Below are 115,343 nucleotides of genomic sequence, written 5' to 3'. Positions count from 1 at the left end.
CACTCTGGGAAATTAAATGATTGGAATCCTACTTTCCAATTTAATTTTTTATCTGTGTGAGTCTCCAATACCGTTTTATAATCTACTTGATCATAAGATACACTTTCTTTCCAAGCAAAGCTACCTGTGATACTTGCATCGGCATTTGGCCCTTTATCATTTACTCCTACTTTAACACTTCCACCAAGTGTATACCCTACCTCAGAAGTGACCTTTGCTGAAGTCATTGTATTAACTGGGGCAGCTTTATGGAATTGAGCACTATCACCACTTGTTATTTCTGCTTCAGTATGATAGGCTGATGGCCATTTTAAACCTGCGTTATAGTATCCGCTATTAATTGTATATTTAGCATCTATATTACTACCATCGGTGGTAACAATTGCAATCTTTTTATCTGCGTAAGGATCCTCAATAAAAGAAACCTTTATTGAATTTTTGATATTTTGCTTCATGTCATAAGTAGTTTTAAAACTATTATAGACCTTCCCACCATTTTGAAGATTTTCTACAGTTCCTTTAGACTCTGCAAATGCAGATGTTGCTTGTAAACCAAATGATCCAGACATAATAACGGACGCTACCGCAACGCATTTAGCTATTTCTTTTGCTTTTTTCATACAGACAGCCACTCCTTCTTAAACATTTAAAAGATATAAATATATTATTTCTAGTTCACAAAAATAGAGATAGATTCATAGCCATACAATATAGAAATTCATTAACTTTATGACACTAACTAAAAACACATGTTTCACTAATCTTCCTCTCACTATTATTGATAACTATTATCAATATTATTAAAACATAAAGTAACGATTTAAACAACAATTTTAAATACAAATTTAAAATTGTTGTTTAAAAAAATACAAAAAAATTATAGAATTCTTCATTTCGAGAATTACTATATTTTCAATTACTTATTACAGCCTATATTCAGATACATTATTTCCTTTCCATTCATAATAATCTAAAATTCCTTCATAAATGGCTTCTGCTGCAATTTGTCTGCCATTTTCCGTAGATAATTTACTGTAATCAATACCATTATCTATAAACGCCAGTTCCGTCAACACAGCTGGCATGTCATTTTCTCTTATAACATGAAGGTCTCCATGTTTAACTCCTCTGTCTCGTGTTTGAAGTGCCTCTACTAAACGTGTTTGAATTTTTTCTGCTAAAACGCGACTTTCTTCCACATGAGGATTTGTTTTTTCGGATTTAGAAGATTTATAGTAATATGTTTCTGTCCCTTTTGCATTACCATTAAAAGCATTTGCATGTACACTTATAAAGATATTACCCTGATTTTTCTTAGCAAATTTAACACGTTCCTGTAAAGAACTTTTTTGATCATGTCCTGGTCTATTATCAGATTGACGAGTTAATAAAACTGTAAATGGTGTATGCTTTTCAAGTAATTGTTGTAGACGTAAAGAAGTGTCTAGTACAATCTTACTTTCAGGTAATCCCTTTGTGGATTTCCCAGGATCTTCGCCACCATGTCCAGGATCAATAATGATTGTTTTACTTTCTAATGGGTTTTTTGGACGATGTTGCATCATATCTGTTTTTGCAGTAAGTTGAGCAGCTTCAGCACGTGTTATAAATCTATTTGGTTGCCAACCGTTCTCAGTACCATTGGAAATTTTCAAACCGATTAAAATATTGGCATATTTTTCTCCCCAATGCCCTTTTAAATCTTCAAATTTAACCTGCTCGTTATGATTTGATGTGCTTTGTAGTTTATATGCATTTACTAGCATCGTAGCCATAGCAGCGCGAGTTACTTTTCCGGATGGATTGAAGATTCCATTACCCTCACCTTTAACAATACCAGCTTTTTCAGCAGCAGCAATATACGGAGTAGCCCAGTGGTTTTGTGAATCTGTAAATGATGGTTTTGCATTAGAGTCAATTTGTATACCTAAAACTTTTGTCATAATTTTTGTAGCCGAAGCTCTGTCTAATGAGTCATTTGAACCGAAAGTTCCGTCTGGATAGCCATTCAATACCTGTTTATCAACTAAATAATTAACGGATTTGTCCGCCCATGCAGGAACATCTGGGAACTTATGAGTATTTGCAAATGTATTAGATGAGTAGGATAATAGACTTCCAGCAAGAATTCCTGTAGCAATTAATTTATATTTCAAAATGTAACACCTCTATCAATTTATTACAATTTGGTAAATATATCATTTATAATTAATCTTTAAATAATACGACTTTGAATAAAGAATAGATCACGTTATTTATATCGCTATATATCGTATAACGAATTTAAAATCGAACTATTACTCCAAAAATAATCCTCGGACATACACTTATAGATAGAGATTATTAAATATACTCACCAATATTGTGTAACCAGTATAGTTACTTATACATACGAGTGTCAATTAAAATAACCTTACAATTTTGTAAGATAACCACCTTAATAGTAAACAAAGTAATTATTAAATAATATAAATAGTTACTAGATATAATAAAATAACAACCTTAAATTTTGAAAAAAGACTAATTATTTTGATAGGAAAATAACTTATAACACCAACATTTTTAACAATGCTTTTGAATCCTACTTTACTCTATAATTCTCTGTTATATTCCAACGTGAATGCTCCTATAATATAGTCAATTGCTGCAATGAATACTACAAACTTATAACATTGTATTCCCTCAAAAAACATCTCTAGAAGCCACCTAAAGTAGCCTATATTAATAAATTCACACAATCCATCTTTTCATTCCCTTAAGACATCCTCAAATTTTACAAGGAATGAAAAAAGAAGAGGGAGACCTTCCCTCTTCACCAAAAAAATTAAAAAACACCTTAATTTATATCCCCTGCCTTTTACAATCTCACGTCTATTGATAGCCAGTTTAATTCTTCAATTCTATTTTCATAGATTCATGTATTCTTCTAAAGTCTGCTTTTGTTTATATATATTTTCAGCAATATCTCCTACATAGCGAATATGCCAAGGTTCATATGCATAACCTGTAATACTTTCCTTTCCCTTAGGGTAACGAATGATAAACCCTGCGCAATGCGCGTTTTCTTTCAGCCATTTTCCTTCCTTCGTATTAGCAAAGGATAACTCTAGTTCATTGTTCGCACTTTTAGAAGAAACGTCCATTGTTAACCCTGTTTGATGTTCGCTATGTCCTGGTTTTGCCGAGAAGCGATCCGTATGCTCTTGTCCTTTTCTTTTCACATTGTTTGTATACAATCGTTGTTGATAGTCATAGGAACGAAATCCCGAAACAGCATTTAACTGAATCCCCTCCTGCTTTGCTAAATCAAATAACTTTTCCAGTGCTTCTGCCGCCTCTTTACGGAGGTGGCTCTTTTCTACCGTTCCACTAAATGAGAATGGTACATTTGGTACAACTAAATCCTCTGGTTTATAGTCTTCGGGTAATCCATATTCCTTATTAACTACAGCCTGTATACTAGCAAAAGAACTTTCATTGTATTTGGATTGCCCTTTTCCTCTACTATCTTTCTCTTTATTTATGGAGTTTTCACGAGATTCATAGTTCGTCTTATCTGGTTCTTTACCAATAGATTGATTGGTGTAAATTATAAAGATACCTAACATCATAATTACACAAATGAAAATTCCTACTAATTTAAGTCTCATTATTCATTTCCTTCCTGCAACTCTTACTATTTCTCGTTCATAATATCTCAACCATATCAAATTCATATTAATTTGAAGTGAACTTTTGTTCTTACCATATTTCTTAATAGAAAGACTGTATATCCTTCTATTTGTTTGACATCATTAAGATGCTCACAAATATAAATAAATTCTATTCCTACATATAGATAAAAAATCTAAAAATTTATATAATAAGATTAGAAGTGTAGCGTATTATTATTGAAGGGTCTTGGTATAATGCTAGGCATTAATGTAAAAAAAACAAATGAAGAGTTAATTATTTCATGGCAATTGGCGGAGATTACAATTCCATTACGTGATGTGATTGAGATTACCGAAGATGCTACCTATGCTGGTGTTGAAGAAGTAGATGTCATACGTATTGGAACAGCTTATGGGACAACAGACCGTATTTTAATTAAAACAGTAAAACAAAATTATGTATTATTTACTACAAATAAATTTGCTATTTTAAATGCCATTCACGCTTGAATATAGGAGTCTTCTTAGCTAAAATGATAAAAATAAGCACATCTTGTTATAAAAACAGATGTGCTTATTTTTTAATTTCTATGCATTTTTACGTTTTAAGAAAATCACTCCACCAACAATTAACAGTAATGCGCCTGCAGCCATAGAGATCCAACTTGTAAGATTAGTACCTGTTTGCGGTAACCATCCAATTTTAGATTGAATTTCTTGCTTAGGTTGTGGTTGTTCTTTTACTTGCTCGTTAGGCTGCTCTGGTGTTGGAGTATTTTTATCTGAATTTGGCTGTTCTGGTTTAGGTTGTTCCGGCTTTACCTCTTTAAATTTCACTGTTTGTTCCTTATCTTCAATTTCAGCGTGAATAGCTACTAATATATTATCTTGATACAGTTCTTCAAATACTACTACTTCGTTACCTTGTAATGCAGAAGCATTAAATGTGAAATCTAGTGTGATAGAACCATTCTTCTCTTTAGCAATAAACTTAGATTCTACTGTTACTTCTTTTCCATCAACTAATAATGGCTTGTTTGTTGCTTTATCCATCAGTTTACCTTTTACAACATACTCTTTACCCACGATTAAGTCTTTGTATTCCACTTTATCTTGGATTGTTACAGATTTAGAAGCGTCTAACTCTTTAGAACCATCAGCTTTGTTTGTTGCTGTCGTTTTAATAGAAGGTTCTACAAATCGAACTGTTTGACCTACATCGTTAATGTCAGCATGTGTTGCAATTACTTGACCTTCATGTAATAAGTCTTCAAACACGACTACTTCTCTTCCTTGCTGTTCAGCACCAACAAAAGTAAAGTCTAATGTTACAAAACCGTTCTTTTCTTTTGCAGTAAACTTCGTTTCAGCTGTTACTTCTTTTCCATCAATTAATAATGGTTTGTTAATAGCTTTGTTCATTAGTTTACCTTTTACAGTGTACTCTTTACCTACAACTAAGTTAGTATACTCCACTTTGTCTTGAATAGTGATAGAATCCTTTGAATGAATCTCTTTTCCACCATCAGCTTTGTTTGTTGCTGTCGTTTTTACTGATGGCTTAACGAACTTAACTGTTTGACCTTTATCATTGATATCAGCATGTGTTGTAACAATTTTTCCTTCTTTCAATAACTCTTCGAATACTACTACCTCTTTTTCTTCTAAACCAGTTGCATCAAATGTGAAGTCTAATGTAATAGAGCCATTTGCTTCTTTTGGTGTAAACTTCGTTTCAGCTGTTACTTCTTTTCCATTTACAACTAATGGTTTATTAGTCTCTTTATTCATTAATTTACCTTTTAAAGTGTATTCTTTACCTACTTGTAGGTCTTTGTATTCCACTTTATCTTGGATTGTTACAGACTTAGACGTGTGTATTTCTTTTGTACCATCTGTTTTATCAGTAGCTGTTGTTTTTATTGAAGGAATCTTTTCATCTTTGACAATGTGTTTAATGATTTGACCATTCTCTTTAATTTCAAAAGAGAACGTTTCTTCATTTAATACATAACCTTTTGGCGCAACAGTTTCTTTATATGTGTATTTTCCAAATGGTAATTTTTCAAATTTAGCGATTCCTTTATCGTCTGTTTTTCCTTTTACTACTTCTTTTCCTGCTTCGTTATAAATCGTAAATTCTGCATTTGGAAGCTTGTTATTTCCATCAGCTACATCTACCTTTGTAATTTCTAGATCACCTTTGATAAGATGATTAACTGCCAATAACTCAATAATCTTCCCATGTTCCTTTATTTCGAACATAATTGGTTCTTTAACAAGAACGTAACCATGTGGAGAAGCCTTTTCTACAAATGAATATTTACCATACGCTAAATCTTTGACGTTAATCTCGCCATTTTTATCTGTCTTATATTCCCCAACTACTTTTCCACTTTCATCTTTCAATTCAAATACTGCACCTTCTAATTTTTTGCTAATATCTTCATTATCTACTTTTAGTAATTTTACACTACCTTTCACTTCGGTATTTTCCACTGTAAAAGTAAGTGTTTTATTGTGCTCTTTAATTTCAAAAGGATACTTTGTTTTATTTCCAATATATCCATTAGGTGTTTTTGTCTCTAAGAAATAATACTTACCATACGTAAGACCTTCAACGTTTGCAATTCCATTTTCTTTTGTTACTACTTTTTGCACTTCTTTTCCATCTTCAGTAAAGACTGTAAATTCAACATTTGGTAAAACCTTTCCTGAATCACTGAGCTTTTTAATTTCGATGTTACCTTTTACTTTGTTATTTACTATTTGGACAGCTCCTGTTTCTCCTGTCTTAACTTCAATAGTTTGTGGTTTATCATCTGAAACATAGCCTGTTGGTGCTTTAATTTCTTTTAATGTGTAAATACCAATTGGTAAGTTGTTTAATTCTGCCATACCATCAGCACCAGTCGTGATTTTTCCAACTGATTCATTATTTGCATTAAAGACCTCAAATACTGCACCAGCTAAAACTTCTCCATTTTCTCCAACCTTTTTAATTTTTAAAGAACCAGCTGCTTCCCAATTTACTGCAAGATCACTACTAAGCTTTTCTTCATTTCTTTCTAATAGTACTGTAGCGTTCTGAACAGTATCCGTACCACGGTAAGCAATTGCTTGAACTTTAGTTAAATTAGCAGCTACACTTAAATTAAATTCACCCGTTTTTGTATTCTTAGGAATTTGGATACGAAATTTTTCTCCAACTGAAAGCTGATCTTTCACTTCTCCATTTTCACTAACAATTCTAACTCCATTAGGTGCATTTTTCGCTACTACCTTATAAGAACCACTCTTAGCATTTGTTTGTACTGAATATAGATTTGTTTCGAAGAATTCACCCTTTAATTCTGCTTTTTGCTTTTCAGCAGGAATCACATTCATAAAAACATCTTGAGTCTCTTCACTATTATTAGCATTACTAATAATAGCCTTAGCTGCTTTTTCAACATTTTTATTCTCATGTTTTAATTCATTTACATCGAGTTGACCTAATGCATTCCAAACCGCAAGTTGCGTTGCATAATGCGCTTCATTTTTATTAGTTACTCCCAGCTGTTCAGCACTTTTTTGTGGGAAACCATTTAATAAGACTCTATATACTACATTATCTGTTTTCCCCATTTCAGGAAGATCTTCACCATTTGGTGATTTTAATCCAAGAGTTAAGCAATAAGCAATTTGACCACTTGAATTTTTAATCATTTCAGTGCGAATGTACTTACCTAGACTATTACTATAACTCCAGTCCATTGAATATTTCTCATGCGTCATAACCTCTGCACTAGCCCTAGGTAAAAATACATTAAGGAATAATGCCAGTACTGATAATAATGTAAAAACTCTTATAATGACTCTCTTACCCAATTTTGTAACCTCCCTAGAATAAATTAATCCGAGTATATATCGCAATATCTAAAACATTCACGATCGACCCGATTATCATTATAAAACAATAAATTACAAATATTAAATAATTTTAATGAAATAGTCAAAAAATTTACACATTTTATTATTTATCAAGTTTTTTAACGAATTTACTATATACAAATTCTAAAACACGCCTACAAGTTAAAAGACAAATATGTATGTTAAATATATAAATACCAATTCCTTCACTTCAGTTATTAAGCTTTCTCCCTATTAAAAATAGCCTTTTCATTTTCTGGTTAATCCGAATAATTTATACACCTCTTTTAATCTATTAATTCTCTATTACGCTCCTTCATTGAGATATAAGGGTGACTCCTCATTTAAAGAATAAAGTAAAACTTTATTCAGCTCGATCCCCATCTAACTTCTTTACTTTCATTGAATTTTTGGGCGTGAGTCTTACTGCCCACAAATAGCGGGATACATTATGCAATATTGCATTTGATAATCATTTTCAATGTAACTACAATGATTACAGGGTTACTGTTAATCCAATATTCTACATGGAGGTTTTATTATGTTAAAAAAAATTATTGTATCTTCTATGGCGCTTACTATGTTCGGTGGAGCTGCAACTATGCTAGAGGCACCTACTGCTCAAGCAGCTTCTTATAACTCAACGTCATCCTCTTACTTTGATGTCACTCCTGAAGAGGCCGTGGCTTTCTATCAATCTCAAGACTATAAAAAATTAAAAGTATTTTTGGATGACTTTGAAGCAAGAAACCCTTATACTCCAGGTGGAGGCTACGCTCAAGGGAGTGTACGTATGCAAAAATTCAACGATGCTCTTAGAGATGCCAAATTAACAAATGTCTACCAAGAATTTATTAGAATCTCATACTACAATCATTATCCAGAACCAAAATAATAACAACGGATTAAATGTTTATTATTTCTATAACTTAGCCTAATTTTAAATGTATAACCTAAAAATAATTACTAAAAACCACTCATATAAGAGTGGTTTTTCTATTTCCCCATATAATTTAGCGGAATGTTACATCATCTTTATTTTGATATCTTTTATAGTAGACATTCTCTCGTTGACACAATCTAGTAGGTTAGCAATGGAAATATCAAAATGTATTTATAATTGTTTTCTGTTTAATAGCCAAAAACGAACACCCTCTCACAATTAGATAAGGTGCTCGTTTTCATTTTTATCGGTAATTCTCAATTCAATTTAGCTTCTTTCCAATAAGTAAAGATTAAATTAACTTAAAAGCAAAGCGTTTTAAATTTAATTCATAGATCTTACTGAAACTTGGAATTGCCCCTTAGAACCATCATCATTTGAAACGTAAATTTTATATGTTCCATTCGGTAATGGAGATAAAGCATTCCGTACATTTGTAACATTAATTTGTTGTTCTCCAGGTTTTATATAACCACCAACAATTAGCTCTGTATTTGGACCTTTTACACTATATCCCATTGTATTTTGACCATTATTTTTCATAGAGAAGCTTAAGTCAGTACTCCCATCATATACGAAAGAAGTTTCAGCCTCGCCACTATAATCCATTGTTTGGGTTAATAATAAGTCTGCAGAAACATGTTCAACTACATGAATTGGATCATTCGTTTTGTGTACTTCTTCAGCATAAGTATTATTCCCTAACACACCAAGTGTTAATGCTGAAATTACTCCACAACTAAGCACTAGTTTATTTAACTTCATTTTAAGTTCCCCCTTGATGTTTGTATTCTATTACCATCATACATCCTTTTCCAAGTACGTTTTTATGTAATAATTCATATCTATAAACCTATATATCTTAACTTTTCACCTTAATAGTTATTGAGAAACCCACATGGATAAAGCTACAATATTACGCTTCATAAAAAACATGTGAATTTTAAAGTCTTTTTCTAACAAAGTTTTATACGAGTAAGTACCAAAATACTCACATAAATAGCATTTCTATTTCAGATAAAATGTACTAATAAAATTTTTCTAAAATTTCACTTTGTAATTTGATATATTCCATGTTAATATAACGAAGGCTACAAAACAGGAGTCACCATGTATATCATTTTTACAGAATATTCATACTTAAAAAACCTTATTTTATCAGTAACTCAATCCCAATTTTACCTATACACAAGTTAGTTTATAATTTCATATGTACATAAATTTAAATAGATTTTTTCTATTTTCCTTATCAATTTTAATACGAGTAATATAACAGCATTTTTCAAGTACCCTTCCTTTTTTAGATAAAAAGTCTACTAATACTAAACATCTATGTCCAACTCATACATAATTCTACTTACAAACTATTGGAGATGCAAAACTATGGGAATTTCTACTCTTTTATTAAATACCTTTATTATAATAATTTGTATCCTTAGCTATCACGTATTTTGGCTAGAGTTTAAAGAAAAAACAACATGTAATAATATATTATTTTCTATCCTTTCCTCCATTGCTATTATTTTTTGTATGACTTTTCCTTTTCATTTACATGTGGGATTTATTTATGATTTACGTTTTATTCCTATAATATTAGTTTTTCTATATGGAAATACAAAAAACATTGTTTTTATAGGAATTTTATATCTTTCTTATCGGTTTTACTTAGGCGGAAATGGCGTTCTTCCATCATTTATTATCTTCACTATTATTTTTGGTATAACAATGCTCTTTCGTTACTTATTACCTATGTATGTTAAAGAAAAAAAAGTATTATTAAGCTTACTCCTTATTTTAGTATGTACAACTTCACTTTCTATTTGCGGTATTGTAACTCAAATACATACAGGAGGGAAAATAGACTCTACTCTCATAGAATTTTTATTAAATTACATAATCATTAATATTTTCACAGTATTATTATCAGTTTATTTAATAGAGGGAATGATTGAGAAATATAAAATGAAAGAAAAGCTACAACGAGCTGAAAAATTTTATATAGCTAGCGAACTAGCAGCGTCAATTGCACACGAAATCCACAATCCACTAACCACGGTACATGGATTCACTCAATTATTAAATGAAAAACATGCCTCTAAGCTATCTCAGGATCAATACTTAGAAATCATGTTAATTGAAATGCAGCAAATACAATCTACTATTAATAACTATTTATCTTTAACCAAACCACAGAACACCCTAAAAGAGAAAATAGATATTAATCACATTTTAAATCAGGTGAAAGATACTATTTCACCACTCGCTCTATCATACAAAGTTGAAATCAAACAAAATAGTACAGATTCCTTTTATATAAATGGGGACCCCGAAAAATTCAAACTCTGTCTAAACAACATCATCCAAAACGGAATTGAGGCTATGAAAAATGGTGGATTATTACAAATAAATATACAAAAAGTAAAAGGAAATATCATAATTGATATTATTGATTCAGGAATTGGGATGTCATCTCAACAAATAAAACGAATTGCTTTGCCATTCTATTCAACAACAGAAAAAGGAACTGGGCTTGGTACTATGATTGCTTATAGTATTATTAAAGAATTAAACGGAGATATAGAGATAGAGAGTAACTTAGGTAAAGGGACACGCTTTTCTATTAGTATCCCTTGCTAATGCGACAAAAATTTTCTGTTTAGTTAATTAAAAATAATAAGGATCAGAGCTTATCTATTGTTACAGATAAACTCTAATCCTTTAGTTTAATTACATTAAACGCACTTAATATTTATAACTATTCTTACATCGTGATGAAAGAATAGTTCATCGACTTTATCTCATTTACTGATTAGATTTGTTTAATGTAAATATAACATCTCTCGGCACTTAATTTGTTATTATCATTATAGACATTTCCTACAATTGTTTTTCCATTAAAGTACAGACCTTATGCCATTCATTGAAAAAGACAACTCCCTTTTTACTACTTTACTTCCACCGTATAATTCCCTGTTCCACCACTATACTGATACACATGTAAATAATACTTCCCTGGATACGTGTAGTAACTACCTACTAGTTTATTCCCTTGTTGCTGAGCATACGTAACATAATTATTTAAATCTGCTTCAGAATAAAGTACCCAGTTCATTCCGATATTATTTTCATTCGTTACGTTAATTTGAAGGTTTTTAGCAGTCTCCACATTAATTTCAAAGAAATCACTTGTATCGCCATTTCCTAAACTAGCACGTAAAACTTGATTTAACTGCAGTTTGTTTGCTGTTTGGAATGAGTTATTCGGTTCTTTTTCTACACTGTTATCTTCTTTCTTTTGAACAGTTACAGTCGCTGTAGCAGTATTAGTTGCTCCTTTATCGTCTGTTACCGTTAATTTCGTTGTATACGTTCCTTCTTTTGTATATACGTGAGTTGGATTTTGCTCATTACTTACTGCTCCATCACCAAACTCCCATTTATACGAAGTAATTTTCCCGTCTTCATCTTTTGATCCGTCGCTTTTAAATGAAATTGCTTCATTTACATTTCCACTATACGGACCGTTTATAACTGCAACTGGTGCTTTATTCTCTGCACCTTCTTCTGTATTAATACCGTGGAACACAACATCATATTCAAATTGTCCTGATGCATTCACGCGATAATTTACGAAGTATGCTGTTACTGTTTTATAGCCTGTCCATTCCTTTGCACTTAAACGTTTTAACGTATCATTAACGTTTTGTGTAATTGTTTTCCAATCTTCATATTCTCCTTTTGCTGCAGTTCCTGTATATGTTCCTTGTAGTGTGAATGTATTAAAGAACTGTGATTTATTTTTCTTTACTGATACATTTTTCAATTTTGCTTCCGCTGTGATTTCTGCCGCAATATCTGAAACTGGCTTCCATACATGATTCGCTAAATAATCGTCTGATACTAATGGCACATTATATTTCTCACGATTATCAACTAGCATTTGCATATAATCTTGATATTCTTTATTTAAATTCGCATCTTTACTTAATGTAGAGCGATATGCATCATATGCTGTTACATCATTTTTCCTAATAAGATCATGTATTTTATCGAACATATCATATCTCTTATTGTACATATACGATTGTAAAGCAAAGGAATAATTATAGAAATCCCACGTTCCATACTTTGCATTTAACGTTCGCTCTGCCGTATAACGCTCTGCTGGATTTGAAGATAATCCTCCTATAATACTCTTTCTCGGTACAACATTATCCGTTCTCGTTGCCCCTGCAAAAAATTCAGCATTCCCTTCTTCAAACCAAGATAATCTTTCATTTTCATATATTTTCCCTTGTCCCCATAACCCTGGTACTTCATATCTACCTTGTAAATAATGCGTGAACTCGTGTCTGAATAATTCTTCTAAACTATAAATACTTTCTTCTGGCGTACGCTCATAAGTAAAGAACGTACCTGTTCCTTCTATATAAAGACCACCGTTATTCGTTTCATAACCGTACAATTGACGATTAAATTGATATTCTGCTGGGCTATTATAAATAACCATCGTTAGTACATCATCAGGATTTCCTTTTTCTAAAGGTTGATCACTTTCAACCGTACGATGGAATTGTGCCTTCACTTCTTTTGCCGCCCAATATAAACGTTTTACTTTTTCTTCTGTCACTTTATCTCCAGCTTTTAAAACAATTGCCCCATCATCAAACGTATACGTTTTTGGCAAATATTTTTTCTTTCCATCTTCTCTTATTTGATCTAAATTCACCACTTTACCATTTGCATCTTTTCCGCCATAATTCGTTGCGATTTGCTCAGCAGCTACGAAATATTGCTCCCCTAAATACGGATAAATTTTCATCGCATCTGTTACAACTTGTAACCCTTTCGTTCCTGTACTATGGAACGTACCGAGTCTACCTGTATAATAAATGCCATTATTAATAAGCCAACCGTTTTTTGCTGTAATCGTTCCCATTAATGCAAAACGACTTAGTTCATTAATATAACTATCTATTTTCTGATACCATACTGTATCTTTCGGTGCTTTCCTCGTATCGTACAAATACGATTGAATGTCGTAATCAACACCTTGCATAATATCGTAAATAGCATTTCCAGCTGAAAGATTATCTACTAATGTAGAAAAATTATCATTATATTGTTTAAAAATTTTTGCAGCTGATGTTATCGTTTCCACATCACTCGAAGCGTTTCCTATTAACTTTCCGTATGATGATACCACTCTATTTTGCTCTAATGTACCCAGCTTGAAATTTGAATTGTTAGCTATCGCTTTTAATGCAGGTAAGCATTTATCATGATAACTCCGTTCATTTAATTTACTAAGTTCCGAATTATAAAATCCTAAATAAAATCCTGAACGTAATACCTCCACTAATGTCTCAATCCCTTTTGAATCATCCTTCGTATAGGCTTGTCCTTGCTGCTTCAATTTATCAATAATCGCCTGCATCCTACTATCATTTTGATAGAATGCTAGACTGTCTGTATTAAACTGAAATAGCCCCGTAATTTGCTCCCAATCAATTGTTACAAGTAAATCTACTAACTGCTGATTGCTTAATTGATTTAATTCAGCAATTGTATAAGTTTTCGCTACAGCTAATTGCTTACTTTCTTTTTTCACCTCAGGTGGTCTTTGTGATAAATCGGCAAATTGTAGCCTTTTCTCAAAAGACTTGCTTTCGAGCACTTTCGATGAATGAGCTAATTCTTGTACTGGTAGTTGTACACCGACTGGCTCCATTTTGAGCACATTTCGATAAGAAACTTGCTCTCCCTTAGTATCTTCTGCCAAACTGACCCCTTGAAAACTCCCTAACATTAAACTAGCAAAACTTACCCCTATTAACATTTTCTTTGAATAGCCTTTCATGCTCTCCCCTACCTTACATTTTTAGTGTCCCGCTCCATTATTTTACTATTTTTACTTTTTGTCCTGTATTGAGAAAAAATAAGGTAACGTTCACACATATATTCATTTCATGTAAAATTAACGCTTGACTTTCCGTGCATTTTATATCAAAAAAGATAGATAATAGCAAAATTCCCGCTACATCTATCCTCGTTTTCAACACTATGATTTTAACTTTATAAACGTAACTTCCGGTAATGTTTGCATATGCTGAATAAACTCATTCTTTTCTTCTGACGATATATTTTTCAGTTGCATCCCTACCTTATAAACAGTTTCTGTACCTTGCTGTGAAGCTTCCACCTCATATGAGAGTATTGGGATGCCTTTCACTTGTAGTGTTTCTAATATTTGTTGTACCGCTTCATGTTTATTTACAAACATTTGCACTGTTATATTTTGTGGAAATAAAAATTGCACCTTAAAAATACGACTGACAATTTCTAAACCAATTAAAACGAGAATCGTCGCTCCAATGCCTACTACATACATTCCCGCTCCAATTGCTAATCCTATACCGGCAGTAGCCCATAAACCAGCCGCGGTCGTTAATCCTTTCACCGCCTGCTTTTGAATAATAATTGTGCCTGCACCTAAAAAACCAACTCCACTAACGACTTGTGCCGCAATCCGACTTGGGTCTAGAGACGTATGCTCTTCATACACAATATCTGAAAAGGCATATTTCGAAACAACCATTATTAACGCACTTCCTACCGCTACGAGGAAATGAGTCTTTAATCCAGCTTCTTTCGATCGAATTTCTCTTTCAATACCAATCATTGCTCCTAACAAGCCAGCAACACCGATTCGTATAATAAAATCAAAATCTACACTCACGGGCACTTCCCCCTTTCATTCATTATAGATAGATAAAACAAAAATTATCACAAACATCCATTTATCAACATGAAAGAATACCACTAAAATACACTTAATACTCCGACTGTTTTATGTTAATATTTTAAATATTAACATAAAACAAATAACTCCTAATTTTAAACCTTCACTAATTTTCTAAAAAACCAAAGGTGGATTGCATGAAATTAGGTTGAGAAATTTCGGAAAACGCTTTCACTTTGTTTCATAATTTTTTATAAAAACTACATAAATAAAGGAGCTTACTAACAATGAACGTCTCATTACTTACACCTACTACTGATTTACAAGAAGAATACTTAGATTTCTATAACGAATGGAAAGATAGCGGTGAAACAATGATCCCGTGGGTTATCACAAAAAATCCTGCCAACTTCCCAGCTATGGTTCAAGAACTTCTCGATGCGCATAACGGAATAAATATCCCTGAAACTTGGGTACCAGATTCTACATATTGGCTTGTTACAGATGAAAATAAAATTGTGGGAGCTGTTAATATACGTCATAGTTTAACCGAACATTTATTTAACGCTGGCGGTCATATTGGTTATGGCATTCGCCCTTCTGAAAGAAGAAAAGGTTATGCTACAAAGTTATTAAAATTATCGCTAGAAAAAACGAAGGAATTAAACATCGAGAAAGTACTTGTCGTTTGCGACGCAGTGAATACCGCTTCTGAAAAAACGATTTTACATAACGGTGGGCTTCGTAATGATGATTTCACTGAGGAAGATGGGAATGTAGTAAGAAGATATTGGATTGAGATATGAATGATCACAAAGAAGCAAGAAAGTGATTATACACTTTCTCGCTTCTTTTACACTGTTTCTATTTCAAACTGCACTGTAATACCACTTGGATCTACTACCGCAAACCCATTTGTAGTTTCATTTATTTCATGTTGTTTTTCTATTAATCTTTCTTTCACTTCATCTAACGCTTCTTTATGCGGTAGTACAATCGCATATACCTTTAGTCCAGTTGCATGTACTGGTGGGTGTGGATTGTTTACTCCGTTCCACGTATTTGCACCAATATGGTGATGATATCCCCCTGCTGAAATAAATAAGCAATCCTCTTCACGCTGCTGTACTTCAAAACCTACTGTTTCCACATAAAATTCATGTGATTTCTCTACATCAGCTATTCTTAAATGTACGTGCCCAACGACAGTATTAGCAGGCAAACCATCAAACTCATAATCAACGAGTGTTGCCAATTCTTTTAAATCAAGTGGTGTACTTCCTCCTGGTCCTTCTCCCCATTGATCGCGCGGACGGTCTGCATAAATTTCAATACCATTCCCCTCTAAATCTTGCAAATAAAAAGCTTCGCTATATGTATGATCACTTGCACTATTAAACCTTGAAATTGGTAAAATTTCATTTGAATATGTATAACGCCCTTCTTGCTCAGCCGGGCTGTCAATTACATTCTTATTACGAAGAACCCCAAATAGCGCAGAAGCAAAAGCTTCACGAGTCGGAACTAAAAAGGCTACATGATATATACCAGTCGTACGCGGTTCTTGCAGTACCCCGTCCTCTAACTTTTCAAGAACAAGTAACGTGTTCTTTCCACCTTTTCCAGATAAATATGCTTTATTCCCCTCTTGCTTAATTACCTCTAATCCTACAACATTCTCATAAAAAGCAATTTGACGCTCTAAATCTTTCACTTTAAATTCAACATGACCAATACGTGTTTTCGGATGAATTTGTACCATGAATAACTTCATCTCCTTATCCCTATATTTTCCCATTACATATAACCGTTACTATGAAGGATACAACTAAAATCATCCTATGTAAATAAGAAAAGTCAGAATTTACATGCATTTTTATTTTCATAATAAAAAGCCACCTTTTCTAACTTTTAGAAAAGGTGGCTTTTTAACTCTTATCTCATTTTATGTACTTCAGCAACTAGCTTTCCACCCTGAATGCCCATATAAAGCTTCACAGGTGCATCATTCGTATTTTCAAATACTAAATCTAAATATGGATATGCAATTGTAGCATCTCTTCCTTGTGGAACATAACCTACCGTTTTAGAATGTGTAGTTCTCTCCACCATTTTCAGGCCAGCTTGATCTGCTGCATTGTATAAAGTTGAAGATGTTTGACAAACACCACCGCCATATCCATCTACTAATTTACCATCAACTATTTCTTTCCCTAATTGATATCCTTTATCTGGTGTCGTATCACCGATTAATGAATTAAAAGAGAAACGATCTCCTTTTGCTAACACAACTCCATTTATGCTCGCTGCTGACAAACGAATATTCTCAATACGGCCACCTGTTGAACCACCTAAGTTCGTTTCATATCTACCAATTACCGTACCATTTCCTTGCGCATCACTTAATGTTGCGACTGGTTTTTTCTCCACAATCGGCAACTGATACGTAGCATCCCACATACCAACGTTTAACAATTTATCTACTAATTCTTTTTCCATTAATTCATAAGAAGGTTTTCCTTCTTGCCAACTTCCATCAGGTGCTATACGTGAAGGAACCATTTTTTTGTCGACGCTTTTTCCAACCTCACCAACAACCTTTGTTACAGACTTTTTAAATTTCGCTTCATCTTCAAAATAGCCTAAACCAGATAAATCTAATTTTTTCACTTCAGTACCAGTTCGACCATCAACTAAACTAATAGTATCTTGCACTTCTGCTTTAGCCTCTACAGTGTGCCCACCAATATCACTTACCAATGCAACATCACTTACTTTTGCACCACAGCCACTCACTACAGCTACACATAACACCCCAACTAATATACCCTTTACTTTACGGAACAATATACTCTCTCCCTTTCCCCAACATCACTATTATGTATTTATTTCATTTTTATGTATGTTTTGTTACAATCATTTTACAATATGTTTATAAAATGTTACAAGTTATTTTTCACTCTATATAAATTACTCTTTTCTTTTATAAATGTCTATACATATTTACATAAAAGTTTGAGTTTGATAGAATTGTAACTTTTATGTAAACTCTCTCTTTTATCCAGTATATACCATCAAGCAAAAGAAATACAAATCAAAAACCCTCAAGCTATTTTTTATAAAGTGAAACTTTAATCAGTGGGGTCTTACTGCCCGTTAATGCGGGATAAAGAAAAATCCCGTCAACATAAATAGGTATTTGCCGTGCCACCGCTCCGCTTTTGCACATACATTATGGTGAATTCAACCTATTTTAAAGAAATGGAGGATGTTATTATGTATCCCTACAATCCATATGATCCATATAATCAATATGCGTACCAACAACCACAGTATGACTTACAAGCACAATATCAATCTTATATAGATCAAGCAGAGCAAACGAATCCATATGACCAAAATAGACAATTCCAACTTCCAATCTCTTTTCCTGGCACTGGAAATCGTCAATTAGAAAGACGCGTAAATGAGCTTGAACAAAGAGTACGTCAACTAGAAAATACAGTTGAGCGCCATACACGTAGACTAAACCGCTTAAACCAACGTTTACGTACAGTAGAAAACAGACTAAACATTCCATTCGCAGCATTAGAAGACGGATTTTAATCGAGAAAATAAAAATTATATAAGGAAGGGGCTCCCCCTTCCTTATATAAATTGACGAAAGTTTTTTCCATCTCTATACTGATAAGAGTTAATGAAATGAAACAAGGTGATAAATATGGATTTTGAAATAAATTATCTTTCCTTTTATGTTGTACAAGTAGAAGGAAAAGGTGAAGCAGTTGATAAACGCTACAAACATTTTCAAACTTTAGACGCTGAAGAATATGAAGATAGCTCCTTAAAAGAATTTTTGAATGGTGAGTTATTAAAAATATCGAAGCGAAAAGTAGAACGTCATGCAAAAACAGAACAAGCCCCAACAAAAATTGGTCGCTTTATTGTAGAGGAAGGGCACGAACTTGATTCAAACCCTCATTACAACCTTTTTAATCGTATTCGCTTTGCAGAAACAAAGGACAACTTTAAAGATATGAGTGAACCTCTCGTTTATACATATCTTGACACAAGCGCTGTACGCGGTGGTGTATTTTTAATTGCTCAGGCAAAACTACGCAAATACTTTGATGATCCATTTGTATTCGTAATGAAATGCGACTTCGAACCAAAGGTTGCTTCTATTTCTGATGAATCAACACTGATTCGTAACGTTGAAATGGCCATCACAACAAAGAATATGAAATCTATCCAATACCCATACATGCCTGAAGAAGGTATGGTTGAAGTAGGCGAACTAAAAATACACCAAGCATCACATGCCCGCTACTTTGAAGACTTCTTAAAATTCGTCGAATATGAACGCTCTATGCCTGAAATTATGAAAACACAAGTAATGGACATGGTATACGACCAAATTGAAGATGTATTTGAAGAAGGTACGGAAGAACGCGAACAATTCGACCAAGCGATGGAAGTATGGGCTGCCAGTCCGAAACGCGAAATTATGGAACAATTTTCAACCGAAGAAGTAATGGAAGCAACTGCCCAAATCGTCGAGCATGCTCCTGAAGTGGAATTAAAACTAAAAGCAGATCATATCTCTGTGAAGGCTTTGCTTGCTGATTTCGGGGATCAAATACATATTGCAAAGGTAAATGATCGATACGTATTAATGATTGAGGCTGATACACTTACATTTGAGAAGGGCTTCTCTCCGATTGAGTTTCTGAAGCCAGATGAGCTGCAGGATGTGATTGAGCGGATTGAGAATAAGCAGCAGTATAGCTATAGTCCAGAAGGAATTGAATAGATCAACTGCAAAAGATCCTACCTCTATAAAAGAGGTAGGATCTTTCACATTAATCACGTATTTTCCTATTGCTATCATAAGACAACTTTCTAACGCTATATATTTGATTTAAGGAGGTAAATACATATGATCATTTACCATAGTCCTCATTCTTTAACTGAAATTAGCATGATTCCTATTGAAAAAATAAATCTATTGTATAATCCACACATTACAAAATCTTATTCTAAAAAAAATGAACAGTACTATTGAATATCTTGATATATTTGATTTACTCTTACCAGTCGAAAAGCATCCTCTAAAAGATGAATACATTTTAGTTGGAAAATACGATTGTTACAATTTCATAACTAATAATCCACATATAAAACAAATCCCCTGTATTATTGAAGATTTTACAGAAAAACCTTCACAATACCTCAAAATACTTCGTAGACTTCATAACAAAGGCGATTCTAATAAAACCAATAGACAATTTATTTTAAATAAACTTGAGGAAAATCATTTCCCTCTATTACAAATTTTAAAGCAGACAGGTTTTACTAAAAATGATTTACGGGATTACAATTATAAAGTAACCGTTCCAAAAAACTACATAAACAGCCATACCACTGAAAAAACTATGAATTGGATTAGTGATTTAAAGTTAAAAAGTAATACTAAACAATTTTTATATAAATGCGCAGGTCTTCCAATAGGAAATCATAAAAGGTTAACTGAAGAGAAGAAAAAATTCCTACAACATTTCTTTGCACATGCAAAAGGATTTGAAAAATTAACTACTCCTCAACAGATTAACATTCTAACTAACGCCCTAAATTTCAAAGCAATAATGACTGCTCAATTACAGCAACAAATTAATCGCTATTTAATACGATGAATTTTAATTTATGTAGCTAGAAATAGAGGAGAATATCATTTAACCTCTACATTCTCCTCCATCTCAGCCAAATACCTAATCTGTCGTTCCGCTTTTCTCACTGCCGTACGAAAATGTTTTTTCAGGAGTTCTACTGTATTTTCACTTATATAATATCTTTCCGTTATACTTTCCCACGTGTCACTACTTTCAAATGTACTCCATTCAAAAGGGCGTTCTGTATTTTTCTTTAGTTCTTTAAACACCCATTTTCGCATCTTTTTTTTCGCTTTTTCCGTTAGTTTCCCGTTCTTTACAAGTTCAAGTTCACCATGTCTTTTGTATCGCTTATTAATATCTCTCTCGCTATACACTTTAAGAAGTATATTTGCTGTATTTTCGGCATCTGCTAAAGCACGGTGCTGTTTCCCTTCCCACGTTAAAGCGAGCTGTTCTATCGCAAATTGTAAACTTGGCGTATGTTCAAACAATTCCTCATATGCTTGGAAAACAAATTTTTGCAAATCAATTCTACTTTCTTTTTCTATAATGGGGCATTCAACACCATGTAATGTACAATCATGAGATAGAAAGCGATAATCTTCTTTTCCCCATGAAACAAATATAGAATCTTCTCCGATGAACTGAATAAATTTCTCTATAATTTGAGGGAATTTTTCTACATCCATTAAATCTTTCTTCGTAATACCGGTTAATTTTGTTGTATGACGAGTTAATCGTGCACTTGGTTTTACTAACTCCGAAAATTCTTCAATTATCTTCATTGTACCTATTTCTATTTTTACAGCTCCGATATCAACTATTTCTGACGGATCTTCTGATTTATACGGTCTGAAATTCCTCTCAATATCAAACACAATGAAATGTGTAGCGTTTTTCAATTTATTTACCTCTTTCTAAATTCCTTTTCACACAAACACTTTATTTTCAGTATTTATTTATTCATGTACTTTATACAAAAATACTACGAATAAATAAATGAAAATTCAGTCTTGTTATGATATGTAAGTAGGAGGATATCTATAAAAATGCAAAAAAAAAAAGAAGGGCGAGCCCTTCTTTTTTCAAAAATTACTTCTTGTTTACGTTAGTAGCTTGAGGTCCACGGTTACCTTGTTCTACTTCGAAAGTAACTTCTTGACCTTCTTCTAAAGTTTTGAAGCCTTCGCCTTGGATAGCTGAGAAATGAACGAATACGTCTTCTCCGCCTTCAACTTCGATGAAACCGAAACCTTTTTCTGAGTTAAACCATTTTACTTTACCGTTTTGCATGAAAAAAATCCTCCTACAATGTACCTATATGTACATATTCATTTTCAACCACCTTACAATAATAAGCCAGATATTAAAAAACTGCAACCCCTGAGGAGATTTAACATTGCTATCCTCCTCGGAAGTTACAGCTCATTTAAATCTCTATATTATTAAAAGTAAAATGGTTTAAACATACTATATCATATCAATATAATAAAAGTAAAGTTTTTTCTTAAATTATTTTTTGTTCCCACTGCATTGCTTTTAATTCACCTGATCCAGCTACTACATAACCATCTTTTTGATTAACAATGCGCCATCCGTGCCCTTTAACTGAATCACATACTGTAACAATACCTTCGTCAAGAAGTACACGGCACACACTACTAATACCCGCCTTATTTTGTGTTGAAGTTGTATATAAGACATGTTGGTCTACACTTAAGTCTAAATAACTACTTGCTTTCTGCTCACTTTGACATGTATGCCAATATATTTTTTCACTCGCAATACTGTCATCTATTTTACAATAAGAAATATTCCCGCTAACTCCCTTGCACGATCCACTTGCCGCTACTAAATAAGAATTGTGTAAAGTCAACGCAGAAATCATTTGATTCATCGTAATTTTAATCCTCTTTAATTTACGTGTCTTCAAATCAAAGAGCCAAACACCACCATACTTAGCATGTATTTTCGTACCAATAAATAAGTAATGTTTATATAAAAATAATGATCGAATAGACGGCGCCGCACTGCCATACTCAAGAAACGGATGAATAGTCTCCCATGTCGAACCGAAATTATTAGAAAGATACAGCGTTTTTTCTCCATGAGCAACAACAGTTCCTTGTACATTGCTACATACATTCCAACTTGTTGCTTTTGTTGGAAAACGCTGAATTGTCCAGTTCTCTCCACCATTCATACTACGAATAAAAATCCCTTCGTCACCTACACCATAAACTACATTATCTTCGCTATGTAAATCCCTAATTCGTTTTTGAAAACCATTTAAAATTCGTTTCCATTCTCCGTCTTGTTCAACAAATAAGCCATTATATGTAGTAGCTAACAACAGTTTTCCATCTCTTAACTTTGTAATAGCAGTTGCACTTAACATCGTCTCCACGTTGACACTCCCATTCTTAGAACTTCTCAGCAAATGCAATTGCAAAATTACTGCATTTTTCAACATCCTCTTGATCTTCTGGAGCTAATTCAATTTTCAGCCCTTCTTGTACAAGCTCTGCACCTCGTTCTACAAGGCGTTCTTCAAATATCGTTACCGCTTCACAAAACAGTTCATACGCCGTATCACCTGATCCGAATACCGCTACCTTTTTCCCAGCTAAATCTATATTTTCTAAGTCCTCATGAAAATCTTCCGCTTCAAATGGTAATTCACCATCGCCCCACGTATAAGATCCTAAAATGATTCCATCATAAGCTAATAATTCTTCAGCATCCATGCCTTCCATCTCTTGCAATACTACTTCATGATTAAAAGCATCTAAACTAACTTTAATTAAATCAGCAATACTCTCTGTATTTCCTGACATACTTGCATAAGCTATTAAAATTTTTGCCACTTTGGCATCCCCCTCTAACAATAAATGATTCTCATTCTCATTATATTAATAATGATAATCAATTTCAATTGATTTTTTTCTACTTTTATTTACATTTCACATTACTTATTTCAAATAAAGTGAAACTTTAATGAGCCCTCACCAATCAGGATTTTTCAGACAGCCCACAAATAGAGGAATAAATAAAAAAAAGCACAGATGACTATACAATCATCTGTGCTTTTTTATTACTTTTTAAAAATACCAAAAGGCTTCCCTACTGGTAAAACAACTTTTCCGAAGTGTGTGTTTAACACTGCTGCTGCTGAACCATAGAAAGATAATAATGAAATAAGAAGTTCAGAATATGCTGCTAAATTATGCATTGCGTGCGGCATAACACCTAAAGTACTTAATGAAAGACCAATAAATAAGAAATCAATAAGGACGAAGATCATAAATAATACTTTATGTGTTTCCATTGCACCAATCGTCATAAAGATTGTGAAAATCAAATATCCGATAAAGGCTACACCAAGCTGTTTTGAATCTGCAACTTGTGCTAATTTTTCGCCAAATACTCCAAGTTGAATTAACCAAGTCATTCCAACACCTAACCAAAATAGGCCGTACGCACCAAATGCTGTCGTACCGAATGTATTGTTATGCTTTGCATCGTGAATGCAAGCAAAGATTTGTGCAAATCCTCCTAAAAAGATTGCCCATGGTAATACAAGTGAAACGCCATCTGTTAAGCCTAACTTTTGAGATGATGCTACAAGTGTTACCATCGCTAATCCAAATAGACCAATTCCAGATGGATCCGCTGTTGTCATTTTCACATGATGTGTAGTAGTTTGATTGCTCATATAAACCTCCTGATTATAAACATACTCGAATACAATACTTAAATCAGAAGCCTATGTCAATGGTTTTTTTTGTATGTTGTCAGACGTTATATTTTATAATGATTAAATATATTTCCGACCACTTCATAAGGTTTTATATTCACTTTTTCCAACTCGTTTATCGGTAGCCATAACGGAATATAACTTCCTTTACCTTCCCGCTGAAATTCCTCAGCTGTTCCACTTCCGAACACTCCACCTGTAATATAGGCACCATAATAATATTCATTTCCTTTACCTTTGCAATAAGGTGCTTCACTTTTATATGTAGCCCTAATTCTTCGTATATCTCTCTTTTCGTTGCCTCTTCAGGCGTTTCACCTTCCTCAATCCCTCCGCCAGGAAAAACATAATATATTTCCTCTTCTCGAATACGTTTTATAAGAGCGATTTTCCCTTCCTGTACAATAATAGCCGCCCCGCGATTTCTTATCATTTTATTACCTCAATACGAATCGCAACTGTTCCCCACTCTTTTTCTTGTTCTTTCGTATATATTTTGTATGTACTTTCTAACATTTCCTCTAAACTATCATTTTCACAATCCAATAATTTTTTATCAATTTGTTCATACATAGATTTAAAGCTCTCGTATCGCTTTATTTCCGTTACTTTTACCGTCATCATTTCTGTTGTCGTAAGATTCGTAAATACGATTTCATCGTCTTTGTTTATTAGTTGACGTTTTTTATCGTATAGGCGTACTTCATATACTTTTTTCCCTGATTGAATTGACTGAAACGGTTTATTATATAAACCCATTTCGTATCGCATACATCCCACTCCCTTTTGTTCATTTCACCTATTAATACAGTTCACATTACTACATCTTGCATATAATATTCCATACGTATCGCTTAATTGAGAAAGGAGGCTGAAGAAGCATGTTATATTTAAATCAAAAACCTGAATATAATAAATATGATATTGGTGATTATACTTATAGTAAAGTAGGGCCAACCATTTTTTCTTGGAACGATGAAACAAAATTAAAAATAGGTAAGTTTTGTTCATTAGCAGAAGAAGTCGTTTTCATACTTGGCGGTGAACATCGCGCAGACTGGATAACGACTTATCCATTTAATGCACTTTTTGATGAAGGAGCACATATTACTGGTCACCCTTCTTCAAAAGGTGATATCGTAGTCGGCAATGATGTATGGATTGGTTATCAATCCTGTATTTTATCTGGCGTTACAATTGGTAACGGGGCCATTATCGGCGCCAGGAGCGTTGTTACAAAAGACGTACCCCCGTATGCAATTGTAGCTGGTAATCCTGCAAAATTTGTTCGATATCGTTTCCCACAAGAAACGATTGACAAACTAGAGAATCTCGCATGGTGGGACTGGGACATTTCTGTTATAAAAGGAGCCATTCCATTACTACTCTCCGACAAAATCGACGAATTTTTCACCTCGCCCGAAAATGAATCTATATGATTAAAACAGAAAGAGCATCCTGAAAAATAATTGGATGCTCTTTCTGTTTTTATTTTTTATGTCCATGCAAATGATTACACGGAGAACATTGAAATGGAATCTTATCTAAGCAATTAAAGTTTGTTTCGCAAATTTGTTCAATCGTTGGAACAAATGGAATGACAACTATGTTACTTTCTACTATTTGTGTAACAGGTGGCAATACTGTGCCTACTTGATGTTCAAAACGAATACTCGCTTGATTTATATAATTTCCTGAACCATTTGGCGCGCTCTGTACTGCTACTTGGAACGAAACTGTCCTTGCTTCACCAGGATTTAAACTTCCGATAAGAAACCCTACTGCCGGGCTTACATTCGGCACTGGCGTATTATCAACCGTTACACTTCCAGGAACAAATCGAACACTACTATCTAACATATCTTGAAAACGAATATTTTGCATTACAGTATCACCCGTATTTGTGATGACTGTCGTAAACGTAATGACATCTCCAATTGTTGCTACCTGTAAATCTGCCGTTTTTACGACTGTCGTTGAGACATTTTGAGGAATAAACGGGATAACAACTGTATTACTATCACCTTCAACTACTACTGGCGGCTCATTCGGATTTACAGTTGCAAGCCCATTCGCTGTAGCAGTATTTGTAACTAAATTATTTACTTGCCCTCCTATTATTACAACTTGGAAATTAATAATTGCTGCATCATTTGGCTGAAAATCACCTAACGGAATACCAGTATTCGGATTAGCAAATGGAAGAGGTACATCATTTACCGTTACCGTACCATTTATAAATAGCGTATTCGGATCAATGATATCTGTTAACACAATATTGGTCACAGGAACTGTACTATCATTTATAACAGCGATTCCGTAAGTGACAACATCCCCTATCATTGCTACTTCAAAGTTTGCTCCTTTTGCAACAAATAAGATTGCAGTATTTACCGTCACTATAACTGTATTGCTTGTATCCATCACTGTAACTGGCGGCTCCCCTGGTACTAAAATATATTCTGCTAACGCCCCAGCAACGTTCACTACTGTACCACCATCCGGAAAACTTGTAATCGTAGCTTCATATGTTACAAGTGCCGTCTCACCAACTGGTATATCAGGTATCGTAAATCCAATCTGCGGATTTAACCCCGGTTGCGGAACCCCATTTATCGTTACACTATTTGGAACGAAATCAGCTTCCTGAGATAGCACATCGATAAATTGAACATTCATTGCATCAGCAGTACCAGTATTTAATATACGAACAGTATACGTTACCGTTTCTCCTACACCAACAACTGAATGGTCTACTTCTTTTAGCATATCTAAGCTGCCTCTATTTACCGGCGTAACCGTCGTATTACTTGAATTTGTAATTGTAGACGGAGGTTCTCCTGGAATCAATTCGAAATCACCCGTTACTCTTGCTGTATTCATAATGCTACTAGAAGGCGGAACTGCGATTACATTTACTTCAAATGTAATTAATACACTATCCCCTACTGCAAGATCAGGCAATGCAAAGCCTACAAATGGATCTAAACCTACTTGCGGAATCCCATTTATTTGTACACTTCCAGGAACGAATTCTAAACTAGGTGATGGAACATCGATAAACTGAACATTCGTTGCTGTTACCGTTCCCGTATTTGTAACTTGCACACTATACGTTAACGTATCTCCTAATCGTGTCGCTTCTTTATTTACAGATTTTATAACGCTGAATCGTCCTCTATTCACTCTAGTTATCGTCGTATTACTCGGCTCTGTTACTACAACTGGTGGTTCTCCTGGCACTAAAGTAAAGCTTCCTGTTATATTTGCAACGTTCGTAATTGTTCCTGATGACGGGATGTTTGTAACTGTCGCTTGAAACGTCACTATAACTGTTTCACCAACTGGGATATCTCCAACTCCAAATCCAGTAATCGGATTTAAGTTTGGTTGCGGGGCTCCATTTATCGTTACACTATTTGGTACAAATGACGCTCCTGCTGAAATGGTATCAACAAACTGAACAGCATTAGCTGTTACTGTTCCTGTATTTGTTATTTGAACCGTATACGTTAATATATCTCCAACGAGAGTAGCAACCCTATTTACTTGTTTAATAACATTAAATTGCCCTCTATTTACAGTTGTAAGTGTTGTATTGCTCGGCTCTGTTACTATAACTGGTGGTTCTCCTGGTACTAATACAAAACTTCCAGTTACATTTGCCGTATTGGCAATTGTTCCGTTTGATGGCGCACTAACAACGGTTACTTGGAAGATGACTTCTACACTTTCACCTGGATTTATATCTGGAAGCGGGAATCCGTTATTCGGATTGAATCCAGGTTGTAACACACCATCTATCGTTACACTGTTCGGCACGAATGCTATAGAGGAAGGTAATACATCACTATATTGAACATTCGTTGCTGGCACTGTTCCTGTATTTTGAACTACTGTTGTATATGTGATTGTATCGCCTACTGCAACAACCGGCTGACTCACTGATTTTAAAACATTCAAACCAGGCTCATTGATTTCTGTTAATGTCGTATTACTTGTCGTTGTTTCCGTAATAGGGGGTTCTGTTTCACTTACAGCAAATGTAGCTGTAACGTCTACAAAATTAACAATCGTTCCACCTTCTGGTATGCTTGTAACCACTTCCTGATATGTGACAAGTACAAAATCATCGACAGGTATATCTGGAACTGTAAAACCAATGAAAGGATCTAGTCCTGGTGCTGGTACCCCGTTTATGCTCACACTTCCTGGTACAAATGCTACACCCGCGGAAGTAGTATCGATAAATTGAACATTCGTCGCTGGCACTGTTCCGAAATTAAAAATCAATACATCATACGTTAATATTTCTCCTACCGTCGCTACTTCTTTATCTACTAGTTTCAATGGAAAAATAAACGCTATATTAATTGTCGTAACGACTAAATTTGTTAATATCGTTTCCGTAATCGGTGGTTCCTGCGGATTTGGTTGTGAAGTAAATGTAACATCTGCATCATTTAATATGACTTCATTATCTGGAATTTCTGTAATCGTCACTTGGAATGTGACCTCAATACTTCCACCAGCGATTAATAATGGAGTAACTGTAAATCCTATTTCTGGATTTAAACCAAGTTGCTGCACTCCACCTATCGTTACACTATTGTCAACAAACGTCGTTCCTTCTGGTATGACATCTTGGAAGAACACATCTGTAACAGGGATAATTCCTACGTTTGAAATGAGCACAGTATACGTTAATACATCCCCAACGGCCCCAGTTGCAACATCAACTGTTTTTGTTGCAGTTACTTCACCAGGAGGAGGTAACGGTATTGTAACTACCGTTGTATTACTTGAATTCGTTGTTGTTACAGGTGGCTGTAAAGGATTTAATAAGAAAGTGGCTGTAGCAGATGCTGTATTTAATACTGCTCCACGTGTAGACGGTGCAACTACCGTAACTTGGAACGTTACTGTCAATGATGTTCCAGCTGCAATATTAGGAAGCGGGAAACCAACATTTGGGTCAAATCCAGGTTGTAGCGTTCCATTTATCGTTACACTATTTGCTACAAAAGTTGTTTCTAAAGCAATTGGATCAAGGAAAGAGACATTCGTTGCTGTTACTGTACCGTTATTTCGAATGACAACAGAATACGTGTAAGTTTCTCCAAGTGCTGCTTGTTGTACAGATGAAGATTTTTGTATATTTAACTGTGCTGTGTTTACTTGCGTCACTACAAAATTACTATTTGTAACAGTCGTTATTGGAGGGTTTGCTGGATTTATAAGAAAACTTGCAGTAACGTTCGATTGGTTTCTTATATTTCCACCGCTCGGAACACTCGTCACTGTAACTTGAAACGTAATCGTAGCCGTTTGCCCGACCGGAATATTTGGTACCGGGAAACCTAGCATAGGATCCGCGCCTTGCTGTACGACTCCATTTATCGTCACACTATTTGCTACAAAGGCAGTACCAGACGGAATTGGATCTTGAAAAACAATATTCGTTGCAGGAACAGTTCCTGTATTTTGAATAAGAATCGTATACGTTAACGTATCTCCTACACCGGCTTGTAGTGTATTTCCACTCTTCATCACATTAAGTGATCCTACATTCACTCGCGTCACAACAATATTACTAATCGTTACAATTGTAATTGGTGGCTGGAGAGGACTTACTTGGAAATCAGCAGTGACATTCGCATTATTCGGAAGAACTCTATTTGGTGGTACACTCGTGATTGTCACTTGAAAAGTGACCGTCACCATTCCTCCTACTGGAATATTAGCAAGTGGAAATCCAGTTGTCGGGTTTAAACCTGGTTGAGGTGTCCCGTTTATTGTTACACTATTCGCTACAAAAGTGGTTCCAACTGGAATCGGATCAAGGAATGATACATTTGTCGCTGTCACCGTTCCACTATTTTGTATACGAACTGTATACGTTAACGTATCTCCTACACCGGCTTCAGTAGCACTTACACTTTTCATTACATTTAACCCTGAAGAATTCACGATCGTCATAACAGTATTACTTGGTACTGTTACAGTAATCGGCGGCTCTGTTGGATTTACAAGGAAATCTCCAGTTACATTCGCATTATTTACAACATTATTTCCTTGGGGAATTTCATCAATTAATACTTCAAATGTAACAATAACACTGGCGCCAGTAGGCAAATTATTTAATGGGAATCCAAGTTCTGGATCTGCCCCTTCTTGTAAAACACCATTCACAACTACACTATTTTCAATAAATAATGTCCCTTGGGGAATTGAATCTTGGAAAAATACATTCGTAGCTGGTACACTACCTGCATTTATGACTTCTATTGTATATACTAAAATATCCCCTACTGTTGCAACATCCGTATTGACTGCTTTCACAACTTCAAAGTTTCCTGATTGTACTGTCGTATTCACAACATTACTCGGTACATTGATTGTTACTGGTGGTTCATTCGGATTCACTTGAAAGCTTGCTGTTACATTTGCTTGATTTAAAATATCTTCATTTTCTGGATTCTGTACAATTACTACGTCAAATGTGACTACAACCGTTTGAGCCGCAGGAATATTCGGAAGAGAGAATCCTGTATTCGGATTTAGTCCACTTTGCTGTACTCCATTAATTGTTACAGAATTTGCAACAAATGAAACAGCAGAAGAAATAGGGTCTTGGAAAAATACATTTGTTAACGGAACATTCCCTGTATTTTGGACGGCAATTGTGTACGTTAAAGTATCCCCTACCGCCGCTTGCGTTGTATTTACTTCTTTTATTACATTTAAACCGCCTGTATTAACTTGTGTCACAACTGTATTCGTTTGTCTATTAATTGTTATCGGTGGCTGATTCGGAATAACGACGAAATTAGCAGATACATTTCCGCGATTCGCAATCGTACCTCCCGATGGTGTAGATGTTACTCGTACTTGAAATGTAACAGTCCTACTTCCGCCAGGAGATATATTAGCTACTGTAAACCCAGTCGCTGGATTTACCCCAGGTTGTGAAACCCCATCCACAGTCACACTATTTGCGATAAATGTCGTTCCAATTGGGATCGGATCTTGAAAAATAACGTTCGTTGCAAGTACATTTCCTGTATTTTGAATTGTTACCGTGTACGTAAGAACGTCGTTAACCGTTGCAAAAGCTTTATCCACTGTTTTTCTCGTTGTTATATCAGCTATATTAATTGTCGTAACTACAGTATTACTTGTCGCTTGCCCTGAAACTGGTTGTTGACCAGGCACTGGAGTAAAGTTAAATGTTACACTCGCACGGTTTGGAATTGGATTGACAAGAGGGTTCGATGTTACTCGAACTTGAAAGCGCACTACAGTCGTTTGCGATGCATTAATACTTCCAAGATTAATACTACTTGCTGGATTCGCTCCTGGACGCGCTACTCCATTTACCGTAACGCTATTTGCGACAAATGTTGTTCCAGCAGGGATACTATCAACAAAAATAACATTGTTCGCAGTGACGTTTCCATTATTTGTGACATTAACTGTGTACGTTAATACATCATTAAGTGTTGCCGTCTGTAAATCTACAGATTTTTGCATACTAATAGTTGCTTGGTTCACTGTCGTTTGTACTGTGTTTGAAGAAGACGTACTTGTAATAGGAGGACTACCAACGAAGGGACGGAATTGATATGACACCATTGCACGATTTAAAATAGGATTGGGATTCGGGAATGATGTTATTCGAACTTGAAATGTAACAATTCTTTGCGTGTTATTTGGGATTGTACCTAAATTAATTCCATTAGCAGGGTTTGCATTCGGCTGTGTTACTCCCCCTACCGTAACACTACCTGCAACAAACGTCGTTCCGTTCGGAATACTATCACGTAATACAACGTTTTCTGCACTTCCTGTTCCTGTATTTGGGACCGTAATTGTATAAGTGAGAGTATCCCCTACCCCCGCGACTGTTCTATTAACTGATTTAACAGGATTAATAATTGGACCTGTTGCATCAATTTGAACACCAAAACCAGCTGCTGCGTATCCATCTCCATTTGTAACAAATCGAACCGTTGCTGATGTTTGACTGTTTACTAAAGATGAGGAGGCATCTACATTCGTAATATCCCACCCTTGTCTTCGGACGGCCAAAGCTACCCCTAACGGCTGATTCAAATCTCCAAACGTGCCGCTCGTATCTAAATTTCCACTATCATTACAAATTTGTGACTGAAAGAAATTATTCGCAGGATTTCTCGGTCCGAATAATGCAACTGTAGCATTTGCATTCGGCCCAAAGCGAAGTTGATCTCCAACAATGTTAGAATCACCTTCTTGAGCAGTTACGAGCACTCTTCCTGTAACAGCTCCTGTTGCCGGCGTAGCAAAACCTGAAATTGTAGCATCAACTGGCGGGGATGAAGCATCGATAATTTCTTGACCTGCATATACTGACAAATTTCGAAGTGGTAAACTTGCATTTTGATACACAACCTCAAGCGTCCATCCAGCTGAACGACTGATTGTTGGGTCGGCTGAAGTTCTTGCAGCTGGCACAGCACCCGTTGTATATGTGCCTGCTCCACCTGCACTAACAAGATTTGTTACATTGGCAGAGCGAGCATAATAAAACTGATTTCCTACTGAACCTTGCTGCGCGGTAGCAGGATCTGGCGTAACAGAAAACGTCCCTGCTGGCGTTGTAAATGTAATGTTATCATTTAAAAATGGTAACACATCTTCCGTATCAGTCCGGAAAGTACCAGCCCAAACTAATTCTGCATATAATACACTGCTTCCCGCTGGAAGATTTAAAATTGCACTTGAAGAATTCAATTGCCATTCATCTGTTGTCCCTGCTGGGAACCCTGGTACTTGCAATGCTGTATTTACTGTCGTAAACACAGCAAGTGTACCAAAAATATTACCTGGTGCAGGTGATGTAGGGCTAAGTCCCAGCGTATTCCCAGTAAACGTGACGGCACCAGGTACTGTTGTCGTAAACCTATTTATAAAAGGCACACAATCATCTCATTTCAATTATAGTAAAAAGTGCTCTATACTATAAAATGTAGACAAACTATACAATGTACGTTGTCCAACAAAATTCCGCACATATGAGAGGGGTTTATAAAACTATGCGCTACGTTATCATAACAGGAACTTCACAAGGTTTAGGTGAGTCAATCGCTACGCAATTATTAGAAAAAAATACAACTGTCATCTCTATTTCTAGAAGAGAAAATAAAGAGCTTACAAAACTTGCAGAGCAATATAACAGCAATTGCATTTTTCATTCCCTAGATCTTCAAGATGTACATAACTTAGAAACTAACTTTAAAGAGATCATTTCATCTATTAAAAAAGACAATGTATCCTCTATTCATTTAATTAATAATGCGGGTACAGTTGCACCTATGAAGCCAATTGAAAAAGCTGAAAGTGAACAATTCATTACGAACGTTCACATTAATTTACTTGCACCTATGATTCTTACATCTACATTTATGAAACATACGAAAGACTGGAAAGTAGATAAACGCGTTATTAACATTTCATCTGGTGCAGGAAAAAACCCTTACTTTGGCTGGGGCGCTTATTGTACAACGAAAGCTGGTGTAAATATGTTTACACAGTGCGTAGCAACTGAAGAAGTAGAAAAAGAATATCCAGTAAAAATCGTCGCTTTTGCACCTGGTGTTGTTGATACTAATATGCAATCACAAATTCGTGAAACAAATAAAGAAGATTTCATAAATTTGGACCGCTTCATTGCATTAAAAGAAGAAGGAAAACTATTACCACCTGAATATGTTGCGAAAGCTATTCGTAACTTACTAGAAACTGAGGACTTCCCTCAAGGCGAGATTATTAGAATTGATGAATAACAAAAAGGTGTGCTAAAATTGCACACCTTTTTGTTTTACTTCTCTAAAAATATAAGCACAGACTCCGCAATTTGCTCATAACCAATTTCTTGATAAATTTTATTCGATATCGGATTCGCTAAATCAGTATATAACGTAGTCGTCTTGTACCCTTCATCTAACATACGTTGACTAAGTGCCGCTACACAATTAGATGCGTATCCCTTTTTCCTTGCTTCTTTCGGCGTGTATACGAAATTAACTGTTATATTATTTTTAGTTGGTCTCGTTTTTGCAGCTACAGAAACAAGTTTCCTATCTACTTCCAAACCAAACAGTCGATTTGTAGTTATTAATGTATGCGCAGTTTGTTTTGCTTCTTCTTTCGTAGTAGGAAGCTTTACGTCTTCACAAAATTGATATATCCACTGTTCTATTAATGGTAATTCATTATTATTTACCGCCCGGAAAAGTCCGTTCGCATTACACTTCTTCTTTACTCTGTTCAGCTCATACACACCTTGCTCCATTGCAACATTCATTTTCTTATTTTCTAATACCGCAATCTCTTCCGCTAATTTCTGTACAATTTTCTTATTACCGATCAATCCAGGAATATCCGGATATACTTTCGTTAACTCTTTTGCAAGTTCCTCAATAGCTACTCCCGAAATTTCAGAAGTTGCAACAATGATTTGTTTCTTCTCTTCTGTTTGCAGAAATACAACCGCAATGTCTTCTCCTTGTTTCGCTACCCCCATAAATATCGGTTCTTGAACCATTTGTAATACACCTAATATGAGATTGTTTTCCTGCTCATTCTTTTCTAGAAATGGTGTAACATCTTCTTTAAAATGAAAAATCTCTTCATATACATGTAATTGAATCATCGACAATCTCTTCTCTCTATTTATATTTTAATTAAGTATTGGCGATTAATTCATTAAATCCCTCTTTTACGATTCAATAATATTCAAAGCTAATGTATTCAAGGCATTTTCAGCTTGTAAAATTCTCTGTTTTTCCTTTTCAAATACATCTTCTTCTTTTCGAAAGGACTCTTTTCGATTTTTAATCATACGCTTCATTTCTTTTTTACTCGGTCCACCGTATACATTTCTTTTTTGAATAAAAGCTTCTGGCGATATAATTTCTTTCCACTCTTTTTCTAATAAATTTATTTTAAAATGTTCTTGCAAGTACATATTTATCTCTTTGAAGTGTAATTCATGTAGTTCTTTTTTCTGCTCCAATGACATATTTGCAATAGCACTTGCTGCATGATGAGCATGCCGAAATGGAATTTCATAATTTTTCGTTAAAACATCAGCGAAATCCGTTATCGTTATTGCATGTTTATAGGAACGACTTTTTAACGTTTCTTCTTCTACTTTCATCGTTAGGATCACTGCATTCATCATACAAAAAACACGAATCGCCTTTTCAATCCCTTTATATAAATATGGCTGCAAGTCATCTTCCGTATCAACAATATCACCAAATGGTGTATTATGAATCATTTGAAATACTGTAAATGCTTCTCCTAAAGCACTACTCGTAATTGCACGAGCGTGTTCAATTGAAACCGGATTTCGTTTTTGCGGCATAATACTACTAATTTGTACATATGGCTTTGCAACAGTAATACCGTCATATTCTTTCGTTGCTAACAACAAAAAGTCATGAATCCATCTACTCGTATTCGTCATCATTACCATAAGTAGCGAGCTAACTTCTAATAAATAATCCGCTCCGGCAACAGCATCATATGAGTTCTCAATTACAGTTGTAAATCCAAGTAGATGAGCAACTCGTTCTCGTTTAATCGGGAAACTTGTTGTAGAGAGTGCAGCCGCCCCCATTGGAGACTGATTTAAAAGCTGGTACGTTTTTTTCATTCGTTCTAAATCTCTTTGCATCATATCATAAATTGCTAAAGTATAATGACCAAATGTTGTTGGCTGTGCCGGTTGTGTATGTGTATAAGCTGGCATGATCGTTTCCTTATGATCATCAGCAAGTTGCAGTACACTTTCTTGCAATAGCAAATAATGTTCCATTAATCGTAATATATACCGCCTTAAACTCATGCGATACATCGTTACACCCATATCATTTCTACTTCTACCAATATGCATATTACTTACAAAATCGCATTTCGCTTCTTGAGAAATTAAATGTTCGATTAAAAAAAAGAGGTCTTCATGCCGCTCTGTATATACCAATTTATCTTTTGGTATTCGCTCTACTTTTCTAAGTGCGTTTAATATAACTTTAGCTTCTTCTATTTTCATTAAACTTTCTTCAGTCAGCATCGTAATATGTGCTTTATGCACTTGAAACATATCTTTCAATAAGTAATTTCGTTGAAAATCAAATACATGTTGTAATACACAATCCACATATGTTTTTCCAGGGAAATCAGCGCCTTCACTCTTTATAAACTCTTCCTTACTCTGTTTCATCACCTTTTCCCCTCTCACCTAAGTATTACTACCCATCATACCCGTTGATAGAAAAAAAGTGCCTGTACATAAAAATAAACTCGGTGCTCTCTGCACCGAGTTTATTTAATAAAAGTCGCATCATACTTATCACTTTGCAACACTTGGAAATGTAAGTTTGCTAAATGTTTCCGTATTTCTGCACTATCGTCTTCATTTAAATTATTCGCCAAAAACACAATCTCTGTACAGTTTCCATGTTTATCCATAGCGTAAACTGCTTTTGTAACCGTCCATGGTGTGTAACCATTCTTTTGCCCAGCATGTCTAAATGTTTTACGGTATTTCTTGGCACTCATGTCTGTTTCAACGATATTTGCCCACACTTTTTCTTCAGCTTCTGTCAAGCCACCTTTATGATTTGCCTTTTGAAGTAATACCATATAATCATTTGCAGAAGCTGCTGGTAATCTATCTGACCAAATTTTGTCGTAACGTTCCTCTAAATAAAGCGGAATTTCCTTCTGTAATAATGGTCCCTTCTTCTTTAAGCGTTCATGAATAATCATCGAATATTCACGATATTGCTCTTGAGACATTTCTTTTAACTTTTTCTCTATTTTATATTTTGGAACATGTAATTCTTTATGCAAATATCCCGGGATATACAAAGATGAAACGATTGGAAATAGTGGTTGATGTGCAGGAAGTGATAAACTTTGTAAATTTCGATTGATGTTGTCTAATCCTAACAATTCCATTAAGTATTCAGCATTTGCATTCGAACTAAACTTAACCATTCCTTTTGCCACTTCTTCTAAAGAAACCGCTCCTTCAGTTATCTTGCCCGTCTTCTCCAAATACTTTTGCCATCTATCTTGTGCACCACCATCTGTATTCGGCACATAATAGCGATTCACATCGTTAATCGACACGAAACTAGACGAATCAATTTTCCCTTCAGTAACTTGTTTCGTATATTCAAGCGCCACAATTAATTTCATCGTACTTGCAACTGGCAATACAACATTTGGGTTTACAGAATAAACAACTTTATCATTTCTCTTTACTAGAAGCGCACTATTTTTTTCATCTTTATGTTCTTCAATAAAAGATGCAATATACTGTGCATCATCATTATTTGAACTCCACACTTTTTTCACTAAAAAGTTACCCGATATTAGCAAAACAAAAATACCCACAATTACTGCGCATACTATAGTTTTTTTCAAGTAAAATTCCTCTCCTATTGTGTAACTCTTCTCTATTTATCATTTAAAAAACAAAATAATGGAGATGGTCATTTAAATAACCATCTCCATTATTTTAACTTGTATGCTCCTATTATGTCTACGTCATAAATTTCACAAAATCCTCAAGAAACTTTTTATAATGTAACGACCAACCAATTCGCACCCAATTTTTTAATGCTTTTGCATCAGGTTGAGGCCGAAAATCAGCAATACTCTCTCCTTTTGCAATTCCAGCTGTATCTACATCGACACGACGATATACATAGTCTAAAAGAGATGGATTTGCCGCAACCATCATTGTAACGACGTCATGTACTGGGCTTCCTTTTATTTTCGGATTTAACTTTCTATAAGCTTTATAATAATACGTAAATATCGGCTCGATTAACTTATTAAAACTCGTTTTAGAGTGTTTCGTAATATATTTTACCATTTCCGGCGTAATAATTGCTTCAGATGTAACGTTAAGTGGTACTAATGTCACATTTTTAGCATTTTGCATAACTAATTGCGACGCAATCGGATCACCATGAAAATTCGCCTCTGCGACTGGTGTTACATTGCCAGGCATTAAGAAAGCACCGCCCATTATATAATATTCTTTCACATACTTCATCATCGGCTTTTCTAAAATAAATGCCGTCGCTAGTGTTGTTGATCTACCAGCATCGACTATTATTAATTCCCCTTTATATTTTTCAAGAAGATCAAAAAATGCACAAAAAGGCTTTATATTTGGCGAAAAAGTTTTTGGAGGTTTAATTGGCCCTAAACCGTCTGCCCCATGAATTTCTGGATAATACGTTGTAACATCTCCGGATAAAGGAATTTTCGCACCATTAATAACAGGTATATCTTCCCGTCCTGCCATTTGTAATAAATATGCGGCATTACTTGTCGCCTTTTCTTGTGTTACATTTCCATATCCCGTTACTACTCCAACAATATCAATATCAGGATGCAACAATCCATACATAATTGCTAAAGAGTCATCAATGCCTGGGTCTCCTAAAAATAACACTTTTTTCATCGACCTCAACTCCATCCCCTCAGTTGTTATTAATTTATGAATAAACGTGGATATACAGAATAAAAAAGAACAAATTCATACGAAAAAACGCAGTCTTATAAGGACTACGTTCTTCAGCTAACCTATACTGTTTTTTTTACAGCACTCATACTTCCAATAACATAAGCGATAAACGCAAAACAAATTGGGAAGACAACTGTATGTATACCGAACGGATTTGGATAGAAAAGATGAATACACATATATGAACCTACTCCAACGAAAATGGAAGCAAGCGCTCCTGTAGCATTTCCTTTTCTCCAATATAACCCTAATACGATTGGCCAAATGAATGCTGCTTCTAATCCACCGAAAGAAAATAAATTTAGCCATATTAAAAAATCTGGTGGTTTAATCGCCGCTGCATAAACGAGTAGCCCTACAATACCAGTAATCCACAAACTTCCTTTTTTTATCGTACTGTCTGCTGCATCTTTATTTATGTAATTTACGTATATATCTTTAATAATTGACGAGCTTACAAGTAATAATAAAGAGTTTACTGTAGACATAATCGCCGCCATTGGTGCAGCTAAGAAAACTCCAGCTAACCAAGGTGGCAACACTTCCATCGCGAGTAGCGGCATTACTTTATCTGGTACCGTTATACCTGGAAGTACTACTCTTGCAAATACACCTGTTAAATGCATACCAATCATAATTGTACCAACGACAACTGTTCCAATTATTAAAGCTTGGTGCATAGCTTTTGAATTTTTATAAGACATGGCACGCACACTAATTTGCGGTAAACCTACAACGCCAATTCCAATTAAAATCCAAAATGATGTAACATATGATTTCGTTAAACTGCCATCTGCTCCGAATGGTGTAATTAAATTTGGATTAATTTGAACAAGTTCCTGCATAATCTTTTCAATTCCACCACCAGCAATGACAGTAGCAATTAAAATGATTGTCGTTCCAACTAACATAATGATTCCTAATAATGTATCTGATAGCGCGACTGCACGAAATCCACCAATTAATACGTACACAAGTACAGAAAAAGTAAATAAAAATAGTGCTGTTGTATACGATAGACCCGTTAGTGACTCGATTAATCGTCCACCGCCGACCCACTGGGCTACTGTCGCTGAAAATAAAAAGATAATAATACATAACGCAGAGAGTATAACAACTGCTTTATTATTGTATCTTCCTTTTAAATAATCGATAAGAGTAATTGCTTCCATCTTCCTAGCAATAATTGCAAACTTTTTACCGATAACCGTTAAAACGATATATCCTGTTACAACTTGAATCGCAGATAATAGTACCCATCCAAGCCCCATATTGTAAGCAATACCGGGACCACCAATAAAGCTACTTGCACTACCGTACGTAGCAATCATTGTCATCGCTAATAATAAACCGCCTAACTCACGCCCACCAAGAAAATATTCTTGTAAAAATTTATTATGTGCTGTTGCTTGCACGCGTCTTGAAGCATATACACCAATTAAAAATACAACGATAAACGAAATTATCATTGGAATGATTACATACCAATTCATCTATTATTCCTCACTTTTTTCTTCCTCATCGAGTGAAATATCTTGAAATACAAAACGAACAACTAAACTAAGTAAAATAACCATAACGATAAATCCAACGATACAGCTATAAAAAAACCATGCGGGAAAACCTAATACATATGTATATTCACTCGGATCTTTACTACCAAGCCCATAAGCAAATCCGTACCATATTATAAAATTAATAATAGCAAGTCCAAGACCAATTAACGCTTCTCTATGGGCTATTCGAAAGCGTGGATCATCATGATAATCTTTCATTTTTCCCCCTCCTCTCACGATGTATTATTGTACCATTGTTCTTCTAGTTTTTCCTACTAGAAAGCAAAAACAAGCAGGATTTTTTATAATCATATAGAAGCTTCTCTTACATTACATATTTTTTACAATTGTAACACAAATGAAATTTGAATTTTCAGTATTTATTAATTATGATTTTAATTAGAGGCTTTCCATCTAGTTTCCACATCCTTGATTTCGGAATAAGCGCCGTCTCGTACTGCGTTTACATTATATTTTCAAGGGGGTTATACAATGAGTCAACTAGCTGTAAATCTTCATGAAAAGGTAGAAAAGTTTCTTCAAGGTACAAAAAAGTTATATGTGAATGGATCTTTCATTGAAAGCGCTTCCGGTAAAACATTTAAAACACCTAACCCAGCAACTGGTGAAACACTTGCCGTCGTTTCTGAAGCTGGTCGCGAAGATATTCATAAAGCTGTAGTCGCAGCTCGTATGGCTTTTGACGAAGGTCCTTGGTCTCGTATGAGCACTGCTGAGCGAAGCCGTCTCATGTACAAGTTAGCTGATCTAATGGAAGAACATAAAGAAGAGCTTGCACAGCTCGAAACATTAGATAACGGAAAACCAATCCGTGAAACAATGGCAGCAGACATACCACTTGCAATTGAGCATATGCGCTATTACGCTGGATGGGCTACGAAAATCGTTGGTCAAACAATTCCTGTTTCCGGTGATTACTTTAACTATACACGCCATGAAGCTGTTGGTGTCGTTGGTCAAATTATCCCTTGGAACTTCCCGCTTCTTATGGCAATGTGGAAAATGGGAGCAGCGCTTGCTACAGGATGTACAATCGTTTTAAAACCTGCAGAACAAACTCCACTATCTGCTCTATACTTAGCTGAATTAATTGAAGAAGCTGGATTCCCGAAAGGTGTTATTAATATCGTACCTGGATTCGGTGAATCAGCTGGACAAGCTCTCGTTAATCATCCACTCGTTGATAAAATTGCATTTACCGGTTCTACTCCTGTCGGTAAACAAATTATGCGACAAGCATCCGAATCATTAAAACGCGTTACACTTGAATTAGGCGGTAAATCACCAAATATCATCTTGCCAGATGCTGATTTATCTCGCGCGATTCCTGGTGCACTTTCTGGTGTTATGTTTAACCAAGGACAAGTATGCTCTGCTGGGTCACGCTTATTTGTTCCGAAGAAAATGTATGATAATGTCATGGCTGATCTCGTCCTCTATTCTAAAAAACTAAATCAAGGTGTCGGTCTTAACCCTGAAACAACAATTGGTCCTCTCGTTTCTGAAGAACAACAAAAACGTGTAATGGGCTACATTGAAAAAGGGATTGAAGAAGGAGCTGAAGTACTATGCGGAGGAAGTAATCCATTCGATCAAGGCTACTTCGTTTCTCCTACAGTATTCGCTGACGTAAATGATGAAATGACGATCGCAAAAGAAGAAATTTTCGGTCCAGTTATTTCTGCAATACCGTTTAACGATATTGATGAAGTAATTGAACGTGCAAATAAATCACAATTCGGCTTAGCGGCTGGTGTGTGGACAGAAAATGTTAAAACAGCACACTATGTTGCAAGTAAAGTACGTGCAGGTACAGTATGGGTAAACTGTTATAACGTCTTTGATGCAGCATCTCCATTTGGAGGATTTAAACAATCTGGTCTTGGCCGTGAAATGGGATCTTACGCATTAAATAACTATACAGAAGTAAAGAGCGTTTGGCTTAACTTAAATTAATGAGAAAGAACCTGACCTACCTGGTCAGGTTCTTTTCATTATGTATTCCTTTAAACTTGCAGTCCTCCGCTCACATTTAATACTTCACCTGTAATATAAGATGCGTATTCTGATGCTAAAAAAGCTGCTGCGTTCGCAATATCTTCTGGCGTTCCAATTCTACCAACTGGAATCGCGCCAACCATCTTTTCTTTCACTTTATCTGGTATCGTTTTTGTCATATCTGTATCCATAAAACCCGGACAAATCGCATTACAAGTAATACCGAAGCTTCCAACTTCTTTCGCTGCTGTTTTCGTTAAACCGACAACTCCTGCCTTTGTAGCCGCATAATTTGCTTGACCTATGTTTCCTTCTCTACTAATTGAAGATATATTAATAATGCGTCCATACCCTTGTTGTCTCATGTAAAGAAGCGCTGGTTGCATACAATAAAAAACTCCAGTTAAGTTCACTTGTAATACTTGTTCCCAAGCAGACTTCTCCATTTTATGTAACATTGCGTCTCTTGTAATTCCAGCATTATTCACCAAAATATGTAATGTACCAAATTTTTGAACCGCATATTCAATTAACGACTTTGCTTCATTTTGATCACTTACATCACATCGATATGAGCACACTTCATATCCTTCATCTGATAACTCACGTGTCGTTTTTTGTAGCTTCTCTTCATTTACATCGCTAATTAATACTTTCGCCCCCAGCTTTGCATAAACCCTTGCAATCTCTTTTCCAATTCCCTGTGCAGCTCCTGTTACAACAGCTGTTTTCCCATATAAAAACTCCATTCCTATCCCCCATTTCTATTACTTATACTGTATATTTCGGCTTTTTGCTTTTCAATTCCTCTTTGTATAAAAAAGTCTATTTGTGTCAAACTAACTTTGCAACGTCGCATAAAGTGCAAGGAGATTATGTCGAATGAACAAAAAGAATTTCAAACAAAGCAAAGCAACTGATGGCATTGATGTTGAGTTCTCTCGCGAACTCGCTGACCACAATGACTTAGAAGCAAACGCACGTGCAAATGCCGCTGATGCACGTCAAAAACGCCAATCAACCGAAAAATAAGGTACATCACAACCTTATTCTTTTCAAAAGGGACCTACTACCCAACAAAATAAACCGAGAGACATCTCTCGGTTTATTTTCTATATTTTTTTGCATAATGAGCCAAAGTAAGCAACGGATATATATGAGCATAACTATGATAACGAATATAAAACCCACCTGGCAAGCCTGTTCCAGTAGGATATTTTTCATTTACATAAGGGTTGGAGAGCAAATATGAAATACCTTTGCGAACGACTGGCGTTTCTTTATCATAGTAAGAAATGAGGGCATCTAACGCCCATGCTGTTTGGGATGGTGTACTAAATGGCAAAGTAACAAATCTTTTTTCCACACTACTTTGGCAAGATTCTCCCCAGCCACCATCTTCATGCTGTATATGTTCAAGCCATAAAGCTGCTCGTTTCAATGATGGATCGCTAGATGGTATTCCGAGTGACCGTAAACCCGTCAACACTGCCCACGTACCATATATATAACAAATTCCCCATTTCCCATACCACGATCCATTTTCCTCTTGTACATTCATTAACCAATTTATCGCACTTTGTTTTTGTTTCTCGGGCAATTGATTTTGCGTATACGTCCCGAAAAATTCTAACACTCTTCCTGTAATATCTGGTGTAGAAGGATCTGTAATCATATCACTTGCATTTTCGATTGGTAAATTTGCTAATATACGGCTCGTTACCCCTTTTTCAAAAGCCCCCCAACCACCATCATTATTTTGCAATCCTTTAACCCAATTAACCGCTCGCTTCCAAGCATTGTCTACATTTTCGTTCCCTCTACTTCGCGCCAATGCTCTTAACGTAGCAGTTGTATCATCAATATCTGGAATCGTCGTATTCACATCCGAAAAGCCCCAACCACCTGGGAAGAGATCCGGTGCATGTACACTCCAATCTACTTTCTTTGTTTGCTGTTTTCTTAGTAAATACGCTGATGCATTTTGAATCACTTTACTTGCTTTCGGAACTTGAGCTTCTTGCAAAGCATAACTGAGTAAAGCTGTATCCCATATAGTTGACGGAGAGTTTTGCAAATGGCTCCCTCTCGCCATCTTCCATATATAAGATGTGATTCCCGTTATAGCCTTCTGAATAATTGGTGATTGAATAGAATGTCCTAATGCAAGTAAAGCATAAATCATATAAAACGAGGCAGTTGCGTAACTATATAATGTTCCATTTTCATCAATACGCTCTTTCATAAAACGTTCTACTTCCTCATATCCTTTATGATGCAAAGAAAGTGGATACGTTATAATTTTCTTCACGTCACTTAATAATGTTTGAAAAACCGGAGATCGGTCCTCCCGAAACCATCCTCCGCCCCCGCCTGCAATATGATTTAAATTTGGCAATAACTTTTTCTCTACTCGAAATCTTTTATTTAAACACAACATCATCGGAATTAAATGAATACGTGCTGAGCTACTCAGTTCAAAAATACTGAGAGGGGAATCATTCTGCAGAAACATAATTGGTGTTGGCAAATGAAAGAGAGAAGGGTATTCATATTCTCCATGAATTGCTAATAAAAACTTCGTCATAAAATGAGCACGCGCTACCCCCCCGCGCTCATTTATAAACATTTCCGCTCGCTTCATATTCGCATCTTCTTTTGTATATTTTTCCGATGCAAGTAAGGCAGCATAAGATTGAATTGTAGCAGATAAATTACCACCCATTTCATCTTCATACAATTTCCATGTTCCTTCATTTGTTTGAAGTGATGCTAATCTTTTTACAAACGGTTCTATCTCTTTATCTCTACCTAATAATTTTAATAAAAAAATCATATGACAATCTGTTAGTGGCGCTCCTTCAAAACAAAACTGCCACGTACCATCTTGCCGTTGCATTGTTTGAAGTGCAGTTGTTCTTCTCGCTATTTCTTCATGCACTTTTTCATATAATAACAAGTTACTCACCCACCCTTTCGAAATCCGTATAACGATATTCAAAAAGGTAGCTGAATATGTATAAAAACAAAGAAAAGCAGAACATATAAAATGTTCCGCTCATAAACAATATCCTACTCCGACAATAATCCCTAATAAAGCACCAACTACTACTTCATACGGTGTATGCCCAACAAGTTCATTTAACTTCTTATATTCTGTTTCTCTACCGTGAAAAAACTCATTCAATATTTTTGCTTGTTTACTTACTGCAAGCCTTACTCCTGAAGCATCATACATAACAATAATGGCAAAAATAGTAGCAACCGCAAACATCGAGCTTTCCACACCTTCTACTACCCCAACTCCTGTAGCAAGTGCTGTCACTGTTGAAGCATGAGAACTTGGCATCCCACCTGAAGCAAAAAACTTTGCAAAATCAAATTCACCCGTTTTGATTAATTTAAAGACTACTTTCGTTAATTGTGCTAAAAACCATGAAATTACAGCGGCCATAAGCGGATCATTATGTAAAATTGTTTCCACGTTCTCAGCTCCCTACTAGCTATGATGGAAATCCTATATAGTATCAGTATAAAGAAAAATGCGTAGAAAATACTACGCATTATGATACTTTTGCTGATTTATTTTTTATAAATTTCGGTTGTTTCTGCACTAAGAACTTTGTCTTCGCTACCGAGAATACAAATAAAGCAACCCATATACAGAAAAATGCAATCATATGTGTGGATGTGAAATGTTCACCAAATACAAATACACCTAAAATTAAGCTAATTGTTGGCGCAATATATTGTAAAAATCCCACCATATAAAGCGGAATAAGTTGTGCTCCTTTTGCAAAATAAAATAGTGGTAATGCCGTTACAGTACCTGCTCCTATTAAAAGTAACGTTGATAACATTGAAATAGATCCAAATGAGCCGAAACCATGTGCTCCTGTCATAACAAGATAAATGATCGCAAACGGCGTCACTAACATGGTTTCCATCGTAAGTCCAATTGTAGCATCATAATTTAATAGTTTTTTCGTTAATCCGTATAATCCAAATGAAAAGGCAAGTGAAAGAGAAACCCACGGAATAGATCCGAAACGTACTGTTAAAATGACAACCCCTACTCCTGCTAAACCAACTGCAACATATTGCCAAAAGTTTAACTTTTCCTTTAAAACGACTGTACCAAGTAAAATACTAATAAGCGGATTAATATAATAGCCAAGACTCGCTTCAATAACATGATTATGATTAACGGCCCATATGTAAACAAACCAGTTTCCGCTAATCAAGACTGAAGCTATTGTTAATGACATTAATAATTTAGGTCGTTTAAAAAGATTCACAAATTCCCCAATAAACTGGCGAAACCTCTTCGTAACACCTAATACAAGTAACATAAAAACAAACGCCCAAACGATGCGGTGTGCTAATATTTCATCTGCTGGAACTTCCTCAACCCATTTCCAATAAATCGGTAGAATTCCCCACATCGTATAAGCACCAGCCGCATATAGTATCCCTTTTTTTTGCTCTGCTGATTGACTCCCCATCTTCCTTTTTCTCCTCTTCTCATTTTTTCTCCATTATACGGTCTCACATGCTCACTTTACCAATAATCAATCTGCATTTCTTTCGACATTTCTCATACAACGAATAATAAACATACCGTTATTACAACAAGTAACGGTATGCCGAAAACAAATTTCTTTTTATGAGTTTTATGATGAAACATATACATACCAATCCAAGCTCCAACTGCTCCCCCAGCTGCCGCTGATAAAAACAGCGTACTTTCTGGCGTTCTCCACTGTTTCTTCTTTGCTTTTCGTTTATCAAGCCCCATAAGGCTAAAAGCTATAACGTTAATAATAAGAAAATAAATCCATTTCATCGCTTTCTCTCCTTATGAAAAATTCGCTTAATGGTAACACGAAAAAACGCCGGAAACAACTGAAGAACTCTTTTTATCAAACTAGTTTCATTCCTTTTTCTTAATTAGTTACCTTCATATTTACAAAACCAACTAAAATCGCAATTAAAGCATTTAAATAGAAAAATGTTATGAGCAGAATCTTATATTTCATTACATTCACCCACTACCATATCATCAAAAAAACTGCTCTCAATCACTTTCTCCTCAAAATGAAGAACTACAATTAGCCCTACATATAAAGAAACCAAATTTAGAAACCATTCCCCATTCTCATCTTTCTTAGCTAAGCATTTAAATATCTCTTGAAATTGCATACGCTCGTCTGCAGCAACAATCGGACGCACACCAAAATATTTCAATACGAGATTCAGCTTCAACTGCACGGATAATGATAAAATATATTTTAATAGCTTCGTATACTCTGTACTATCTTTTTGACTATACAACTTCACAAGCTTTGGATGTAAATTCGAAATCGATAATTCCTCGTCAGTCACTCTAGTTACTTCTATCGTTTCAATCATCTTTTTCATATCCATCACATTCACCCCTTCTGAAAAAATTCTAAAGCCAAAAAGTACTTAATTCAAATGTGCAATAATTGTGCGTTTCTCGTCTCTCGTTCTTCCTCACTGACTAAATCATACTTTTTTAGAAGGTGAAAAATATCATTTAATAATTTCTGCGAATGATTACCTTGTAAAAAACTCTTTAACTCTTTAAAGATCCCTTCAGGTAAAGAATTCTTTTGACTTTCGAGCTTATTCATTACATCTTCAATAGAATGATCTATATTACACGCCATACTAAACTTCCCCCTCTATCCTTTATAAATAATATCCTCCGCTAACGATGTAAACACTTCTCCTACAAGAGAGTCTTCATCATATACAGATGAACCGTTATTTTCTTCTCGTTTTGCAAAAGGTATTTGCGCAATCACTTCTGTTTGCAATTGTTCTGCTAACATTTCGCCGCCGCCTTTTCCGAACAGATAATTTTTCGATCCATCTTGTTCTTCATAATAAGCCATGTTTTCCACAATACCTAAAATCTCGTGTTTCGTATGCTTTGCCATTACACCGACTCTTGAAGCAACGAATGAAGCTACATTGTGCGGAGTTGTAACAATTATTTCTTTCGCTTGCGGAATCATCGCTGCAACATCAATCGCAACATCTCCTGTACCTGGTGGTAAATCAAGTAATAAATAATCTAATTCTCCCCAGTGCGTATTCGCAAGGAAATTTTGAATCCATTTATTTAGCATCGGACCGCGCCACATAACTGGGTTATTTCCTTCTGTAAAAAATCCCATCGACATGATTTTAACACCGTGACTAATGACTGGAATTGCCGTTTGATCAATCATCGTTGGTTTCGTATTCGTTTCCATCATAGCTGGAATACTAAAACCATATATATCCGCATCTAATATCCCCACTTTTTTCCCCATACGAGCTAGTGCAGTTGCAAGATTAATTGTCACCGTTGATTTTCCAACTCCGCCTTTTCCGCTCGTTACAGTAATAAAACGTACTCCTGACTCCGGGCGAAGCATACTCGGCATACCAGTTTCTGTTCTAGTATTTTTCTTTAACTTCTCTGTTAAAGCTGCACGTTCTTCTTGTGTCATAGAACCAAATGTTACATCCACTTTAGAAGCACCAATTGCGTGAAGTGATTCTTCAATATCTTGTTGAATTTTTGCTTTTAACGGACAACCTTGGATTGTTAGTACTACTTCAAGTTTAACCTCTGTTCCGTTCATTTGTACATTTCTAACCATATTTAATTCTACAACACTTTTGTGTAACTCTGGGTCCTCTACATGTTTTAATGCATTCATTATTTGTTCTTGAGTAAGCATGGAACTCATCCCTTCTCTTATTCTAATTTATATACAACATCTTCTTGGCGCTTCATCTGGTGAAAAAGCTTATTACCCGCCGCTAACGGGCGGGATTAATGCGACTATATCTCCAGCCTTTATCATCTCTTCATTCATTACAAACTCCTCATTAACAGCCACCATCACTTTATCCAGCGATTGTAAACAATAGCTGACTTTGAGCCATTCTTTTAATTGCTGCACTGTCATTTCTTGCTTTTCTGAAATTACTAATCGATCCGATCCAACTTCCTCACGCAGATTTGCAAATAATAAAATTGTAATCATTTTCTCATTCTTCCTTCTTTGGTTTTCCTTCTGGATATGGTGTGTTTTCAAGTTGATCTCCAATCCACATCGTTCCATCTTCCCAAAATTCTTTTTTCCAAATTGGAACAATTCGTTTTATACGTTCAATCGCGTACTCATTCGCTTCATAAGCTACTTTACGATGCGGTGATGAAACTGCAATGACTACCGCAATATCCATTATTTCTAGCCGCCCTACACGGTGCGTAATTGCTACTTTTGCATCCGGCCATCTTTCACTAATCTCTTCACCAATTCTCATAAGTTGTTTTACTGCCATCGGTTTATATGCTTCATACTCTAAATGTAGCGTTCGTTTTCCTTTTGTTAATTCTCTCACCGTACCAATGAATGTTGTAATCGCACCTGCTTCCCTTCTTGCGACTTTATTCGTTACTTCTTCAACTAAAATCGGATTATCTACAATTTCAAATAGCGCTTGTCTCATTAGAACCACCTCTCACTTTATGAAATGTCCAAGGCCATTCACTACCTTCGTTATCTTCTAATAATAGAACATCAACAAACATATCTTTTTTATATCCTCTTGTCCCGCCCGGCAATACGATAAACGCATTTGATTCTGCCAATGAAGAAACTGAGCTAGATTTATCAAACCCTGATGGATAAGCGATTAATTTCCCCTCATCATATTGCAATTTTGCTCGTACAAATCTTGTAAATGGATTCGGTTTTAGAAAATCTTCTCCTAATAACGCTTTTTCTCTTTTTAAATGTACTTTTTCACTAAACATATACGTCCGAATACACGGTCTTACGAATAATTCAAACCCTACGTAACAAGCTGATGGATTTCCTGATAAACCAAATAATAACTTGCCATTTAATTGTGCTACAGTCGTAACACTTCCTGGTCGCATTGCAACTTTATTAAAAAGAACAGATGCACCTAACTTTTCGTAAATAGCTGGTAAATAATCATAATCTCCTACAGATACACCGCCCGTTGTAATTAACATATCTACTTGGCCAAGCGCTTCTTTCACAGCTGTAAAACACGTATTAAAATCATCACTAAACCTCCCAAAATATTTCACTCTGCCGCCCGCTCTTCGAATTTGAGACAATATCATATACGTATTACTGTTTCGGATTTTCCCTGGCTGTAATGAATCATCGACATCAAGCAATTCACTCCCAGTCGCTAACAGTCCAATTACAGGCTTTCTCGCAACTGGCACTTCACTATAACCGAATGTAGCAAGAAGAGCTGAAATACCTGGATTAATGTACGATCCTTTCTTTGCAAGAACCGTTCCTTTACGAGCATCTTCACCTTGAAAAGAAATATTGTCGCCCGTTTTGAATGATCGCTTCACTTCCATATAATTGTTGCCATTCTTCTCATATTGACGAGTCAGCTCTAACATAACAACCGCATCACACTCATTCGGAATTTGTGCTCCCGTCATAATTCGAACTGCTTGAAACGGACCTACTTTCTCATGGAATAGCGATCCTGCACCAATTTCACCCACTACTTCAAATACAATTGGCGTTTCATAACTTGCTAAATTAGTATCTTCTGCTCGAATAGCAAATCCGTCATACGGCGAACGATTAAATGACGGTACATCATGGTCAGCTACTAAATCCTCTGCTAATATACGTCCATAAGCTAATTCAATTGGTAATAGCTCCTTTAAGCCTTTATCAGCAAATCCTATCACTTTACGAACAGCTTCTTCAACCGTAATTGGCACTCTTCTTTCCATTGTTGACACCCTCTCTATTAACCGAATACGCGATAATATAGTTGTTTCGCTTTCGAAATATCATTTGTACCATGAATAAAAACACGACCATCTCGAAAAACAACCACGCGGTAATCATCGAATTGGCAAGATAGTAAATACGGATTCCGATCTACTTTCCCCAGTTTTTGTAATACTTTTTCTATATCATCAAAATTGTATTTCCTATTGTCTACTGTTCTAATTTGAACTGTATTTCTTCCGCATAAAACAGCTGCTTTCGTTTGATTTTCGTATGATAAATAAGGATAAGTTCGATTCAAACCGCATGAGAGACAAGTGTCTGTTTTTATTTTCCCTAATTTTATAAAATGATTTTGATTACTCCATATATCAAACATGAAAAATGTTTTTCTAATTGCTGAGAAATCTTCCACTAAAATTTTGAGTGCTTCTGCCACTTGATATGCTGCGACGATTTGAACAGTCGGGCTAATAATTCCAGCGGTATCACATGTCACACCTGTAACAGGAATATTTTTCAGCATACAATGTAAACACGGTGTCTCTTGCGGAATAATTGTATAACTCATACCATACGATCCAACGCAAGAACCATATACCCAAGGAATATTATGTTTTTGTGATAAATCATTTATTACAAATCGAATATCAAAATTATCTGTTGCATCAATGATTACATCTACATTTTTTAATAGACCTTCCATATTTTCTGAAGTTGCATCCATTACGAAAGCATGTATTTGTACTTCCGAATTAATTTGTTCTAACCGATTTTTTGCAGCAATTGCTTTCGGCATTTTCTCTCTCGCATCTTGTTCAGAGTACAATTGTTGCCTTTGTAAATTACTCCATTCAACGTAGTCACGATCAATAATCGTCAACTTGCCAACACCTGCACGTACGAAACTTTCGGCACTTGCACTTCCTAATGCGCCTGCCCCTACAATTAACACATGTTTATTTCGAATTTTTTCTTGTCCTTTACTCCCAATTGGTTTGAACAACTGTTGTCGTGAATACCGATCAGCCATTACATACCCTTCCTCTCAAGAACTCTATTTCATATTAGAATGTTGTTTCTGATAACAAGCAAAGTAAGCAAAACCAACAAACCCAGCTCCTCCAATTACATTTCCGATAAAAACAGGAACAAAATTTTTAGCCAAATCCATCCACGTTAGATGACCAGCAAAAATAACAGCGGAAATGACAAACATATTTGCTACTACTTGCTGAAATCCAATCACTACAAATGCCATAATTGGAATCCAAATTCCGATGATTTTTCCGACAAAATCACTCGTCCCGTAAGCGAGCCAAAGAGCAAGACAAACGAGCCAATTACAACCAATTGCTAAAATTAAAGTTCTCCCAAATGATTCATGTAACTTCCCTTCCGCTATCGCTACCGTTTTATTTAAATACTCTCCCTCTGTTAATCCGCCAAGATGCCCAAAGCAATACGCAACGAAAATTGCCCCAATAAAATTCATGAGAGTAATCCAAACCCAGTTATTCAGTACACTTATCAATGTAATTTTCTTTGCATAAAGCGCCATAGACAGTGACATCATATTTCCCGTAATTAATTCTCCTCCTGCTAATACTACGAGCATGAGTCCAACAGGAAATACTGCTCCTCCTAAAACATTCACTAGACTTCCCCAGCGCTCAGGTAAATTCCCTAAAACTCGAATGTTAAGTAAAAAACCTATCGCAATAAACGCTCCTCCTAAAAAACCGAGAATAAGCATCGCTGGCAATGTCTGTCTTACTTTTTGAACACCGGCCTCAATGACAAGCTCAGCAATTTGTTCCGGCTTATGAAATGCCATTACCCATTCCTCCATTTTCTCCAAATAAAAAAGCAGCTTCAAAAAACCTCCTCAAATAAAGGTTTTTGAATGCTGCTTAATTTCTCTGCACATCTTTTACAGAGATATCAATCATCACTTTTACTATAAAATAGAAAATCCACAACTCTTGTAAATTTTCCATTTTTCACTATGAAGCTAGCTTTATATATTAACCACCGATATGTGACATTTCAATTTTAGGTATTGCTTTCTTATTTGTATGATTTAAGCGTTCATCTGAATAACGATCTTCCCTATTATTCCATATATCGCGTACTACATCTGTAATGTCCTCATCTGTATGTTCAGAACGAAGCAATTCTCTTAAATCATTTCCTTTAGAAGCAAATAAGCAAGTATATAATTTTCCTTCTGCAGAAATACGAGCTCTCGTACATGATGAGCAAAAAGAATCTGTTACTGATGAAATAATACCTATTTCCTCATCGCTTCCTATATAACGATACCTAGTAGCCACTTCACCAGAATAATTTGCTTCTATCCGTTCTAACGGCATAACTTGATGAATCGTATCTACTATTTCTTGTTTGGAAATAACTTCACCTAACTCCCAGCCATTATAATTCCCAACATCCATATACTCAATAAACCGAAGAATATGCTTATTTTCTTTAAAGTATTGCGCCATCTGCAAAATATCTTGTTCATTTTTCCCTTTTTGAACGACCATATTTATTTTAATTTTCATACCAACTTCAGCAGCAGCCTGTATTCCTTCCAGAACCCTTTGCACTTTGCTCCTATTACCATTTAAATAGAAAAACCGATCTTCTTCCAAGGAATCTAAGCTAACTGTTACACGTGATAGTCCCACCTTATATAAATCAGGAGCAAACTTTTTAAGTAACGATCCATTGGTTGTTAAACCGATATCTTCTACACCATCAATTTTATTAAGGCGCTCAATAAGCTTTGGAAGACCTCTTCGAAGTAACGGTTCTCCGCCCGTAATTCGTAACTTTCTTACACCTAAAGAAACAAAAATACGTGTTATCCTTTCAATTTCATCAAAAGATAAAATTTTATCATTAGACAAAAACGAGTAATCAGGACCAAATATTTCTTCTGGCATACAATATCGGCAGCGAAAATTACAGCGATCAGTAACTGAAATACGTAAATCCTTTAACGGACGTTGCAACTTGTCTAATGTAACTGATTTCATCTTCATTGCCTCACTTTTATTTTATATTTAAAACACGTTCTGGATGGGTATATACATTTAAGGAGTGATTACGAATAAACCCTATTGTCGTAATACCTAAATCTTCCGCTAGTTGCAAAGCTAACTCAGTTGGAGCTGATTTTGATAGTATAATTTCACAACCGATTTTTGCAACTTTCAATAATATTTCCGAAGAAATACGACCACTAAAAACAATGATTTTATCTTTTATAGAAATATCGTTTCTTAAACAATAACCGTAAATTTTGTCTAGTGCATTATGCCTACCAATATCCATTCGGCTTAAAATAATACCATTCACATCACATAAAGCTGCATTATGAACCCCGCCAGTATGATGAAACGTATCCGCAGATTGCTGCATTTCTTTCATTAACCGAAAACAATCCTCTGCCGCAACCTGTACATGGACACCCTTCATTTTTTTTGCACTTAGTGCATCATTAGCAAAAACAAACCCTTGCCTACTCATACCACAACAAGACGTAATATATCGTTTATTTTGCATTTGTTCATAATACGGATTTACTTTTGTCGTTGTTACATGTACAAATCCTTCTTTCTCCTGCATCCATATGCTATCAATATCTTCATACTTCCGAATGATTCCTTCAGACGCCAAGAAGCCTATTACCATATCTTCTATATATTCTGGAGTACTAACCATTGTAACAAACTCCTGTCCGTTCATTTTAATGGTGACAGGAAACTCTGTTACAATGCTGTCCTCTATATGCTTAAACGCCCCTTGTTCATAACGAAAGATTTCTCTTTCTACCTGTATCGGTTTCACGATCAGTATCCTTCTCTCACGTTATATTTTTATCGAAAACAAATACCGAAACTGCAATATCTTCTTCTACTTTCATATCTGAAAACAAATTCACTAATTTTGCTCCAACAAGTTCCTCCAAATGTTCACGGGAATTCGCAGCATACACTTCTTGAATCATTTTCGTTCTAGCCATATGAACCATTTCCGCACCGTCCATCGTACTTGAAATAAATTTTTCAGTAGGTGTTAAGTTTCCATAAAGAGTCGCTATAGCCATATTTTCCGCAAAAACAGTATGAATTCGTTCTGGTCCTTTTCCGAAAAGTTCCTTTCGAAGTTTTCGGATCATATCATTAAATTCATGTACTTTTTTTGACATACAATTATACCTCCCAAAAGCCTCATTTTACTTTATTATATATTTTACCAAAATGAGCCTTCCGCCCAAACTATTTCCTACAAATATTTGGGCGGAAAGGTTCACTTCATGAAGTTTATTCGTCTTTTAACCCTTTCCCCATTCCTTTTAAGAAATGAAGCCCAAACCCGATAGCGCGGTTAATATCTGGGTCTTTCAATACTTTCATAAGATCGAATACCCCTACTTTTTTATTACTTTCTAGATGTTCATTACCTTCTTCTAGCCCGACTAATAAACTACCTATAAGCTTTTTCGTAAGTTCTGGGTCAAGTTCAGTTAACGCACCTGCAGCACCCATCATATTATTAATTAAATTTGTAACAGGCTCACGAGTTACTTGACCTAGAACAATCTTTGCAATTGGTTCTTTCGCTTTCAGCATAGAATTTGCAGCTTCTAGCATTCCAATGTCATTTAATTCCCCTACTATATTAAACATCTGATTTAGAGCTTCTTCATTATTTGTTAAAAGCTCCTTTAAATCATCTAATTTTTGCTGTTTTATTTCTTCCTCAGTTAATTCTTGTTTTTGAATCATTTTTATAGGTGCAGCCATAGTTTTCTCCTCCTACTTATCCGTTAAATGCACATACCCTGGACGTGCCCACTTACGATGTACCTCAATTCCAGCTTGAGGGTGACGTTTTTTATTGCGTGGGTTCGCTTTTGGCATCGGATTTTCGCCATCAACTTCTAACACTTCCATACGCACTTTCGTTTGTTTATACGCAGGTGTATTCGTACGTACATCCACAGCAGGACCTGTTAAGAAATTAATTGCCGTTTCGTTATCTGTAGAGTTCATCGGTAAATATAACTCATTCGCTTTTACACGATCTGTAACGAGTGCACGTAATTTTAATGCTCCAAAAGGAGAGACAAGACGAACTAACGAACCTGTTTTTACGCCACGTTCTTTTGCAAGGTCTGGAGAGACTTCAACGAAAACACCAGGTACTTTCGTTTGAATACCTGTTGATTTATTTGTCATATTCCCTTCATGGAAATGCTCAAGCATACGACCGTTGTTAATGTGAAGGTCGAACTCAGCTGGAAATTCAGCTGGACGTACCCAGTCAGCAATCGCAAAACGAGCTTTTTTATCTGGGAAGTTAAATCCATCTTGGAACAGAAGTGGTGTATTGGTTCCATCAAAACTTCCCCAATGGAAACTGTTCCATCCTTCAAGCACTCCATAGTTCGCTTGCGAGAATAATGGTGATAAACTTGCCATTTCAGCAAAGATTTCACTTGGGTGGCTATAATTCCAGTTTGCCCCTAGTTTATTCGCAACCTCCTGGACGATCCACCAGTCTGGTTTCGCATCTCCTAGCGTAGGAAGAACTTGATATAATCTTTGGACACGGCGCTCTGTATTTGTGAAAGTACCTTCTTTCTCAAGAGATGGCGCTGCTGGTAATACAACATCTGCATATTGAGCAGTTTTAGAAAGGAAAACATCTTGCACAACGAAGAAATCAAGGCTCGACAACACTTCATGTACATGATTTGCATTAGAATCTACAAGAGCCATATCTTCTCCGACAAGATACATTGCTTTCATTTTTCCTTCGTCAATTGCGTGAAGCATTTCAATATTATTAAGACCTGGTTCACTATCAATTTTCACTCCGTAAGCAGTTTCAAATTTCGCACGTTCCATTTCGTTAGTAACGTGCTGATATCCTGGAAGCCATCCTGGTAAAGTACCCATATCACAAGCACCTTGTACGTTATTGTGACCTCGAAGTGGGTATGCACCTGCTCCTGGACGACGATAGTTCCCTGTTGCAAGAAGTAAGTTTGAAATTGCAGCGGAAGTATCAGAACCACCTGTATTTTGCGTTACCCCCATACCCCAAAGGATACATGTACCATCTGCATCACGAATCATTTCAGCCATTTGAATAAGTGTTTCTTTTGAAATACCTGTTACTTCTTCTGCATATGCAAGTGTATATTCTTCTAGACTTTCTTTGAAATCTTCAAAGAAGTTTACATTCTCATTAATAAATTCCTGATCATGCCAACCTCGATCAATCATATATTTTGTAACAGCCATTAACCAAACTTGATCTGTTCCTTGTTTTGGACTAATAAAGACATCTGATCGCTCTGCCATTTCTGTTTTACGAAGATCAGCTACAATTAACTTTTGTCCGTGTAATTTATGTGCACGTTTAATACGTGTAGCTAAAACAGGATGACCTTCTGTCGGATTACATCCTACAATAATAACAAGACCAGATTGCGCAATATCTTTAATCGTTCCTGCATCACCGCCCATACCAATTGTACGGAACAAACCATCCGTTGCTGGTGATTGGCAATAACGTGAGCAGTTATCAATATTATTCGTTCCAAATACTTGTCGAGCTAATTTTTGAATTACATAATTATCTTCATTTGTAATTTTAGAGGAAGAAATAAATCCGATAGAATCTTTACCGTACTCTTCTTTAATAGTACCTAATTTATTTGCAACTACATTCAGTGCTTCTTCCCATGTAGATTCAACAAACGTTCCATTTTTACGAATTAAAGGTTTTGTAATTCGTTCTTTAGAATTTACGAAATCCCAACCAAATTTCCCTTTTACACAAGTGGAAATTGCGTTAACTGGTGCATCTGAAGATGGCTGTACTTTAAGGATTTTACGCCCCTTCGTCCACACTTCAAACGAACAACCTACACCACAAAATGTACATACTGTTTTCGTTTTCTTCGTACGAGTATCACGCATGGCCGCTTCCACTTCTGATACCGCAAAAATACCGCTATATCCAGGCTCAACTTCTTTAATTAAATCTACCATCGGTTCAAGAATATCTGGTTTTAATCCCGTCATAAATCCAGCTTCACCGAGCATCGTTTTCTCCATTAAAGCGTTACAAGGGCAAATCGTTACACATTGACCACAGCTAACGCATGAAGAATCATTAATATTTACTCCTTCATCCCAAATAACTCGTGGACGTTCCGCTTCCCAGTCTATCGATAACGTTTCATTTACTTGTAAGTTTTGACACACCTCAACGCATTGACCGCATGCAATACATTGATTAGGGTCATAGCGATAAAACGGATGCGTCATATCAACTTCACTTACATCTACTTTCGGTTCATAAGGATATTTTTGATGTTCAATTTCCATTAATTCTGCTGTATTATGCAGTTTACAGTTCCCATTGTTGTTGTCACATACTGTACAGTATAATAAATGATTTTCTAGTAACCGATCCATCGCCTCTGTTTGTGCTTCTTTTGCGCGAACAGAAGCACGCTCAACGTTCATACCTTCCGTTGCTATCGTCGAACAAGAACGCATTAACTTTCCGTCAACTTCTACAATACAAGTGTCACATGTTTGAATAGGATCTACTTCCGGCACGTAACAAATTTGCGGATGTTCAATCCCGTTCTCATTAATAACACCCAATATCGTTGAACCAGGCTCCGCTGTATACTTTTTTCCGTCAATTGTAATATGAACCATGTTGTCATTCATGGTCTTTCCCCCTTTTTGAGAATAAAAAAACTCCACCACGAAAATATACGCACCACATTTTGGGCACGCTATCATCATGGTGGAGTAGTTTATTAGCACATCTTGCTAAAATACCAATCCATTTATTCATAAATAAAACGATAGATTCATAACAGGTCATATCACGATTCCATCTTTAACACTATAATTATAGCGTTAAATGTACAAATATACAATATAAATTTTAAACTGCGCATATGTCTGTATGTAACTATCCATAATAACCCATATAAAGTTCAACGAGGAATAAGGTGAATATATGGGATCTTTTCGAAAATGGATAAGGGGCGAAAAATCTTTCTCTACACATGAGCAATCTGAAACTGTATTAAATAAAGAAATTTCTTCCTCCATGCCGCTTAATCTTAAACACTTATCCAAATTATTTAGTGGTATTCCAGAATTAATTACACGCACTTTCCCGTTAAAAAACGGAAAAGAAGCTGCTCTTATATATATGGAAGGACTTGTAGATAAAACTGTTATTAATGTAGATATTCTTCGTCCTCTCTTATTTAAAGAATGGAATGAAGATGATTTTTGGGAATCTTCTGTTTCTATAGGGAATATTAAAAAAGTTCAGAAGTGGATAGACATTGAGCAATCTCTCTTACACGGCAAAAGTATTTTATTTATAAACGGGCAATTATCAGCTTTAGAACTAGATACGCAAGCGGCGCCAAAAAGGAGTATTGAAGAACCTACAACAGAGACTTCCATAAAAAGCTCACACGAAGGATTTAATGAAGTGGCAAGTGATAGTATCGCACTTATTCGTCGCTATATTCCAAATCGCGAATTAAAAGTGAAGGAATTCACTGTTGGCGAACGAGCAACCTCTAAAGTTTTTTTACTTTATCTTGCAGATGTTGCAAACGAAGATGTTGTACAAGATATGGCATGCCGCATTGAATCAATCAAAGTAGATGCTATTCTTACTACCGGTGAATTAGAAGGATTTGTTGAAGATAATTCCTATACTCTCTTCCCACAATTGTCTATCACTGAACGTCCTGACACAACAGCACATCATATTTTGAATGGGCGAATTGCCGTTGTTGTAGATCGCTCACCAGGCGTATTAATAGGACCTATGACCTTTTCATCCTTCTTTCAGACGATAGATGATTACAGCTTCAGACCTATGATTCCATCTTTTATACGACTCCTTCGTTTCACTGGGCTATTTATTGCAATATTTGCTCCTGCTCTTTATATTGCTATGATTTCCTTCCATTATGAAGTGATTCCGCTCAAATTGTTGTTAACGATTGGAGAATCTCGAGCCAAAATTCCTTTTCCTCCCATATTAGAAGCTTTATTAATGGAATTAGTTCTCGAAATGCTCCGAGAAGCAGCGATTCGGCTTCCTGGTCCTGTTGGACAAACAATCGGCGTCGTAGGAGGAATTGTAATTGGACAAGCTGCGGTTCAAGCTGGGATTGTGAGTAACGTTATGGTTATCGTCGTATCAATTACTGCGGTTGCCTCCTTCATTATTCCTAACTTAGAAATGTCAGCAGGAATTCGGCTTCTTCGATTCCCAATGATGATAGCCGCCTCTTTATTTGGCGTCATTGGAATTATGGTTGGAATGGCAATCATTATCATCCATATTCTTTCTATGGAATCACTTGGTGTACCATATGGTAGTCCTTTTTCTCCGTCATATGCTTCGGATTTAAAAGATACCCTTATACGTTTCCCATGGAAAATTATGAAGAAACGGCCACTATCTCTACAATTAAAACAAGATAACCGGCAAAGAGATGTTGAAGAAAAGGAGGAGAATTAGTGACAAAACGTGCAAAGAGGGAGATCACTTTATTTCAATACATTTTAACTATTAGTGGTGTTCAAGTCGGATTCGGCGTACTTACACTTCCGCGTGAAGTTGCACAAGGAGCGAATACAGATGGCTGGATGTCTATTATTATCGGATGTGTCATTACTACTTTAGTCAGTCTATGTATTGTAAAAATCATGGAAAAACATCCAGGATATACTTTACTTGATGTGCTGATACGCTATCTTGGAAAATGGCTAGGAAGAGTAGTAATGATTTTTTGGATTTTATATGCTGTACTCGCAGCTGTTTCCTTAATTTTTTCCCTCTTATACGTTATTCATATTTGGATTTTACCTAGATCTCCTATGTCTTTAATTATGATTTTGCTATCTATTCCAATGCTTATGCTTGCATGTAAAGGAGCACTTATTATTAGTCGTTTTGCTGTTTTCACTGTCATCTTTACACTTTGGATGCCATTATTATTATTTATTCCTCTTAAAGATGGGCATTTTATATATCTTCTTCCTCTTATCAAGGAAGGATGGCTACCAATTATAAACACCGTAAAATCAACTATCATTGCGTTTCTCGGATTCGAGTTTTCGTTTGTCCTTTATCCTTATTTAACTAACAAAGCATCTGCAAAAAAAGGAATTGTTATTGCAAATTTGATTACGTTATTTATTTATCTTCAAATCACGTTCGTTTCTTTTATTTATTTTAGTCCAGATGGTATAACAAAGTTTTTATGGCCGACTCTTTCTCTTGTTACACCGTTTCACTTCTCATTTCTTGAGCGGTTTGAAATTATCTTTTTGTCATTTTATCTCTTTATTATTTTTGATTCCTGTATTCCTTATATTTTTACTGCTTCAGATGGCATTAATCAATTACTTAACAAAAAAGGCAGTTCATTACCTATTTATTTTTTATTATTCGGGTGTATTTTCATCTTATTATTTTATATCCCTTCTTCTTATCAGATAAGTGCGTTGCGGGAATTTTGGGGAACCGCTAGTTATTTTATCGTTTTTCTATTCCCAGTTGTATTTCTCTTATACATGACACTTTATCAGCATTGGAAAAGGAGAAAAGTTTAAATGAGACGCTTTATTCATTTTATTATATTTTGTTTTCTCATAATTTTTTTAGCAGGTTGTGAAGATCGGCTTGATTTAGAAAAACAATCCATCTCATTAATTTACGGTTTTGACGCAAAAGCAAAAGGAAAATTAATTGTGTATCACGTAAACCCTATTTTCAATGAAGATGTAGAGAAAAAGTACGAAATTCATGAAGCGAAAGTACATACACCCCGAGAAGCAAAAGATACGTTTAACAGTTCAAGCAGCGGTTTAGTGTCCACAGAAAAGTTACAGCTTATATTGTTTAGCACGAATTTTTTAAAACAAGAAGGAGCTATGCCTTATCTGGATGTTTGGTATCGCGACCCTAAAAATACAGGGAATATGCGCATGGTTGCAGTAGATGGCCCCATTTCTTCTGTTATATATAATAATTTCAAAGATAAGCCTGCTCTTCCTGAATATTTAACAGATTTAATTAATACGAACAAACTATACAATCGGACCGTGTTTACGACATTCCATGAATTTCATAGACAAACTTTTAATAAAGGCGTAACTCCTGCTATTTCAGAAATAAAAAAAGGGAAGAAAGATGTTATTGTTACCGGTTCGGCACTATTAACCTCTCGTGGAACTTATAAGATGTCTTTAAATCGCTACGAAAGTGCCCTTCTTCTTATGGTGCAAAAGAAAGCTAATATACCCGTTTCACTTACAATGAAAATCCCCTCTAATTTAGTTGAAAGTAATAGCCATCTAAAAGATACAAAAGGCGACGATTTTATAACAATAAATGTTCTTAGTATGAGTCATGATATCGGTACAGACTATAGCGATAACCGCTTCAAATTTAATATTAAAATGGATTTAAAAATTGCCGTATCTGAACTTACATTCAACATGGATATAGAAAATGATAGAAAAAAATTAACTTCTCTTATTACAAAACAACTAAACAATGATTTAAACGATTTAATCCACAAAATTCAAAAACAGCAGCTTGATCCATTCGGATTTGGTGATTATGCGAGAGCGTTTCAATATGAAGAATGGAAACAAGTTGAAGATGATTGGCCAAGTTCCTTTTCAAAAGCTAATGTGAAAGTGGCACCAACTATTAAAATTTTAGAAAATGGGATTATTAAATAGAAAAAACACGCTACTTATTCTTATATGAATAAGTAGCGTGTTTTCATTTCCATTACAAGTATTATTTCAATGGACTATACTCTATTTCCATTTCTAACATTACTATGTTTTTTAGCATATACAAAATATATGAAAACGCCTATTATAATCCATGCCACAAAACTAATTAAAGTAAGCTTAGAAAGGTTCAAAGCCAAATATATACAACTTACTATTGAAACGATAGGTAAAAAAGGTACTAGAGGGGCACGGAATGGCCTCTTCATATCAGGATGCGTCTTTCTTAATACAATGACAGCTATAGATACAAACACAAATGCTGTTATCGTTCCCATATTCACTAAATTAGCTAATAAATTCAAATCCACTAATCCCGCTAATAAAGCTGCTAGTATACCTGTAACCCACGTATTAAAAAATGGAGTTTGTAAACGTTTATGGACACTTGAAAGTCTTTTTGGTAACAGTCCATCTCGACTCATCGAGTAAGATACACGAACAAATGCAAACATAGCTACTAACAGAACTGTTGTTAGCCCCGCTATCGCTCCCACCGATAACAACCCAGCAATTCTATCTTCTCCTACAGTGCGCAACGCATATGCAACCGGATCAGCAACATTTAATTCCGTAAACGGAACCATTCCAGTTAGCACGAATGAAACACCTACATATAGAACGGTAGAAATGAACAAGGAAACAAGTAGCCCAATTGGCACGTTACGTTGTGGACGCTTCACTTCCTCTGCGGCTGTTGCAACTGCATCAAATCCTAAAAAAGCAAAAAATACAGTAGCAGCGCCCCCTACCACACCGTGAAAACCAAACGGTAGAAATGGTTGCCAATTCTCTGGTCTTACATATTGTGTCCCTACAACAATAAATCCTACAATAACAGCCAGTTTAATAATAACCATTATATTATTAATTCGTGCACTTTCTTTTGCACCACGGCTTAATAAAAATGTAACAACTAAAATAATAAGAACTGCTGGTAAATCAATGATTCCACCCTTCCCCATTCCTGGTGCCGAAGCAAAAACCGTAGGAATGTGAATATTAAAACCTAGTAGCAATGACTGAAAATATGCTGACCAGCCTGCTGCAACCGCAGAAGTCGCTAATAAATACTCCAGCATAACACACCAGCCAACTATAAATGCAAAAATCTCACCTAGTGTCATATATGTATATGAATATACACTTCCCGAAACTGGAACTGTAGATGCAAATTCAGCATAACAGAAAGCTACACATGCACATATAATTGCCGCTAATACAAAAGATAATACAATCGCCGGACCAGCATGTTTCGCTGCTACAATACCAGTTAATACGAAAATACCTGTACCAATAATTGCTCCAATACCTAAAAGAGTTAAATCAATCGCTCCTAAAGTTTGATTCAATACTTTTTTCTTTTCTTCATCCATTGCTTTCTTTATGAAAAGACTCATTCTTTGAAACCTCTTTTTCAAGTTTATCTCTTACTTGTTACATTCTTTATTACTGTTCTATTTTAAAAATAAAAATATACATAGTTCACTTCCCCTATAGACTTAGTAACCCACCTCATAAAAAACAGAAAATTCAATCTCTTATACCATATTGAATTTTCAAAATATTAATCATACCAAAAAACCATTAAGAATGCTGATTGAATTTATCATACAATTAATTATATTGTCAATAATAAATCACTCAAAAATAATCGGTTGATTATGTATCAAATGTTATTTTTATACATAATTATTTTCTTAAAAAACATTGTTGTTTTCCACCTTAATATTCATATTCATTTTATTACATTGATTTTCATTACATACAATGTAATGAAAATCATAATAACCTCAAATTAATTATTATTCAAAAATAATAATTGATTTGAGGTTATTTCACCATTTTAATACTAACAAAAAAGTGCAGATTTTCATCTGCACTTTTTTTATTCTTCCACTTCAGCTTCTGCACTACTATTTTCAAGATGCTCCTTCTGAGCTTCCTCTTGCAACTCTGCTGAAATCATCCCATAATAAAGTTCCGGATATAACCCAAATATTTGATATACACTTCCTAAAAACGGCATCAGAATCCCTCTTTTCTAAAGTTGTATTGCCACTTTTAAGGATTCCCTTTTCATTCACTATACATTCGTTTTTGGCGTTTCTTCTTCATCTTGAATACTTAATAAATTTTGCCATTTTTTATACGGAGCGCTATTTGGATCTACATATCCTTTCGCATGCGAGCGATCCCACAATTGTTTAATAAACATTTCTTTCTCTTTCTTTGCAACCATATCAGCACCTGTACCGTAATAGTTCTGGAAATACAACTCGATTTCATCAAGGAATAGTCTTAATAATTCATCTGATGTTTCTTCTAACGTCGGATCATACTTCGCTTCACGGTCATACATTAAAATCATGTCTAAAAGATTGTGGACATGTTCTTTTCTAAGCCATCTTACATCTTGGGCTCCTAATACGAACGGATGTGTATATAAATGTCCACCTTGTATCATCGCCTTTTCTTGCTCTTCTTCAAATCGTGACAAGATGTTTTCATAAATAAACGGATTATGAAGCAATGCTCTGTGTAATTTATAACTTTCGCTTGAAATATTTTTTCCCATCGACTGAATTAAAAAGCTACGTCCCACACCGTTATATTGATACACAAACTGTCCATCAACAGCAACTAAACTAATCCAGCGATACATATATGCGTATAGTAATGCACGATTACATTTATCATAATCTAATTTTGTTTGAGTCACATTCAAATCTGGCATAAAGGCTGGTAAGTGCCAATACTTATCTAAATGCGGCGTTAAACTAGATTTTTTACTATTTAATTTGTTTACACGGCGATAATACGATTGGAAATAGTCCCCTTTATCATTCATAAATCCGTTTGAAATATGTCCTGATGATAATTTAGGAAAATCTTGCAGCGATAAGCCATAATGTGCTCGATAACAGATCACTTCAAATGGCGAAAAGGCTTCGTGTACTGTATCTTTTTCTTTAAACATTTCTTGAATCAATTCCTCTTGTAGCTCTTTCTTTAAAGAAGGATGTATACCCCAATATTGTAATTCCCTATGATGAGCAACTTTCGGAATGAATGGACTTGCTAAATGGAACAGGTCTTCAATTTTTTCACGCACGTATTCATCGCGATCACGTTTCTTATAATCTGCTTCTTTTCGCAACGCTTCAATAATATTCAATTCTAATTTATCACGATAGCGTACTTGCAGTTCGTCATAACAATAGCTCAGTATATGTTCGCGATAGAAATCCTCTACCTTTTTCGACTGAATCTCTTCTGTTTTCGCATCACGACAATATTCCCCATACAAACTCATATAAATTTCCGCTGATATATCTTTCGGTAGTACACCTAAATTTAAATGTTGCTGCATATCTTGCCATATCTTTTCTTGCAGCTGTTCCTCTGCTAATACATAAACATTCGTCGGGTTTGTTTTCCCTTCAAATTCCTTACTGCGCTTTTGGATTTCAAACAATAAATTTTCACGTGTTTCATGTAAATTATCAAAAAATCTTTCCCAATATTGAATCATTTTATTAACTGCCTGATATAGCGATTGATACACAAGTTCTAATAGCATTTCTTTTCGATATTCATTTAATTTGTGTACATATTGCGTTACGATGTCTTCAAATTCTCTTTTGAATGAACGTTGCTGATTATTAATCATTTTTCCGAACCAGCCTTGTTGTTGAGCAATTTCTACTCGGCGTACAGCCGTTACCGTTCCATCGATATTACCCACATTAAATTTTTTATCGTAGTTTTGAATTACATTACGCTTTTGTTCATTATTTTCATGTAGTCGATTCATTTTTTCTACTAACTGCTTTCGAATTTCATATAACATAAAACGTGCTGCTACTGGGTGAACTGGATCTGTTTTCTTTAAAAACCATGTATTTAATTGATAGGACTGCCCTTCAGAACCACTTGGTGAAAAGCGGTCTGATTCAATCATGTCATATAAAAGTGTCGTTACATGTTCATGTACACGGCTCGGAATCGCATACGCATATAAACGAACCGCGTGATCCACTCTTGCTACTTCACCTTTCATTTGTTCCATCATTTTCAGTTTCGCAGCTGAAATTTTACACTCATGTTGCAGACGATTTAATTCCTCATCTTTTTGCACCGTTCGTTGTACATAACTTTCTACAGCTTCTAAAAACAGTTTTGATTTCGCAACTCCGAGCTTACCACCCTCTGCTCCTTCACGTGTTTCATTGTACATTTGTCTATAGAAAATATGAGCTTGCTCTGGACGGGTAGCAAGATGCTCCAAGTCCTCTAAATAACTTTTACCTCTCTCCGGCTTTTCACGCTGCATCCCACGTTTTACATCTTGGTCGTATCTTTGCTTCTTCTCTTGAAACAGTTGATCTAAATGCAGCCACGATTCATCTAAACCTTGCACCGCCCATTTTAAAGCACAATATTTTAACACATGCTCATATGGATAAATGAGTTTTGCCGTTCCTGCCCCGCAATATCGTCCTTTTCCACTTGATTCTGCTAATTGCTGAATTTGATTGTCTTCTTGTGCAAAATGACTTGTAGACATCGGGCTAAATAACTGTAAATAAATTGTATTTGCCATCTGTTCCATATAGTCTGATAAATTGTGTAAATGGTGTCCATGTAGATTTTCGTAATCGTATAAGAAACAATAATTGTACGGTAAATGATGTTGTTTAATTGTATGATTCGTTCTTCCGTCTTCATCTACTTGATCAGGGCGATACTCTAATTCAATTGTTACACCACCGCGTTTTGATAATTCTCCAGTAGAACCGAGCGTAATAGCATGTAATTCTTTTAACGATGCATAGCCATTTGCTTGCACCGTTTCAAATTCTTTCGCACTAACCGTTCTCGTCTTTACTAAAACATCCGGCATTAAAAACGCACCGCGTATTAAAATGTTATGATGCTGCAATTTCTTCCGAAGCATTTCACGTAAATATAATGCAATTTGCAGAAACATCCCTGAACCTGTTCCGCCTGCTAGTGATGTTACTATAATGACACGCACACCATATTCCGTTTGATCACTTGTAACCGGAAAAATTTTCTCGATTTCTTGCCAAAAAGACGTCAATTTATCTTCTTTCATCGCAGCACGTAACGCTAAACGTGAAATGACGCGTAACTGTCCTGCTCCTTCTGTTAATGGCTTATCAAGTATAGTCGGATCCATCGGAAACCACTCTGGGATCGTTGGATCTCCCGCAATATACTCCCTAGGCGTTTTACTAGAACTTGTTTGTGTCTTAAACTTTCGAATATGATCAAATTTACTTAATGTATTCACATCTGTATCAAATACGTGCATTGCTACCTTTTTTCGGCGCTCTTCAGGCAGTTTTTCATATATTTGATGCGTCACAGTACTACCGATTCCACCTAAACCAATTAATATTGTTGGAACTTGTAATGTCATGTGAACCACCTTCCTATTCTTGCTTGTTTGAAAAAAGGGAAAGAGAATCAATACTCCATCCCCTTCTTATCCATACCTACTATTCACATTCGTACTTGTAAATCTCCTTACCATATCCTCTATCAATTAGTAAAAGTTCATTTGGATATAGTGTCTTATGTTCCATTCCTACTTCATCTTTTGTTATAAACATCCCATCAATAATCATTCCAACTACTTGTGATTCTTTCGCTACAAAGACAGATTTCGAACCTTTCTTCGCTATAAATGTAACGGATTGCACAGTTTTTCTTTCTGCTCTAAATGGGATACCAAAATAATGGTTCCACCATTTATTTCGAAGTAATTCTGGCTCAGATTGATATAGCCAATCTTTCGCTACCTCTTGATCCCATTCATAATACAGTAGTGCTTTCCGGTGAAATCTTGGCCGAACAATCCATCCTAAAACAATGATTCCTACTACTAGCAGTAATAAAGTGATAGGAATGACAAACTTAAAAATAAGCGCATATTTTTCATACAACGGAGCATCTTGAATATGGAATGTTATGTTCTTCTTTACTTCTTGTAATTTTGAATCCTGCATTACGATGGTAGCTTCTACGGTGCCGGTATCTGTAAAATTAAATGTGTCGGAGTAATAGGGACGAGGATAAACATAGATCTGATTTCCATGTTGCTTTATTTCATAATTGATTGATTGTTTAGATGTGACACCAGTAGATTTTAATAGTTTTTTTACAGCTTCTTCTGTCATCGGCTTACCATCTAACTGTGGCTGCAAAACAAATGGTTTACTATTCTCTAAATTTGTCACTTTTTCTTCATAATCTTTTGTAACAGTTTGAAGTGATAATTTTGGTTTCTCAGCTGTTTCAATTTTAAATTCTTTCGTCTGTCTATAAAACCCCTTTATATTCATATGAACTTTCCCGCGTACTAACCCTTTACCAAGCTTAGTTTCGTAATAAAACACATGCCTCTTATCGTCCCACTTCATCGGATATTGTTTTCCGTCTATTTCTACTTCTGCCTGAAAGTAAGAAGACTGAACTGGCAACTCCGTAGGCTTTGCTTCAATAACAGCAGTAACACCTTCGTACATTTCCTCTACATTTTTTTGACTACTATCATCTTTGTCATAAGTAGAAACCGTATAATTAAGCGCTGGTTCAACTAGTACTTGTAGTCCTTCTTTCTCAATGTCCTGGTCCACTTCTATCGTATAAGTTCCTGGTTTAATAACTTCCTGATTTTCCGTACTTATATGAACTATATTTCCGAACAATTTTGCTTCTCCTGGTGCATGTATGGAAAAAGAAGATTGTAATTGTAATGGTTTAGAAATTTGTGTGACCTGATAATCGGGCAGAGAAGGCGATTGTCGTACAAGCGTCATACGCTTTAATGGAAACGGTGTTGTAATCTCTACTCTTTTCCCCACTACTTTCGTTTTTACAATCGATTCAACAGAGGAGAATGGATCACGATTTGCAACTAATGCTGCCACTTGATTTACACTTTTTACAATGCCATCTTCTCCGCTTGACGGCATAGTAACACCATTTATCTCTTTCTTCCATATTTCTTTGAACGTGTTTAATTGTTCTTTTTCTTGTTGTCCTAAATCTTCTTCCATCGTAATTAAGACTGGGTGTAACGATATCTTTTTTGCATCCATTTCTTTCTTAAACTGGGCTAATTTCTGCAAAATTTGTTCTTTTCCGCCAACCTTATCTTTCTCTAAATCATTAAATGCCCCGTCAGTTAATACAATAAGCCAAAATTCACGTTTTCCATCTATATCTGCTTCCTTTTTTATAGATTGCATCGCCGTTTCTACCGCGCTAAATGGAGTATTTAAATACGTTTTCCACGCTCCAATTCCCTCAATTTCTGTTTGCCTTTTATCCTTCGTTAACGAAATGTTTAATGGATCATTCGGCTTACTCATTGGAACGTAAGAAAATTTATCTTTTTCATCTAATAGCGCAACTAAACTTTGCAAAGCATAATTGGCATATTTCCAGCGATCGTTATTTCTCATGCTGCCCGAATCGTCATATACAAGTGAAACGACCCTTTCCTTTGCCTCCTCTCCTTTTGCAAAAGCTGATAAAGGTAAACATATAAATAGAAACAACATGAACGTGGCACAAATTCGAATTTTCATGATGAGGCTTCGCCACCTTTGTAGACAAATTCCTATGTTTAAATTTATGAGAGGAAACAAGATATATGACTTGTATTTTAGGACAACTAACCCACCATAACTTTATTATGTAAACAGATCATACACTTGGTAATATTCCTTCTAGCACTCTCTATCCAATTATATAAGTAAAAAAGCCTGTTTAAGCTCCACGCTTAAAACAGACTTTTCCTACTTTTTATTTTAAAAACACATAACAAAAAGTTTGATTTTTGACTTAACACATCACTTCTATTGTAAATCCACCAGGTGCTTCAACGTAAAACGTATACGCATGGACATGCTTAGGAGGCTCCACCAAAAATCCATCTTCCTTCAATCTTTGATTTATCTTATCTACTTGTTCTTCACTTTCTTGTGGAAATCCTACATGAAATGTTTTTGGATACTGAACTTCTTTTCCTTTCATTAAAGTTAGTATAAATCCATCATTATCACGCATAACTGCAAAGGCATTCCTCCTTGTTCCACTACAAATCAAACCAAAATACCTCTCTAAAAACGCTCTAGATGCTGTTACATCTGTAACTGTTAAATTAAGATGTTTAATTCCCAATCCTTCACCTTCTTTCTCAATTTTCTAACATTTTATCATATAAATAAAAAACACGCTTTTCACAGCGTGTTTCATTGCTTTACATACACTTCAACAATCGGATTTTCTTTATTGTCCGCATGCAAGCGTATATTCGCTTCACTTGTATTATAAATACTAGCTAATAACATTATCGTTAACACATTAGGTATCTTCGCATCACTTCCGTATTTTCTCTCAAGCCCTTCTTTATATTCAAAATCTAAATCCCCCTGCACATATGTATACACTTCAAAACCATCTTCTAAATTGCAAACTACTGTATCAATAATATCTGCCCCTACTTGCTTCTTCATTTCCTCTCGCAACGCTTCAATAAATTCTTCCCACGGTACTTCGTATGTCTGAAACTGATCTGTAGATTTCATGCCTTTTCCTCCTTATATATCCTCTTCTTATATTTCCCCTTTCCTATAACAATTATGATAGATAGGACATTCGTACAAGCCGCACTTGTCCCCCTTACATATCGTATTACTGTAATGCGGAAGGAGGAAAGAACATGCATAGACAAAAATGTTATGATACATGCCGACGTTATTTCGGAAAGGTTGTTCGGATTGAAGACCGTGATGGCCGTATACATTTAGGTAAAATAATCGATTTGACAAAAAACTCTGTATGGATCGAACCGGTGCAACAGCGCTCATCTTTTGATTCAGGATTCGGATACTATGATGCTTATGCAAACGGTGGTTGTGACCTTTGCGGCGGCCTTAGCAGATGTGATAGTTGCGGATTTGGATGCGGTGGTGGATTCAGCAGTTGCGGATGTGGTGGCCGTGGTTGCGGTAGTTGTGGTGGCGGCGGCTGGGGTGTTGAACTCGGATTTGGTTTCATCTTCGGAATTACATTAGCTGCATTATTTTTCATTTAACATAGTAAAGAGTTGACTACCTTTAGCCAACTCTTTCTCTTTATTTTTCACATATAAAAATACGATGCCCTAAAATGTGTTGGTACATAAGCCGTACATTTTCATGCTGTACCCACGCCTCATATAACTCATTCGGAATATGTGAGGATACATTCCACTCTGGCTCTTCTACATAACCAGAGATCGTTTCTGCAATCGTGCCACCGCCAGCAATTGTAATTCTTTTAAAATTTGCTTTCTGAAATAATTGTACCCACTCATTCTCAGTTAATAGTTCTTTCATGCCATATAATTGGGCGATTTTTTCTTCCTCATCCTTATCAATGTGCCTATCAATAATCATTTCAATGACAACAAGCTTACCGTCCTGCTGTAATACACGGTAACACTCCGAGATAACCCTTTCTTTCTCTGTAAAAGCGATGATTGATTCTCCAAGTACGAACTCAAATGAGTTATTCAAACAAGGTAATTGCTCTACACTTCCTTCAATTAATTGTATATCTAACCCTTCAAACAACCATCTATCTTTTGCCTTTTGAATCATAATTTCATTCTTTTCAACAGTTGTTACTTTATAACCAAATTCCCTTGTCATATATGCCGCTGTTTTCCCCGTACCGCAACCTATCTCAAGGACATTCGCTCCATATTTAAAAGGCAGTTGTGCTAACAATTGTTTTGTTAACGTAAAACCACCAGGATGAGCACTTCCTATTCCGTAATAAGCTAGGAAATCGATGTATGTGTTTCGTTTCATAGGACTCTCCTTCAAGTTTTCTATAATACATATATTCATCCAGAAAAAAATCGTGCATAGAAAAAAAGCATTTTCAAGTGCGATACCGCAACTTGAAAATGCTCTTTTCTTTCACAGGGGAATGAGGAAAAATCCCCACTGGTTAAAATTTCACTTTATTATTTCTCTTCTACATACGCCCATTTGAAACTATATTCCGGACTAATATTATGTTTTACAATTCCCTTTACATTTGGTTTCATAACATACGATCTACCACTTTGATATAAAGGTACGAGCGCTACATCTTCTTCAAGTAACAGTTTTTCTGCTTTCCCTAGCTCTGTCCAACGTTTTTTTGCATCAGCCATCCATTCCGTCTTACTTTTATTAATAATGTCATCATATTTTGAATTTGAATAGCTCATCTGATTCTGTGAATTTTTCGTTTCAAACATATCAAGATATGTCATTGGATCCGCATAATCTGGATTCCAGCCGCCATATGAGAAATCATAATCTTGGTCTGATTCTAATTTTAGTTTTTGCTTAAATGGCTGAAGTTTAATATTTACTGTTACACCCTTTAAATTCTTTTCAATTTGATCTTTTACATACTCCCCAACCTTTTTCGCATTACCAGTATCATAATTTAATAGCTCTATTGTCACTTGATCTTTTCCAAGTTCTTTTTTCGCAGCTTCCCAGGCTGCTGCTGCCTTTTTAGAGTCTTGTTTTAAACCATTTTTAAACGTTTCTGCGAAATCTTTACCATCTGGTCCAGCTGCTAAACCTTTTGGTACTAAATAATCCACTGGTTTTGAACCATCATTTAAAATGACATTCGTTAAAGCTTTCTTATCGATTGATAATGCAATTGCTTCACGTAATTTTTTACTCTTTAACGGTGTATCTTGCCCACCACGTTTTTGATTTAGACGCAAGTAAAACGTACTTGTTTCTGAATATGCACCAAACTCTTCTTTATTATTTCTATACTTATCAACAAATTCACCTGATAAAAGTGTAAAATCAATCGCACCTGTATCATATAAATTTACTCTTGTAGCTGGTTCTTTTACTACACTATAGTTGATTTCTTCTAGTTTTACAGTCTTTTTATCCCAATACTGATCATTTTTCTTTAATTTCCAACCTTGTTCATGCTTCCAATCAGTAAGTACAAACGGTCCATTATAAACTGTCGTATCAGACTCTAAACCGTATTTATCTCCTTTTTCTTTTACGAACTTTTCATTTAATGGATAGTATGACGCGAATGCCATTAAATTTAAGAAATATGGTACTGGTCTCTCTAGTTCAACTTCCAGCGTATAATCATCTACCGCTTTTACACCTAATGTAGAAACTTCTGCTTTCCCTTGATTTATTGCCTCTGCATTTTTAAGATAGTAAGCAATAAACGCATACTCAGCAGCTGTTTTTGGATCTACTAGACGTTGCCATGCAAATACGAAATCTTTCGCTGTTACAGGATCACCGTTTGACCATTTTGCATCTTTTCGTAATTTGAATGTATATTTTTTGCCATCCTCGCTTTTCGTACTAGATTCTGCCGCCGCTGGAATTGGCTTGTTATCTTTATCTAGACGATATAACCCTTCCATCGTGTTTCCTAAAATTTGAGAACCTAACGTATCTGTATTTTTAGAAGTATCCATCGTCGGAATTTCATTCGTTTCTGTACGATTCATTACTTGCTGTGCCGCATATTTAATATCGGATTTTTTCTCTTCCCCGCCACTATTAGACGTCGTAGTCGTTTTCTTCTCCCCACCAGAAGATCCAGAACATGCTGTTAACGCCACACTCATTGCTAATACTGGCGCTACAACCGCCGTAAACTTTTTCATCTTTTTCTTCATTCTTGTACCCTCCCCAATTATATGTACGAAACTAACTTTGAGAGATTTCTAATTTAAATTATCAGAAAATTATTACTAATTATCATTCTACTAATTTTTCTCGAATTGTAAAGTATTTTTAAAAACATTCATAATAATTAATTTATTTACTTCAATAACAATCTATTACTACTATACGAATTCTCCCACATCTACTATATGTAAGTACCACTTTTCTTATTCTTCTCTATTTAATTTAATAGTAAAAGAGCGTTCTAAAAGTCATTTATCTACCTTTAAAACGCTCTTTTTTATTATTTCCCTTCCGTTACATAAGCCCACTTAAAGCTATATTCTGGACTGATGTTATGTTTCACAATTCCTTTAACATTCGGTTTCATTACATACGCTCTACCTGTTTGATATAAAGGAATTAATCCTGCATCTTCTTCAAGGAACAATTTCTCTGCTTTTCCTAACGTTTCCCAACGCTTCTTCGGATCAGACAATAATTCATTACCTGCTTTCGCTACCATTTCATCATATTTTGGATTCGAATAACTCATTTGGTTATATGGGCTCTTCGATTCAAACATATCAATAAACGTCATTGGATCCGAATAATCTGGGCTCCAACCTGCAAATGAAACTTCATAATCTTGCGCTGACTCTAATTTCAGTTTTTGTTTGAACGGCTGAATTTTCGTGTTAACCGTTACACCTTTTAAGTTTTTCTCAATTTGATCTTTAAAATAGTCAGCAATTTTTTTCGCAGTTCCATCATCATAGCTTAGTAGTTCAATTGTCACTTGATCTTTTCCAAGTTCTTTTTTCGCTGCTTCCCAAGCTGCTGCACCTTTTTTCGGATCATATTTTAGACCATTTTTAAATGTATCTTGGTAATCTTTACCGTCAGGCCCTGTCGCAAGCCCTTTTGGTACTAATTGATCTGTTGCTTTTGAACCGTTATTTAAAATAACGTTCGCTAAACCTTTTTTATCAATTGATAATGCGATTGCTTCACGTAGTTTTTTGCTCTTTAACGGTGTATCTTGTCCGTTACGCTTTTGATTTAAACGTAAGAAGAATGTACTTGCTTCTGAATACTCACCGTACTCCTCTTTGTTCGATTTATATTTATCAACAAATTCTCCTGATAATAGTGTAAAATCAATTGATCCTGTATCATATAAGTTTACTTTCGTCGCAACTTCTTTTACTACACTATAGTTAATTTCTTCTAATTTCACAGTCTTTTTATCCCAATACTGATCATTTTTCTTTAATTGCCATCCTTGTTCATGTTTCCATGACGCCATAACGAACGGTCCGTTATACAACGTTGTATCTGCTTCTAAACCGAACTTATCTCCTTTTTCTTTTACGAACTTTTCATTTAAAGGATAGTACGATGGGAATGCCATTAAATTCAAGAAATACGGTACTGGCTTTTCTAATTCTACTTCTAGTGTATAATCATCTACCGCTTTTGCTCCTAAATCTGTTAGAGGTTTTTCACCTTTATTAATTGCTTCTGCATTTTTAATATAGAAAGCGATAAACGCATATTCTGCAGCTGTATTTTTATCGAGTAAGCGCTGCCATCCGTATACGAAATCTTTCGCTGTTACAGGATCACCGTTTGACCATTTTGCATCTTTACGTAGTTTAAATGTATATTTTTTGCCATCCTCGCTTTTCGTACTAGATTCTGCCACAGCTGGGATTGGCTTATTATCTTTATCTAATCGATATAAACCTTCCATTGTGTTCCCTAAAATTTGAGAACCTAATGTATCAGTAGATTTTGAAACATCCATCGTCGGAATTTCTTGATTTTCTGTACGATTTAATACTTGTTTCGCTGCATATTTAATTTCAGCTTTTTTCTCTTCCCCACCACCACTAGACGTCGTAGTTGATTTCTTCTCCCCACCAGATCCAGAACACGCTGTCAACGCCATACTCATTGCTAAAACTGGCGCTACAACCGCCGTGAACTTTTTCATCTTTTTCTTCATTTTTGTACCCTCCCCAATTATATGTACGAAACCATTTTTGATAGACTTTCTAATAACTAGTTATCAGAAAATTCTTATTAATTAATATTCTACTAATTTTTCCGCTTTTGTAAAGTTATTTTTAAAATATTCTAAAAATTATTTTTTTATTATAGTAAAACGTATTTTTTACAATTGTCATGATACAAATTCTTCCTTACATCTATCGATTTATTTACATGTAATCTCATAATAAAAAGAGCATTCCAAAAGTAAATAATCTACTTTTGGAATGCTCTATCATTTTATCTTTCTATTGTGGCTAACGAGATTCTCACTACAAAATAAGCTAAGAAACTTGTATACATCCACTTAAATATAGCATCACTGTTTAAAAATTATTTTCCATCTTTTTCAGTCATATATGTCCACTTGAAGCTATACTCTGGGCTAATGTTATGGTGAACGATGCCTTTTACATTTGGTTTTTGAACATATGCATCACCACGTTGGTATAAAGGCACAATTGCTACATCTTTCTCAAGAAGTAATTTCTCAGCTTGTCCTAGCTCTTCCCAACGTTTCTTCGCATCGCCCATTAATTCTCCACCAGCTTTTTTAATCATTTCATCATATTTCTGATCAGAGAAGCTCATTTGGTTATGAGAATGTTTAGACTCAAACATATCTAAGAATGTCATTGGATCCGCATAATCTGGATTCCAACCGCCATATGAAATATCATAATCTTGCTCTGTTTCTAATTTTAGTTTTTGCTTGAACGGCTGAAGTTTAATATTAACTGTTACACCTTTTAAATTCTTCTCGATTTGATCTTTTACATATTCCCCAACTTTTTTCGCATTACCAGTATCATAGTTTAATAGCTCAATTGTAACTTGATCTTTTCCAAGTTCTTTTTTCGCTGCTTCCCATGCAGCAGCTGCTTTTTTCGCATCTGGTTTGATACCGTTTTTAAATGTTTCTTGGAAGTCTTTACCGTCTGGTCCAGTTGCTAATCCTTTCGGTACTAAGAAGTCTGCTGGTTTAGATCCATCATTTAAAATAACATTTGCTAAATTTTTCTTATCAATAGAGTAGGCAATTGCTTCACGTAATTTTTGACTCTTTAATGGTGTATCTTGTCCACCACGTTTTTGGTTCATACGAATAAAGTAAGTACTTACTTGTGAATAAGTCCCAAACTCTTCCTTATTATTTCTATACTTATCAACAAACTCTCCCGTTAATAAAGCAACATCAATTTGACCACTATCATATAAATTCACACGTGTTGCTGGTTCTTTTACAACACTATAATTAATCTCATCTAGTTTTACAGTCTTTTTATCCCAATATTGATCATTTTTCTTTAATTTCCAGCCTTGCTCATGCTTCCAATCAGTTAGAACAAACGGTCCATTATATACTGTTGTATCAGACTCTAAACCGTATTTATCCCCTTTTTCTTTTACAAACTTCTCATTTAACGGATAGTACGATGGGAATGCTACTAAGTTTAAGAAGTATGGTACTGCTTGTTCTAATTCAACTTCTAAAGTAGTATCATCTACTGCCTTTACTCCTAGTTCTGTTACAGGTTTTTCACCTTTATTCACCGCTTCTGCATTTTTAATTGGGAATGCGATAAATGCATACTCAGCAGCTGTTTTTGGATCTAATAGGCGTTGCCATGCATATACGAAATCTTTCGCTGTTACAGGATCACCATTTGACCATTTTGCATCTTTACGTAATTTAAATGTATATTTTTTACCATCCTCACTCTTCGTGCTTGATTCTGCAGCAGCTGGGATTGGTTTGTTATCTTTATCTAATCGATATAAACCTTCCATTGTGTTCCCTAAAATTTGAGAACCTAATGTATCTGTATTTTTAGAAGTATCCATTGTTGGAATCTCATTTGTTTCAGTACGATTTAGTACTTGTTTTGCTGCTAATTTTCCTTCTGATTTACTATCTCCACCAGAGCTAGAATTTGTGCTTGTCTTCTTATCTCCACCTGATGTAGAACATGCTGTTAATGCCATACTCATTGCTAAAACTGGTACTACAACCGCTGTTAGTTTTTTCATTTTTTTCTTTTTCACTTTCTGTACCCTCCCTAATTCTTAACGCTCTCACTTAAGAATTTTCTGATAATTCTGTTTCTCTTTATATATTTATCAGAAGATTCTTATTAACTATTATTCTACTAATTTTTTGAGTTTTGTAAAGTGTTATTATTGAAAATTTTTAAAAAATTATTTTTTTACAGTAATATTCATAAAAATTCCTTAACCTTTCGAAACACTATACCTCATGGAATTCTATGTATTGATTTAATAGTCTTTATATCCCTTCACTATAAACAAACTTGTAAATTATTGTTAATAAATAATGTATATCGTAACAAACCTCTTTTCTACAAAAATAAAAAAGCAGACATTTCGTCTGCTTTAATTCTCCTCAATTTGCTTTTCACTTAACCCTAGATGTGTTCTAAGAGTATTACTCAAACTCTGTAGATCTTTTTTATTAGGGTTATAATAATATACACGTTGCCCGTTTGGGCCATTAGGTAAGTATAAATCATCACCAGCTAATTGTATTTTTTCAACTGAACCGTTTAAACCGTATTTATAAAAAGATAAAATATCATCCATTACTAAATTTGTTTTAAAATCACTATCAACCGCCTCAACTATTTTTTCTAGCTTCGTAATCGATCCTACACTTTTTAATTTACTTAAAATCGCTTCAATAACAAGTTGTTGGCGCTGTCCTCTCATTGCATCACTATCAATATGGCGCGTTCTTGCTAGTGCAAGTGCTTCTTCCCCATTTAATTTTTGTAATCCTTTTATCAAATGAATCGCATCAGGTTCATCTTTACTATTTTGCTCCGTAAATTCAACCGGGACATCCACTTCAATACCATCTAACCCATCAACAATTTTAGTAAAGGAACCAAAATTAAATTTCACAAAATAATCAACGGGCACCTGTAACAATTTTTCTACCGCTTCCACACAAGCTTGCGGTCCTCCATCTCTACCATTTTTAACGAAGCCACTTCCATATGCATGGGTTATTTTATCTTTTTTCTTTTCAACTGGAACATATGTATATGTATCACGCGGTATGCTCGTTAATTTCACTGTTTTATCGTCTTTATTAAAAGTCGCTAACAATAATGCATCTGTATGAAATGCACCATTATATTCCTTTTGTCGTTCTTGATTTTCATCAATTCCCATAATTAAAAGTGAAACATGATTTGCAATTGGCTTTACAGATTTCTCACGTAAATTGGATTTTTCACCTCGTGCTAAATTCAAATTAGATTTTTGTACGAGACTAGAAGTTTTCATATATACATAGGCTCCATAGCCAATTCCACCAAATAGTAATACCGCCAGTAGTAAACTTATTATCGTTTTCTTTTTATATTTTTGCTTATTTTTCTCTTCTCTTAAAGATGAATGATTCTCCATTTACTCTCCTCCTGTTTCTATTCATCCAATATGTTTTTCATTCTTTCATATTTAGCGCTATCCTTTTGAAACATACTTTCTTTCAATCCCTTATCTATTTGTATCCATTCAGTCGTAACTGAATATTGAATCAAGCCTTCTTGAAAACTAAGAAATTTCAACATAATCCCTGTATTTTTCTCCACAACCATTTCGAATTTCCCTCTTAAATCTTCAGAGGTGCTAACAGGCATCTCTATGTTGATGACTCCTTCAATTTTGTAACAATCTAATCCAAGATATTTCGTTTCTTTATAATTCCAATCTTTATATCGAATTAACAAATCTGCGAATTCTGATTGAATACTATATTTAGCTAGCCCTATATATTCATCATCATATCGCTTTTTCTCATCTGATTTTCTCACTAACCTTTCCGTAGGATTTAATTTTAATAGTTCATTGTTTCTTTCTTTCGGGTTCCATTTTGTCTCTTTATAGGTATACTTCTCATCATCAAACTCTTTTTTCTTCCCCTCGTTATATATAATTGTTCGTTTTTTGGCTAGTTTATCTTCTTTCGAAGAGATACCTCTTTGTTTCTCCGTATCAATCGCATACTTATATGTTGTAGCAATTCTTGATGAGCTAGAATATTCCTCAAATTGTCCTGAAATATTTTTAAAATAATCAATAGAATCTAGCATTTTTTGATGAATCTTTTCTTTATCTGGATAATGTACATTCGATTTTATTTCTTCTTCATTTTCAAAATCAGAAAACGCTTTTTTCTTTACATATTCAAATACTCCACCATTTTGCGCAAAACTTTGTATAGAAAACTCAGACATAGATACCACTGAAAGTATACAAACCGCTGCACTAATTATCATCATATGAATTTTGTAACTCTTCTTTTTTACCTTAAGATTATGTAGCGTGCCATTAATTTTTTCATTTAACTCTGGAGGTACTATAACATTTTCATCTTTTATTCTCTTTTTTAATTTCTCATCAAATAATTTTTCATTATCCATCCTTTACACCCCCTATTCCATCTTTAATCGTTTTTGTAGTTGTTCCCTCGCGCGTGACAATCTTGATTTCACTGTTCCTTTCGGTATTTCTAACAGCTTTGCTATACTCTCTTGATTCATATCTTCATAATAATAAAGCACCGTAACAGCTCTTAATTCTTCATGTAACGATTGAATCGCATTACACAAATCTATATCTTCATACTGATCACACGCACTCATATTGTAATCATTCTCTTCTGTCACAATTACATTTTTATACGCTCTAATAATATTGTTACACTCATTTATTAGTATTCGAATTAACCAAGTTTGAAAAAATTCTTCTTTTTTTAATTTTTTTATATTTTCATAGGCCTTTAAAATTGTTGTCTGTATCGCATCCTCTATATTTGTCTCATCACGTAACATCGCCTTTGCTATTCGATACATCTTCACTTTTTCTGTATGCATAAGCGCTATAAAGGCTTCATGATTACCTTTTTTCGCCAAAGAAACATCCGTTTCTTCTTTTATAATCATTTTATATAAAGGGATTACTTTCACAATTGCTCCTCCTGTTTCATCCTCACTTTATCACTTCCAATTTAACTTTACATGTATTAGACGTATGAACCTAGAAAAAGGTTCATTTTTTTGAATATTTTCTTAATTAAAAAGATAAATATCCTTTATAAGTGTTATGCGATAAACATACTAGTTTTAATTTACAAATAAAAAAAGCCCACTTTCTAGTGGACTTTCTACTTTATAACGGTAAATCCCTCTTCTTAAACACTACAATTGCTACTATGAAAATACAAAGTGCTCCGGCAGTTAACCCTATACTTACAGGCCATATATTATACGTTCCTTCAGCAATTTCTTTCGGACGAAATAGCGTAAATAATGATATATTTCTCATCCACTCTAACTTATCACTTAACTTCCCTACCATATCCAATACGAAAAATAAGATAGTTAAACTCGCTGAATAACTTAGTGCTTTTCTTTCGTCATTACATATACAAGAAAAGAAAAATGAATACGCACTAACGACTAAAAATATGAGCCCTCCGACTACATTTATCTTCAAAAATAATTCTTTATTTAAGTTATTATCTTGTAAAAACCATTCTGCACCTACTAACCCAGCTACATACGTAACAGATACAATAATCAGAAGTCCCAATATGAGAACAGCAGCTTGTGTAATAGCAATTTGCACTCTAGATACAGGTGTTGCTAGCAAGTATGCCATTGCTCCTTTATCTACATGACGAGCAATTAAATGTGTCGCAACTGTTACGCAAAAAATTGTTAAAATGATAATAAACAATAGACTATAGTATTCGCCCGCTAGAAAATCCATTACGTTTTGAATCGGACTTTCCATACCAACGATTTTTTTCACACTATCAGGCATGGCAGCTATTAATTCATTTAGCCCTTTCGCTGATACCATTGACGGGAATATCCAAATTAATAACCACAAATATAAAGCCGCACCACACGCATAACTCAAAATACTTTTTTGTGTTTCTTTCAAACTAGCTAAAAACAATTGCTTATTCATGCGTTACCCCTTCTTTCTTATCGTAATAATGCATAAATAAATGTTCTAAATCCATCGCTCTCGTTTGAAGTGCCGTTACATTATAGTTTGAAAGTGTTTGTAAAACAGTTTGATAGTTTCCTTGTACAATGATAGATGCCTCTCTACCTTTTACCGCTTCAAATTGCAAATTACACTTTATAAGGGACTCAATCTCTTCTTGTGATGATACTGTTACATCTATCACCTGTCTTCTCATACTTTGTAAATCGTGAATATTTTCAACCGTTACGAGTCGACCATCTTTAATAATAGCTACTCTGTCACAAGTTCTCTCAATTTCAGTAAAAATATGTGATGACATTAGGATTGTTTTTCCTCTTTGCTTTTCCTCTAATATTAAATCTATAAACACTTGTTGCATAAGTGGATCAAGTCCAGATGTTGGTTCATCTAAAATTAACACCTCTGGATCGTGCATAAATGCAGCGACTATCCCTACTTTTTGCTTCATTCCTTTAGACATTTTGCGAATCGGTGTTTTCACATCAAATTGCAGACGCTCTATCAGTTCATCTCGTCTTTTCGTATCCTTTAATCCGCGCATTCCCTGCATTAATTTTAAAAACTCTAATCCGTTCATTCCTTCAATAAAAGAAATTTCACCCGGTAGATAACCAACTTCCCTTTGAATTTTCGCTGCTTCATTCCAACAATCTAATCCAAAAATTGTCGCTTTACCAGCTGTCGGTTTTATAAATCCCATTAAATTACGAATCGTCGTTGATTTTCCGGCACCATTCGGTCCTAAATAACCAAATACTTCTCCCTCTTTTACATCAAATGTAATATGAAACAAACCTTTTCCATTCGAAAACTGTTTTGTGACATCTTGAACTGAAATCATAATTCCACCTCATTTTTTTGAAATATTGAATATGTGATATTTCAAAATTATTGTACTCCTCATCTTCCATATTCGCAACAACTTTTTGAAATATTTATTAGTCCATATTTCAAAATTATTGTTTTCCATTATTTTTTCTTGTATATTTTAAGTGAGGTGATTGCATTGAACGGCTTTGAAAGAGTAAAAGAAAAGAAAAAGCGTGCCATTAAAGAAGCAGCATTCGTATTATTTTCAGAACGTGGATTTAATGAAGTGAAAATAGAACATATCGCAAAAGAAGCAAACGTTTCTCAAGTTACAATTTATAATCATTTCGGAAGTAAAGATGCGTTATTTAGGGAGCTTATACAAGAATTTATCATATCTGAATTTCAATATTATAAAGAGCTTGCAGAAGAAAAATTACCTTTTCATGATATGATGCAAAAAATGATTGTAAGAAAAATGAATACTGGCGGGTTATTTCAACCTGATATGTTACTACAAATGATGCAAAGGGACGAAGAACTCCGTAAGTTTATTTATAGTTATCAAAATGAAAAAATCCTGCCCTGGTATTTAGAAATATTAGAACAAGCTCAGCGCAAAAACGAAATTAATCCACACCTTACTAAAGAAATGATGTTACTTTACATTCAAATGTTTACTAAATTAGGTGATGATTTTGGGGCACAACTTCTTGAAGGAGATCGCGAAAAACATATACAAGATATCGTTACGATGTTCTTTTATGGACTCTCCGTCCCAGAAAAATAATTTTTCTAAAGAACAAATAGAATCACCAAAAAGCCCTTTGGATATTTAAATCGCAAGGGCTTTTTCATATCAAAAAATGACTTAAACTAACTTTATCTTAAAAAGGTTAAATGCTGCTTTATAGATAACACCTTATTATAGATTAACTCTTTTAGCATAACAGGCTGAATTGAGATAATCGTTTCACCGAAATTCAGAAAGTAATTTGAAATAAAATCAAATTCTTGCTTGTTAAAATAGCCTGTTATAATGTAATTTTCATTTTCCTTTTGCATCCTCATGGAAGGATAATTCTCTTTATCAAAAATATCCTTTCCTTTTTGATTAACAATTACGCTAAAATCAATTGCATCAGGCTTTCTGTGAAAAGTAGTAAGATAACTTAATAATTCTTCAAGATTTTTTGGATTAATATTGCTCGTTTCCACAATAGAAAGAATTTTATCACATCTAATTATTTGAACATTATTTGTCTCAAAATTAAAGATTTTAGCATACCACTGGCCAAATTTAGATTCTAATCGAATAAATTGGGCAACCAATGCTTGCTCCTCACCTTTTTTTAAATATGTTAAATGATAAACTCGCTCAGCAAAAATTCCCTGTAAAATTTCTTTTAAGAATGGACTAAAATTACTATGATTTGTTACTTCAAAGGAAAGCGTTCGTTCCATGATTGAAATATTTTTACTCACATTATCAGGTAATACATGTTTAAATTTATTTTCAAGTGCAATACTTTCTACATTAAATGGTTTTGTCTTGTATCCATTTAGCGTAAGAATTGAAAAGTATAGCGCATACATTTCATCCACACTAAAATAAATTGGCGATAACACACTATTTTCTATAATTTTATAACTTCCATTTCTACCTAGTTCAGAATATATGGGTACACCTATTTCTTCCAATGATTGAATATCTCGCAACGCGGTACTTTTAGAAATATCATATCTAGCCATTAAATCTTTTAAATTAAAATATCTTTTATTATTTAAGAAAATAAGCATGTCATTTATTCGTTCAGTTTTTTTCATATTTCCCTCCCAAAAAGGTATCATGTATTGAAACCTTTTTAATCTATATTATAATTATCAACTAATAAAGGAGTTATATATTTATGACATTAGAAATAGCTATTTTTCTTTCAATGAATGGGCAAGCAAAGGAGGCGATTAATTTTTATATACGTAATTTAGAAGCCAAAAAGTTAATGATTGTTACGTATGAAGAACTGGCGAAAAGAGATAGTTCTTTTAAAATTACAAGTGAAAATAAAGATCATATTGCTCACTCTGTTTTACAAATTGGGAATACAAAGCTAATGATAGCGGAAGATACAATGAAGCTTAATGAACTTTATAACGTTGGAAATAACATGTCACTTTGCATTCAAAGCGCTAATTTAGAAGAGATACAAACGTTTTATAATAATTTAATTTCCGATGAGCATGTGAAAATAATCTCTCCGCTAGAAAAAAATATATTTAGTGAAGCATATGGTATTATTGAAGATCCTTATGGCATACAAATCCAATTAATGTATGATAAACGACTAAACTAAATAATTAATCATATTCACATATTCCTAATAAAAAAGACACGAATTTCGTGTCTTTTTTATTTTATAGAAATGACTCTACCCTTTTCACTACTTTCAATCGCTAATTGAATCAATTTAATAACATCTAAACCTTCTTTTGCTGTTACAGGTAGTTTCTCACCATTTAATATACTATCTCGTACACCTTTATAATAATTGTCATAACAACCGACTTCTGTTGGAATACGCTCTAGGCTTTCTTCTGTTTCTAACGTAGCAAAATTCTCTTCATCGTCTACCCCATAACCGTTATCGCCTGGCTTCATTCCATTTTTTAATTGCTCTTCCTGCGAATCCATACCGTACTTCACGATAGAACCTTTCTCTCCATGCACTATAAAATGCGGTCCAGCTTTTTTCACATAACTGCTGCTACGTAAAATGACACGTTTAACTCCGTAATGAAGTACTATATGGAAATAATCATCCACCTCTGCACCTGGTCGTTGTTTTATTACATCTGCACTTATCGCATCTGGTTTCCCGAATATTGATAACGCTTGGTCAATTAAATGCGATCCTAAATCGTATAATATACCGGAACCTGGTAGATTTTTTTCTCTCCATCGATCACGTACATGTGGACGGAAACGATCAAAATTTGATTCATATGCGTATACATTCCCTACTCTGTTTTCTCCTAACAATTTCTTAATTGTTAAGAAATCATTATCAAAACGACGATTATGATATACGCTTAACATTACATTATGCTGCTCTGCTAATGAAATAAGCTCTTCCCCCTCTTCAATTGAGACAACAAATGGTTTTTCTACAACAACATGCTTACCGTTTAAAATTGCTTCTTTTACATATGGAAAATGAGTTGTATTAGGTGATGTAATAACAACTAAGTCAACATCAGCTCGCTTCACCAATTCATCAATTGTACTAACAACATTAGCGTTTGGTAATGTTTCTTTTACTACCTCTTCTTTTGAGGATAATACAGCACGAATATCATATTCTTCTATTGTTTGTAATAGTGGGATATGAAATGTCGTACTAGAAAAACCAAATCCTACAATCCCTACACCTATTTTTTTCATGTTGCCCCTCCATTTGTGCCGCTTTAACGAGCAGTAAGATTCCTAACCCAAAATTCAGTGAAAGCTAAGGAATTAGGTGAGGAATCAACTGCTTGTTAAAGCCCGATTAGTTGAACTTTATGAGAACGATTTCATTCAGTTATTATAACAAGATTATTATTATTTACATAATAAATTGCCTAGAAAAAAGCATCTTGCTACTATTCATAGCAAGATGCCCTCTTTATTCTGGTCTTTTCTTCGTCCACGTTTCTACTACTTCACCAGTATCATTTACATCTAGCACTAGGCTACCATTACTATACCGGTCTTTATTTCGATACGCTTTCGGATCAATCTCTTCTACAATGTTTTTCTCTGTCTTCATGTAAACTAATTCATCGTCCCGAACAATTTCAATACCGACAATGCGGTACGGATTACGTTTTAACTCTTTGAAAATAACAAGGCCTCGCTTCGCCCTCGTTGATTTTTCAATTTCTGATGCTTTTAGACGTTTTACAGCACCACGCTGCGTTACGAGAATAAGTTGATCTTTATCACCATTTAACGGTTTACCAGAAGCGACATAGTCATCTTCTTTTAAATTAATTGCTTTCACACCAGCAGCTCTTACACCGACTGGACTTACTTCATCTTCATGGAAAATAAGTGCATATGCACCATGTGTAGCAAGAACGATATCACTCGTTCCATCTGTCGCAAATATATCGACAACTTCATCATCTTTTTTCAAGTTTACAGCAACGAATGCCCTTGAATAACGCTGAACTTTATATTGATTTAATTCTGTTTTCTTTATCATACCATTTCGTGTTACAAATACGATAAATCGTTTTTCTTCCTCAAAGTTCGGTACAACCGTTGCCCAAATGATCGTTTCATCTCGGTCGAGTGAAACGATATTTGCAACGTGCTGACCTAAATCTTTCCAACGAATATCTGGCATTTCGTATACTGGAAGATATATATAGTTCCCTTTACTTGTGAATAAAAGAACTGTTTCAGTCGTATTCGTATCGAATCGTTCAAGTAAGATGTCACCCTCTTTCATACCGAAGTCTTTGCCGTTTGATGCATTATGTGAGCGCCATCCAGTACGTTTCACATATCCTTCTTTCGTTACAGTAACGATGACATCTTCTTGTGGAATCATCACTTCTACGTCTATTTTAATTTCTTCAATTTGTTCTTCAATAATAGCACGGCGATCATCACTATATGTTTTCTTAACTCTCTTCAAATCAGTTTTAATGACTTGAAGTAATCTTTTTTCACTTTGTAAAATTGACTGTAGCTCTAGAATTTTCTTATTAAGCTCATCTGCTTCTTCTTGTAACGCCGTAATGTCTGTATTCGTTAAGCGATATAATTGCAAGGAAACAATTGCTTCCGCCTGTGCTTCTGTAAAGCCAAATTTTGCACTTAAATTATCTTTCGCATTACGTTTATCTTTTGAAGCTCGAATTGTCTCGATTACTTGATCTAAAATCGATAATGCTTTCTTTAAACCTTCTACAATATGTTGACGATTTTCTGCTTTTCTTAATTCATATTGCGAACGTCTCGTAATAACCTCTTTTTGATGTCCAATATAAGCATCCAAAATTTTTGGTAATGTCATAAGTGTTGGACGACGATTATTAATCGCTACCATATTAAAGTTATATGGAATTTGTAAATCTGTATTTTTATATAAATAATTTAAAATACCTTCGGCGTTTGCTTCTTTCTTTAATTCAACAACAATTCGTAAACCAGTACGATCTGTCTCATCACGCACTTCAGCAATACCATCTAACTTTTTATCTAGACGTAATTCATCCATTTTCTTTACAAGGTTTGCCTTATTCACTTCGTAAGGAATTTCAGTGATTACAATTTGTTGTTTCCCACCGCGCACTGTTTCAACTTCTGCTTTTCCACGAATAATAATTTTACCTTTACCTGTTTCATACGCCTTTTTAATACCATCAATCCCTTGAATAATACCGCCTGTTGGGAAATCTGGTCCTTTCATAACTGTTAATAAATCATCAACAGTACTATTTGGCTTATCAATACGCATCATTGTAGCATCAATAACTTCTCCAAGATGATGCGGAGGAATTTCTGTTGCATAACCAGCGGAAATCCCTGTAGATCCGTTCACTAATAAATTCGGGAACGCTGCTGGTAATACAACTGGTTCTTCACTCGTATCATCAAAGTTTGACACGAATTCAACTGTTTCTTTATCAAGATCACGTAATAATTCAGATGCGATTGGTGATAAACGAGCTTCCGTATAACGCATTGCTGCCGCTGGGTCCCCATCAACACTACCGTTATTACCATGCATTTCAACTAAAACATTACGTACTTTCCAAGTTTGGCTTAAGCGTACCATTGCTTCATATACAGAGGAATCTCCATGTGGATGATAATTACCGATAACATTACCTACTGTTTTAGCTGATTTACGAAACGCTTTATCATGTACATTACCTTCTACATACATAGAATATAAAATACGTCTTTGTACTGGCTTTAAGCCATCACGTGCATCTGGAAGTGCACGATCTTGAATAATATATTTACTATAACGTGCAAAGCGATCACCTAACACGTCTTCAAGCGGGAGGTCATGAAACTTCTCTGCTTGCATGTTATTCCACCTCCGTCTCCATAATCATTTCATTTTCTAAAATATTTCCTTCTTCTTGCATACCAAACTGTACATTACGTTCAATCCATTTACGGCGCGGTTCTACTTTATCGCCCATTAATGTTGTAACGCGACGCTCTGCTCTTGCTGCATCATCAATTTTCACGCGAATTAATGTACGCGTTTCAGGATTCATTGTTGTTTCCCATAATTGATCCGCATTCATTTCACCAAGCCCTTTATAACGTTGTAACATATAGCCTTTTCCAACTTTTTTCGTTACACCGTCTAATTCCTCATCTGACCAAGCGTATTCAATTACTTCACTCTTACCTTTTCCTTTACTTACTTTGTATAAAGGAGGGAGTGCGATAAACACTTTACCCGCTTCGATAAGTGGCTTCATATATCTGTAGAAGAACGTTAATAACAATACTTGAATATGAGCTCCATCCGTATCGGCATCGGTCATAATTACAACTTTATCGTAGTTAATATCTTCAACATCAAATTCATTTCCTACACCGCCGCCAATCGCATAAATGATTGTATTAATCTCTTCATTTTTAAAGATATCAGCAAGCTTTGCTTTCTCTGTATTAATTACTTTACCACGTAATGGTAATACGGCCTGGAAACGACGGTCTCGTCCTTGTTTCGCTGAACCACCAGCAGAGTCACCCTCTACTAAATACAATTCGTTTTTCTGAGGATTACGTGATTGTGCAGGTGTTAACTTCCCGCTTAACGTACCTTCTGATTTTTTCTTCTTCTTACCACTACGTGCTTCTTCTCTCGCTTTACGAGCAGCCTCACGTGCTTGCGCTGCTTTAACTGCCTTTCTCACAAGAAGTGTAGCTACATCCGGGTTTTCCTCTAAAAAGTAAGCTAAATGCTCTGATACAATGGCATCAATAGAAGAACGAGCTTCACTTGTACCAAGTTTCCCCTTCGTTTGTCCTTCAAACTGAAGTACTTCTTCTGGTACACGTACAGAAACGATAGCCGCTACACCTTCACGAATATCTGTACCTTCTAAATTTTTATCTTTTTCTTTTAATAATGAAACTTTACGAGCATACTCATTGAACACACGCGTCATTGCTGTTTTAAATCCAGCTTCGTGTGTTCCACCATCTTTTGTACGTACGTTATTTACAAACGAAAGAATATTTTCTGAGTAACCATCATTAAACTGGAATGCTAGTTCTGCTTCAATCCCGTTTTGTTCACCAGTGAAATATACAACCGGGTGAATTGAATCTTTTTCTTCGTTTAAATATGAAACGAAAGCTTCGATTCCTGTTTCATAATGAAATATATCTTCTAAATCATTACGTTCGTCTTTTATCGAGATTTTCATTCCTTTTAATAAGAATGCAGATTCACGTAATCTCTCACATAATGTTTCATAATTGTAATTTGTCGTGCTGAAAATCGTTGTATCTGGTTTGAAGTGCATTGTCGTACCAGACTCTTTTGTTTTCCCGATTTTCTCTAACGTCGTTGCAGGAACGCCACCATTTTCAAAGCGTTGTTCATAAATGTTACCATCACGTTTAATTGTTACTACTAACCATTCTGACAAAGCGTTTACAACTGATGCCCCAACACCGTGTAAACCACCACTCGTTTTATAGCCACCTTGACCAAACTTACCACCTGCATGAAGTACAGTTAAAATAACTTCAGGTGTAGGTTTCCCAAGTTTATGCATTCCCGTAGGCATTCCTCGCCCTTTATCTATAACGCTAATACTATTATCTTTATGTATTACGACTGAAATTTCGTCGCCAAATCCCGCTAACGCTTCGTCAACGGAGTTATCTACTATTTCATATACTAAATGATGCAATCCACGGCTATCCGTACTCCCGATATACATACCCGGGCGTTTTCGAACGGCTTCAAGTCCTTCTAACACTTGAATCGCATCTTCATTATATTGGAACTGATGCTTCGCCAAACTCCTTGCCCCTTTCCTAATCCAAAATCAGAACATATGTTTCTATTATAGAATAACGCCTCGACTATAGTTTTGGCAAGTTATCTTATCTCTTTTATATACCATCTTCAATAGAAAAATCCTTGTTTTCTCACAAGGATTCCTCTAGGCTACTATTTCAGAAAAATAATCGTTTGTCAACGAGAAATGGATATGTATTCCAAGATTACACATTCCAAACCTTTATTATGATCCAAATGATCAAGATCCAAAATGGGATTACAAATAACAATCCCCAAAAACAGCCTTTAAAAAATCTCATGATGAACACCTCGTTCATCGGCCCTACTTATCTATAATGAGAGCTGAATCAATCTTTCTACTTTTAAATCTATACTATTTTGTCATCGCATGTTCTACTTTAATACAACGATCCATTATTACAGTATAGTCTTTTTCTTTTAAAAGTTTATATGTATCTTCATCTTGTACTCCTAATTGTGCCCAAAAAACATCTGCATCAATCTCTACAAATTCTTTTGCAACATCCATTAAAAACTCTGAGCGACGAAATACATTTACTATGTCAACGTGTTCCTTAATATCCTTTAGTGAAGAAACTGCCTTTTCTCCAAGCACCTCATCTACTGTTGGATTAACTGGAATAATACGGTATCCAGCATCTTGCATTGCTTTTGAAACCATATACGATGTACGTTCTGGCTTATCTGATAATCCAACAACCGCAATTGTTTTGCTTCTCTTTAACACTTCACCAATTTCCGTACGAGTTGGGTTTTCAATTGTCATAATTAATCCCTCCTATTCCTTTAGTATAGCCGATAAAGAAAGTCTCTTTCAATATGAAAGAGACTTTCTTTTATTTCGATTATTGATTCTTTGTAGCTGAATTATCTGCTAAAGTAGCCGATTTCGTCATTTTTTGACCGTTACGGTAGAATGTAACTTCTACTTTCTCGCCTACTTTTTTCTTTTCATATAAATATTTACGGAATTGAAGTGAGTTTTCTACTTTTTGATCATCTAATGCTACTACAATATCATATTGCTCTAAACCAGCTTTTTCTGCCGGTGATATTGGGTAAATTTTACCTAATACAACACCGTTTGTTACTTCTTTCGGTACTTTCAATTGATTGACTGCATAAGCTTGCACATCTTCTAACGAAACGACACCTACTCCAAGAGCTGGACGTTTTACTACTCCGTCTTTTTCAAGTGATTCAATAACTGGCTTTGCGATATTAATTGGAATAGCAAATCCAATTCCTTCAACTTCTTGCTGTGCAATTTTACTTGAATTAATCCCAATTATTTCACCATTTTGGTTAAATAATGCACCACCGCTATTACCTGGGTTAATCGCTGCATCTGTTTGAATAACTTGTGCTTGCCAATCTGGTCGTTTATCGCCATCAATATCAACTGGAATTTCACGTTCTTTACTACTAATAATGCCTTCCGTTACACTTCCATCAAATCCTAGTGGGTTACCGATTGCAATTGCTTTTTCACCCGCACGGATTTTACTTGAGTCACCTAAAGTTGCAACTTTATTCACATTAGAGCCGTCAATTTCAACAACAGCTAAATCTAACCAAGGATCTTTCCCTACTAACTTTGCATCTACCTTTTTACCATCACTTAGTTTTACAGCAAGTTTATTTGCACCATCTACTACGTGGTTGTTTGTTACAATATATGCTTTATTTCCTGCTTTTTTATAAATAACACCTGATCCTGAACCAGCTTGTTGTTCTTGACCTGTCGGTTGCATTGCAAATGGATCAACACTTTGCTGCATATTAATAACACCTACAACAACGTCTTTCGCTCCTTCAATCATACCAGGTAAATCAGTTTCATTTTTCGCTTTATTTACAACAGGAACTACAGTACCTTCTACTTTTGAATCCGAACTAAATGATGATACTGGTGCTCCATTATTTTGAGCCCATGGCATATATGGTGCTGCAAAACTAATCGAAACCGCTCCGACTACAGCTCCCACTAAACCTGTGAAGAAATAGCCTTTTTTACTACCTGATTTTCTCACTTCTCTCGTTTCACTATGCTCTTCATTTAAATTTGGTCCGTCGTAATATCCCATGTTTTATTTCCCCTCTCTGGTGAATTCGTATTTTCAGTATAGTCACGTTTTGTGTCCTTCTTGTGAACTCATCGTGAAATCCAATTAAAAAAATACTCCTATCTAACATTGTAGACAAGAAAAGTATTTTTTGTACATTCTACCTTCAAAAGAGAGTATAAAATCGCCATTTCCCTAGGCTAAATTACACAAATCGTTCTAGATTATTCTTCAAATTTATAACCAACTCGAATAACAGTACCGATATGCTTCGCTTTATCTCCTAACTTATTTCGAAGTTTTTTAATATGGGTATCAACCGTTCGGTCATCACCGTAATAGTCATATCCCCATAACTGGTCTAATAAATGTTGACGTGATAACACAATTCCTTTGTTCTCCATTAAATACACAAGAAGTTCAAATTCTTTATGTGTCAATATAATTTCTTCTCCATCTACTAAAACAGTTCTAGATAGACGATTCACTTCTATTCCAGCTAAAGACATAGCATTTTCTTCCGCTACTCCTACCGCACCATCCGCACGTTTCAATAACGTCTTTGCACGAGCTACTAATACTTTCGGGCTAAATGGTTTCGTTACATACTCGTCTGCACCTAATTCGAAACCTAGCAATGTATCATCCTCATCCGAACGCGCTGTCAACATAATAATTGGTACTGCTGATTCTTTTCTAATTCGTCTACAAACAGACCATCCATCTATTTCCGGTAACATAATATCTAACATAATTAAATCAATTTCATGCTCTGCAAATAACTCTAACGCTTTTTTCCCATCTTCTGCTTCGATTACTTCAAAGCCTTCATTACGAAAATAATCACTAACAATTTCACGTAATCTTCTTTCATCTTCAACAAGCAATACTGTTTTATTCATATAATCTATCCCGCCTTTTTACTCTTTCAATCGAATAATACGTTGATTGGAGCTTCCGCGAAATGGAAGTGTTAAATCTTTTTTCTCAATTTCAAACCTTCCATCGACTAAAACATCCCCATAATGTAACAACTCTATCATATCATTATTTTGAGAACTCTGTATCTCTTCTAACGTATAACCTGTATACATCCATAGGTTTTTTTTCAAATCTTTCACGATTTTTGCTACCTTTTTCACTTCAGCAGCTTGAAAAAATGGATCTCCACCTGAAAATGTTACATCAGTTAATGGATTACTTGCAATCTCTTTCACAATTTCTTCTACTGTCATTTCCGTTCCGTTGCAAATATTCCACGATTTCGGATTGTGGCAACCGACACAACGATGCGGACAGCCCGCAAAAAACACGACTGTCCGCAATCCTTCTCCATCTACTACACTATCATGAATAATATTCATCACTTTCATTTATGTTTCACCCGATCTATCTCTTCACTACGTTTCGCACTATTCCACTTCGACATATCTCCTACAAGATAGCCTGTTATGCGGCGAATTCTTTCTATATTAGCCTCATCTTCATTCCCGCAACTTGGACATTCATTTCCAATAACCCCGTGATAACTACAGCACTTACAACGGTCAACAGGATGATTAATTGAACCGTATCCAACGCCATGTTCTGCCATGGCTTGTACAATTTGTTTTAATGCCTTTTTGTTATGCATCGCTGCTCCGTCCAGTTCAATATACGTAATGTGTCCTCCATTACAGAGAGCATGGAACGGGCCTTCTAAACGGATTTTATTTATCGCTTGAATGTTATAATAAACTGGAATATGGAATGAATTCGTATAGTAATTATGGTTCGTTATACCGCTAATTACGCCAAATTCTTCTCTATCTTTTTTCACAAACTTTCCTGATAATCCTTCTGCTGGAGTTGCAATTATCGAGAAATTCAGTTGATGTTCTTCTGTCGCTTTATCCATTCTATCTCTCATAAAGGAAATAATTTCATACCCAAGTTTCCATGATTCTTCATCTTCCCCATGATGCTTTCCTGTTAAAGCTACTAAACATTCCGCAAGACCGATAAAACCAACACTTAACGTCCCTTGTTTTAAAATCGAAGCTACGGAGTCTTCAGGCTGCAATGTTTCTCCACCACGCCATACACCTTGTGAATATAAAAACTGAAAATCTCTTGCTCGCTTCGTACATTGATACGCAAATCTTTCTAATAACTGCTTAATTCCTAAATCTAAATAGTAGTTTAGCGCTTCAAAAAATGCTTCTTTTGAACCACTAATTAACGCTAATTTCACTAAATTGATAGACGTAAATGATAAATTCCCTCTACCAATCGCTGTTTCTTCTCCATGTATATTAGACATAACACGGGTACGACATCCCATGTAACATACTTCACTTTCTGGTCTTCCATCATAATGCACTGCATTAAACGGAGCATCTAAAAATGAAAAGTTAGGGAATAATCGCTCTGCAGTTGTCTCTAATGCTAATTCAAATAAATCGTAATTCGGATCACTTTCTTCAAAATTCACACCTTTTTTCATCTTGAAAATTTGAATCGGAAAAATTGGTGTCTCTCCTTTACCAAGTCCAGCTTGTGTTGCTTTTAATAGTTGTTTAATTAACATTCTTCCTTCTTTTGATGTATCTGTTCCGTAATTAATAGAAATAAACGGGACTTGTCCTCCGCCCCTACTATGCATACTATTCGAATTATGAACGAAAGCCTCACACGCTTGATACGTATCATTTTCCGTTTCTTTCCATGCAAATTCTTCTATTTGTTCTTTCGTAAGCGGATATGATTGTAATCGTTTTTTATGTCTCTCAATTGTTTTTCGTACATAAGGTGCTAAATCAATATCAAAGAGTGCAAACGATTGACCGCCATGCTGCATATTTTGATTCGCTTGAAAAATAATAGACGAAAGAGCCAATGCACTTTTAATGTCTTGTGGTTGTCTCATATGTCCATGTCCAGTATGAAAACCGTTAGCAAGCATTTGCGCTAACGGAATTTGCGAACAAGTCGTCGTTCCTGTCGCATAAAAATCTAAATCATGTGGATATAATATATTTTCATTTATCGCTTTTTTCACTTGATCTGACAATAAATTCTCAACAGCATAATATTTTGCACTCTCAGATGCGAACGTTCCCATTACACCCATTGGAGAGCGGCCGTCTACATTTGCATTTTCTTGCATTAAATCTTGTTCATTGCCGTGGACTATCGTCTCGAACACTTTCATTAATTCTTCTCCACGTGTATTATTTTGTAACATTTATAACCCTCCACCAATATGTTGTTGTCTTTTGATTAAAATGTTACTACATATAGTCTTGCTGTTTCTGTGAGAAATGTAACATTACTGTGAAATTTTTTTCACGAAATAATGAATTTTTCATTTACAAAAAAGAAATGTGCTCTTTACAAATGTATGGTACAATATACGGGAAAAACTCTTTTTACCCTTTATCAACACATTTGAATAAAGGAGACTGAACTTATGGTTACTACATATCTTTTATTTATCGTTGCCTACTTGCTTGGCTCGATTCCATTTGCACTAGTTGTTGGAAAAATTGGCTACGGAATCGATATTCGTGAGCACGGGAGCGGTAATCTAGGCGGAACAAACACATTCCGTACATTAGGGAAAAAAGCAGGTTTTACCGTTACAATTGCTGACATTTTAAAAGGGACATTAGCAACAAGTCTACCAATGATTTTCGGATTAGATATTCACCCACTATGGTTCGGGTTAGCGGCTGTTCTTGGACATGTCTACCCGATCTTCGCGAAATTCCGTGGTGGTAAAGCAGTTGCAACTTCTGCTGGGGTGCTATTATGCTATTCACCAGTTGTTTTTGCAATATTGGCTGTTGTATTTTTCACCCTTTTATTTACAACAAGATACGTATCACTTTCTTCTATGGTAACAGCAGTTGTTGCTGTTATTGCATCCATTGTTAGCGGGGATAAAATCTTCATTATTGCGATGTGTTTATTAGCAGGTATGGTTATTTATAAACACCGTGCAAATATCGGACGAATTATAAATAAAACTGAACCAAAAGCAAACTTTTCAAAAAAGCAAAAATAAGATCGTAACCCACATAACGCAAAAAGAAAACGTGAAGCATATTAATAGCGTCTTTTTGCGTTATTTTTTATACTAAAGAAAAAGCAACATAACTTGGAGGAACTATACATGAATCTTTCCGTAACAAAAGAAGCAGCACAATGGTATAAAACTGAATTAAACTTACAATCAAATGAAACACTACGCTTTTTCGTACAATACGGTGGTTGCAGTACTGTGCAAAAAGGACTTTCTTTAGGTATTCGTAAAGATGATCCTGCACACCCTGCTGTTCAAATTCAAGAAGAAGGTATTAACTTCTTTATTGAAGGCGATGATGAATGGTTCTTCGATGGACATAATTTATCTGTTACACTTAATGAAGGTGACGACTTCCCACAATTTAATTATGAAAAATAAAAAAGCGCGGCTTCTGCCACGCTTTTTTATTTTTTCTTAATTTCCTCATATTTCGCATACCACTCAGGATATAACTTTTTAAATGATACAGGGCGGAATCCTTCTTTTTTCGCACAAATATTCGTCGTACTTGCAGTAATACAAAGATCACCATCACCATTATATATTTCATATCCATATACAACGCGAAGCGGGCTCACAGTATCTACCCATGTTTTTACGATTGCCTTTTCTCCATAACGCATCGCTTTACGATATGAAATTTGTAAATCTAACACAGGAGAAATAATTCCTTCTTTCTCCATTTCAACATATGAAAAACCTAAATCTTGTATAAGTTTCGTGCGACCTAACTCAAGCCACACTAAGTAGTTTGAATGGTAAACAACACCCATTTGATCTGTTTCCGCATAACGGATTTCAACTTCATGTTCTGCTACAAACATATGTATTCGCCTTCTTTCACTTCTGCTACCTTGCATACATTTAATCATAATACAGTGACATCAAAAATAAAATAAAAACAGTGAATCTTTTACTGAAAGGAGCCAGCATATGATTCAAATTGTAACTGTTCGTAGTGGTGATAGCGTATATAGCTTGGCATCAAAATATGGATCAACACCTGACGAAATAGTAAAAGACAATGGACTAAATCCAGCTGAAACGCTCGTTGTTGGTCAGGCACTTATCGTTAATACGAAAGGAAATAATTATTATGTACAGCCTGGTGACAGCCTATATCGAATTTCTCAAACATATAATGTCCCCCTCGCTAGTTTAGCTAAAGTTAATAATTTATCTTTAAAATCTATTCTCCATGTCGGACAACAATTATATGTACCAAAAGGCACAAAACGAGCTGTAGAATCCATCGCTTATTTACAACCTTCAACTATACCGATTAAAGAGAGTTTAGTTAATGCGACACGCGCCATCAATCCATTTTTAACATACTTAGCCTATTTTAGTTTTGAGGCAAAAAGAGATGGCACATTAAAAGAACCTACTGAAACAGCTAAAATTGCTAATATTGCAACGCAAGGTAAAACAATCCCTATGCTCGTTATTACAAATATTGAAAATGGTAATTTCAGTGCCGATCTAACATCAGTTATTTTACGCGACGCAACGATTCAAAACAAATTCATTACTAACATTTTGCAAACAGCTCAAAAATATGGCATGCGAGACATTCATTTCGATTTCGAGAGTGTAGCACCTGAAGACCGCGAGGCGTATAATCGCTTTTTACGAAATGTAAAAACACGCTTACCTAGCGGGTACACATTGAGCACAACTCTCGTACCGAAAACAAGTTCAAATCAAAAGGGAAAATTTTTCGAAGCTCACGATTATAAAGCGCAAGGGCAAATTGTTGATTTCGTCGTCATTATGACATATGACTGGGGATGGCAAGGCGGTCCACCGATGGCGATTTCTCCTATCGGTCCAGTGAAAGAAGTACTTCAATATGCAAAATCTCAAATGCCTCCACAAAAAATTATGATGGGGCAAAATTTATACGGGTTTGATTGGAAGCTTCCATTTAAACAAGGAAATCCACCCGCAAAAGCAATTAGCTCTGTCGCAGCTGTTGCACTAGCTCGTAAATATAATGTTCCTATTCGTTATGATTTCACAGCCCAAGCTCCTCATTTTAATTACTTTGATGAAAACGGCGTGCAACACGAAGTTTGGTTTGAAGATTCACGGTCTGTTCAAAGTAAATTCAATTTAATGAAAGAACAAGGTATAGGCGGTATTAGTTACTGGAAAATCGGTTTACCATTCCCGCAAAATTGGCGTTTACTCGTTGAAAATTTTACGATTACGAAAAAAGGCTGACAAAAGTCAGCCCTTTTTTTCATATTACTGCTAAAAACTCATCTTTCATTTCCTCACAAAAAAGAAGAATGATAACATTCTCCTTTTTAACCGTTATCAACAATCGGTTGTTTACCTGTTTGATCTTGCATTTGCTTTCCTTTATTTCCACCAGCTTTTTTCGATTGTGTTCCAATATGATTTGGTGCAAAGTCTTTTGAATTTTTTTTCGGATTACCCATTACTATCGCCTCCTTAACACTAGTATCGTACTAGCGTTAAGAATTATTCAGCTTGCTTAAAAAGTTTCATTTCATAACGTTTTTCGATGCGCTCTTCAATGCGATCAATTGCATCACGATCGCTTAATAATTGTTGTTTATTTTCATTTACAAGTTCTTCAAACGATTTACGGCGACTTCTTCTCATGTTGTTCACCCTCTCTCCTTCACTTTCTTATTACATAGTATGAGCAAACGAAAAACTCTTTAATCAGATTTGTAAGAAAATTTTATGTTTTGGTACTCCTAAAAAAACTCCGTGTACAATATATTGCACACGGAGTTTTTCATACCATAATATTTAAATACTCTTTCAACTTTTCATCTGCATTCATTTCATTTTCTTTATAATCATGAAGCGCCTGTAATACAAAATCATACTGCTCTAAAATATAACTTTCTAATTTCATAACATCCTCTAAGCTATTAAGCATAATTCTCGTATTACCAACTTCACTTTTTAACGCCGGTTCACATTTTAAACTTGTACATATTTCTTTCACATCTTCTTCTAATATCTCTGTTAATACATATTTCTTTCGCCCTTTTACCTTTAATCTCATAACTGGATAAAAAGCTTTTATATCTAAATAACTTCCTACGTTCATACAACGTAGCCATTCTACATTACGTTTATTACGTGCAAGCATTTCTTTCACCGCTTCGTATACTACGATTTCATCAAGTGAGACCTTATTTACTTTTCTCTGTCCTTCTTCTTCAATAGCTGCACACTTTTGATAAACAGCAGCACACGTAATGCAATCGTCAAATGCATTATGAGAGCTTAAACGAATTCCAAGCATTCGCTTTAACGTTTCAAGTTTATGATTAGGCGCATGCTTCATGTATTTCTTCGCTAAAAATACAGTATCAATTACTTTATTTTTAGGTTCAGGTAGCCCTAGCATATTTACATTACTTTTCAAAAAGCGCATATCAAAAGAAGCATTATGGGCCACAATAACATTTGTATGTAAAAATGCTAAAAATAAAGGTAATACCTCTTCAATCGTCGGTGCATCTGAAACACGATAATTGGTAATACCGGTTAAACTCGTTATTCGGTCCGGAATTGGTCGCTCTGGATTCACGTATGAAACAAATTGATCTACCAGTTCATGATTACGATATTTCACCGCTGCAACTTGAATAATTTTATCATTATAAGGGTTAAATCCTGTTGTTTCAAAATCAATTACAACATAATCTAACGGTAAGGATACATTCCCCACTCCATACACTCCTTTATCTCTAAACGATTATATTTCTTACATCATATCATGAAGTTATTACTACTTGAAAAAGAAAAGGCAGAAATGGGAACTCTCCACCTCTACCTTTTCACCATTATTTTAATTTAGCAACCCTTTTCTCCATCTCTTTTTGCGTCATCGGCCCAATAAACTTATCTTGAATGACACCTTTTGTATCTATAAAATACGAAGTTGGAATCGTAATTACTTTATACGCTGTTGTCACATCAATGTTCTTGTCCAATAAAATAGGAAAAGTAATTCCTTTTTCTTTAGCAAAATTGCTTACCTTTTCTTCCCCCCCACCTTTTTCTGAAGGCGTATAGTTGATTGCTAAAATTTCTACGTTTTCTTTATGTTCTTTATAGAAAGCCTCCATATCCGGCATTTCTTGTTGGCAAGGTCCACACCACGTTGCCCAAAAGTTTAAAATCACTTTCTTTCCTTTTAAATCTGATAGCTTTACATTCGTTCCATCTAACTTCGTTAATTCGAAGTCTGGCGCATTCTTCCCTATTTCAATACCATTACTTGCAATCATCTCTTTCATAGCAGCTTCACTTTGTTCTTGCTCCCCTTGTACCATCTGCTCTTTTTTACCAAACTGTTCATAAGCTGCATATCCCGCTAAACAAAGTAACACTACAATAATCGTAAGCTTCCGCCACATGTTATATCACCCTAACGTATTTATCTTCTTATAACTTAATTACTCAAATACTATATACCTTATTTTAGCTTATACGGACAAGCTTGGAAATATTCAGAGTCGAAATAATTAGAATATTCTCATTTGAAGTGTAATCTTTTCCTTTTTATCATATAATTAGAAAAACAGATGAAGTGTTGTTTATCTTCTTATGGGCCCATTCACCTTTTTACTTTCGTAGTTATATAAACTTCAACAAAAGGGGGATTTTTTATGAATTCATTCGAAAAAATAACATTATATATTCTTAGTTTTCTTTTATACCCAATCGGTATTATTACATGGATCATTTCACTCTTTAGTAACGATCTTGAAAAAAAGAAAGTAGGGCGTATTTGTCTTTACATTTCTCTAGTCTCATTCGTCCTTTTCTTAATCCTTGGAATTGCAACTTTCCTTATGACTGCTACTTTTAACGTAGATCTAAATCATTCAGAATCTATCCAATATCAAATAAATGATATTGAATAAAGATAAGGGCACTGCTCTTATCTTTATTCACATCTCTTTCAAAATGAATGACTATTTATTAATTTTTCAGGACTTCCACATGCAACAATACTTCCTTCTCTCATTATGACAACATGATCCGCTAGTATCACTTTCTCTACATCATGTGTTGCCACAATTCTCGTTACATCTCTTCCTAGTCCTTCAATCATATTCCAAACAGTTTCTTGATTACTCGGATCTAACCCCGCAGTCGGTTCATCTAAAATAATAAGATTCGGATTTGAACCAATCGCTCGTAATAATGCAAGACGTTTTCTTTCTCCTCCCGAAAGCTCTTCTCCACTTTTATGTAGTACAGTTTGAATCCCCTTAGGTAAATCTCTAATTATCGGCTTCATATTTATAAGGTCAATATTTTTTTCTAATTCGTTTTCTAAATACTCCTCCCGGAAATACATATTCTCTTTTACTGTCGTCCGAAAGAAACGAGGTTCTTGCCACACTGTAGTCATTCGAGCCTTTTGACCATAATAAACAACACTACCGTTAGATGGTTTATACAAACCTGTCATTAATTTTAAAAGTGTTGTTTTTCCTGCACCACTTTCTCCGACAATGATAACGAATTCACCAGGATTAATTTGCAAATCAATATTATTAATTCTACATTTCTCTTCTTCACTCTCCTGAAATGAAACATTTGTTATTATCATCCCCATCGCTCTTTCTACATTACTATCTGCCACTCTTTTATCTAAAAAGGAAAAAACTCTATTTGCCGAAGCGACTGCAACTTGTGTCATCATTAATAAATCGCCCACGTAACGGACTGGGAAAAAGAGCATTTCAATTGTAGCTAACACTGCAACAAGTGAACCAACTTCCATTTCCCCTTTCATTATTTTTTGTGCGCCTACAATGAGAACAACGATATATGCTCCTGTTTCAATCACTGTTCCAACTACTCCAATGCAATGTTGCATCATCGTCTTCTTTACTTCCGATTTATAAGATTGTGCCGTTACTCCTTTAAATAAGCGAATGGCCCATTTTTCTTTTTGTACACTACGTAAATCTTGTATACCCTTTACAAACTGTGACACCATCTCTACAACACTCGATTGATTTTTTTGAGCAATGCTTGCAATATCCCTTACCTTTTCTCCCATCAGTATTGGAACAATTGCACTGAAAAATAAAAACGGAGTTACCCACAATATAAACTGTATATCTATATGTTGTAGTGCTATGAAAGCTCCAATAAATTGGGCAATAGCGTGTATATACTCTATTAATATAGAACCATATAATCTGACCCAGTTCGGAATATCAGATACGACCAAAGTTTCTAACTCCCCTTGCTTAATCTTCTCACTCTCTTCAAACGGTAATGAGAAATAGTGACGCAATAATTCTATACGTTTCGTTTGTAATATACGTTGACTGGCTTTTGAGCTTATATAATCAAATAAAAGATTGTTCGTCCACATTAAAAAGCGAATACCCGCAAACAAAGCTATATATAAATACGCACCTTTTAGCTCCCTTTGAATAAGATTGTCTACAATTAATCCCATGAAAATTGGGCGTGATAAATTTAAAATAGCAGCAATTATCCCACTACATACAGCTGCCATTACTAATATTTTCTCTTTTCGTAACGGCCACAATATTCTTTTATATTCTTTCATGACGTTCCCTCCACTTTTCGTAGTAAAAAGAAAGGGATGAAACCATATGGTTTCATCCCTTTCCATAAAATAAGGAAGCTAACTATTGTTAGCTTCCTTATTTTTCATTTCAATTATTTAGTTTGACACTTTTGACTCTTCGATTTTCTCACGAAGAACCATTTGCAGAATACCACCGTGACGGTAGTAGTCAATTTCTACTTCACTATCGAAACGAGCTACTACTTCAAATTGTTTTTCGTTGCCATCTAAATCAGTTGCAACTACTTTTACAAGATCGCGCGGTCTAACTGTTTTGTCAATTTGAATTTCAAATGACTCGTTACCAACAAGACCTAACGTTTCAGCACTTTCGCCATCTTTAAATTGAAGTGGTAATACACCCATTAACACTAAGTTACTGCGGTGAATACGTTCGAAGCTTTCTGCGATTACTGCTTTAATACCTAATAAGTTAGTACCTTTCGCAGCCCAGTCACGAGAACTTCCCATACCGTAATCTTTACCAGCAACAACTAGAAGACCTGTTCCATCTTCTTTATATTTCATAGCAGCATCATAGATTGATGTTACTTCACCAGTTGGCCAATATGTTGTATATCCACCTTCTGTTCCTGGTGCGATTTGGTTTTTAATACGGATGTTTGCAAATGTACCACGCATCATAACTTCATGGTTACCACGACGAGAACCGTAAGAGTTAAAGTCAACTGGTTGTACGCCGTTTTCTAATAAGTAGCGTCCAGCTGGTGTGTGCTTACCAATTGAACCTGCTGGTGAAATGTGGTCTGTCGTTACAGAATCACCAAATTTACCAACTATGCGTAAACCTGATAACGTTTCAACTTCACCTGGCTCTTTAGATAAACCTTCAAAGAATGGTGGGTTTTGAATGTATGTTGAATCATTATCCCAAGTATATAAAGCTTCGTTTGAAGTTTGGATTTCATTCCAACGCTCATTGCTGTTAAATACTTGTGCATATTCTTTCTTGAACAGTTCAGATGTAACAACACTTTGAACTACATCTTCAATTTCTTTAGCTGATGGCCAAATATCGTTGAAGTAAACAGCATTGCCATTTGCATCTTTACCGATTTCATCATTTTTCAGGTCAATATCAACAGTACCTGCAAGTGCATATGCCACAACAAGTGGTGGTGATGCTAAGTAGTTTGCTTTTACAAGAGGATGAATACGACCTTCAAAGTTACGGTTACCAGATAAAACAGATGTTACTAGTAAGTCGTTTGCTGCGATTGCTTCTTCTAATTCTGGCGCTAATGGACCAGAGTTACCGATACAAGTCGTACAGCCGTAACCAACTGTTTGGAAACCTAATTGGTCTAAATATGTTGTTAAACCTGATTTATCTAAGTACTCAGTAACAACTTTAGATCCTGGTGCTAATGATGTTTTTACGTACTCAGGTACTACAAGTCCTTTTTCAATTGCTTTCTTCGCAACTAGACCTGCCCCGATTAATACGTATGGGTTTGATGTATTTGTACAGCTTGTAATTGCAGCGATTGCAATTGCACCTGTTTTCATCGTTACTTCTTTATCTTCTAATGTAACCTTCACTTCTTTATCGAACTCTTGCTCATTAAATCCAAGTCCTTGTGTTCCAACTGGTGCTAAAACAGCTTTGTGGAACGCATCTTTCATATCTGAAAGTGGAATTAAATCTTGTGGGCGTTTCGGTCCAGAAAGGTTAGATTCGATTGTATTTAAATCAATTTCAACAAGATCAGTGTAGATTGGATCTTTACTGTCTGCTGTATAGAATAAACCGTTCGCTTTACAGTATTCTTCAACAATACGAATTTGCTCTTCATCTCTACCTGTTAAACGTAAGTATTCTAATGAAATATCATCGATTGGGAAGAATCCACAAGTTGCGCCGTATTCTGGTGCCATATTTGAAATTGTTGCACGGTCAGCTAAAGGCATGCTCTTTAGTCCATTACCGAAGAACTCAACAAATTTACCAACTACACCTTTTTGACGTAATACTTGTGTTACTTTTAATGCAACGTCTGTTGCTGTAGTACCACTTGGAAGTGTGCCAGTTAATTTCACACCGATTACTTCAGGTACTGGGAAGTATGAAGGCTGTCCAAGCATTCCTGCTTCTGCTTCAATACCACCAACGCCCCATCCAAGAACGCCGATACCGTTAATCATTGTTGTATGCGAGTCTGTTCCAACTAATGAATCTGGGTATGCAACTAAGTCACCTTCAGCATTTTTCACAGCATGAACAACTGGTGCTAAATATTCAAGGTTTACTTGGTGTACAATGCCTGTAGCTGGTGGAACTGCACGGTAGTTATCAAATGATTTTTGTGCCCAGCTTAAAAATTTATAACGTTCTTCATTACGTTTAAACTCTAAGTCCATGTTGAATGCAAGCGCGTCTGCCGTACCCGCTCTATCAACCTGTACAGAGTGGTCAATTACAAGGTCTACAGTAATTTCAGGATTAATTTTGTCAGGATCCCCACCCATGTCTGCCATTGCTTTACGAAGCGAAGCCAAATCAACAACAGCTGGAACACCAGTGAAATCTTGTAAAATTACACGAGATGGTTTAAATGGAACATCGATATCTTGCACATCTTTCGTTCCCCATTTCGCTAAATTTGTAACATGCTCTTCTGTGATTACACGTCCGTCTACTTGACGAAGTACTGATTCAAGTAAAACTTTCACGGAATATGGTAATTGAGATACGTTGCCAACCCCTGCATTTTCAAGCGCTTTCAAATCATAATAATGATACGTTTTTCCATCTACTTCAAAAGTTGCACGTGATTGAAATGGATTATGTTTGACCATTATGTTTCCCCCCTGTTAAACGTGACTAAGTTGTCTGAATATAAAATGTAGACAAACTTTTCAATACCTTACGATAATATCTTATTACAACTTTCTAAATAAGTAAATAATAAGAAACTTATAGATTATCATAAGTTTTCTTTATGTTTCTAAATTTGAATAGCTTTCATGCTCCTTATGAATACTATTATCATAAAGTAAAGTGCTCTATCAGCGGTTTACTTACAGTTCATACATACTATGAACTGCTCATCATTCAACATACAAAAAATGTTATAGGGGTGAAATAAAATGGGTAAAAGAAAAGCAAATCATACTATTTCAGGAATGAATGCTGCATCTGCACAAGGACAAGGAACTGGTTACAATGAAGAATTTGCAAACGAGCCTTTAACTCCAGCAGAGCGACAAAATAATAAGAAACGTAAAAAGAACCAGTAAAGAAAAATCCCAAAAGGTCTATTTTCCTTTTGGGATTTCTTCTAATGTTTATAACGTAGTAATTCCGAAACCGTTACAAATCGATAGCCCTGTTTTTTCAGCTCAGGTAAAATTTTTGCTAGCGCTGCTACCGTTTGACTACGATCATTCCCTCCATCATGTAACAATACAATATCGCCACTTTTAGCATTTTTCACTACATGATTTACAATGGATTCAACCCCTGGATTTGCCCAATCACGCGGGTCTTGATGCCACGACCATAGAACGGTTTGATAGCCAGCCTCTTTCGCTGTTTTAAATACAGCATCGTTAATATATCCGCCAGGAGGACGGAATAGCAAAGGTTCTTTCACCCATTTTTCAAAAAATTTCTTTCCATCTAAAATATCATTTTCTAATTTTTCATCTGACGAATTACTTGCGTACAAATGATTCATCGTATGATTTCCAATTTCATGTCCCTCTTTTAACACTTGCTTCACTAAATATGGATTACGCTGAACTCGAAATCCAATCATAAAAAATGTCGCTTCCGCCTTATATTGACGTAATAAATCTAAAACTTGTGGTGTATACGTTGGATCTGGCCCATCATCAAATGTAATTGCAATAATTTTTTCATTATTAGGTACTTCCCATGTTACATAACCAGTTGGTTCTAACTCTTTTCTGAGCAACATTTTCGCTTCCACTTTTTCCACTTGAAATATATGTACTGCACATAGCAAAGAAAAAACTAATAGAAAAATTTTCTGTTTTAGCATAACGTTCACTAAAGCAGCAAGGTTGTCGAATAAACAACAACCTCATTTACTTTTCTAATTGATCTACATTTCGCATTATATTTTGGAGATTATTTTCATATTGCTCAAGTTGTGGACGTTGTGTTTCTGAAGCTACCTCTAGTGCATTTTGAATTTGTTCATATGCTTCCTGGACCTCTTGGCGTAACTCTTTTAAATCATGACCGTAGTTAGGGTCATTTTTCACAATATTATTAAATGCATTTTCTGCTTGTGTAACTCCTTGCTGTGCCGCTTGAAAGGCTTGTTGCTTATCTTTATGATATGGCATTATATAATCCCCTTTCTATAATTGTTAGTCCCCTTTATCTTTACCTTTTTTTCTAAAAACATTCTCGTATAAAATCGTCAACTTCTCTCATTCTAAAAAGAAAGAGGAGGTGTCATATACAATGGGAAAAAACAATCGTGAAGCGAAAGAAAAAAAAGGACAACCTGAACCATTAAGCGGATCTCATAAAGTAAAAAACCGTAACCATTCACGCCAAAAACATCATGCGCATCATGATATGTAAAACAAAAAGTGCACACTAGCTATCTTTTCCACATACAATGTTTATATTTTTCCATTTATTCTTCACCCCTAATTCATTCATGCATAACATGATATGAATTGATATTTTACGGAGGGTGTCTTACATGGGCAAGAAAAAGAAGAATTGTCTTTTTCATGTTGATGGTTTCGAAGAATGGATGGATCAATTTTGTTCCGATTCTTATAGTAACTTTAGCTTTCCAAATCAAATTCACATCGATCTTTGCGAAACCGAAGAAGAATATATTTTGGAAACAGATGTACAAAATGTCACGGAACAAAATGTACTCATTAAAAAGTTAGAGACAGGCCTAGCTATATGCATACTTCATAAAAACATTTCCTTACAACGAACAATCCCTTTACCTACTACTATCATTTATAAAAAGATGCTAGCCTGCTTAGAAAACGGATTTTTAGCCATTCATATTTCCAAAAATGAAGTTGCTGATAAGCATGAAAAAAAAGTTCTTTTTTCAAATTAAGAGTTAATATAATTCAAACTAAGCCCCAGTTGGTTACTGGGGCTTATGTTATTTCGCATGCATTTCTATATTAGAATTTCTATCATATCTTTTTTTCGATAAACCTTTTGTAACTAAAAGCACAGGAAATGCCACAGTTGAAAATATAGCTAGTGCTGAAAATACCGCAAACCCATTTTGGTACCCGTAGTAATCGAGAAGTACTCCTCCGAACCACGGACCTATTACTGCTCCAATTCCCGAAAAGCCCATCGCACCGAAGTATGTTCCTTTTAGATGCGCAACAGCAATATCATCAATAAATACATCCGTCATCGAAAACATTAAGACTTCTCCAATTGTAAAAATAATTGTACAAACGGCAGCACCTAGCATAGATTCTACTATTCCAAAGCCAAATAATCCCCCGCTCACAAATAAAGTCCCAACCATAATTGATGTTAACGGTGTATACTTTTTGCACATTTGAATAACAGGGTATTGGATCATCACTACAACAATTGCATTTAAAGCGAGCATATATGAGAATAGCTTCACCCCATCCTCAAATATATGTGCATTTGCAAAATATTGAGATACTGTCGTCGTTAAATGTGAAAAACCGCAATTACTCAAAATAATACCGACTAAAGCAACTAAAAATACTATATCTTTTCGCAATATACGTATTGCATTTAGCATTGTAACAGGTTTTTCTTTACTCAATTTCTTTTTTTCCATTGGATACTTCTTAAATTGGAACGCTAATATAGCTGTATATAGAATATATACCCCAGCTGCTACTAAAAAAGGAATTGTTGATTTTGCACTTCCAATCTGTAATCCAACAATTGGTCCAATTGCAACTCCAACATTTATTGCACCGTATCGTAAATTATAGACGAGTAACCGATACTCAGGCTTTGTTAAATCTGATAATAATGCTCTTGATGTTGGCTCAAAAAACGACCTACATAATCCATTTAAAGCGTTTAATAAAAAGAAACTTAAAACATGATCCGCAAGTGAAAAACCTATAAACACAAAAATCCAAACGATCATGGACCAGAGCATAATCGTTTTCCGGCCAAATCGATCTGATAAATTCCCTCCAATAAAACTAGCAAAAACACCAACAAGTGCACTCGTTCCGATAATAGCACCAGTCATTCCAGCTGATACACCTTTAACAGTCGTTAAATAAATCGCTAAAAAAGGGATACTCATTGAAGTTGCAAACCTAGCAAACAATGTCCCTAAAATAATACTCATTCCAAGCGGATGAATATGCTGTAACTTCCCCTTCATCGTTAAACCTACTCTCTCTATTTTCACAAAAAAAAGAAAGCAAAGGATCTGCTTTCTTTTCCTTTTTCTATACTTGAGCTGTTGATACCCGAGTTGTTCTCGTTATGTCCATATCAATTCCATATGTGAACTGTAATTCTTTACACACATCTTTAATTAAGATTGCGACATTATACTTTTCATTAAATTGTAAAACTATGTTTTCTACTTCTTCATATGTATACTTATATTCCCCTGTAATGACACTTTTTAGATCAAAGCATTCGTTAATACAAAGTTGTACAAGTAGCTGGTCATATTTCTCTATTACATCTTCTTTCTTCCAAAGTAACTCTTTTACATATAATCGATCAAACTTCACACTTTCTCGATTACAATCCGTTAAAATCCGGGTCATTTCGTTTAATTCTCGATATAATTCGGAAATATTTCTACTTAAACTAAGCAGTTTATCTACGCCGTTTTCATATAACATATTTATTCCACCCCCGCATTTTCTTTCCCTTATTATAGCAAGAAAATTCTAAAAATAGTTTCTTTCTTCTGAAATATTAGGAAACTAATTTCAATTGCATTACAATGAAACTAGTTAATGCGAGAGGAGAAAGAAAATTGGAGCACAAATTATATTACACTGACGCTTATAAGCAGGACTTTACTACTAAAATTATAAAGCAAGATTATGATAAAGACGGTAACTTATACGTTATTTTGAATGAAACAGCATTTTATCCGACAGGTGGCGGACAACCATATGATACTGGTACATTAAATGATATCAATGTAATCAATGTAGAAGAGATAAACGGAGAAATTCGTCACTACATTGCAGAACAATTACATACAGAAGACGTAGAAGGTAAAATCAATTGGGAGCGCCGTTTTGATCATATGCAACAACATGCAGCTCAGCACATTTTATCTGCTGCTTTTTGGGACCATTTTAACATGCCTACAATTGGATTCCATCTTGGTAAAGAAACAGTAACAATTGATTTAGAAACAGAAAATCTTCATGCAGAAACGGTTGAAAAAGCAATACAAATTGCAAACAAAATTGTTTTTGAAAACCATCCAATCCGCATCCAGTGGATGAACTTAGAAGAAGCGAAAACGTTGCCCCTTCGTAAAGAACCGACTATGACAGAAAATATACGGGTTGTTATTATCGAAAACTTTGACTACAACGGCTGTGGTGGAACGCATCCGAAACGAACTGGTGAAGTTGGTCCTATTCAAGTACTAGGATGGGAGCGCAATAAAGGTGGTATACGCTTAACGTTTATCGCTGGTTGGCGTACACTTAAATTAATGGAACAACAGCAACAAATTATGAAAGATGTTTCTAAACAATTAAACAGTAGCGAAACTGATATTCCAGCAAAAGTGGCGCAACTGCTTACTTCTCAAAAAGAAAACGAAAAAGCAATACAAACAATGAATGAAAAATTATTATTTGCAGAGGCAAATGAACTACTTCTACAGCCTATAAAAATTCATGCTGACATACTTATTTCTAAAGTATTTACAAATCGTTCTATGCAAGAAATCGCAAAGCTTTCCGCTATTATTACAGAACAACAAGAGCATGCAATTACGTATTTCGTCATCGAAAATGATGACAAACTACAATGTATTCTCGCTTGCGGAAAATCAGTATCACTCGATATGAATGCTCTTTTAAAAGACGCTCTTCCTACAATCGAAGGAAAAGGTGGCGGAAATAAGAAGAGTGCTCGCGGTGGCGGGAAAGCAATTATGAGCGGAGATGAATTTTTAAATCAGCTTGTTTCTTCTTTACAGTCGGCGGTGTAAAGCATTTTTAGTAAGGATAGCTAACAGCTATCCTTACTCTATACTTACAAACCAATATTTTGTTTCAATCCTTGGTAACTCCCTGCATTTGAAAAACCTTCACTTATAAGAGTTATAAAAGTTTCCGAAAAACCATAATGACTTAAATCTTTAATCGGCACCATTTGCACATCATGAATTGGATTATGATCAAATTCATTAGAGGGTAACATAATTTCCCCTGTAAGCTTTTCAAGTAGAAATGTAATATGTAATAAAGATGGACTGGCATCCGGTTTATCACAAACATAGAGTAGCTTCTTAATTTTAACTTCTAATCCCGTTTCTTCTCTCATTTCTCTAATCATCGCCTCTTCTAACATTTCACCATTCTCCACTCTTCCTCCAGGTAAAGACCAATTCCTATTAGCAACTTTTTGCTTTACTAGCAATACTTTTTCATCTTCAATTAAAATTCCCGTAACTCGAACTTGCATTACATTTTCCATATGTAATCTCCTCTTCCCATTATATTTACAAATTAACCCTTCCATAAAAAGAACATACGTTTTATAATTGAAGAAAATTATGGAAGAAAGTAGTTGTTACATTCATGCGTCCAACTTTAACAAAGTCTATATCACTTGAAGATTTCCAAAACTATTATTGGTTAAAAGCAGAACTCCAAACATTTTGTCGTGAGAATGGGTTGCCAGCTAGTGGCTCTAAGATCGAAATAACCGAGCGTATCTCACATTATTTAACTACTGGTAAAATATTAAAAAACAGCTCTGTTCAAAAGGTGAGTAAAGCTTCCCTATCCTATAAAGACCTTTCTCTTCAAACGATTATTACTAACAATCACCGCTGTAGCGAAGATGTTCGTGCTTTTTTCAAAGAAAAAATCGGAACAAACTTCCGCTTTACAGTAGCTCTTCAAAAATTTTTCAAAGAGAATGTTGGAAAAACATATGAAGACGCGATAGCTTTTTGGCATGAAGAAAACGAACGAAAAAAAGACCCTACATACAAAACAACTATCGGTACACAATTTGAATACAATCGCTTTACTCGTGACTTTTTCGAAGATCCAAATAATAAAGGGAAAGCAAAAGCTGATGCGATTGCTGCTTGGAACGAAATGAAAGCGAAGCCTGGTAGCAATATTTATGTTCCTCAAAAAGTAGAAAACTAGTTACCTCGCTAGTCTTCTACTTTCTCAAATAATAGCGCAATCCCTATCCCGCCTCCAATTCCTAATGTAGCAATTCCATATTTCATAGACTCTCTTTGTGCCTGATAAAACAAACGTGTTACAAGCATAGCACCAGATGCACCGTACGGATGACCGAGCGCAATTGCTCCACCATTTACATTTACTTTTTCGTACGGAATTTGTAACTCTTTTGCGCAAGCAACAACTTTTGAGGCGAATGCTTCATTTATTTCAAAATAATCGATGTCCTCTACTTTTACATTCATTTCGTTTAATAATTTGTTCACCGCAAATATCGGACCAGTCCCTGGAAGCTTGGGATCCACTCCCACTACAGCACTACGAACGAAACGAAGTACAGGCTTGTATCCTAACTTTCGGGCTTGTCCCTCTTCCATTACAAGAACAGCACATGCCCCATCATTTACACCGCACGAATTACCTGCCGTTACTGTTCCATTTTGTAAAAATGCGGGCTTTGTTCTTTTAATGATTCGTTCATAATTCATTTCTGGCTTTATAGATTCATCTAATAATCCATTAAAAGAAAATATTTCATCATGTATATATCCTTTTTCTAACGCTTGCAGTGTCCGCTTATAACTAAGACAAGCATACTCGTCTTGCATTTCTCTCGTTATATTATAACGCTCCGCAACATATTCAGCCGCTACTCCCATGTCAGGATCACCAATTGTTTCAGGTGAAAATCTTGCTCTTTTTTGAAAAGGTGACGTACTTGTACTCTCTACTCCCCCGGCGATATAACACTTACCTGCCCCGCCTTGAATGAGATGACACGCAGTTCGAATTGCTTCTAAACCAGAACCACATTGCCGATCAATCGTTACACCAGGAATATGATAGCCAAGTCCCACCTCTAAAGCAGATAGTCTCG

103 protein-coding genes and 1 pseudogene (2 of these 104 cut by a window edge) are annotated in these 115,343 nt (G+C 35.2%); 26 read left to right on the top strand and 78 right to left on the bottom strand.

Translation table 11 applies throughout. The annotated features are described in order from the left end of the window. The 3 genes from hlyII to BM089_RS16465 form a co-directional block, all read right to left on the bottom strand. A protein-coding gene (hlyII, locus tag BM089_RS16475; RefSeq protein ID WP_000709371.1) for a hemolysin II HlyII crosses the window boundary here: on the bottom strand, positions 1 to 620 show its 5' portion. It extends 619 nt beyond the left edge of the window; only the first 620 of its 1,239 coding nucleotides appear in the window; it begins with the start codon at positions 618 to 620; its stop codon lies beyond the left edge, outside the window. A 303-nt stretch (positions 621 to 923) separates the two neighbouring features. Beyond that, complete coding sequence (locus BM089_RS16470) at positions 924 to 2,156, bottom strand: N-acetylmuramoyl-L-alanine amidase (protein ID WP_000875659.1); 1,233 nt, start codon at positions 2,154 to 2,156, stop codon at positions 924 to 926. A gap of 750 nt (positions 2,157 to 2,906) precedes the next feature. After that, positions 2,907 to 3,650: a M15 family metallopeptidase gene (locus BM089_RS16465; RefSeq protein ID WP_090977447.1), complete on the bottom strand. Its 744-nt coding sequence runs from the start codon at positions 3,648 to 3,650 to the stop codon at positions 2,907 to 2,909. Positions 3,651 to 3,908: 258 nt separating this feature from the next. Here BM089_RS16465 and BM089_RS16460 point away from each other — a divergent pair, with 258 nt between their 5' ends. Then, positions 3,909 to 4,163: a SunI/YnzG family protein gene (locus tag BM089_RS16460; RefSeq protein WP_000900689.1), complete on the top strand. Its 255-nt coding sequence runs from the start codon at positions 3,909 to 3,911 to the stop codon at positions 4,161 to 4,163. Positions 4,164 to 4,241: 78 nt separating this feature from the next. Here BM089_RS16460 and BM089_RS16455 read toward each other — a convergent pair whose 3' ends face one another. Next, positions 4,242 to 7,523: a VaFE repeat-containing surface-anchored protein gene (locus BM089_RS16455; RefSeq protein WP_090977445.1), complete on the bottom strand. Its 3,282-nt coding sequence runs from the start codon at positions 7,521 to 7,523 to the stop codon at positions 4,242 to 4,244. Between the two features lie 583 nt (positions 7,524 to 8,106). On the opposite strand from BM089_RS16455, the gene BM089_RS16450 reads away from it, so the two are divergent. Next, positions 8,107 to 8,460 carry a hypothetical protein gene (locus BM089_RS16450; protein WP_000913814.1) on the top strand — a complete coding sequence of 118 codons (354 nt, stop codon included), beginning with the start codon at positions 8,107 to 8,109 and terminating at the stop codon, positions 8,458 to 8,460. Positions 8,461 to 8,832: 372 nt separating this feature from the next. Here the strand turns inward: BM089_RS16450 and BM089_RS16445 are convergent, their stop codons facing one another. Next, positions 8,833 to 9,273 carry a hypothetical protein gene (locus tag BM089_RS16445; RefSeq protein ID WP_071714644.1) on the bottom strand — a complete coding sequence of 147 codons (441 nt, stop codon included), beginning with the start codon at positions 9,271 to 9,273 and terminating at the stop codon, positions 8,833 to 8,835. A 618-nt stretch (positions 9,274 to 9,891) separates the two neighbouring features. Here BM089_RS16445 and BM089_RS16440 point away from each other — a divergent pair. Continuing rightward, positions 9,892 to 11,145: a sensor histidine kinase gene (locus tag BM089_RS16440; protein ID WP_090977443.1), complete on the top strand. Its 1,254-nt coding sequence runs from the start codon at positions 9,892 to 9,894 to the stop codon at positions 11,143 to 11,145. Between the two features lie 307 nt (positions 11,146 to 11,452). On the opposite strand, the gene colA is transcribed toward BM089_RS16440, so the two are convergent. Together colA and BM089_RS16430 are read right to left on the bottom strand one after the other, a co-directional pair. Continuing rightward, complete coding sequence (gene colA / locus BM089_RS16435) at positions 11,453 to 14,368, bottom strand: collagenase ColA (RefSeq protein WP_090977441.1); 2,916 nt, start codon at positions 14,366 to 14,368, stop codon at positions 11,453 to 11,455. Between the two features lie 201 nt (positions 14,369 to 14,569). Further along, positions 14,570 to 15,247, bottom strand: a complete 678-nt coding sequence (locus BM089_RS16430; RefSeq protein WP_000109730.1) for an MgtC/SapB family protein — start codon at positions 15,245 to 15,247, stop codon at positions 14,570 to 14,572. 290 nt (positions 15,248 to 15,537) lie between these two features. Here BM089_RS16430 and BM089_RS16425 point away from each other — a divergent pair, with 290 nt between their 5' ends. Continuing rightward, positions 15,538 to 16,056 (top strand): GNAT family N-acetyltransferase, encoded by a 519-nt coding sequence (locus tag BM089_RS16425; RefSeq protein WP_001103133.1) that lies wholly within the window; start codon positions 15,538 to 15,540, stop codon positions 16,054 to 16,056. Between the two features lie 47 nt (positions 16,057 to 16,103). On the opposite strand, the gene BM089_RS16420 is transcribed toward BM089_RS16425, so the two are convergent. Further along, entirely contained in the window at positions 16,104 to 17,012 is a 909-nt protein-coding gene (locus BM089_RS16420) for a VOC family protein (protein WP_000249880.1), read from the bottom strand. Between the two features lie 173 nt (positions 17,013 to 17,185). Beyond that, positions 17,186 to 18,097, bottom strand: a complete 912-nt coding sequence (locus BM089_RS16415; RefSeq protein ID WP_000488980.1) for a VanW family protein — start codon at positions 18,095 to 18,097, stop codon at positions 17,186 to 17,188. Positions 18,098 to 18,526: 429 nt separating this feature from the next. Here BM089_RS16415 and BM089_RS16410 point away from each other — a divergent pair, with 429 nt between their 5' ends. The 3 genes from BM089_RS16410 (at position 18,527) to BM089_RS16400 (ending at position 20,943) form a co-directional block, all read left to right on the top strand. Continuing rightward, positions 18,527 to 18,856 (top strand): hypothetical protein, encoded by a 330-nt coding sequence (locus tag BM089_RS16410; protein WP_000283711.1) that lies wholly within the window; start codon positions 18,527 to 18,529, stop codon positions 18,854 to 18,856. Positions 18,857 to 18,971: 115 nt separating this feature from the next. Then, entirely contained in the window at positions 18,972 to 20,063 is a 1,092-nt protein-coding gene (locus tag BM089_RS16405) for a DUF3900 domain-containing protein (protein WP_000345036.1), read from the top strand. Positions 20,064 to 20,298: 235 nt separating this feature from the next. Next, positions 20,299 to 20,943, top strand: coding sequence for a hypothetical protein (locus BM089_RS16400; protein ID WP_254791361.1), 645 nt, complete (start codon positions 20,299 to 20,301; stop codon positions 20,941 to 20,943). 35 nt (positions 20,944 to 20,978) lie between these two features. Here BM089_RS16400 and BM089_RS16395 read toward each other — a convergent pair whose 3' ends face one another. From BM089_RS16395 to BM089_RS16365, 7 genes and pseudogenes are all read right to left on the bottom strand, one after another. Continuing rightward, positions 20,979 to 21,824, bottom strand: a complete 846-nt coding sequence (locus BM089_RS16395) for an exonuclease (RefSeq protein ID WP_090977440.1) — start codon at positions 21,822 to 21,824, stop codon at positions 20,979 to 20,981. Positions 21,825 to 22,014: 190 nt separating this feature from the next. After that, positions 22,015 to 22,215 (bottom strand): cold shock-like protein CspB, encoded by a 201-nt coding sequence (gene cspB / locus BM089_RS16390; RefSeq protein ID WP_001179150.1) that lies wholly within the window; start codon positions 22,213 to 22,215, stop codon positions 22,015 to 22,017. Between the two features lie 214 nt (positions 22,216 to 22,429). Further along, positions 22,430 to 23,329 carry a WD40/YVTN/BNR-like repeat-containing protein gene (locus BM089_RS16385; RefSeq protein WP_000449497.1) on the bottom strand — a complete coding sequence of 300 codons (900 nt, stop codon included), beginning with the start codon at positions 23,327 to 23,329 and terminating at the stop codon, positions 22,430 to 22,432. 16 nt (positions 23,330 to 23,345) lie between these two features. Further along, complete coding sequence (locus tag BM089_RS16380) at positions 23,346 to 23,789, bottom strand: flavodoxin (RefSeq protein ID WP_090977438.1); 444 nt, start codon at positions 23,787 to 23,789, stop codon at positions 23,346 to 23,348. 227 nt (positions 23,790 to 24,016) lie between these two features. Further along, positions 24,017 to 24,637: an acetate uptake transporter gene (locus tag BM089_RS16375; RefSeq protein WP_000070945.1), complete on the bottom strand. Its 621-nt coding sequence runs from the start codon at positions 24,635 to 24,637 to the stop codon at positions 24,017 to 24,019. A gap of 86 nt (positions 24,638 to 24,723) precedes the next feature. Then, a pseudogene (locus BM089_RS16370) lies at positions 24,724 to 25,112 on the bottom strand (NUDIX domain-containing protein). Further along, the gene (locus BM089_RS16365) at positions 25,109 to 25,450 is read right to left on the bottom strand and encodes an ASCH domain-containing protein (protein ID WP_001268359.1); all 342 of its coding nucleotides are present in this window, start codon (positions 25,448 to 25,450) and stop codon (positions 25,109 to 25,111) included. Before BM089_RS16365 ends, BM089_RS16370 begins: the two are co-directional and overlap by 4 nt. A gap of 110 nt (positions 25,451 to 25,560) precedes the next feature. Here BM089_RS16365 and BM089_RS16360 point away from each other — a divergent pair, with 110 nt between their 5' ends. Beyond that, on the top strand, positions 25,561 to 26,118 hold the full coding sequence (locus BM089_RS16360; protein WP_000966308.1) for a CatB-related O-acetyltransferase: 558 nt from the start codon (positions 25,561 to 25,563) through the stop codon (positions 26,116 to 26,118). Between the two features lie 49 nt (positions 26,119 to 26,167). Here the strand turns inward: BM089_RS16360 and BM089_RS16355 are convergent, their stop codons facing one another. Further along, entirely contained in the window at positions 26,168 to 33,640 is a 7,473-nt protein-coding gene (locus tag BM089_RS16355) for a DUF11 domain-containing protein (RefSeq protein WP_090977436.1), read from the bottom strand. Positions 33,641 to 33,756: 116 nt separating this feature from the next. On the opposite strand from BM089_RS16355, the gene BM089_RS16350 reads away from it, so the two are divergent. After that, positions 33,757 to 34,506 (top strand): (S)-benzoin forming benzil reductase, encoded by a 750-nt coding sequence (locus BM089_RS16350; RefSeq protein WP_090977434.1) that lies wholly within the window; start codon positions 33,757 to 33,759, stop codon positions 34,504 to 34,506. A 35-nt stretch (positions 34,507 to 34,541) separates the two neighbouring features. On the opposite strand, the gene BM089_RS16345 is transcribed toward BM089_RS16350, so the two are convergent. The 6 genes from BM089_RS16345 to BM089_RS16320 all read right to left on the bottom strand — a co-directional run bounded on the left by BM089_RS16345 (position 34,542) and on the right by BM089_RS16320 (position 41,050). Beyond that, the gene (locus BM089_RS16345; RefSeq protein ID WP_090977432.1) at positions 34,542 to 35,375 is read right to left on the bottom strand and encodes a GNAT family N-acetyltransferase; all 834 of its coding nucleotides are present in this window, start codon (positions 35,373 to 35,375) and stop codon (positions 34,542 to 34,544) included. Positions 35,376 to 35,441: 66 nt separating this feature from the next. Continuing rightward, positions 35,442 to 36,950: an argininosuccinate lyase gene (gene argH, locus BM089_RS16340; protein ID WP_090977431.1), complete on the bottom strand. Its 1,509-nt coding sequence runs from the start codon at positions 36,948 to 36,950 to the stop codon at positions 35,442 to 35,444. A 101-nt stretch (positions 36,951 to 37,051) separates the two neighbouring features. After that, positions 37,052 to 38,161 (bottom strand): serine hydrolase, encoded by a 1,110-nt coding sequence (locus BM089_RS16335; RefSeq protein ID WP_090977429.1) that lies wholly within the window; start codon positions 38,159 to 38,161, stop codon positions 37,052 to 37,054. A gap of 118 nt (positions 38,162 to 38,279) precedes the next feature. After that, a complete protein-coding gene (locus BM089_RS16330) occupies positions 38,280 to 39,212 on the bottom strand; it encodes a nucleoside hydrolase (RefSeq protein ID WP_000756465.1) in 933 nt (310 codons plus the stop codon). 122 nt (positions 39,213 to 39,334) lie between these two features. Then, positions 39,335 to 40,768, bottom strand: coding sequence for a sodium/pantothenate symporter (gene panF / locus BM089_RS16325; RefSeq protein WP_001104824.1), 1,434 nt, complete (start codon positions 40,766 to 40,768; stop codon positions 39,335 to 39,337). Positions 40,769 to 40,771: 3 nt separating this feature from the next. Continuing rightward, positions 40,772 to 41,050 carry a YhdT family protein gene (locus BM089_RS16320; RefSeq protein ID WP_000656237.1) on the bottom strand — a complete coding sequence of 93 codons (279 nt, stop codon included), beginning with the start codon at positions 41,048 to 41,050 and terminating at the stop codon, positions 40,772 to 40,774. A gap of 273 nt (positions 41,051 to 41,323) precedes the next feature. On the opposite strand from BM089_RS16320, the gene dhaS reads away from it, so the two are divergent. Continuing rightward, a complete protein-coding gene (gene dhaS / locus BM089_RS16315) occupies positions 41,324 to 42,808 on the top strand; it encodes an aldehyde dehydrogenase DhaS (RefSeq protein ID WP_000080279.1) in 1,485 nt (494 codons plus the stop codon). A 50-nt stretch (positions 42,809 to 42,858) separates the two neighbouring features. On the opposite strand, the gene fabG is transcribed toward dhaS, so the two are convergent. Beyond that, complete coding sequence (gene fabG / locus BM089_RS16310; RefSeq protein WP_090977427.1) at positions 42,859 to 43,599, bottom strand: 3-oxoacyl-ACP reductase FabG; 741 nt, start codon at positions 43,597 to 43,599, stop codon at positions 42,859 to 42,861. Between the two features lie 133 nt (positions 43,600 to 43,732). On the opposite strand from fabG, the gene BM089_RS16305 reads away from it, so the two are divergent. Next, positions 43,733 to 43,882, top strand: a complete 150-nt coding sequence (locus tag BM089_RS16305; protein WP_001035815.1) for a YfhD family protein — start codon at positions 43,733 to 43,735, stop codon at positions 43,880 to 43,882. Positions 43,883 to 43,955: 73 nt separating this feature from the next. Here the strand turns inward: BM089_RS16305 and BM089_RS16300 are convergent, their stop codons facing one another. The 17 genes from BM089_RS16300 to fdhF all read right to left on the bottom strand — a co-directional run bounded on the left by BM089_RS16300 (position 43,956) and on the right by fdhF (position 59,444). Further along, complete coding sequence (locus tag BM089_RS16300; RefSeq protein ID WP_025117933.1) at positions 43,956 to 45,809, bottom strand: terpene cyclase/mutase family protein; 1,854 nt, start codon at positions 45,807 to 45,809, stop codon at positions 43,956 to 43,958. Positions 45,810 to 45,908: 99 nt separating this feature from the next. Beyond that, positions 45,909 to 46,334, bottom strand: a complete 426-nt coding sequence (locus BM089_RS16295) for a divergent PAP2 family protein (RefSeq protein WP_090977426.1) — start codon at positions 46,332 to 46,334, stop codon at positions 45,909 to 45,911. 79 nt (positions 46,335 to 46,413) lie between these two features. Beyond that, positions 46,414 to 47,355: an EamA family transporter RarD gene (gene rarD, locus BM089_RS16290; protein ID WP_090977424.1), complete on the bottom strand. Its 942-nt coding sequence runs from the start codon at positions 47,353 to 47,355 to the stop codon at positions 46,414 to 46,416. A gap of 92 nt (positions 47,356 to 47,447) precedes the next feature. Further along, the gene (locus tag BM089_RS16285; protein WP_000871349.1) at positions 47,448 to 47,696 is read right to left on the bottom strand and encodes a DUF1294 domain-containing protein; all 249 of its coding nucleotides are present in this window, start codon (positions 47,694 to 47,696) and stop codon (positions 47,448 to 47,450) included. A gap of 182 nt (positions 47,697 to 47,878) precedes the next feature. After that, on the bottom strand, positions 47,879 to 48,277 hold the full coding sequence (locus BM089_RS16280) for a hypothetical protein (protein WP_000367304.1): 399 nt from the start codon (positions 48,275 to 48,277) through the stop codon (positions 47,879 to 47,881). A 47-nt stretch (positions 48,278 to 48,324) separates the two neighbouring features. Beyond that, complete coding sequence (locus BM089_RS16275; RefSeq protein ID WP_090977422.1) at positions 48,325 to 48,543, bottom strand: group-specific protein; 219 nt, start codon at positions 48,541 to 48,543, stop codon at positions 48,325 to 48,327. Positions 48,544 to 48,558: 15 nt separating this feature from the next. Beyond that, positions 48,559 to 49,608 carry a P-loop NTPase gene (locus BM089_RS16270; RefSeq protein ID WP_090977420.1) on the bottom strand — a complete coding sequence of 350 codons (1,050 nt, stop codon included), beginning with the start codon at positions 49,606 to 49,608 and terminating at the stop codon, positions 48,559 to 48,561. A gap of 72 nt (positions 49,609 to 49,680) precedes the next feature. After that, positions 49,681 to 49,917: a molybdopterin converting factor subunit 1 gene (gene moaD / locus BM089_RS16265; RefSeq protein ID WP_000628502.1), complete on the bottom strand. Its 237-nt coding sequence runs from the start codon at positions 49,915 to 49,917 to the stop codon at positions 49,681 to 49,683. Between the two features lie 4 nt (positions 49,918 to 49,921). Then, positions 49,922 to 50,386, bottom strand: a complete 465-nt coding sequence (moaE, locus tag BM089_RS16260) for a molybdopterin synthase catalytic subunit MoaE (RefSeq protein ID WP_001248111.1) — start codon at positions 50,384 to 50,386, stop codon at positions 49,922 to 49,924. Further along, positions 50,367 to 51,674 carry a molybdopterin molybdotransferase MoeA gene (gene glp / locus BM089_RS16255; RefSeq protein WP_090977418.1) on the bottom strand — a complete coding sequence of 436 codons (1,308 nt, stop codon included), beginning with the start codon at positions 51,672 to 51,674 and terminating at the stop codon, positions 50,367 to 50,369. The genes moaE and glp overlap by 20 nt, the downstream gene beginning before the upstream one ends. Positions 51,675 to 51,691: 17 nt before the next feature. Then, entirely contained in the window at positions 51,692 to 52,708 is a 1,017-nt protein-coding gene (locus BM089_RS16250) for a molybdopterin-synthase adenylyltransferase MoeB (RefSeq protein ID WP_000785264.1), read from the bottom strand. 24 nt (positions 52,709 to 52,732) lie between these two features. Continuing rightward, positions 52,733 to 53,512 carry a formate channel gene (locus BM089_RS16245; protein WP_000863998.1) on the bottom strand — a complete coding sequence of 260 codons (780 nt, stop codon included), beginning with the start codon at positions 53,510 to 53,512 and terminating at the stop codon, positions 52,733 to 52,735. A 190-nt stretch (positions 53,513 to 53,702) separates the two neighbouring features. After that, on the bottom strand, positions 53,703 to 54,719 hold the full coding sequence (gene moaA, locus BM089_RS16235; protein WP_090977416.1) for a GTP 3',8-cyclase MoaA: 1,017 nt from the start codon (positions 54,717 to 54,719) through the stop codon (positions 53,703 to 53,705). Positions 54,720 to 54,735: 16 nt separating this feature from the next. Beyond that, a complete protein-coding gene (fdhD, locus tag BM089_RS16230; RefSeq protein ID WP_063548306.1) occupies positions 54,736 to 55,533 on the bottom strand; it encodes a formate dehydrogenase accessory sulfurtransferase FdhD in 798 nt (265 codons plus the stop codon). Between the two features lie 16 nt (positions 55,534 to 55,549). Then, positions 55,550 to 55,894 carry a Na-translocating system protein MpsC family protein gene (locus tag BM089_RS16225; protein ID WP_000039582.1) on the bottom strand — a complete coding sequence of 115 codons (345 nt, stop codon included), beginning with the start codon at positions 55,892 to 55,894 and terminating at the stop codon, positions 55,550 to 55,552. Between the two features lie 115 nt (positions 55,895 to 56,009). After that, positions 56,010 to 56,492, bottom strand: a complete 483-nt coding sequence (locus BM089_RS16220; RefSeq protein ID WP_000729897.1) for a helical membrane plugin domain-containing protein — start codon at positions 56,490 to 56,492, stop codon at positions 56,010 to 56,012. Positions 56,493 to 56,504: 12 nt separating this feature from the next. Continuing rightward, entirely contained in the window at positions 56,505 to 59,444 is a 2,940-nt protein-coding gene (gene fdhF, locus BM089_RS16215) for a formate dehydrogenase subunit alpha (protein ID WP_090977414.1), read from the bottom strand. Between the two features lie 298 nt (positions 59,445 to 59,742). On the opposite strand from fdhF, the gene BM089_RS16205 reads away from it, so the two are divergent. The 3 genes from BM089_RS16205 to BM089_RS16195 are packed head-to-tail and all read left to right on the top strand — an operon-like array spanning position 59,743 to position 63,512. Further along, positions 59,743 to 61,278, top strand: a complete 1,536-nt coding sequence (locus BM089_RS16205; RefSeq protein ID WP_090977412.1) for a spore germination protein — start codon at positions 59,743 to 59,745, stop codon at positions 61,276 to 61,278. After that, entirely contained in the window at positions 61,278 to 62,375 is a 1,098-nt protein-coding gene (locus BM089_RS16200) for an endospore germination permease (protein WP_090977410.1), read from the top strand. Before BM089_RS16205 ends, BM089_RS16200 begins: the two co-directional genes overlap by 1 nt. Then, positions 62,376 to 63,512, top strand: coding sequence for a Ger(x)C family spore germination protein (locus BM089_RS16195; protein WP_071714656.1), 1,137 nt, complete (start codon positions 62,376 to 62,378; stop codon positions 63,510 to 63,512). 74 nt (positions 63,513 to 63,586) lie between these two features. Here the strand turns inward: BM089_RS16195 and BM089_RS16190 are convergent, their stop codons facing one another. The 6 genes from BM089_RS16190 to BM089_RS16165 all read right to left on the bottom strand — a co-directional run bounded on the left by BM089_RS16190 (position 63,587) and on the right by BM089_RS16165 (position 72,196). Continuing rightward, a complete protein-coding gene (locus tag BM089_RS16190; protein WP_139213272.1) occupies positions 63,587 to 64,969 on the bottom strand; it encodes an APC family permease in 1,383 nt (460 codons plus the stop codon). 488 nt (positions 64,970 to 65,457) lie between these two features. Then, positions 65,458 to 65,598 (bottom strand): hypothetical protein, encoded by a 141-nt coding sequence (locus BM089_RS16185; RefSeq protein ID WP_001116193.1) that lies wholly within the window; start codon positions 65,596 to 65,598, stop codon positions 65,458 to 65,460. A gap of 57 nt (positions 65,599 to 65,655) precedes the next feature. Then, on the bottom strand, positions 65,656 to 69,018 hold the full coding sequence (locus BM089_RS16180) for a tubulin-like doman-containing protein (RefSeq protein WP_090977408.1): 3,363 nt from the start codon (positions 69,016 to 69,018) through the stop codon (positions 65,656 to 65,658). 79 nt (positions 69,019 to 69,097) lie between these two features. Further along, the gene (locus BM089_RS16175; RefSeq protein ID WP_000702065.1) at positions 69,098 to 71,194 is read right to left on the bottom strand and encodes a vWA domain-containing protein; all 2,097 of its coding nucleotides are present in this window, start codon (positions 71,192 to 71,194) and stop codon (positions 69,098 to 69,100) included. A gap of 256 nt (positions 71,195 to 71,450) precedes the next feature. Continuing rightward, complete coding sequence (locus BM089_RS16170; protein ID WP_090977406.1) at positions 71,451 to 71,789, bottom strand: VOC family protein; 339 nt, start codon at positions 71,787 to 71,789, stop codon at positions 71,451 to 71,453. Positions 71,790 to 71,860: 71 nt separating this feature from the next. Next, entirely contained in the window at positions 71,861 to 72,196 is a 336-nt protein-coding gene (locus BM089_RS16165; RefSeq protein WP_000842905.1) for a hypothetical protein, read from the bottom strand. A 134-nt stretch (positions 72,197 to 72,330) separates the two neighbouring features. Between BM089_RS16165 and BM089_RS16160 the strand changes: the two genes are divergently transcribed. Continuing rightward, positions 72,331 to 72,705 carry a hypothetical protein gene (locus BM089_RS16160; protein ID WP_090977404.1) on the top strand — a complete coding sequence of 125 codons (375 nt, stop codon included), beginning with the start codon at positions 72,331 to 72,333 and terminating at the stop codon, positions 72,703 to 72,705. Between the two features lie 40 nt (positions 72,706 to 72,745). On the opposite strand, the gene BM089_RS16155 is transcribed toward BM089_RS16160, so the two are convergent. From BM089_RS16155 to BM089_RS16115, 9 genes are all read right to left on the bottom strand, one after another. Further along, positions 72,746 to 73,465, bottom strand: a complete 720-nt coding sequence (locus BM089_RS16155; RefSeq protein ID WP_090977402.1) for a class I SAM-dependent methyltransferase — start codon at positions 73,463 to 73,465, stop codon at positions 72,746 to 72,748. 158 nt (positions 73,466 to 73,623) lie between these two features. Further along, on the bottom strand, positions 73,624 to 75,330 hold the full coding sequence (locus BM089_RS16150) for a peptide ABC transporter substrate-binding protein (protein WP_053563837.1): 1,707 nt from the start codon (positions 75,328 to 75,330) through the stop codon (positions 73,624 to 73,626). Positions 75,331 to 75,623: 293 nt separating this feature from the next. Further along, the gene (locus BM089_RS16145; protein ID WP_000728442.1) at positions 75,624 to 77,330 is read right to left on the bottom strand and encodes a peptide ABC transporter substrate-binding protein; all 1,707 of its coding nucleotides are present in this window, start codon (positions 77,328 to 77,330) and stop codon (positions 75,624 to 75,626) included. 377 nt (positions 77,331 to 77,707) lie between these two features. Beyond that, the gene (locus BM089_RS16140) at positions 77,708 to 79,420 is read right to left on the bottom strand and encodes a peptide ABC transporter substrate-binding protein (RefSeq protein ID WP_100910073.1); all 1,713 of its coding nucleotides are present in this window, start codon (positions 79,418 to 79,420) and stop codon (positions 77,708 to 77,710) included. A gap of 348 nt (positions 79,421 to 79,768) precedes the next feature. Then, positions 79,769 to 80,806, bottom strand: a complete 1,038-nt coding sequence (locus BM089_RS16135) for an LCP family protein (protein WP_090977400.1) — start codon at positions 80,804 to 80,806, stop codon at positions 79,769 to 79,771. Positions 80,807 to 80,823: 17 nt separating this feature from the next. After that, a complete protein-coding gene (locus BM089_RS16130; RefSeq protein ID WP_090977398.1) occupies positions 80,824 to 81,822 on the bottom strand; it encodes an anti-sigma factor in 999 nt (332 codons plus the stop codon). Positions 81,823 to 81,834: 12 nt separating this feature from the next. Continuing rightward, the gene (locus BM089_RS16125; RefSeq protein ID WP_023522718.1) at positions 81,835 to 82,368 is read right to left on the bottom strand and encodes an RNA polymerase sigma factor; all 534 of its coding nucleotides are present in this window, start codon (positions 82,366 to 82,368) and stop codon (positions 81,835 to 81,837) included. A 202-nt stretch (positions 82,369 to 82,570) separates the two neighbouring features. Next, a complete protein-coding gene (locus BM089_RS16120; RefSeq protein WP_090977396.1) occupies positions 82,571 to 83,377 on the bottom strand; it encodes an ABC transporter permease subunit in 807 nt (268 codons plus the stop codon). Then, positions 83,370 to 84,263 (bottom strand): ABC transporter ATP-binding protein, encoded by an 894-nt coding sequence (locus tag BM089_RS16115; RefSeq protein WP_023522720.1) that lies wholly within the window; start codon positions 84,261 to 84,263, stop codon positions 83,370 to 83,372. Before BM089_RS16115 ends, BM089_RS16120 begins: the two co-directional genes overlap by 8 nt. Positions 84,264 to 84,419: 156 nt before the next feature. Here BM089_RS16115 and BM089_RS16110 point away from each other — a divergent pair, with 156 nt between their 5' ends. Further along, positions 84,420 to 85,022, top strand: a complete 603-nt coding sequence (locus BM089_RS16110; protein ID WP_003291871.1) for a TetR/AcrR family transcriptional regulator — start codon at positions 84,420 to 84,422, stop codon at positions 85,020 to 85,022. A 92-nt stretch (positions 85,023 to 85,114) separates the two neighbouring features. Here the strand turns inward: BM089_RS16110 and BM089_RS16105 are convergent, their stop codons facing one another. Continuing rightward, positions 85,115 to 86,083: a helix-turn-helix transcriptional regulator gene (locus tag BM089_RS16105; RefSeq protein WP_089171584.1), complete on the bottom strand. Its 969-nt coding sequence runs from the start codon at positions 86,081 to 86,083 to the stop codon at positions 85,115 to 85,117. A gap of 59 nt (positions 86,084 to 86,142) precedes the next feature. Here BM089_RS16105 and BM089_RS16100 point away from each other — a divergent pair, with 59 nt between their 5' ends. Further along, positions 86,143 to 86,586, top strand: a complete 444-nt coding sequence (locus BM089_RS16100) for a VOC family protein (protein WP_090977395.1) — start codon at positions 86,143 to 86,145, stop codon at positions 86,584 to 86,586. Between the two features lie 56 nt (positions 86,587 to 86,642). Here BM089_RS16100 and BM089_RS16095 read toward each other — a convergent pair whose 3' ends face one another. The 8 genes from BM089_RS16095 to BM089_RS16055 form a co-directional block, all read right to left on the bottom strand. Further along, entirely contained in the window at positions 86,643 to 87,674 is a 1,032-nt protein-coding gene (locus tag BM089_RS16095; RefSeq protein ID WP_090977393.1) for an oxidoreductase, read from the bottom strand. A gap of 223 nt (positions 87,675 to 87,897) precedes the next feature. After that, positions 87,898 to 90,321 (bottom strand): DNA topoisomerase IV subunit A, encoded by a 2,424-nt coding sequence (parC, locus tag BM089_RS16090; RefSeq protein WP_001147467.1) that lies wholly within the window; start codon positions 90,319 to 90,321, stop codon positions 87,898 to 87,900. Position 90,322: 1 nt separating this feature from the next. Next, complete coding sequence (gene parE / locus BM089_RS16085; protein WP_001062197.1) at positions 90,323 to 92,287, bottom strand: DNA topoisomerase IV subunit B; 1,965 nt, start codon at positions 92,285 to 92,287, stop codon at positions 90,323 to 90,325. A 375-nt stretch (positions 92,288 to 92,662) separates the two neighbouring features. Continuing rightward, positions 92,663 to 93,076 (bottom strand): CoA-binding protein, encoded by a 414-nt coding sequence (locus BM089_RS16075; RefSeq protein ID WP_000151397.1) that lies wholly within the window; start codon positions 93,074 to 93,076, stop codon positions 92,663 to 92,665. A gap of 79 nt (positions 93,077 to 93,155) precedes the next feature. Then, a complete protein-coding gene (locus tag BM089_RS16070) occupies positions 93,156 to 94,397 on the bottom strand; it encodes a S1C family serine protease (RefSeq protein ID WP_000542643.1) in 1,242 nt (413 codons plus the stop codon). 203 nt (positions 94,398 to 94,600) lie between these two features. Further along, positions 94,601 to 95,278 (bottom strand): response regulator transcription factor, encoded by a 678-nt coding sequence (locus BM089_RS16065; RefSeq protein WP_001044679.1) that lies wholly within the window; start codon positions 95,276 to 95,278, stop codon positions 94,601 to 94,603. Between the two features lie 18 nt (positions 95,279 to 95,296). Next, the gene (gene nrdG / locus BM089_RS16060; protein ID WP_000867078.1) at positions 95,297 to 95,749 is read right to left on the bottom strand and encodes an anaerobic ribonucleoside-triphosphate reductase activating protein; all 453 of its coding nucleotides are present in this window, start codon (positions 95,747 to 95,749) and stop codon (positions 95,297 to 95,299) included. After that, entirely contained in the window at positions 95,746 to 97,602 is a 1,857-nt protein-coding gene (locus tag BM089_RS16055) for an anaerobic ribonucleoside triphosphate reductase (RefSeq protein WP_090977391.1), read from the bottom strand. Before BM089_RS16055 ends, nrdG begins: the two co-directional genes overlap by 4 nt. 225 nt (positions 97,603 to 97,827) lie before the next feature. Here BM089_RS16055 and plsY point away from each other — a divergent pair, with 225 nt between their 5' ends. Then, positions 97,828 to 98,424 (top strand): glycerol-3-phosphate 1-O-acyltransferase PlsY, encoded by a 597-nt coding sequence (gene plsY, locus BM089_RS16050; protein WP_000258974.1) that lies wholly within the window; start codon positions 97,828 to 97,830, stop codon positions 98,422 to 98,424. 108 nt (positions 98,425 to 98,532) lie between these two features. Continuing rightward, positions 98,533 to 98,823 (top strand): HesB/YadR/YfhF family protein, encoded by a 291-nt coding sequence (locus tag BM089_RS16045; protein ID WP_001054455.1) that lies wholly within the window; start codon positions 98,533 to 98,535, stop codon positions 98,821 to 98,823. Positions 98,824 to 98,849: 26 nt separating this feature from the next. On the opposite strand, the gene BM089_RS16040 is transcribed toward BM089_RS16045, so the two are convergent. Next, a complete protein-coding gene (locus tag BM089_RS16040; protein WP_000495808.1) occupies positions 98,850 to 99,269 on the bottom strand; it encodes an acyl-CoA thioesterase in 420 nt (139 codons plus the stop codon). Between the two features lie 109 nt (positions 99,270 to 99,378). On the opposite strand from BM089_RS16040, the gene BM089_RS16035 reads away from it, so the two are divergent. After that, positions 99,379 to 100,671 (top strand): glycoside hydrolase family 18 protein, encoded by a 1,293-nt coding sequence (locus tag BM089_RS16035; protein WP_000614858.1) that lies wholly within the window; start codon positions 99,379 to 99,381, stop codon positions 100,669 to 100,671. A gap of 86 nt (positions 100,672 to 100,757) precedes the next feature. Here BM089_RS16035 and sspN read toward each other — a convergent pair whose 3' ends face one another. The 4 genes from sspN to BM089_RS16015 all read right to left on the bottom strand — a co-directional run bounded on the left by sspN (position 100,758) and on the right by BM089_RS16015 (position 102,857). Then, positions 100,758 to 100,892, bottom strand: a complete 135-nt coding sequence (sspN, locus tag BM089_RS16030) for an acid-soluble spore protein SspN (protein WP_000527987.1) — start codon at positions 100,890 to 100,892, stop codon at positions 100,758 to 100,760. A 43-nt stretch (positions 100,893 to 100,935) separates the two neighbouring features. Then, a complete protein-coding gene (locus BM089_RS16025; RefSeq protein WP_001254699.1) occupies positions 100,936 to 101,079 on the bottom strand; it encodes an FbpB family small basic protein in 144 nt (47 codons plus the stop codon). 139 nt (positions 101,080 to 101,218) lie between these two features. Further along, entirely contained in the window at positions 101,219 to 102,166 is a 948-nt protein-coding gene (locus BM089_RS16020; protein ID WP_065229193.1) for a 3'-5' exonuclease, read from the bottom strand. Between the two features lie 115 nt (positions 102,167 to 102,281). Beyond that, entirely contained in the window at positions 102,282 to 102,857 is a 576-nt protein-coding gene (locus BM089_RS16015; protein WP_090977389.1) for a TlpA family protein disulfide reductase, read from the bottom strand. Between the two features lie 252 nt (positions 102,858 to 103,109). Between BM089_RS16015 and BM089_RS16010 the strand changes: the two genes are divergently transcribed. Next, the gene (locus tag BM089_RS16010; protein WP_001083875.1) at positions 103,110 to 103,367 is read left to right on the top strand and encodes a hypothetical protein; all 258 of its coding nucleotides are present in this window, start codon (positions 103,110 to 103,112) and stop codon (positions 103,365 to 103,367) included. A gap of 38 nt (positions 103,368 to 103,405) precedes the next feature. Here the strand turns inward: BM089_RS16010 and BM089_RS16005 are convergent, their stop codons facing one another. Both BM089_RS16005 and acnA read right to left on the bottom strand, forming a co-directional pair. Continuing rightward, positions 103,406 to 105,040 carry an ABC transporter ATP-binding protein gene (locus BM089_RS16005; RefSeq protein WP_086387325.1) on the bottom strand — a complete coding sequence of 545 codons (1,635 nt, stop codon included), beginning with the start codon at positions 105,038 to 105,040 and terminating at the stop codon, positions 103,406 to 103,408. A gap of 117 nt (positions 105,041 to 105,157) precedes the next feature. Then, positions 105,158 to 107,881 carry an aconitate hydratase AcnA gene (gene acnA / locus BM089_RS16000; RefSeq protein WP_023522726.1) on the bottom strand — a complete coding sequence of 908 codons (2,724 nt, stop codon included), beginning with the start codon at positions 107,879 to 107,881 and terminating at the stop codon, positions 105,158 to 105,160. 291 nt (positions 107,882 to 108,172) lie between these two features. Between acnA and sspO the strand changes: the two genes are divergently transcribed. Next, a complete protein-coding gene (gene sspO, locus BM089_RS15995) occupies positions 108,173 to 108,322 on the top strand; it encodes an acid-soluble spore protein SspO (RefSeq protein ID WP_000518057.1) in 150 nt (49 codons plus the stop codon). A gap of 41 nt (positions 108,323 to 108,363) precedes the next feature. Here sspO and pdaB read toward each other — a convergent pair whose 3' ends face one another. Both pdaB and BM089_RS15985 read right to left on the bottom strand, forming a co-directional pair. After that, complete coding sequence (gene pdaB / locus BM089_RS15990) at positions 108,364 to 109,089, bottom strand: polysaccharide deacetylase family sporulation protein PdaB (RefSeq protein ID WP_061665781.1); 726 nt, start codon at positions 109,087 to 109,089, stop codon at positions 108,364 to 108,366. 46 nt (positions 109,090 to 109,135) lie between these two features. After that, positions 109,136 to 109,399, bottom strand: a complete 264-nt coding sequence (locus BM089_RS15985) for a hypothetical protein (protein WP_001146295.1) — start codon at positions 109,397 to 109,399, stop codon at positions 109,136 to 109,138. 121 nt (positions 109,400 to 109,520) lie between these two features. On the opposite strand from BM089_RS15985, the gene BM089_RS15980 reads away from it, so the two are divergent. Both BM089_RS15980 and BM089_RS15975 read left to right on the top strand, forming a co-directional pair. Then, on the top strand, positions 109,521 to 109,643 hold the full coding sequence (locus tag BM089_RS15980) for a small acid-soluble spore protein P (protein ID WP_000517649.1): 123 nt from the start codon (positions 109,521 to 109,523) through the stop codon (positions 109,641 to 109,643). A 124-nt stretch (positions 109,644 to 109,767) separates the two neighbouring features. After that, positions 109,768 to 110,148, top strand: a complete 381-nt coding sequence (locus BM089_RS15975; RefSeq protein WP_000516758.1) for an Hsp20/alpha crystallin family protein — start codon at positions 109,768 to 109,770, stop codon at positions 110,146 to 110,148. A 48-nt stretch (positions 110,149 to 110,196) separates the two neighbouring features. Here the strand turns inward: BM089_RS15975 and BM089_RS15970 are convergent, their stop codons facing one another. Further along, complete coding sequence (locus BM089_RS15970; RefSeq protein ID WP_090977385.1) at positions 110,197 to 111,435, bottom strand: MDR family MFS transporter; 1,239 nt, start codon at positions 111,433 to 111,435, stop codon at positions 110,197 to 110,199. Positions 111,436 to 111,502: 67 nt separating this feature from the next. Next, positions 111,503 to 111,910, bottom strand: a complete 408-nt coding sequence (locus BM089_RS15965; RefSeq protein WP_000965149.1) for a hypothetical protein — start codon at positions 111,908 to 111,910, stop codon at positions 111,503 to 111,505. Between the two features lie 137 nt (positions 111,911 to 112,047). On the opposite strand from BM089_RS15965, the gene BM089_RS15960 reads away from it, so the two are divergent. Next, entirely contained in the window at positions 112,048 to 113,250 is a 1,203-nt protein-coding gene (locus BM089_RS15960; RefSeq protein WP_151527221.1) for an alanyl-tRNA editing protein, read from the top strand. A 44-nt stretch (positions 113,251 to 113,294) separates the two neighbouring features. Here BM089_RS15960 and BM089_RS15955 read toward each other — a convergent pair whose 3' ends face one another. Continuing rightward, entirely contained in the window at positions 113,295 to 113,738 is a 444-nt protein-coding gene (locus BM089_RS15955) for an NUDIX hydrolase (RefSeq protein WP_000432571.1), read from the bottom strand. Positions 113,739 to 113,842: 104 nt separating this feature from the next. On the opposite strand from BM089_RS15955, the gene BM089_RS15950 reads away from it, so the two are divergent. Further along, on the top strand, positions 113,843 to 114,424 hold the full coding sequence (locus tag BM089_RS15950; RefSeq protein WP_001247912.1) for a DUF6434 domain-containing protein: 582 nt from the start codon (positions 113,843 to 113,845) through the stop codon (positions 114,422 to 114,424). 8 nt (positions 114,425 to 114,432) lie between these two features. Here BM089_RS15950 and BM089_RS15945 read toward each other — a convergent pair whose 3' ends face one another. Further along, positions 114,433 to 115,343: the 3' portion of an acetyl-CoA C-acyltransferase gene (locus tag BM089_RS15945; protein ID WP_001078010.1), read on the bottom strand. The gene runs 181 nt beyond the window's last position; 911 of the gene's 1,092 nt are visible here — the last part of the coding sequence; its start codon lies off the right edge, out of view; its stop codon occupies positions 114,433 to 114,435.

Origin of the sequence: Bacillus sp. 5mfcol3.1 (assembly GCF_900114335.1) — a bacterium.
Lineage (GTDB): Bacteria > Bacillota > Bacilli > Bacillales > Bacillaceae_G > Bacillus_A > Bacillus_A thuringiensis_S.
The sequence above is the reverse complement of the archived record's forward strand: the minus strand, read 5'-3'. Positions and strand labels throughout refer to the sequence as shown.

Bases quoted from the DNA above. Each gene is read 5' to 3' on its own strand.
- BM089_RS16095 (WP_090977393.1), bottom strand. From the start codon at position 87,674: ATGAAAAAAATAGGTGTAGGGATTGTAGGATTTGGTTTTTCTAGTACG.
- BM089_RS16015 (WP_090977389.1), bottom strand. From the start codon at position 102,857: ATGTGGCGGAAGCTTACGATTATTGTAGTGTTACTTTGTTTAGCGGGA.
- sspO (WP_000518057.1), top strand. From the start codon at position 108,173: ATGGGTAAAAGAAAAGCAAATCATACTATTTCAGGAATGAATGCTGCA.
- BM089_RS15975 (WP_000516758.1), top strand. From the start codon at position 109,768: ATGGGCAAGAAAAAGAAGAATTGTCTTTTTCATGTTGATGGTTTCGAA.
- moaA (WP_090977416.1), bottom strand. From the start codon at position 54,719: ATGAAATCAGTTACATTAGACAAGTTGCAACGTCCGTTAAAGGATTTA.
- BM089_RS16400 (WP_254791361.1), top strand. From the start codon at position 20,299: ATGAACAGTACTATTGAATATCTTGATATATTTGATTTACTCTTACCA.
- BM089_RS16375 (WP_000070945.1), bottom strand. From the start codon at position 24,637: ATGAGCAATCAAACTACTACACATCATGTGAAAATGACAACAGCGGAT.
- BM089_RS16115 (WP_023522720.1), bottom strand. From the start codon at position 84,263: ATGATTTCAGTTCAAGATGTCACAAAACAGTTTTCGAATGGAAAAGGT.
- BM089_RS16275 (WP_090977422.1), bottom strand. From the start codon at position 48,543: ATGGCGTGTAATATAGATCATTCTATTGAAGATGTAATGAATAAGCTC.
- BM089_RS16285 (WP_000871349.1), bottom strand. From the start codon at position 47,696: ATGAAATGGATTTATTTTCTTATTATTAACGTTATAGCTTTTAGCCTT.
- dhaS (WP_000080279.1), top strand. From the start codon at position 41,324: ATGAGTCAACTAGCTGTAAATCTTCATGAAAAGGTAGAAAAGTTTCTT.
- BM089_RS16065 (WP_001044679.1), bottom strand. From the start codon at position 95,278: ATGAATAAAACAGTATTGCTTGTTGAAGATGAAAGAAGATTACGTGAA.
- BM089_RS16205 (WP_090977412.1), top strand. From the start codon at position 59,743: ATGGGATCTTTTCGAAAATGGATAAGGGGCGAAAAATCTTTCTCTACA.
- BM089_RS16320 (WP_000656237.1), bottom strand. From the start codon at position 41,050: ATGAAAGATTATCATGATGATCCACGCTTTCGAATAGCCCATAGAGAA.
- rarD (WP_090977424.1), bottom strand. From the start codon at position 47,355: ATGGGGAGTCAATCAGCAGAGCAAAAAAAAGGGATACTATATGCGGCT.
- BM089_RS16075 (WP_000151397.1), bottom strand. From the start codon at position 93,076: ATGACAATTGAAAACCCAACTCGTACGGAAATTGGTGAAGTGTTAAAG.
- BM089_RS16410 (WP_000283711.1), top strand. From the start codon at position 18,527: ATGTATCCCTACAATCCATATGATCCATATAATCAATATGCGTACCAA.
- BM089_RS16270 (WP_090977420.1), bottom strand. From the start codon at position 49,608: ATGCTTACTCAAGAACAAATAATGAATGCATTAAAACATGTAGAGGAC.
- BM089_RS16350 (WP_090977434.1), top strand. From the start codon at position 33,757: ATGCGCTACGTTATCATAACAGGAACTTCACAAGGTTTAGGTGAGTCA.
- sspN (WP_000527987.1), bottom strand. From the start codon at position 100,892: ATGGGTAATCCGAAAAAAAATTCAAAAGACTTTGCACCAAATCATATT.
- BM089_RS16135 (WP_090977400.1), bottom strand. From the start codon at position 80,806: ATGGAGAATCATTCATCTTTAAGAGAAGAGAAAAATAAGCAAAAATAT.
- glp (WP_090977418.1), bottom strand. From the start codon at position 51,674: ATGGAAAGAAGAGTGCCAATTACGGTTGAAGAAGCTGTTCGTAAAGTG.
- BM089_RS16445 (WP_071714644.1), bottom strand. From the start codon at position 9,273: ATGAAGTTAAATAAACTAGTGCTTAGTTGTGGAGTAATTTCAGCATTA.
- BM089_RS16250 (WP_000785264.1), bottom strand. From the start codon at position 52,708: ATGGCTGATCGGTATTCACGACAACAGTTGTTCAAACCAATTGGGAGT.
- BM089_RS16105 (WP_089171584.1), bottom strand. From the start codon at position 86,083: ATGATACCTTTTTGGGAGGGAAATATGAAAAAAACTGAACGAATAAAT.
- BM089_RS16010 (WP_001083875.1), top strand. From the start codon at position 103,110: ATGAATTCATTCGAAAAAATAACATTATATATTCTTAGTTTTCTTTTA.
- BM089_RS16055 (WP_090977391.1), bottom strand. From the start codon at position 97,602: ATGTTACAAAATAATACACGTGGAGAAGAATTAATGAAAGTGTTCGAG.
- BM089_RS16130 (WP_090977398.1), bottom strand. From the start codon at position 81,822: ATGGATAATGAAAAATTATTTGATGAGAAATTAAAAAAGAGAATAAAA.
- BM089_RS16450 (WP_000913814.1), top strand. From the start codon at position 8,107: ATGTTAAAAAAAATTATTGTATCTTCTATGGCGCTTACTATGTTCGGT.
- argH (WP_090977431.1), bottom strand. From the start codon at position 36,950: ATGAAACAGAGTAAGGAAGAGTTTATAAAGAGTGAAGGCGCTGATTTC.
- plsY (WP_000258974.1), top strand. From the start codon at position 97,828: ATGGTTACTACATATCTTTTATTTATCGTTGCCTACTTGCTTGGCTCG.
- BM089_RS16360 (WP_000966308.1), top strand. From the start codon at position 25,561: ATGTTATATTTAAATCAAAAACCTGAATATAATAAATATGATATTGGT.
- colA (WP_090977441.1), bottom strand. From the start codon at position 14,368: ATGAAAGGCTATTCAAAGAAAATGTTAATAGGGGTAAGTTTTGCTAGT.
- BM089_RS16460 (WP_000900689.1), top strand. From the start codon at position 3,909: ATGCTAGGCATTAATGTAAAAAAAACAAATGAAGAGTTAATTATTTCA.
- BM089_RS16195 (WP_071714656.1), top strand. From the start codon at position 62,376: ATGAGACGCTTTATTCATTTTATTATATTTTGTTTTCTCATAATTTTT.
- BM089_RS16120 (WP_090977396.1), bottom strand. From the start codon at position 83,377: ATGAATAAGCAATTGTTTTTAGCTAGTTTGAAAGAAACACAAAAAAGT.
- BM089_RS15955 (WP_000432571.1), bottom strand. From the start codon at position 113,738: ATGGAAAATGTAATGCAAGTTCGAGTTACGGGAATTTTAATTGAAGAT.
- BM089_RS16305 (WP_001035815.1), top strand. From the start codon at position 43,733: ATGAACAAAAAGAATTTCAAACAAAGCAAAGCAACTGATGGCATTGAT.
- fabG (WP_090977427.1), bottom strand. From the start codon at position 43,599: ATGGAGTTTTTATATGGGAAAACAGCTGTTGTAACAGGAGCTGCACAG.
- BM089_RS16045 (WP_001054455.1), top strand. From the start codon at position 98,533: ATGAATCTTTCCGTAACAAAAGAAGCAGCACAATGGTATAAAACTGAA.
- BM089_RS16155 (WP_090977402.1), bottom strand. From the start codon at position 73,465: ATGAAACGAAACACATACATCGATTTCCTAGCTTATTACGGAATAGGA.
- BM089_RS16280 (WP_000367304.1), bottom strand. From the start codon at position 48,277: ATGGATATGAAAAAGATGATTGAAACGATAGAAGTAACTAGAGTGACT.
- BM089_RS16145 (WP_000728442.1), bottom strand. From the start codon at position 77,330: ATGAAGAAAAAGATGAAAAAGTTCACGGCGGTTGTAGCGCCAGTTTTA.
- BM089_RS15965 (WP_000965149.1), bottom strand. From the start codon at position 111,910: ATGTTATATGAAAACGGCGTAGATAAACTGCTTAGTTTAAGTAGAAAT.
- BM089_RS16005 (WP_086387325.1), bottom strand. From the start codon at position 105,040: ATGAAAGAATATAAAAGAATATTGTGGCCGTTACGAAAAGAGAAAATA.
- BM089_RS16365 (WP_001268359.1), bottom strand. From the start codon at position 25,450: ATGCGATACGAAATGGGTTTATATAATAAACCGTTTCAGTCAATTCAA.
- BM089_RS16180 (WP_090977408.1), bottom strand. From the start codon at position 69,018: ATGACATTACAAGTTCCAACAATATTAATTGGTTTAGGTGGAATCGGT.
- BM089_RS16425 (WP_001103133.1), top strand. From the start codon at position 15,538: ATGAACGTCTCATTACTTACACCTACTACTGATTTACAAGAAGAATAC.
- BM089_RS16190 (WP_139213272.1), bottom strand. From the start codon at position 64,969: ATGAGTCTTTTCATAAAGAAAGCAATGGATGAAGAAAAGAAAAAAGTA.
- BM089_RS16330 (WP_000756465.1), bottom strand. From the start codon at position 39,212: ATGAAAAAAGTGTTATTTTTAGGAGACCCAGGCATTGATGACTCTTTA.
- parC (WP_001147467.1), bottom strand. From the start codon at position 90,321: ATGCAAGCAGAGAAGTTTCATGACCTCCCGCTTGAAGACGTGTTAGGT.
- BM089_RS16465 (WP_090977447.1), bottom strand. From the start codon at position 3,650: ATGAGACTTAAATTAGTAGGAATTTTCATTTGTGTAATTATGATGTTA.
- panF (WP_001104824.1), bottom strand. From the start codon at position 40,768: ATGAATTGGTATGTAATCATTCCAATGATAATTTCGTTTATCGTTGTA.
- nrdG (WP_000867078.1), bottom strand. From the start codon at position 95,749: ATGAAAGTGATGAATATTATTCATGATAGTGTAGTAGATGGAGAAGGA.
- BM089_RS16220 (WP_000729897.1), bottom strand. From the start codon at position 56,492: ATGGCTGCACCTATAAAAATGATTCAAAAACAAGAATTAACTGAGGAA.
- BM089_RS15985 (WP_001146295.1), bottom strand. From the start codon at position 109,399: ATGCCATATCATAAAGATAAGCAACAAGCCTTTCAAGCGGCACAGCAA.
- fdhF (WP_090977414.1), bottom strand. From the start codon at position 59,444: ATGAATGACAACATGGTTCATATTACAATTGACGGAAAAAAGTATACA.
- BM089_RS16405 (WP_000345036.1), top strand. From the start codon at position 18,972: ATGGATTTTGAAATAAATTATCTTTCCTTTTATGTTGTACAAGTAGAA.
- BM089_RS16175 (WP_000702065.1), bottom strand. From the start codon at position 71,194: ATGAAAATTCGAATTTGTGCCACGTTCATGTTGTTTCTATTTATATGT.
- BM089_RS15980 (WP_000517649.1), top strand. From the start codon at position 109,521: ATGGGAAAAAACAATCGTGAAGCGAAAGAAAAAAAAGGACAACCTGAA.
- BM089_RS16150 (WP_053563837.1), bottom strand. From the start codon at position 75,330: ATGAAGAAAAAGATGAAAAAGTTTACGGCGGTTGTAGCGCCAGTATTA.
- pdaB (WP_061665781.1), bottom strand. From the start codon at position 109,089: ATGCTAAAACAGAAAATTTTTCTATTAGTTTTTTCTTTGCTATGTGCA.
- BM089_RS16245 (WP_000863998.1), bottom strand. From the start codon at position 53,512: ATGGCATTTCATAAGCCGGAACAAATTGCTGAGCTTGTCATTGAGGCC.
- BM089_RS16100 (WP_090977395.1), top strand. From the start codon at position 86,143: ATGACATTAGAAATAGCTATTTTTCTTTCAATGAATGGGCAAGCAAAG.
- BM089_RS16040 (WP_000495808.1), bottom strand. From the start codon at position 99,269: ATGTTTGTAGCAGAACATGAAGTTGAAATCCGTTATGCGGAAACAGAT.
- BM089_RS16185 (WP_001116193.1), bottom strand. From the start codon at position 65,598: ATGCCGTTTTTAGGAAGTGTATATCAAATATTTGGGTTATATCCGGAA.
- BM089_RS16025 (WP_001254699.1), bottom strand. From the start codon at position 101,079: ATGAGAAGAAGTCGCCGTAAATCGTTTGAAGAACTTGTAAATGAAAAT.
- BM089_RS16160 (WP_090977404.1), top strand. From the start codon at position 72,331: ATGCATAGACAAAAATGTTATGATACATGCCGACGTTATTTCGGAAAG.
- cspB (WP_001179150.1), bottom strand. From the start codon at position 22,215: ATGCAAAACGGTAAAGTAAAATGGTTTAACTCAGAAAAAGGTTTCGGT.
- BM089_RS16070 (WP_000542643.1), bottom strand. From the start codon at position 94,397: ATGGGATATTACGACGGACCAAATTTAAATGAAGAGCATAGTGAAACG.
- BM089_RS15970 (WP_090977385.1), bottom strand. From the start codon at position 111,435: ATGAAGGGGAAGTTACAGCATATTCATCCGCTTGGAATGAGTATTATT.
- BM089_RS16420 (WP_000249880.1), bottom strand. From the start codon at position 17,012: ATGGTACAAATTCATCCGAAAACACGTATTGGTCATGTTGAATTTAAA.
- moaE (WP_001248111.1), bottom strand. From the start codon at position 50,386: ATGAGACAAGCGCTATTTGAAATTGTAGATAATCCGATTTTAGTTGAA.
- BM089_RS15950 (WP_001247912.1), top strand. From the start codon at position 113,843: ATGCGTCCAACTTTAACAAAGTCTATATCACTTGAAGATTTCCAAAAC.
- BM089_RS16165 (WP_000842905.1), bottom strand. From the start codon at position 72,196: ATGAAATCTACAGATCAGTTTCAGACATACGAAGTACCGTGGGAAGAA.
- BM089_RS16440 (WP_090977443.1), top strand. From the start codon at position 9,892: ATGGGAATTTCTACTCTTTTATTAAATACCTTTATTATAATAATTTGT.
- BM089_RS16345 (WP_090977432.1), bottom strand. From the start codon at position 35,375: ATGATTCAATTACATGTATATGAAGAGATTTTTCATTTTAAAGAAGAT.
- acnA (WP_023522726.1), bottom strand. From the start codon at position 107,881: ATGGTCAAACATAATCCATTTCAATCACGTGCAACTTTTGAAGTAGAT.
- moaD (WP_000628502.1), bottom strand. From the start codon at position 49,917: ATGATTACAATTTTATTATTTGCAAATCTGCGTGAGGAAGTTGGATCG.
- BM089_RS16035 (WP_000614858.1), top strand. From the start codon at position 99,379: ATGATTCAAATTGTAACTGTTCGTAGTGGTGATAGCGTATATAGCTTG.
- BM089_RS16225 (WP_000039582.1), bottom strand. From the start codon at position 55,894: ATGTCAAAAAAAGTACATGAATTTAATGATATGATCCGAAAACTTCGA.